This window comes from Pseudoflavonifractor sp. An44 (assembly GCF_002161675.1).
In the GTDB taxonomy this organism is placed as follows: domain Bacteria; phylum Bacillota; class Clostridia; order Oscillospirales; family Oscillospiraceae; genus Enterenecus; species Enterenecus faecium.
Window position 1 is genome coordinate 1 of the sequence record NZ_NFIH01000012.1, and the last position, 92065, is coordinate 92065.

Here is a 92065-nt window from a genome sequence, read left to right on the forward strand (position 1 = left end):
CTACGGCCCCACCGCACAAAACAAAATAAAATCATTGGGGTTTCAAAAGGGGCGGGCCCCTTTTGTGGCTTTTCGTCCATTTTGGCCAGTCAAAATGGACCCCAGCGGAGCGTCCCCGGGCGGGGCGCTGGTCTGCGCCTGAGAAATTGGAGAAGAGCAATCTCTCAGTTTGCCCTGCGGGTAGTGGAAGCAACAAAAAACCGGAGAAGCAGAAGATTTCTGCCTCTCCGGTCGGTTTTTATTTGGCTTTTAGGGCGTGAGAATGGTGCCGGACACCCGCTGGTGCAGCACATCCAGCAGCAGCACGTGCTCACAGTGTCCGTCCAAGATGGACACCTCGCCCACGCCGCTCTCCAGGGCGTGGAGGCAGCCCTGGACCTTGGGCACCATGCCCCCGGCGATGAGGCCGGCGTCCATGAGCTCTCTGGCCCGCTGGGCGTCCATGTGGGCCACGGCGGTCTTGGTGTTGTGGCTGTCAATGAGGATGCCTCCCACATCGGTGAGGAACACCAGACGGTGGGCGTGGAGGGCCTCGGCGATGGCCTGGGCGGCGTCGTCGGCGTTGCAGTTGTACCCGGCCCCGTCGCCCCCGGCGATGGGGGAGATGACGGGGAGGAAGCCAGCCCCCAGCAGAGTCTCCAGCAGGCGGGTGTCCACCTGGGTGATCTGACCCACCCGGCCCAGGGCGGGGTTCTTGCACTGGGCGGTGATGAGGTGGCCGTCCTTGCCGGACACACCCACCGCCGCCACGTCCAAATCGTTCAGGGCGGAGACAATGGACTTGTTCACCTGGGCGGACAGGGCCATCTCCGCCACCCCCAGGGCGGCGTCGTCGGTGACCCGGTAGCCGTTTTCAAAGTGGGTGGGAACGTTGAGCCGCTCCAGCAGGGCGGTGATGTTCTTGCCGCCGCCGTGGACCAGCACCACCCGCAGGCCCGCCATTTGCAGAGTGGCCACGTCCTGGAGGATGGAGTCCACCGCGCCGTCGGGGCCCAGGGCGGAGCCGCCGTACTTCACCACCACGGTCTGGCCTGCCATCTCCTTGAGGGCGGGGAGGACGGAGGAGATGGAGCGCACCTTCTCCAGGCCGTCCAGGCCGTGAATCACGTCATATTCTTGCAGGAAGGTCTTGGAGTAATCCACATCCGAGGGGGTGTCGATGTACTCCAGGCCCCGCTTCTGCCGGGTCTCTGCCCCCTTACCGGTGATGAGAATCACGGTGGGCTTGTCGCAGCCCAAAATGGCCTGGCGAATGGCCTCGCCCCGGTTGGGCTGAATCTCATAGGCGCAGCCCTGCTCGGCCACATGGGTGGCGATCTCCTGGCAGATGGACACGGTGTCCTCCTCGCCGGAGTCCTCCTCAGTGAGCACCACCAGGTCGGAGTATTTGCCGGACACCTCACCCAGATCACGGCGGCGGTCCAGGGCCTTTTTGCCGGGACAGCCGAACACGGTGACAATGCGCCGCCCGGGGTACTCCTCCAGCACGGACTTGAACAGGGTCTCAAAGCTCATGCGGTTGTGGGCGTAGTCCACAATGGCGGTGATGTGGTCGTTGGCGTTGGTGTACACCTCCATGCGGCCGGGCACTCGGGCCTTCATGAGGCCCACATAGATGCACTGCTGGGGGATGCCCAGGGCGTGGCACACGGCGATGGCGGCCAGGGCGTTCTCGGTGTTGAAGAGGCCCGGCATGGTCAGCTGGAACTCCCGGGACTGGCCCCCGGCGATGGTGACCCGGAAGATAATGTCGTTGCCCCGCTTGCGGATGTGGGAGCCGTACACGTCCGCCTTGGGGTTGGTGCGGGAGAAGGTGACCACCCGGCGGCAGTCCCGGCGGGCGGCCTCTTCCACCCGGTCGGCGTGGTCACAGTCCAGGTTGACGCAGGACACCTCCGCCTGGGCGAAGATCTTCAGCTTGGACTGGAAGTAGTCCTCAAAGTCGGGGTGCTCGATGGGGGAGATGTGGTCGGTGCCGATGTTCAAAAAACAGGCGGCGGCAAACCGGGTGCCCAGGGTGCGGTGGTACTTGAGCGCCTGGGAGGACACCTCCATGGTGAGATACCCCAGCCCCGAGGCCAGGGCATTGGCGAAGTGCTTTTGCAGCTCCAGAGGCTCGGGGGTGGTGAGGTGGGACTCGAACTCCTCCACGCCGTCGTAGGTGTCAATGGAGGAGATGACCCCGCAGCGCACCTTCCGGCTGGACAGATACTCGTCCAGGATATACTTGAGGTAGTAGGTGGTGGAGGACTTGCCCTTGGTTCCGGTGATGCCGATGACGTTCAGCAGCCGAGAGGGGTCATTGTAGTACAGCACCGCAAAGGGGGCGATGACCTGGCGCATGTCGGTGACATGGATGCAGGGCAGGTCCACCTCCGGGTAGGGGGTCTCACTGACATAGGCGAAAGCGCCCCGGTCGGCGGCCTGCTGCAGGTACTCGGGGCGGAAGTGGGCGCCCTTACACAGAAACAGGGTGCCGGGGACGACATTTTTGGAGTCGTAGGACACCAGCTCCACGGTGCGGGACAGGTCCAGCCCTGCGGGCAGGGGGGCGGCCAGTAGGTTTTTGGTGGTGAGGAGGGAGGTGTACTCCCCCAGGGAATATTTGGTCAGATTCATATCTAGACACCTCGATGATCGTCTTGGCAATGCCAGCATTGCCAAGAGAGAGTTGCAGCCCGCTGCGTCGCACGCGCAAACGCGCACGCTTGCGGGCTGAGAAGTGTATTTTCCCATGCGCATGTCCTGGGAAAATACGTGATTTCAATTGATTTCCCCGCCTGCGGGCGGGGAAACTCTGCCGAGGGCTTTTTGGCCTACGGGGAAATTAAATGGTGCGCAGCTGGTAGCCGCAGCGGGTGACGGCAGTCTCCGCCAACACCTCCATGGCATCCACATAGAAGGGGGGCAAGTTGTGGTAGGTGCGGAACACGGACAGCTCGGTGCAGGCCAGAATGGCGCAGTCACACCCGGCCTGACGCATGGCTTTGTCGATGGCGGCGAACTTCTCCCGGCTGCCCCGCTCGCCCTGCTTGATCTCGTCGTAGATAATGGACATCACCAGGGCCTGAATGGCGGCATCCGGGGCCACAGCCTCCAGCCCGTATTGGGCGCAGGCGGCCTGGTATAGCCCGGACTGGATGGTGCCGTCGGTGGCCAGAATGGCGGGACGGCGTCGGCCCTGGGCGTAGATGGCGGCGGCGGTCTCCCGAATCATGTGGAGAATGGGGGTGTGAAGCTCCCCTTGCAGCTTGTCCACAAAGTAGTGGGAGGTGTTGCAGGGGATGGCGATGGCGGTGCAGCCGCAGTCCTCCAGCAGCTTGGCGTCTCGAAGCAGCCGCTCATACAGGGCTTGGGTGTGCCCGGAAAGGATGGCGGCGGTGCGGTCGGGCATTTTGGTGTCGGACAGGATGAGAGTGGGCAGGTGCTCCTGGTCACAGCTGGCCTCGGTGCGGTCCAGCACATATTGATAGAAGACCTGGGTGGCCTGGGGGCCCATGCCCCCCAAAATGCCCAGCTTTTGTTCAGTCATATTTGGAATCTCCCTTAGTTCTGGGGCTTTTTGCAGTACTGGCGGAAGCGGTGGATGTTGCCGATGTGGTTTTTCCACACCCGCAGGACTCGGCCCAGAGTGTAGTCGGGGCGGTACTCCATGGAGTGGTGGTCGGCCCCGGCCCGGATGAGGGCCTTCATCTGGGGGTGATAGTTCTTGGGGATGAACTCGTAGGCCAGAACCCGGGGAATCATCCGCCACAGGCTCTGGTTTTTCACCACGGTGAGGGGCAGGTCCTTGCCCTCGATGAGATCCCCCACCAGGTAGGTGGCGATGTTGTGCCCCGACCCGGTGACATAGTAGTTGGAGCGGCCCTGGCGGCAGTTGATCTCAAAGGCCTTGTACTTGCCGTCCCGCTGGTCGTACTTGATGTCGAAGTTGGAGAAGCCCACGTACCCCAGGTCCTCCAGCATCCCCCGAATCTTGTCGCACAGCTCCTGCTGGTGCTCGGTGATGATGACGGCATGGTTGCCGATGCCGTGGGGGGAGTGCTCCTCCAGCAGCACGTGGCCCAGGCACATGAGCTTGACCTTGCCGTGCTGGTCGGAGTAGTTGGTCAGTACCCGCATGTAGGTGTCGTCCCCGGGAATGAACTCCTGGAGAATCATTTTGCCCGGATACCCGGCGGCGTACACCTCGTCCAGGGCGGCCAGCAGGTCCTCCCAGGTGTCGCACAGGTACACCTTCTTCAGCTCCCGGTGTCCGGTGGCCCAGTAGGCCACGCCGTCGGCGGGCTTGGCGATGTAGGGGGCGCCGAAGGGGGGCTTAAAGTCGTGGCCCATCTCTTTGGAGTAGACAAAGGTGGTGGGGTGGTCGATGCCGTAGCGGTCACACAGGGCGTAGAACTGCTCTTTGTCGGTGAGCTGGTCCAGCATCTCCCCGGAGATGTAGTTGCACTTGACGTTTTCGGGGAACTTGTCTTTCAGGTGGGCGGCCAGCTTCACATAGCTGTCGCCGCAGCCGATGACCAGCACCGTCTTGGGGTGTACTTCCCGGGCCACGTCGGTGACGTTTTTCAAAAAGGCGTCGGCGTCTTCATTCTCCAGACAGGGGCGGTAGTCGATGATGGAGGAGAAGGCGCAGGGGAAGGTGGCGGCGAACTTGCCAAAGGCAATGCTCTTCACCCCATAGGCCTCGTGGAAGGCCCGGGCCACGCTGTATACGTTGATGTCCCCGCCGAAGAGCAGGGGCTGGAAGGAACAGGTTTCCATGGGAATAGGACTCCTTACTATATATTTCAAATCAATGCGATGGAGGAAATAAATGAATAGTGAATAATGAAGAATGAATAATTATGGTGTGCCGCATGGCGGCACGGATTTTATTGGCAGGGCGTAGGGGAGGGGCTTGCCCCTCCCGAATTTCCCAGGGCAGCGCCAGGGAACCGGCGGGCCGGGCAAGCCCGGCCCCTACCCCCTCTACCGATGTCCACCCAATGACCTGGGAGAAACGACCAGACCGGAGGGCCTGCATTCTTCATTTTTCATTCTTCGTTCTTCATTATTTTATCCCTTTGCTCTCTGTACTAAGAACACGCCCTGAATCTGGGACAGCTTATTGATGACTCCGGTGAGCTCGTTGCGGTCCTTCACCGACAGCTCCAGGAAGATGGTGGCGTAGCCGTCGGGCTGGGAGCGGGCGGAGAGGTTGTTCACCTTCACCTTCTGAGTGGACAGGGCCATGGCCACGTCCAGGGCCAGGCCGTCCCGGTCCTTGGCGGAGATCTCCAGGGAGGTGCGGTAGTTGATCTGATCGCCCTCCACCCAGGACACGGCCACCCAGCGGCCTGCCTCCTCCGGCTTGCGGCGCAGGGGGTCGGCGTTGGGGCAGTCTTTGCGGTGGATGGACACGCCATAGCCCCGGGTGATGAAGCCCACCACCGGGTCTCCAGGGACGGGGGTGCAGCACTTGGAGAACTTGACGGTGCAGTTGTCCAGCCCCTCCACCAGAATGCCGCTGGAGGAGTGGCGGGGCTTTTGGCCCGTGGGAGTGGACACCTTGGCCGCGGCGGGGAAGATGGTGTCTCCCTTGGCCAGAGAGGCCTGGAGCACCTTCTGCTCCGCCTTGTGCTGGTCGTCCCGAATGATGCGCTGCAACTCCTCCTTGATGCGGGCCACCGCCTTCTGGGCGGACATGCCGCCGTAGCCGATGGCGGCGTATACCTCATCCAGGGACCCGTAGCGCAGCCGCCGCAGCAGAGCGTCGGTGACCTCGGGGGTGGTGGTGATGGAGGCCATGGTCAGGCCCATGTGCTTCAGCTCGGTCTCAAAGGCGGCCCGTCCGGTGGCGATGTTCTCCTCCCGGCGCTCCTTTTTGAACCACTGGCGGATTTTGTTTCGCGCCTCGTTGGACTTACAGATTTTCATCCAGTCCCGGCTGGGGCCTCGGGCGGCCTTGGAGGTGATGATCTCCACAATGTCCCCGTTTTTCAGGGGGGTGTCATAGGTGACAATGCGCCCATTGACCCGGGCGCCCGTCATGGAGTTGCCCACGGCGGAGTGGATGGAGTAGGCAAAGTCGATGGGGGTGGCCCCGGCGGGCAGGCTCTTCACGTCTCCGTTGGGGGTGAACACGAACACCTCGTCGGCGAACATATCCACCTTCAAGGTGCTGACAAATTCCTCGGCGTCGGTGTCCTGCTGGCTCTCCAGCAGTTTGCGCACCCACTCAAACTCCTTCTCACTGCCCAGCTTGTCGTTGGCCAGCCCCTGCTTGTACTTCCAGTGGGCGGCCACGCCGTACTCGGCGGTCTGGTGCATCTCCCAGGTGCGGATTTGCACCTCGAAGGGGATGCCGTCCCGGCCAATGACGGTGGTGTGCAGGGACTGATAGCCGTTGGGCTTGGGGGTGCCGATGTAGTCTTTGAACCGGCCCAGCACCGGGTTATACATGTCGTGGATGGAGCCCAGCACATTATAGCAGCTGGGGATGTCTGGGACAATGACGCGGAAGGCATATAAATCAAAAATTTCCTTGAAATTTTTGTTCTGTGTGTACATCTTCCGGTACAGGGAGTAGATGTGCTTGACCCGGCCGTACACCTTGCACTGGATGCCGTCGGCGGCCAGCCGCTCCTCCAGCTGCTGCTGGATGTTGGAGAAGAACTGGGCGTTGCGGGTGGTGATGCTCTCCAGCTCCTGCTCCACTTCCTCATAGCCGATGGGGTCCAGGTAGCGCAGGGAGATGTCCTCCAGCTCCCACTTGATGCGCTGCATACCTAAGCGGTGGGCGATGGGGGCGTAGATCTCCATGGTCTCCAGAGCCTTCTCCCGCTGCTTCTTCTCCGACTGGTACTGGAGGGTGCGCATGTTGTGCAGGCGGTCGCACAGCTTGATGAGGATGACCCGCACGTCCTGGGCCATGGCCATGAACATCTTGCGCAGGTTCTCCATCTGCTCCTCTTCCTTGGAGGTGTACTGCATCCGGGTCAGCTTGGTGACCCCCTCCACCAGGTCCGCCACCGTGGAGCCAAAGAGTTTGGCAATGTCGTCGTGGGAGGCGTCGGTGTCCTCAATGCAGTCGTGGAGCAGGGCGGCGATGATGGAGTCCAAATCCAGGTCCAGCTCGTTGACAATCTCCGCCACCGCCAGGGGGTGGGTGATGTAGGGCTCTCCGCTCTTGCGCAGCTGGGTGCCGTGGTGGGCGTTGGCGTAGTCAAAGGCAGTGCGCAGCCGCTTCACATCGGCGTTGGGGTTGCGCTGAAGCACCTGTTGCTCCAGAGCCTGGTAGCGTGTTTCGATGGATTCCATGGTCATACCTCCTCGGGCGTCCGGGCAACGGACACGGGCGTGGGCCGGGCCCACACAAAACTCTCTCTCCATAGTCTGGACCAATCTGGTCCAGGGTCATACCATAACATGGGGAATATACAGAAAATGGGGGCGGATTTATCCCAAATCGTGGCGGAGCTGGCGCATCATGCCCGCCTGCTCCAAGTCCACCTTCTCCCGGGGGCGGCACAGCCGCACCGTGGCCTGCTGGTTTTGCACCGCCACCTGGATGAGCCCCCGCTCATCCATCACGTGCAGGCACACCAGGGCCTTGCCGTAGGAGCGGTGGCCGGAAAAGCTGCGGGTGACTTGGCGCAGCAGCTGGTCCATGGGGGCCTGGGCGGGCCCGGCGGCGCACAGCTGCTCCAAATACCGCCACAGGTGGGCAAAGTCCCGGCGCTGGGGGAGCATCAGAGACGCCTCCCAGGGGGACAGGGTCTCCCCGGCCTGGAGCCGACGGAACAGGGAGCGCTCCAGCTGGGAGCGGGTGGGGGCGGGGCGCAGGTCGCACAGCTGCAATTGCACCGTGCGGTTGCCCCGGAACTGATTGATCTGTAACGTAAAGGCAATATCCAGCCGCTGGCCGTTTTCAATGCCGCAGGCGGCGGTGTTGGCGGAAAAGAAGATGGCGTCCATGGCCACCCCGTCCCGGCGCAGCCTCAATTTCAGGTGGCGGCCGCCCCCCACATCCGTGTGGGAGAGTACACACACCGAGCGCAGCAGAAACACCGGCTTGGGGTTGCCCGAGCCGAAGGGCTCCAGCAGGGACAGAGACTCTACGTCCTGGGTGGACAGCAGGGAACAGTGGGGAATCTCACAGTCCACGTCCAGGGAGGACTCCATGGGCTGGTGTCCGGCAAACTCCTCCACCAGCTGACACAGGGCAGCGCGGAAGGCGGGGATGTTGTTCCGCCGGATGGAAAAGCCCGCGGCCAACTCGTGGCCGCCGTAGCTGTCCAGCAGAGGGGCGCAGCGCTCCAGAGCGCCGAACAGGTTGAAGCCGCCGAAGGAGCGGCAGGAGCCCTTGCCCTTGTCCCCGTCCAGGCTGATCATAAAGGCGGGGCAGGCGTATTTCTCCGCCAGCCGGGAGGCCACAATGCCGATGACCCCCTGGTGCCAGCCCTCCCCCGCCAGCACAATCACCGGGGCGGACAGGGCTGGGGTGTGGGTCAGCAGCTGGTCGCAGTGCTGGAAAATCTCCAATTCAATGGCCTGACGCAGGCGGTTGAGCTGGCACAGCTCCTGGGCCAGCTCCTGCCCCCGCTGGGGGTCCTGGGTGAGCAGCAGCTCCAGGGCGGTGCCCGCCTGCTCCATGCGCCCGGCGGCGTTGATGCGGGGGGCCAGGCCATAGCCGATGGTGACGGTGGTGGGCACCTGTCCCCGGGGGCAGCCCGCCTCCCGCAGCAGGGCCTGGAGGCCGGGGCGGGAGCAGTCGGCCAGCCGTTCCAGCCCCAAATGGACCAGGGCCCGGTTTTCTCCTTGCAGGAGCATCACGTCCGCCACTGTGCCGATGGCGGCCAGCTCCCCGTAGTCCAGCAGCACCTGGGGGCGCTGGGCCGGGGCGGTGAGGGCCAGGGCCAGCTTTAACGCCACCCCCACACCCGCCAGATCGGGGAAGGGGTAGGAGCAGTCGGGGCGGCGGGGGTCCACCACCGCCACGGCCTGGGGCAGGACCTCTTTGCACTGGTGGTGGTCGGTGATGACCACGTCCACCCCCAGGGCCCGGGCGTACTCCACCTCCTGGGCGGCGGTGATGCCGCAGTCCACCGTGACAATCAAGGTGACCCCCTGGCGGGCCAGGGCGTCAATGGCGTGGTTGTTCAGGCCGTACCCCTCTTCGGTACGGTCTGGGATGTAGCTGACCACCTGGCCACCCAGCGTGCGGAGAAACTGAGTGAGCAGACAGGTGGCGGTGATGCCGTCCACGTCGTAGTCGCCGTAGACGGCGACGGTCTCTTGCTCCCGGATGGCCCGGGAAATGCGCTCCACGGCCTTCTCCATATCCCGCAGGAGAAAGGGGTCGTGGAGCAGGTTGGGGCCATGGGCCAAAAAGGCCGAGGCCGCTGGGGCGGTGTCCACCCCCCGGGCACACAAAACGGCGGCGCACAAGGGGGGTAACCCTGCCCGTTCCAGCTCCGCCCTGGACCCGGCTGGGCCGCTGGGGCGGAGATTCCACCGATCATACTTCATAGGGTCCCATTCCTTAAGAAAAATTATCTTTTATTATAGCAAAACATCCGGCTTATTTCAACCGCTCCCGGGGGAAATCCCTGGAAACCGGACGAAATGGAACAAATGTTTGACATCGTGGCGGGGACATGGTACAATGAAAAAAATAACGGAATCAGCGAGAAAGGGGCGGGGCCATATGAGTAAATTGACCCACAAGCAGCAGGAGATTTACGACTACATTTTGTCCTTCGCCCAGGAGAACGGATACCCTCCCTCGGTGCGGGAGATTGCCCAGCATGTGGGGCTCAAATCCCCCTCCACGGTACACTTTCACCTGAAGGGCCTGCGGGAGGCGGGGCTCATCAGCCAGGCGGAGGGGAAGACCCGGGCCATCACCATCACCGACGGCTGCCACAACCGCCGGGACCAGGTGCCTCTGGTGGGCTCGGTGGCTGCCGGCAGCCCCATTCTGGCCGAGGAGTGCATTGAGGACTACCTGACCTTTGACACCGGGGGCCGGGTGGGGGAACACTTTGCCCTGCGGGTGCGGGGGGAGTCCATGATCGAGGCGGGGATTCTCCCTGGCGATCTGGTGGTGGTGCACCAGCAGCCGGAGGTGAACCCCGGGGACATTGTGGTGGCGCTCTTTGAGGACGAGGCCACGGTAAAGACCTTCCGCCGGGAAAATGGCCACGTGTGGCTGTACCCGGAGAACTCCAGCGGGGAGTACCAGCCCATTGACGGGGAAGGGTGCTCCATTCTGGGCCGGGTGGTGGCGGTAGTGCGCCGCTATTAAATGAATAATGAAAAATGAAGAATGCAGGCATTCCAGGCTGGTTGTTCCTCCCGAGGCATTGGGTGGACATCGGTAGAAGTGGTAGGGGCCGGGCTTGCCCGGCCCGCCGATTCCTTGGCGTTGCCCTGAGAAATTCGGGAGGGGCAAGCCCCTCCCCTACGCCCAATAAATCCAAATCCGTGCCGCCCCAGCGGCACACCATAATTATTCATTATTCACTATTCATTCTTCATTCCATAGTTGTCCACGAACCAGTCCCGAAAGCCCCTTCAAAAGGGGCTTTCTTTTTTTCTCCCCCCGTGGTATGATAACTCCAATCTAACACACTAAAGCGAGAGGACATGTTATGAGAATTGTGGTGAAAATCGGCACTTCCACCCTGGCACACCCCACGGGTTTGTTGAACATCCGCCATGTGGAGCAGCTGGTGAAGGTGCTGTCTGACTTGAAGAATGCAGGACACGAGACCATTTTGGTCTCCTCCGGCGCCATCGGCATGGGGGTGGGCAAGCTCAACCTGCCCGGCAAGCCCCAGGATATGCCCACCAAGCAGGCCGCCGCGGCGGTGGGCCAGTGTGAGCTGATGTACACCTACGACCGGCTTTTTGCCATGTACAACCACACCGTGGCCCAAATCCTCCTCACCGGGGAGGACATCGACCACCCGGACCGACGTGAGAACTTCCAGAATACCCTGGAGCGGCTGCTGGAGCTGGGGGTGCTCCCCGTCATCAATGAAAACGACACCGTAGCCACCGCCGAGATCAAGGTGGGGGACAACGACACCTTGGGGGCGGTGGTGGCCTGCTGCATCCATGCGGACGTGCTGGTGCTGCTCAGTGATATCCAAGGGCTGTACACCGCCGACCCCCACAAAGACCCCAATGCCCAACTCATCGACCGAGTGGACCATATTTCCCCGGAAATACTGGCCCTGGCCGGAGGAGCGGGCACCACCCTGGGCACCGGCGGCATGGCCACCAAGCTGCGGGCGGCCCAGATGGTCATGGAGCAGGGCTGCGACATGGTCATCTCCCACGGCGAGCACCCGGAGCTGCTGTATGATCTGGCGGAGGGGAAGCCGGTGGGCACCCGATTCTGTGCCAAAAAGGAGGAACACGTATGACCACCCAGGAACTGCTGCGCCGCGCCAAGGCGGCCAAAAAACAGGTGGCAGCGGCCACCACGGAGGAGAAAAATCAGGCTCTGCTGTGTATGGCAGACCAGCTGGAGGCCCATGAGGCGGACATTCTGGCCGCCAACGCCCAGGACATGGAGCGGGCCAAGGGCACCATCGCCCCGGTGATGCTGGACCGCCTCCTCCTCACCCCCCAGCGCATTCAGGACATGGCCACAGGCATGCGGGAAGTGGCCCAGCTGCCCGACCCGGTGGGTCAGGTGCTGCGCCGGGAAGAGCGGCCCAACGGCCTGGTCATTGAAAAGACCGCCAGCCCCATGGGGGTCATCGCCATCATCTATGAGAGCCGCCCCAACGTCACCTCGGACGCCGCCGCCCTGGCCCTCAAGGCCGGGTCCGCCTGCGTGCTGCGCTGCGGCAAGGAGGCCCACCAGTCCGCCGCCGCCATTGTCTCGGCCCTGCAAGCTGGCCTGGAGCAGGCTGGGCTGCCGGGAGACAGCGTGGTGCTGGTGGAGGACACCACCCGGGCCTCGTCCACGGAACTGATGCAGGCCAACGGCCTGGTGGACCTGCTCATTCCCCGGGGCGGAGCGGGGCTCATTCGGGCCTGTGTGGAGCAGGCCACCGTCCCCGTCATCCAGACGGGCACCGGCATCTGCCATGTGTATGTGGACCAAGCGGCGGATTTGAATATGGCCCTGGACATTTTGGAGAATGCCAAGTGCTCCCGGCCCTCCGTGTGCAACGCCTGTGAGGTGTGCCTGGTGCACGTCGCTGTGGCCGAGCAGTTCCTGCCCATGGTCTATGCCAGACTGGTAAAAGGGCGGCAGGCCAACCCGGTGCAGCTGCGGCTGGACCCTCGGGCCGCCGCCATCATCCCCGGCACCCCGGCGGGAGACCAGGACTTCGACACGGAGTTTTTGGACTACATCCTGGCGGTGGGGGTGGTGGACAGCGTAAGCGAGGCCATCGACCACATCAACGCCCATTCCACCGGCCACAGCGAGGCCATCATCACCGCCGACGAGGCCGCCGCCCGGGCCTTCACCACCCAGGTGGACAGCTCCTCGGTGTACTGGAACGCCTCCACCCGATTCACCGATGGGGGCCAGTTCGGCCTGGGCTGTGAGATGGGCATCTCCACCCAGCGCCTCCACGCCCGTGGCCCCATGGGCCTGGGCGAGCTGTGCACCTATAAGTACATCGTCCGGGGAGACGGACAGACTAGGTGAATGAAGAATGATAAATGAAAAATGAAGAATGAAGAATGCAGGCCCTCCGGTCTCCACCCCAAATTGAAATCCGTGCCGCAGGCACACCATACTTCTTCACGATTCATTCTTCGTTATTCACTTGAACATGAAAAAAGGATGCTCGCCAAAACGAGCATCCTTTTTGTCTGTTCTCAGTTCCCCAGCTGGTCCACCACGCCGGGCAGCTTGGAGGGGTCGCCCACGGCCAGCAGCACCGTGTTGCCCTGGCGGCGAATCACGCCGCCCTCCAGGCGGGGTACAGCGGCGGGGGTGTAGTTCTTGGCGGTTTTCAGCTGGTGGTCCAGCCGTTTCTCACAGGCGGTCTCGGCGGTTTTGGCGGCCTCTTCGTCGGTGAGGACCAGGATGGTCAGCTCGTCGGCGCTCACCGAGGTGTTGGAGGCCAGGTAGCTCACGCCGTCCTGAATGGTGTCCCGGTCAATGTCGTAGAGCATGGCCACGGTGTCCAGGTCGATCTGGCCCATCTCACCGTCAAACACCCCGGCGTCCAGCAGCACCTGGGCGTCGTCCACGGTGTAACCGGAGGAGGTTTTGGGGGCGCTGTTGGAGCAACCCACCAGGCTGACCGCCAGCAGGGCGGCGAACAATACGGCCAATTTCTTTCTCATAATGGATGCACTTCCTCTGATGGTTTTTGGGGGTTACTTCCGGCTGGCGTCAAAGCTCTGGAAGCTCAAGGTGTGGCTGGCCATGTAGTCCACCCAGCGGCGGTAGGCGCTGGGGACAAAGTGGACGCCGTCGGAGGCCAGGTCTGCGGGCAGGGAGCCGTTTTGGTCCCGGTACACGGAGGCGGTGTCGATGAGCGCCACCTTGTACTGGGCCGCCAGCTCTTTGATGATCTGGTTAAAGGTTGCCGCGTTGGTGTTGTTCAGAGAGGGGTCCAGCTTGTTTTTCTGGGCCACCTCTTCATTCACCGGGGGCAGGGTCTGGAGGTAGATGACGGCATTGGGCTGAATCTCATTGACCCGCTGCAACAGCTTGGACAGCCCCGAGCGGAAGCTGGCCGCGGGATAACCCAGCTCATTGATGCCCATCATGATGTATACGCTCTGGTACTGCTTTCGGGCCAGAGCCTCCAAAATGGTGTATTTCTGGCCGTCAATGGTCACCACTTTGTAGTCTTCATCGTCCACCCGGAACACGTTCATTCCGCGGGAGTAGAAGAAATCGCCGTATTTCAGGCCGCTGTAGGCCTGGAGACCCTCGGTGCGGGAGTCACCCAGGAAGGCGGCGGTGATGGCCGCCGGGCGTTGGGTCTGGACCGCCGTGCTGGCGGTGGGGGCTTCCGTATGCTCTGCAGTGGAACGGCCACAGCCGGACAGCAGAGAGATCAGACAGACGGTCGCCAATATATAATAAAATCCACAGTTTTTCTTTCTCATCATCCGAGATCTCCTTGTTTTCCGCTAAGCTCAACTCATGATATCACGGGGGTACAGGGGGGTCAACTACAAAGCGGTAACAAAGTATTATGAGAGTTTTAAGTTTGGCAAAAATATGTCAAAGATGTGGGGTTCGGTCATTCCAAAATGTGGATGATATCGTCGTAGGAGGCGGCGGTGTAGGTGGGCCGGGCGGGTCCGGTGAGGGGCTGGTTCTGGGGGTTATACCAGATGGTGTCGATACCGGAGCGATTGCCCCCTAAAATGTCGCTGCCCAGGCCGTCCCCCACCATGACTACGGTGGAGCGGTCGGTGATGTGCAGGGCGTCGCACACCTTATCAAAGAAGCCGGGCATGGGCTTTTGCACCCCCAGCTCCATGGAGATGAACAGATTGGGGATGAGGGTATTGAGGTGGGTGCCCTCATAGCGGCCCCGCTGGGCCGCCGGCATACCGTTGGTGGCAATGGCCAGAGTGAGACCCATGGCGTTGAGCTTCTCGCAGAACTCCCAGGCCCCGGGGAGCAGATAGGCCCCCTTGCCCACGGTGTTGATAAACTCCCAGTTCCAGGCCCGGGGGTCATGGTTCCCGCCCCGTACCCGCATGAAGGCGGCAAACCGCTCCACCCCCAGAAAGTCCTGGTCGATCTCGCCCCGGGCGAAGGCGTCCCACAGGGCGTTGTTGATCTTCTGGTACAGGGCCTCCTCCTCGGGGCCGAAGTCGTAGCCCCGGCGGGTGAAGACCTCCCGCAGGGCCTCCTGCTCCGAGCGGTGGAAGTCCATCAGGGTCATATCGGCGTCCAACAGGACGGTTTGGTAGCGGCTCATAGATGGGGTTTCTCCTTTCGGGTACAGTACATGCGCACGGCGGTGGACACCAGCAGGGTGCCCAGGGCGATGCAGCCGGAGATGCCGAAGGTGCGAATCATGGTCTCCAGAAACAGCTGGGATTCTCCCCGGATGCCGTAGTCCACCGCCTGATACACGGTGAAGCCGGGGACCAGGGGGAAGTAGGACACCACCAGGTAGGAGATGGTGGGGCATTTGCGCAGCCGGGCCATGATCTCGGCGTAGATGGCCACCCCCACCGAGGCGGCCAGGTTGGAGATAAACACGTTGTTATCCGTCAGCCACATCACCGGCAGGTACACCGCCCACCCCAGAGCGCCGCCCAGGCAGCACAAAAAGGAGCCTATGCCCCGGACGTTGTAGAGTAGGCAGAAGCCCAGACACCCCATAAAGGCGAAGAAGCAGTACCCCAGGGGGGAGTAGACTGCCACAGCGGTGAGGGGGTTGGAGTTGGGGAAGAGGTTCTGACACAGGGCCATGGCGGCGCCGGTGCCCAGGGCGATGGCCCCGGCGGTGAGCACCGCCCGGGTGAAGGTGGACAGGCCGGAGACAATGTCCCCGGTGAGCAGGTTGCTCATGAAGTTGGTGAACACCAGGCCGGGCACCAGCACCATGATGGAGCCCACCACGGCGGTGCCGGGGTTGATGGGCAGTCCCAGCCCCAGGGCCACATACACCACCAGTGCCAGCACAAAGCCGCTGGCCATGGTGTTGATGAAGAAGTTGGAGCGGGTGCGGTTGAGGGCCAGCATACACATGCCGCACAGCAGGCCGGACAGGGCGGCCACCAGGGACTCCAGCCAGCCTCCCGAGAAGAACAGGGAGAAGAACAGAGAGCCCACAAAATAGCCCACCAGCTGGTAGTGGGCGGGGTAACGGCGGATGGAGGCAGCGGTCTGCCGCACCGCCAGCAGGAAGTCCTGGGGGTCCTGGGGCGGGTTGGCGCACAGGCGGCGGGACAGGGCGTTGTAGCGCTCAATGCCCTCGATGTCGGTGCCCGACACCGTGGCCTGGCGCATTCGGGTGTGGACCCGGCCCTCCGGGTCGGTGACCGAGACCATGAGACAGTTGGGAATGGCGAACACCTCACAGGTGAGGTGGTAGGCCCGGGCCAGACGGTGGAGGGTGTCCTCCACCCGGTAGATCTCTGCCCCCGAGTGGAGCAGTCCCAGGCCCAGCTCACACCAGCCTTCCAACAGTAATTCGTAATTCATTCTCCAGACTCCTTTCTGGAAACATAAGTGCCTGCATGAGTATACCATAGGATGTGTCAATTGCAAGGGATTTTACCGTGAAAAATCCGGCGGCTGCAACGTCCGTGCAGCCGCCGGGATTTGGTGAGATCACTCCAAGGTGAGAGTGTCCAGCATGGCCTTCTGAATGGCCTGATATTGGGGGGCGTTGGGGTCCTCCATGACGTAGGACTGCTCCACCAACAACGAGGAGTTGGGCCCCAGTTCCAGAATCCAGAACTGGCGGTAGATGCCGTCCTGGGGACTGACCACCAGGGTGTGGGCGGTGTAGGTTCCGCTGCCCACCTGGACCTGCTGGCCCAGGTCGGGAATCTCCTCCTGGAGGATCAGGCCCTGGCGGAGGGTGACGGCGTCCATGCCGTTGAGACGGTTTACCGACAGGTAGTTGCCCTCGCTGATCAGATAGGCGTCCCCGTTCTCCCAGCCCTGGCGGGTGAAGAGGTTGGGGTCATAGACGATGGAATAGCCCTGGAGGCTGTAATGGCGCAGCCCGTTGGCGGTGAGGACGGCGCCGTCGTACTCATAGGACAGGGGGGTCTCCACATCGGGCTGATAGGCGGGGATATCCCGGGACACATCGGGCAATGTGTCGGTCTCGTCGGAGTCGGGGGTACAGGTGCCCGTGAGAGACTGGCTGGAGGAGCCAATGGAGGCCGGGTCCGGGGAAGCAGCAGGGGCGGCAGTGCAGGCGGACAGCGCCATGCACATGAGCATGCACAGGGTACACAGCAGGGTCCGACGCATACAATTACCTCCTTCGTTCAGATATTATTATTATATCGACGCAAAAGCCCCGGTACAACAACAGAGGGGTTAAGAATGGTTACAATTTGTTTACGCCTTGGAAACATTCCACCGTTGACAGGGGGGAGGCCAGCGGCTACAATGGAAGAAAATACCCTGTGGCCAGGGAGTTGGCGGGAGAACGACATGGAAGAATTACTCAGACTGTACCGGGAATATTTGGAGCAGGCGGCCCTGCCCCAGAACCAGAAGCGGCCGTTCCAGGGGGCCTATGGACTCATCGGCGGCCCTGCCCCCAACTCCTTTCACCAGCAGTTTGTCCAGCAGGTGGAGGCGGCCCTGGCCCAGGTGCCGGAGACCGAGCGGCGGGAGGCGGTGGAGTACATCTTCCACCAGCCCCTGGAGCACAAGCGCAACCCCACGGTGTACTGGATGTTTGTGGCGGTGCACGGGGTGGTGATGCCCTACCTCAAGGACCTGACGGCGGAGGAGGCCCGGGACCTACAGTGGTGGTATGAGCGCTCCTATCCCCGCCGGGAGCAGACCCCGGTGCAGCGGCGGCTGGTGGCGCTGCTGAAGAAGATGCGATAACGGCAGGTGACGGACATGGAAGAACTGGAACAGCTGTATGGAGCTTATCTGGACCTGGTGGCCCAACTGAACCGGGGGCGGAAGCTGTGGGACGGGGCCTTTGGCCTGGGGGGCGGTCCGGCGGACAACCCCTGCCATGAAAAGCTGGTGCGAGACGTGGAGGAGGCCTTGGCAGACTTGGACCCGGCCCGGCGGCCCCAGGCGGTGGAGTATATCCTCCGTCAGCCCTTGGAGCACAAGGACGACCCGGTGGTGTACTACACCCTGATGGCGGCCCAGGGGGCCACCATCCCCTACCTGTCCCAGCTGCCTGTGGACCAGGCCAAGGCGCTGCGGGGCTGGTTTGAGCACACCTTTCCCCGCCGGGAGCGGATGCCCTGCCAGGACAAGGTGCTGGCAGCACTGAAAAAAGTAAAGTGAGCAAACGGGCTGCGGAAACTTGGTCCGCAGCCCGTTTTTGCGCCGATGTTCGCCCAATCAACCGTTGGTTGAGGGGATAATCCCCATTTGGTTGAGCGGATTGGGGGCCACTCAACGGATGAGCCCTTCCGTTTTCCGGGGCCAGAGGGTAAGGTAAGGGTAGAAACGAAAAAGGAGAGATGGTTATGGAGACCACGTTGGGAAAGAGAATTGCCGCCCTGCGCCGGGACAAGGGGCTGAAACAGGACGAACTGGCGCAGCAGCTGGGGGTGACTCCTCAGGCGGTGAGCAAGTGGGAGAACGACCAGACCTGCCCGGATATCACCCTGCTGCCCCAGCTGGCAAAAATCCTGGGGGTGAGCGTGGATGAGCTGCTGTCCGGCAAGGCCGAGCCGGAAGTCCCTGCCGTGCGGGTGCTGCCCGCCGAGCAGCGCAAGGACTTGAAGGACATGGTGCTGCGCATTGTGGTGGACTCTGCCGAAGGGGACAAGGTGCGGGTGAATCTGCCCCTGGGCCTGGTGGAGGCGGCTTTGGATATGGGGATGGATGTGACCCAGTTTACCGGAACCGACGCATTGAAGGGCATTGACCTGGGCAAGATTCTGGATTTGGTGCGCTGCGGCTCGGTGGGCAACCTGGTGGAAGTGGAGTCCGCCCAGGGGGACACCGTGCGCATCTTCGTGGAGTGAGCCCATGCGCATCATCGTCAAAGACAAGGACTCTCATCTCAACATCCCCATTCCCACCCGGCTGGTGTTCAATGGCCTAACGGCGGGGCTGCTGTGCTGGGGGCTGGAGAAACACGGGACCCATATGACCCGGAAGCAGCTGATGGTGTTTGTCAAAGAGCTGCATCGGTTTCGACGCCGCCACCCCAGGTGGACCCTGGTGGAGGTGGAGGGCCATGAGGGCGAACAGGTGAAAATTGAGCTGTAAAAAGGAGGACTCCGGCCCACTGGCCGGAGTCCTCCTTTTAGTGCAGATAGAGTGGTTTTTATCAACGGGCGTAGGGGCCGGGCTTGCCCGGCCCGCTGGTTTTCTGGCATTGCCCTGGGGACTCGGGAGGGGCAAGCCCCTCCCCTACAACGGTCTGCCGACAGCCAGGCTGACGGCGGCAACACGTTTCACAACGTCACGGTGAAGACCACCCCGCCGGGGGTGGCGCTGGCCTGGCAGCTGCCCCCGTGGAGCTGCACAATGTGCCGCACAATGGCCAACCCCAGCCCGGTGCCCTCCCCGGGGGCGGCATCTTCCCGGCGGTAGAAGGGCTCAAAGAGCTGGTCCAGCTCCTCCTGGGGGATGGGCGGGCAGTCATTGGACACCCGCAGGGTGGTGTGGCGGTCCGTCTGGGCCACCTCCACCCCGATCTCACCCCCGGCGGGGGTATATTTAACGGCGTTGGTAAGCAGGTTCTCCACCACCTGGGCCATCCGGCCCCGGTCGGCCAGGACGGGGGCGGGGTCCTCCAGAGCGGTGGACAGCCGCAGCCCCTTGGCCTCCAGGGTGGGGGCCAGTTTTTCCAGGGTGGAGCGGGTGAGCTGGGACAGGGAGAAATTCTCCCGGCGCAGCTTCACCCGCCCCGCCTCCAGCCGGGACAGGTCCAGAAGCTCCAGCACCATGCCGTTCATCCGCTCCGCCTCGCTGCAAATGGTGGCCAGGTACTTCTCCCGCTTGTCCTCGGCGATGTGCTCTTGCAGCCCCTGGGCGTAGCTGTGAATCACCGCCAAGGGGGTTTTCAGCTCGTGGGCCATGTGGCTGGTGAAGGTGCGGCGGTGCTCCTCGGCGGCCTGGGCATAGGTGAGGGCCTGGTTGAGCCGCTGAATCTCGTCCTTTTGTTCCCGATACTCGGCCCCGTGGGCCTGGAACTGCTCTTGAAGTTTGTGGCCTTCTTCCCAGCGGCACACCTGGCTGGGGCGCAGCAGCAGCCACTTCTGCCGGGTATCCAGGGCCTGGGACAGCTGCTGGATGGGGGAGAGCAGCTCACGGACCAGCACCCGCCGAAGAACCCCAAGGAGCACCACGCACAGGACCAGGGTGAGCAGGTACACCCACCACAGGCGTTCCCAGACCAGGGACCACAGGTCCGCCCACACCCCGCACACCAGAATGCCCTGGTCCGTGGAGACTGCTGTGGCCACCAGCAGGTTGGGCCAGCTCCACAGCTGCACCGGGACCTCAGCGTTCAGCAGGTCGGGCCCCAGGGCCTCCACCAGCTGGGACAGGCTGTCATACCGGGTTCCCCGGTAGGTGAGGGGGGAGGTTTCCGGGGGGCAGCAGGCGTGATACCGGGTGGCGTAGAGGGTGACGGTCTGTGCCTGTGGGTGGATGGCTGTGGGATCGTCGTAGATTTGGACCCAGGTGGGGTTCTGAGACCTTGTGGACCAGAAGGAAATGGTGCGGGGGGTGAAGATGGCATCCTCCAAGACCCCCTCCAGGCGCAGGGGCTGGGGGTGTAAGTCGAAATAGCCTGTCTCCATGTCATTCCGTGCCCCCTCGGTGAGACAGGCCCGGTCCAGGATGGCCCGGGCATAGCGGCCCGAGGTCTCCACCTCCGCCTCATATTCCTCCTGGGTGAGATACTCCAGGGCGAGGAAGTCCTGCCAGCTGCCCCCCAGGGGGTTGCCCATGGCATCGAAGAGGCCGGAGGCCCCCAGGAAGTAGCGGGCGCTCCACCCCCACCCATCCACCTGGCCCCAGGGCAGGGAGGACTGGATGACCTGCTGCCGGGCCTGGTCACTGTACCGGATGGCCAGGGCGTTGCCCTCCCCCTGGGCCACGGCTGCGGTGAGCAGCCCCATACAGAGAAGCCAGGGCACCAGCACCACCAGGCACAGAAGCCCGGTGAGGGTGGGCCGGGCACGGGGACGGCGTTTTTTGGTGTCTGCCATGGTCATCCCTCCAATCGGTAGCCCGCCTTGATGACGGTGCGGATGTGCCCGGCCCAGGGGCCCAATTTCTCCCGCAGGCGGCGGATGTGGGTGTCCACCGCCCGGTTGTCCCCCTGGTAGTCGTAGCCCCAGCCGTGGCGCAGCAGCTGCTCCCGGCTCAAAACCTGGCCCCGGTGGGACATCAGGGTGTGGAGCAGGGCGTACTCCTTGGGAGTGAGGGGGATGTCCTGCCCCTCCAGGTACACCTTCTGGGCGGACAGGGACAGGGCCAGCCCGTCCAGCTCCATCCGGTCCCCAGCTCGCACACTGCCCCGGCTGCGGCGGATGAGGGCCATGGTCTTGGCGTACACCACCGATAGGTTGAAGGGCTTGGTGATGTAGTCGTCCGCCCCCAGCTCGTAGCCCAGCAGGGTGTCCTCCTCGTCGGACAGGGCGGTGAGGAAGAGGATGGGCACGTCCTGGGTGCGCCGCAGGGCCCGGCACACGCTGCGCCCGTCCAGCTTGGGCATCATAATGTCCAGCAAAACCGCGTCAAACTCCTCCTGTTGGGCCCATTCCAGGGCCTGCGCCCCGTTTTCCGCCTGGATGGGGCGGACGCCCTTGCTGGCAAAGTAGTCGCACAGGACCTCCCGCAGACGGGGGTCGTCCTCGGCGATCAAAATACGGGTCTCCATGCTCCCGCCTCCTTTCCCCCTCAGGATACCCGGGGGATGTGTATTCTCTGTGTCATTGTAGCAGAAAATGTTTCGCCCGGATACAAAAAAGGAGGGCCTGCCACAATCAGCGGCAAGCCCTCCAACTATGGAGTCAGGCGGAAATTTTATGCTGCATGCCCTTCAGGGCCCCGGCCTTGTCCAGGGAGAAGAGGATTACCCCGGACAGAATGGCGCCCCCGGCGGTGGACACCAGGAAGGGGATGATGTAGGCGTAAAAGGCCACCTGGGCGGCGTTGGCTCCCATAAAGAGGATGGCCATGGGGTAGGCGCACAGGCCGCCCAGAATGGCGGTGCCGAACACCTCCGCCACCAGGGTGGGCAGCAGACGGCGGGTCTTCCAGTACACCACCCCGCACAGCAGCGCTCCGCACATGCTGCCCGGGAAGGCCAGCAGGGTGCCCAGGCTCAGCAGGTTGCGCAGCAGAGAGGCGGCAAAGGCCACGCCCACCCCGTACCAGGGGCCCAGAAGCACGGCGCAGAGGATGTTGACCATGTGCTGCACCGGGGCGCATTTGCTGCCGAAGACGGGGAAGGAGAAGATGCTGCCCACCACGGCCACCGCGCACAGGATGCCCGCCAGGGTCAGCTTGAGAACTTTGGTATTTTTCATCTTGGTTACACCTCGTAACAGTTCCGGGAGAAACGGCATGAGACAGCGACGCCCTCCGTAAGAACGTAAAATGGTCGGTCGAGACTTACTGGTCTCCTCTCACGCCGGAACACGGCTTCCCATCGCTGTCATACAGGCCCAGGGCGCTCCCCCTCAGCCCGCCACGGACTCACCGTGGATGCCAATTTCCCCCCTTTTGTTGAGGTATACAAAACCAGGAGACACCTGTGGGGATGTCTCCTGGTCACAATAAGTTCCATATGACTCCCTACGGCGGCATGATCCGCATCAGGTTCAAGGGTCGAAGCGATACGGCTTCCTCTCAGCTTGCCTCACAAGCTCCCCTGTGTTTTGATTGCATCTTTGATAATACACCAAATATCTCCAAAATGCAATGGTTTTTTTCAAGTCCATGAGTGCGGGGAGGCCTCCATCAGGCTCAGGAGGTAGTCCCAGTCTACCTCCTGAGAAATATGGTAGTAGGTAGGGTAGCTATCATGGCCCAGCTCGGTCACCTCCATGACCTGGTGGGAGATGACGATGAGTTTGGAGTTGTCCGGGCCTTCCAGAAAGAAGGAGCAGTCCGTCTCTGGCAGGGTGTAGCTCCCCATCAGCCGGGACAGGGACAGCCCGGACAGGTAGTCGTGGAAGGCCTGGGGGTCGGTGAGGGTATATGGGGTGTTTTCCGCCTGGGCATGGGGCGGGCTCAGGTGGACGCCGTCCACCTGGTACTGGGCGGTGTCCCCGGCGGAGTAGAGCACCTGAGCGGCCGGGGCGGTATCATAGGACAGGGTGACGCTGCCACAGGTGATGGCCGCCAGGAAGAAGAGTACCCCCACCACAACGGCCCCGCTGGAGCGGGCGGCGGGGGAGAGCACCTGCTCCAGGCGGCGGCGCAGGGTGGCGGCGGAGGCGGACAGGCAGGTGGTGAAGCCCCGGGCATCCCCGGCGGTGTTCAGCAGCAGGGCGGCGTACTCCTTGCGCTGGGACTGGTGGGCGAAGAGGAGCACGGTCTCGTCACAGCTCAGCTCCAGGTCCTGGGCGCAGCGTTTCATGGCCACCCACATCAGGGGGTTAAACCAGCAGATGGCGGTGCAGAACAGGAGAAAAAACTTGCTCCAGCTGTCCTGACGGGCCAGGTGGATGACCTCGTGGCGAATGACCCAGTACAGCTCCTCCCGGGTGTAGGAGCGGGTGGGCAGCACCACCCGGGTGCAGCGGGGCAGAAGGCCGATGGACAGGGGGGTCTTCACCTCCGGGGAGAGGACCAGCTGATATTTGGGGTTGCGGAAGCCCGCCTCCTTCAGGGCCTCCTCCCAGATGTACCGGGTCAGGGGGTCAGTGGCGGGGACGGCGGGGGCCAGGATGCGGCGGCGGAAGCGCAGGTGCTGGACGATGTGAAAGGCCAGCACCCCCACCAGGCCCACCAGCCATACCCACAACAGCAGGGTCCACCCGTGTCCCGGCAGGAGGATGATGAGCCAGGGCCGGGGCGGGGTAAAGGTGGAGTAGGTGGTGAGGTAGAGCACGTTGGGGATGACCCACAGCATGGCGCAGGTCCGGGCGCTGATGCGGCCTCGGAGGTGGGGCATCAGGGCCAGGAGCACCAGATAATACAGGCTGACGTGGAGAAACAACCCACCATAGGAGGAAAAGGTAATGTCCGCTGCCCGGGCAAAGCCGATGAAAGGGGTGAGAAGCACTGGGCATAGCGTGACCATCACCAGCAGCAGCATAGCGGGGTAGTAGGGCAGGTAAGAGGGGTGGTTGCCCAGGTCGGGGATGCCGTCATTGCCCATCAGGGCATCGTAGCGAGAGTAGGCGGTTCCTGCCATGAGCAGGGACAGGACCAGGAAAATGAGGATGCGCAACATACTCAGTCACCTTCTTTCAGAAGCTCCCGAAGCTCTTCCAGTTCCTCCTTACTCAGTCCGCTGTCACACAACGCCGAGGCAAAGGTGGACAGGCTGCCCCCACACAGCTTCTGGATGAAGCTGCGGCTCTGGGCGGCCAGATAGTCCTCCCGGGTGACCAGGGGGGCGTAGAGGCTCTTACGGCCCTCTTTGTCCACTCGGACAAAGCCCTTTTCACTCAGCCGGGACAGCAGGGTCAGAAGGGTGGTGGTGGCCATGGGGTGGGTCTGGGCCAAACGCTCTTCCAGTTGGGCACGGGGGACGGGGGTGTCGCTGGCCCACAGGGCCTGCATCACCTCCAGCTCCGTGTCGGGTAAGCGGCGGATGGTGTGGCTCATAATATCCCTCCTTCTACACTTGTAGTATCTAACTGTATTCTACAACTGTAGAATGAAATTGTCAAGGAAAACGCTGCCCGCTGGGGGTCCATTTTGAGTGGCCAAAATGGACGAAAAGCCACTTAGGGCGTTCCCCCCTAAGGACCTCCCTTTGGGTACGAGGCTGGACCTGCGTCAAGCTGGTGTTCGGCCCGTTACCCTTGCTGTGACGCCTAGTTCTGCCACTACACCAGGCCACACGGGGCAGCTGGCCCGATCGCCAGGTGGTTTCCACAGCCGGGCCTACCCTGGCCAAGCGGCGTTCCCGCCGCCGAAAGTTTCTGCCGCACTATCCTGTTGCGCTGTGGTAGGGGCCGTGGCTTGCCCGGCCCGTGGCTACCCTGGCATTGCCCTGGGAAATTCGGGAGGGGCAAGCCCCTCCCCTACGCCCATCAATCCAAGAAATGCGGCAATTTTCAAGGTCTTTTTGTGTCCAGCCCTTCCAGAACTGCATTGACACGCCCCCCCAGTACCGCGGGGTGGATTCCACAAGGCGGGGGAAGGCCCCGCCTTTGGCGATTCTTTCCCCGATTTCTCATCGGGGAGAAATCGGGCATAAGCGGAGCGTCCCCGGCGGCCGCGGCGGCCAGGGCCAGATACAGGCCCAGCTGGGCCTGGTCTCCGGTCTCAGGGGGCGTCACCGGCTCCTTGGTGGGCTTGGCCTCCGGGACAGCGGTGGGCTGGGTCTCGGGGGCGTCGGTGGGAGCGGCAGTGGGGGCCGGGGGAAGATTTTGGGGAATTTCTATCACTTTAACATGGAAAAGAAAAATCCTGGGATTCCCGTATTGTGGAAGAATGAGACGGAGAAAGGGAGCGCTGGAGGTTTTTCTCACAAAAAAGACATGGCCCGGACGGAACATCCGTCCGGGCCATAGTTGAGGTGAATTACTTCACTTCGGCGGTGGGAGCGGGGGAGGGGGCTGCGCCCTCCACCAGCAGCAGGTCCACCACGTCCTTGGTCCAAGCGCCGTCGCCCAGGTGGGTGATGGTGCCGGACAGGGGATCGACCATGTACAGGGTCTGCTCACCGGTGCCGTAGTAGGTGTCCACGGTCATGATAAACAAGCGCTGATAGGTCTGGCTGTACACCATGGAGAAGGTGTCCGCATCGGCGCTCATGGACTGCTGGGCCCAGAGCACGCTGGTGACGGTGGTGCCGTCCAGGGTGGACAGGTAGATGTAGTCCATGAAGGCTTCGTACACGTAGAAGGTGTCAGCACTGTTGAAGGCGATGCTCACGGGCGTGTCGATGTCCCGGGACACGGGGTAGGCCTGGCCCAGGGTGGCATCTTCGGTGCTCAGCTCCTGGACGGTGTAGGTGGTCTCCATGGTCTCTGCATTCACAGAGGTGGTGAGCACATACAGGGTGTCGTTGTAGCTGTTGTAGGCCAGATCCAGGATGTCGGCATCCTGGGTGTCCACGGTGCCCAGGGTCTCAGACCAGCTCAGGTCCAGGGCCAGCTTGTACAGGGTATTGTTCTCATCCAGAGCGTACACATAGCCGTCGTCGGAGTTGTACACCGCCTGGGCGATGGTGAAGCCCAGAGTGTCGGACACGGCCTCCTCCAGGGTCTCGGAGGGGTCCAGCAGCTTGGTGGTCTCCCAACCGGACTGGTTGAAGGCGTACATCTGGACGGTGTCGTCCACCACGGACACGGAGCAGGTGACGGACAGGTCACCGGCGGAGACGGTGATCTGAGCCACGCCCAGGCCTACGGCGGTGATGTTGCCCTCACGGTCCACGGTGGCCACAGCCTCGTTGTCGGAGGTGAAGGTGACCTCGCTCACACCCTCCAGCTGGCTGACGCTCACAGGCAGCACCAGAGCGGAGAGCTGGGCGGTCTCACCCTTGTTCAGCAGCAGGGAGGTGGGATTGACCACCAGACTGTCGGCCTTCACGGTGTCGGGCACCTGGGGCTCGTTGTCCGTGGGGAAGTACAGGCCGGAGAGCATGCATCCGGTGTCGCCCACCTTCACCACAGAGGCGTCGGTGGTGTCCACCACATACACAGCGGTATCCCGGTTCTGGATGCCAGCCCACGGGTCAGAGTACACGTTGGAGTAGGCCCAGTACAGGCAGTCGGTGTCGAAGTCGAAGGCCAGGGACTGGTAGCCGCAGGGGTCCACACCGGTGTCACCGATGACGGTGATCTCGCCGGTGCGCTTGTCCATGGTGCACAGGTTGCCGTCAAAGTCCACGGCGTAGAGGGTGCCGTTCTCGTCGGCAGCCAGGCCTACCACGTAGCGGTCCAGAGCGGCCACAGCATACAGCTGGCCGGTGGTGGTGTCCATGGTGTACAGGGTGGAGTTGCCGGTGGAGTTCTTGGCGTTGCCCACCACGTACAAAGCGCCGTCGGTGTAGTCGAAGGTCATGTCACACAGGTTGGTGAAGTAGTCGTATCCGGTGACATCCATCTCCATCTTGCCGGTCTCGGCGTCGATGACGAAGAAGTGCATGCCGTCGGTCTGGTAGTCCTCTGCCTGGGGGTTCTCGCCGTAGGCGTACACCTTGCCGTTGTAGTAGGTGGCGGCGTACACGTCGTAGTCAGAGGCATACAGGGCGTCAGCGGCGCCGGGGTTGTGCAGGTCATAGTCCATCTCGCTCAGCCAGAAGCCCATGGCCATGGTGGCCAGGTCCTGGAGCACGAAGCCGCGCATCTCGCCGGAGCTGACCAGCACGTTGATGGTCACCTCTACGGTGAACTCACCCAGGGTGCCGGTGGCGGTGGTGGTGCCTTGCTTCAGGCCGGTGACCATGCCGTTTTCAATGGTGGCCACGGTCTCATCGGCCACGGTCCACTGGACGTTCCGGTTGGTGGCGTTGGAGGGCTCCACCTTCACGGGCATGGCGTTGGAGGCACCTTCCAGGATGTTGATGCTGTCACTGGTGGTGGTGACGCTGGTCACAGGCACCTCGGGGGTCTCGGGGGCGTTCTCAGGCACAATGTGCAGGCCCACGATCTGGCTGCCCGCGTCCACAGCGCCCAGGTCCAGGGCGGCGGCGGTGTTCAGGTCGATGTACATCAGGTCGAACTGGGTGGCGGTCATAGCGGACCAGTACAGCTCGCCAGTGTCATGGTCAAAGGCCATGGACTGGTTGTAAGCGGCGGGGTAGCAGCCGGTCAGGCCCAGGTTCTCGGTGGTCTGGGTGTCCACGTCATAGGTGCACAGGAAGCCGTAGCCCTGGGTGACGAAGTACACCAGGCCGTCGTTGTCCACGGCGAAGGCGCAGGCGGGCTCGTTGTAGGAGTCCACCAGGGTGCCCACCTTGGTGACCTGGCCGTCCATGGTGTCCACGGTCACCAGGTCGGTGGCGCCGGAGTTGGCGTCCTGAGCCAGGCCGTACAGGTAGCCGGTGGAGTAGTCATAGGACAGGTCCTTCATGGAGTAAGAGGTGGTCTTGGAGGCAACCTTCTGGTAGCTGTAGTCGGTGGGGTCCACGGTGTAGAAGTTGCCCTGCTCGTCGTAGGCGTAGAGGGTGCCGCCGACGTACTCGGCGCACATGTAGTCCAGAGCCTGGGTCTCGTTGAGGGTCTGGTAGTCAGCGGGGTTGCTGGCGTTGAAGGTGGTCCACTGGGAGGTCAGACCGTCGTCGCCTATGCTGGCGATGACAAAGCCGTTGATCTGGCTGTCGGGGGCCACCACGTTGATGGTAGCGGTGCCGGTGACACCGGTGAGGGTGTCGGTGACGGTGATGGTGGCAGTGCCCACGCCGGTGGCGGTGACAGTGCCCTCATTGACCACGGCCACATTGGCATCGCTGGTGGACCAGGTCAGCTGGGTGTCGCAGTACCAGGGGTCGGGGGTGACAGCCAGGGTGGCGGAGTTGCCCTCCAGCAAAGCCACCTCATTGGGGGACACCTTCAGGGCCTGGAGGTCGGTGTCGGGCCACTCCAGCTGGTTGGTGTCCAAAAACAGCAGGCCAACCACCTCGGCGTTGCCGGCCATGGCGCCGCAGTTGTCCATGGTCCAGGTGCCGGACTCATCCTGGCTCAGAGCGTACAGCTGGCCATAGGAGCCGAAGTTGGGCATGTTGTACTGGGCCCAGTAGATGGTGCCGTCCTTCCAGGTCATGGACTGACCGTAGTAGGAGCCGGGCATGTCGCTGCCCTCGCCGCCCATGAGGGTCTCGCCCCACACGCCGGAGGCGGTGTCAATGGTGCGCAGCTCGGCGGGCTGGCTGCCGTAGCTGGGGCCATAGATGCCGTACAGGGTGCCCTGGTCGTCACAGGTGATGGCGGTGGCAGAGGCCAGGTTGTTGTCGGCGTTGACGTACTCCAGCTGGCCGGAAATCATGTCGATGGTCACCAGCTGGGGACGGGTGTCGCTGGTCAGGCCGTACAGGGTCTGGGTGGCGGGGTCAAAGGCCAGATCCCGGATGCCCACGCTCAGATCGGTGATCTCGGTGCGCTCATCCCAGTAGCCGGGCTGGATGACCACCAGCTTGTTGTTGGCGTCCACGGCCAGGATGTAGCCGCCCACCTGCTCAGCGGCGGTGAGGGCGTAGTCCATGTAGTACTCGCTGGAGCAGGCGGTGGCGGTCACGGTCTCGCCGCTCAGGTCCATGCCAATCCAGCCGTACAGGGAGTCGTCGCTGATTTCGTTGTCCGCCACCCGGTAGCCATACAGCAGGGTGTCGTCCAGGGCAATGTCGTTGCCGGGCACCTTGATGGAGTAGTAGGACTCGTTCAAGGCGTAGTCGCCCAGCACCAGGGTGAAGTGGTCGCCCATGCCGGTGACATCGTAGGTCTGCTTCCACACCCGGTTGCCGTTTTCGTCCACGGTGGCCTGGGCGTCATCGGCGGCGTACTGGGCGTAGATGTTGGTCACGTTGCTGTTGCAGAAGTTGATGCCGGCCACAGACAGGTTGTCGGAGAAGGTCAGGGTCAGCAGGCTCTTGCCGTCCTCCTGGGTCAGCTCGGTGCCCAGCAGTTCAGGGGCGGTGGTGTCCACGGTGAAGCTCACGGACTTCTCCTCCACGGGGGAGTTGGGGTAGTCCAGGGTGGCGGAGATGGTGAGGGTCACGTTGGTGTTGTTGGGCAGGGTGTTGCCCTGAGCGTCGGTGAGCTTATAGGGAGTGCCGTACCAGGAATAGACATAGGGCACGCACATGTCGTAGCCGGCCACGTAGTTGCTCTTCTGCACGTGGTCAACCGTCTGGCTGAAATACTCCTCACCGGTGTTGGTGTCGGTGTAGGTGAAGGTGAGGGTGGCGGCGTTGCGCAGCAGAGAGACGTACATGTCGTCCAGATAGTCCCCGTTGCCATCCCCGTTGGGAGACAGGGAGACGTGGCTGAGATCAAAGGTCTCCTCCACATAGGGGTTCAGGCCGGGCACCCAGCCGGAGGTCTGGCCGCCGATGTTGGTCCACAGCGCGCTGATGTACTGGCTGTAGTCCATAATGCTGTCGTCGCCCCAGTAGAAGCCGTGGGTGTCGGGGCTGTCGTTGTCGCCGTCAAAGATGGGGGCGTCGGTCCAGTCGCCGTAGAAGCCCAGGTAGGGCAGGGACAGGTCGGTGCCATTGGCATTGAGAGCCGTGAGGAAGGTGAAGCCCTCCACATAGCCGCCGTTGGGGTAGTTGTCGGCGAAGTAGGTGCGGTCGGAGTCGGCCAGGGTCACGTTGACGTTGACGGTCTCGGTGGCGCCGGGGGCCACGGCCATCACCTGGGCGGCCAGGTCGGTGTCGGAGTCCAGACCCACCAGGGCGTTGAGGTAGGACTGCACATCGGCGTCGTTTACCACGTCATCGCCGTTGGTGTTGTAACGGAACTCCACGTCGGTCCAGTTCTCGTCCATGGCGGCACCCGCCACAGCGGAGCGGTAGATCCAGTAGGCGTCGTGGGAGTCGCACACGCCGCTGTCGGTGACGTCAAACTTGGGGGCCATGGCGGAGGTGGACTCGCCGGTGGAGGCGGCCAGAGCCATGGGGGAGTGGGACATGAACAGATGGCCCTGATCGGCGTAGTCGGAGTTCACACCCTCGGTCTGGGCCACGGTGTTCAGGTCATAGAACAGGGTGGCGTCCCCGAAGTTGGTGACGTTGAAGGAGTAGTTGTAGCTGCCGGTCTGGTCGGGATCGTCGTACAGCTCCACCTTGGGCACGTCGCAGCCGTCCACGGTGAGGTAGGCCTGGGTGGTCACAGCGCCGTAGGCGTCTGCCAGACCAGAGCCCTGGCTGCGGGGAGAGTAGTACAGGCCCTCCTGATTCTGGTACACCAGGGGCTTGGAGGTGCTCATGAGCAGGGCACGCACCAGGGAGTTGGTGTCAGCCCCGTCGGCCTTGCCCAGGCCGTCCTCAGACATCACATACTCCTTGACCAGAGCGGAGATACCGGACAGGTTGGGGGCGGCCATGGAGGTGCCGCTCATCAGGCCGTAGGTGCCGTCGTCCATGGTGGAGTAGATGTTGCCGCCGGGGGTGGTGATGTCAGGCTCCAGGGTCAGGGAGGGGGTGACGCCCCAGGAGGAGAAGTCGCTCATCTGGTAGGCGGTGTCGCTGGCGATGAGGGTCTGGTCCGCGCCCACGGTGAGGGTCAGGTCGGGGTTCTCCTCCAGAGCGGAGAGGATGTAGGCGCCGTCTGCCATGGTGATGGAGGCACAGGGCATGGTGACGGGGCTGTCCGTCATGTCCATGATGATGGTGCCGCTCTCATTGTTGTACACCAGGCAGGCCACAGCCCCAGCGTCCTGGGCGTTCTGGCACTTCTCGGTGAAGGCGATGACGCCGCGCTGCACCAGAGCGATCTTGCCGGACACGTCCACGGAGGCGAAGTCCTCCACGGTGCCGGTGCCGGGCACAACCACCACCTCATAGGGGGTGTCGGCCAGGGTGTTCAGGGGGGCGTTGACGCCGCTGCCACCGTTCTGATAGGCGATCTTGTAGTTGTCGCCCACGGTGATGTAGTCGGACATGTAGTAGGCGTTCTCCACGCTGGCCACAGACATGGCGTTGGCGTAGGCACCGGGAGTACCCAGCACGCCGTTGTCCGGGTTGGAGGTGAGGTTGGCGTTGGTGCCCCAGGCGTTGCCCTGGCCCATGGTGTCGGAGTTACCGGCGGAGATGCACAGCACAGTGCCGGTCTCGGCCACCCGGTCAAACACCTCATCCACCCAGTCCACGTCGGTGGTGAAGCCTGAGTCAGAGCCCAAGCTCATGTTGATCACATCGGCGCCCAGCATCATGGCGTCTTCCATGCCGGCCACCCAGTCCTCGGTGTAGGCGCCGCCGTTGGCGCCGAACACCTTCATCACCATCAGCTGGGCGTTGGGGGCCACACCCACCACTTCGGACTCGTCCACCTTGTTGGCGGCGGCGATGCCGGCCACGTGGGTGCCGTGGTCGCCCTCGGTGTCGTTGTCATGGGTGATGTCCAGGCTGTTGTCCACGTAGTTGAAGCCGTAGGCAACCTTGGTGTTGTAGTACAGATCGGCGCTGGTCAGGCCACTGTAGCGCTCATAGGCGTTGAGGCTGGTGAGCACGCCGTCAATGTCGGCCTGGGTCAGGCTGGTGTCGGTGAGCACTTCGTCGGGGAGAGCGGCGAAGTTCTGGTGATCGGTGTCCAGTCCGGTGTCGATGATGGCAATTTTCATGCCCTCACCCTTGTAACCCTGGGCCCAGGTGTCCTCACGGCCAATCATCTGGCCGTCGGAGATGGTCCGGGGATAGACAATGTTGGAAGAAGTGGTCTCGTCGGTGGAGCAGGGCTCGTACACGGTCTGCATGACCACCTGGTCCACGCCGTCCACGGACTCAATGTCGGACAGCTTGCCATAGGGCACGGTGGCAGCCACGCCGTTGACCAGCCAGCTGTACTGGTAGGACACGGTGAGGTCGTCCCCGTCCAGAGCGGTCTCCTCGATGTCGGCGATGACCTTATCCTGGGCGGCCTTGATCTCTTCCATCTGGGCTGCGGTGTCGTTGGAGTACACAGCGGCGCTGTTGGCGGAGACCACGGAGTCGCCGTCCATGACAATGATGACCCGCACATCCTCGTCAGGAGCGATGGCGTCGTCCAGATTGTCCTGGGTCACGGCGTCGTCCCGGGTCAGGTCCAGGTCGTAGTCGGAGCCGTCCAGCTGCTCCACTTCCACACCGTTGGTCTGGGAGGTGGAAGTCTCGTTGGAGTCCGCGCTGGCGGCAAAGGCGAAGGGGGCATTGCCCACGGTGACAGAAAGGGCCAGGCTCCCGGAGAGAACCAGGGCCAACAAACGGTTCAGTTTCATTTTGCAGCCCTCCTCTTAGCGTAGATGCCGAAGCCGGCCAGGACGGCCACACACACGGCAACCAGGGCCACATACAGGGTCAGGTTGGCGGTGTCGCCGGTCTCGGGGCGCTCGGTGTTGTCCCCGTCGTCACCGCCCTCGGGGGTGTTGGTGGGGTTGGCGCTGGGGGCGGGCTCGGTGGGCTCCTGGCCCACGGCCACGGCCTCACCCTGGGCGTCGTTGGCGGTGCCGGAGACAGTCAGGTCGTCCGCGGCCACGTCGGTGCCCTGGAAGTTCACCTGGAACAGGGCGGTGAGGTCCTCCTGGGCCTGATAAGTATCCGGGGCCACCCAAGAGATCTTGAGCACGCCCTGGTCAGCCTGGGTGTCATTGACGGCGTACATGGCCACGTACTGGGAGTACTGGTCGTTGTCGCCCTCAAAGTCACAGCCCACATAGGTCAGCTTGTCTGCGTCGAAGGTCACGTCGATGACGCCGTCGGTGACCACAGCGTTGGTCTCGATCACGGCGACGACTTCGCCGGAAGTCTCGTCCACATCGGCCCACAGCGCGTCGCCGCTGGCGGCAGAGGCCTGGCCCGCCAACACAGCGCAGCTCAAGGCGGCCGTCAGCATCAGGCTGAGTGCTTTGTTGATGCGTTTCATTGGTATCCTCCTTATGTATATTTTTGTATCAAAAGGTCTGCACGAAACCGGGCCAGGGCGTCTATCCTCTCTCTTCTCCCTGAGGGTATATGCCCAGGCTCTGTCTGGCGTTCCTTGGTACAAACAAAATAGAACTCCCGCCGATGGTCAGTACTTCACCGCATCGGAGGACAGGGCGGGGTTGGACACCGTCCAGGTGCCCTCAATCCCAGCGTCCACCTCGGCCCACAGCAGCCAGGTGGCCATGTCGGCGGTGCCCGCCTGATCGTCCCCGGGGGCGCTGTGGTAGAGCACCACCTGGTTTCCGGTGTCAGTTTGGCGGATGGAGTCGATTTCCACGTCCACGGAGCCGGAGGACACCGACTCGGTGACCACCACCAAGGCGTGGTCCTGGAAGTAGTCCTCGTCGTATTCCTTCAGCTCCTCATAGGCGGGCAGCTGATCCACGGAGGTGATGTAGTGCACCGAGCTCTCATTGCCATTGTAGGTGATGCGCAGCTTGCCCCGGGCCTCCTCGTCCACGGCGTCGCCGGGTATGGGGGCGAAGTCGTTGCCGCCAATGACGTTGCCCACCCCAGGGGTGCTGGTGGGCTGGCTGGAGGTGTTGGCGGAATCGGACGCCGCCGTGCCGGGGGATGGGGTCTGGCTGGGCTGGGAACAGCCGGAGAGCAGCAGGCAGAGCACACACCCTGCGCTGAGTAGAGATTTCAAAGGAACCATGACAGCCTCCTGTAAAAATATGCATATGTATTCATTCAACCGATGTTTAATCTATCACTGGGGCCTACCCCTGTCAATCGTGTTCTGACAATTCATGGCCGATTCTTACAATTTTGTCCATTGTGCGCATAAAGTGTGGAGGATAACCAAAGAAAAAGGTCCATCGGAAACTTTCCGATGGACCTTGCAAGATAAAAATTTAGCATTTTATCACTTTATCAAAAAGAAGAAGGGCGATATGCCAAGATATGGGGGGAAGTGGGTATTTGGGCAAAAATACTAGGGGGGTGGGGACAGTCTGTATAAAACAAGGAATAGCAGACAAGTGCCCCATCGGCAGTTTCACATTTTTGTTGCCTCATACTGTTGCTTTCGCCACTCACCTTCCAGCAAGTCTCGAATTTCGTTAAAAATTTCCACTTGGTATGTATGGATAATGGAACATCGCAGAAGGTGAATTTTTTCCCGTGCTTGGGTGACCACTGGTTGACGTTCTATATCGCTTTCTGTGAAATGTTGGGCCAGTAATTCTCTGTATTGTTGCTTTATGAGGTTGTTCTGCTTCACAATTTCAAAGGCCTTGTTTCGAAGAATATACATGTTATCATTTATTTCTTGATCTTGTTGGAATAACAGCAAGGCGATTGCAAAGTGATATCGTGTCAATTCATTATAAATTCCCTCTAAATCGGCCTCGTTCCCGTTGCATATGCGTTCAATTTGAGTGAAATATAAGGAAGCATTTTCTCGCAAGGAATTGGACCACTTATCGCGGCTGGCGGTGATTGTGGTTAAATATCCAGATCTCTGAGCCGCTTTGTTGGAATATCGCATGGATATAATAGAAACGATGACAGCCGCAATGGAGGCCAAAAAAGTGAGGCCGATTCCAACCGAAGAGAAAATATTAAATACTTCATTGGACATGTTCCATCACCTGAGTTCAAAAGATTATTTGGGGAAAAGATTAACTCCTCCGATTCATGGGCCAGAACGGCAGCAGTCCCACACATACCCCAATCAGAGCCGGAACTACCCAGCCCAGCCCCAGGGTGTACAGGGGCAGAAATTCTTTCGCCCACTGGGTGAACATGAAGGAAATCCCGGCGGTGTCCAGGGCGTGGATAAAGGAGGCGAAAAACGCCATGACCATGCCGCCAAGGAGGCGCTTCCCGTGCGGGACATGGCAAACAGGGGGCCAATGAGTAAGTAAATGCCCACGGAGAGACACAGGGCGAATTTCTTGCTCACCAGGGACCCCAGGTCACTCATGGAGGAGCCCACCAGCACCACGGCAATCATGCCCAAAATGGCGATGCCAGCGTCGGTGGTGACAAATCCGGCCAGAGCGGGGGCGAAGTTGGACCCGGCTAGCTGGCCCATGGCCGGGGGGAAGATCATGTTTCCCGCCCCGAAGAAGATGGCAAACAGGGTCAGGGAGACGGAGAGGAGTTGTTTGAGGTTGAGGTTTTTCATAGTGAGTTCCTTTTGCAGTTTTTAAAATGGACAGAGAAGGGGGCGTTGTTTGTGTATGACGGATTTAATATGGAAGGGACGGCCACAGTAAATGGTGTTTGATATAGAACGGGATTTGCTGGTAACTGCTTTGCTGTCCGACTACTGTAGAATTATTCTATGGTTAGGTTTTTAACCTCAAAATGTCCGATAAGAGAAGATTTTCGGCGAACTAAGAATTTAATTTCTTTCAAAGCTACCCACTCCGACACATCGGCGGGGAACTCTGAGAGTCGAAACTGGTAGTGCGTCCAAAGCTCTGATGTGGGGAAGGAAATACGAGAATCGCGGTTTCTGAGTCGGCACTCAACCTCAAGAGTTTTGATAGAAGCAGAAGCTTTCAAATCGAAACTCAAGATGGCACCCGCTTGCCATTGGCGAGTCAAATTCCGTTCTCCGGTATAAATTACAGCAGAACAAATCTCGGCTTCCGTCAAATGAAAGTCAATGTATGCACAGAGTGTGCTTGTATGTGTATCAAATGTGACTTTACTGCCTTCGTGTGTATACTGTCCAATGCAAAAGCCTTCGTGATTTCTCATATTAATTGGATTAGTGACAGGCACATGAGATTGAATGGCTGAGATAAACTCATCCCGTCGTCTCTCCCAGAGTTGGAGCGGTTTCAGTGAGAAGATGTCCTCGAGTTCGGTATGAAAGTGATTTAAATCTGCTTTTAGATTTTTTAGCGTATGCTCGGATTGGCAATCCAGCGAAATCCCACGTTTGCGGGGATTGATGGCACCTTTTATTTGGGAGAAGGTGAATCCAGGGAGCAAAAAGAAAAAATAATCCGTCTGCTTTATCCAAACGGCCCCCATTTCGTTTAGACATGCAGGACTTTTGTAGTAATTATCGGATAGCATAAAAATGGGGATTACTCCCTTGGAGTCCAAGGTGTTTCGCAAATAATCGTAAATTTCCACCTTCAGAGGAACGCCAAGTTCAGAAATGGAACTGCATAGAATGGATTTTTCAGATATACCCATGTCAAGAAGTAAATCAACAAATTTTTCCACAATGGAAATGTCTTTCTCTGCGTGGCTGATAAACAGCATCTTTTTGTTCTTATTGCGTGCTTGGGACATACTTGGGTTCCTCCATTTCTTTGAAAAGTTTGGGGTAGAAGCTGCGCGGTTTTGAATGGAAAATGGGTGGAGTCAATGCAAGGAATTCACAATTTCTAGGATATTAAGATTATAATGCTTTAGTATCACCGCTATTCTCTTCCCCCGTTTTGCCAGCTTCCAACGCTTGATATTCCTGATTTAATTCTCGTAGCAATTCTTCCTCACTTGGTAAATACAATTTGTATTTTGAGGCAAAAATCTGTGTTTCATTTTCTGGCAACGTATATTTGACCACAGATTCGCTTTTGTCCGCACATAACACAATACCGATCGGTGGATTATCTCCCTCATTCATAAGCTCTCGTTCATAATAATGAACATACATCTGCATCTGTCCTAAATCCTGATGTGTTAAGTCTCCAACTTTTAAATCAATCAAGACAAAACATTTTAAGATATAATTATAAAATACAAGGTCAATTCTAAAATGACGTCCATCAAACGTTATTCTTTTCTGTCTTGCGACAAATGAAAAACCTCTGCCAAGTTCCAAAAGGAATTTCTGCAAATGTGTAATTAACGCTTGTTCTAAATCACTTTCATAAAAATCATCATTAGGTGTCAGCCCAAGAAATTCCAACACATACGGGTCACGAATAACATCTTCCGGTTTCTTCGCAGGCTCTAATGTCTGTATTTCCTCTGCAACTTGCTCTTTATTTTTACTGGATAATAATCTTTCATAGAAAAATGAATTTATCTGACGTTCAAGTTGTCTGGTACTCCATTGGGATTTTACAGCTTCCTGCATATAAAATTCTCGTGCGTTTTCATTCTCCACTCGCATCAAAAGCCGATAATGCGTCCAACTCAATTCGCTACGCAGTGCGTAGCCATTTGGAAATGTTAAATAAAACTGTCGCATATTTTTCAAATTGGCAACGGTAAATCCTTTCCCAAAATCTTGAGTCATTTGCTTTGACAATTCTTTCAATAAGCCTGTCCCATACTCAGCTTTTTCATTGCCGCCTTGTTCTTCAATGATTGATTTTCCTATATTCCAGTAGGCTTCAACCATTGCAAAATTGGCCGTTTGATAGACTTTATTTCTCGCTGTGGTTAAAATATTTTTGATTCCTTCATAGAAATTTTGATTCATAAAAAGCTCCCCATTTTTTATATCAATCATCATAATAAATTGCAACCGGATGCACAATATACATCTCATCTATATTTTCAAAGAATAATTTCGTCAATGTATTCATAGAATTTCCTATACCTGAGAAAGTTGAAATCGGGGAATTAGCCTGAGCCATGACTTTATTCGTAATATATCCTACAACAGTTATTTTTCCACCGTACTTAAAAGCTGCTGTTGATATATTATCTCTCATATATTTTTCATCTAAAACCACAGCATAATTCGAAATACACAGTATTCTCGGATATGGAATAATGGCAGCCAACATTTCAACCATCTTTTTTAATGAATCCCAATTTTCATGATTTTTATCAAGAGCTTCTTGTACCGTTTCATTTACTTTACCTTGTACAATTTTACTTCGGCGCTGTTCTCTTGCAAATTCTTCTGTTTGTTTTTCTGCCTCTTTTCTTGTATTCATATCTTGAATCTGTGTAAGCATATCAACAAATCCATCTTTTACAAACAGTTTTTGATAAAACGCAATATCAAAAATATAAAATTCGTCTTTTACAATAAGGAAATCACCAACATCTGCCCCCTTTAACAAATTATGCTCATGTAAATAATTCATAAATTGGTCAAACGCATTATCATGCATTATCTTTGTCTGCACATCTCGAACCATTTCGTCATCAGCAACTGTTTTCAAATGTTGATACGTTGCTTGAGCATTTGCATCTACTCCCTTTCCAAATAGTTTAAGAGCTATTTTCCCAGCAAGGCTAGTCGTAACAGAATTTTGCTTATTCACTTTTTTCTGATGCTGCGTTTCTGAATCTTCACTTTGAATCAAGCCATCAAATATTTGTGCCAGATAAGAATTCAATGTATCAGTATCCAGATAAATAAACCTTCTCATCAGCTTCTCCTTCCAATTTATATTACGAAATATTCTCAAAATGCCTCAATGCATCCTTTATCGCTTCCACCTTCTCTACTGTCGGATGTTTTCTCGGCTGTTTCAATTCTTCTACCGCATTAGGGGCATCATACATTGGCAAGCCCAAACTTCTTTTTACCTCTGCTATATAAGCAGTATGTACCTTGAAGCCATATTTAGCTTCTATGTATTCCTTTATCATTTTGTAGGTAACTCGCTCTTTCGGCTTGTACGCCTCAGCTCTTTTAGCGATATTATCAAGCGGCACTTTGCCCTCTCCCTCGCCAAACTCCACTTTTACACTGATTGTGCTGTCAGGTTTTTTGTGGGAAAGCAGTACTACCGTCTCCACATGTGCCGTTCTCGGGAACAAGTCCACAGCCTCCGCCCGCTGGGCCACATAGCCCAGGGCGGCAAATCGCTTCAAATCCCGGCCCAGGGTGGCGGGGTCACAGGATACATACACCACCCGGGGGGGCGCCATGCGGGCGATGGTGTCCACCACGTCGGGGGCCAACCCCTTCCGGGGCGGGTCCACCACAATGACGTCGGGGGTGATGCCCTCCTGCTCCAGCTGGAGCGCCAGCTGGGAGGCGTCGCCGCACAGGAAACGGGTCTTGTCCGCCAATCCGTTGCGGCGTGCGTTCTCCTTGGCGTCCTCAATAGCCTGGGGCACCACTTCCACCCCGATGACGTTTGCGGCGTGTTCCGCCATGGTCAGGGAGATGGTGCCGATGCCACAGTACAGGTCCACCACCGTCTCGTTGCCCGTGAGGCCCGCAAACTCCACGGCCCGGCTGTATAACACCTGGGTCTGGGGCTGGTTGATCTGGAAGAAGGAGGGGACGGACAGCCGGAAGGTGTGGCCGCACAGGGTCTCCTCCAGCCAGTCCTGGCCCCACAGCGTGTGGTACTCCGTGCCCAAAATCACGTTGGTTTTCCGGGTGTTTGCCGACAAAACTACCCCCACCAGAGCAGGCACGGCAGCTCTCAAGGCCTCCACCAGCTCTTGAGCGTGGGGCAGTTTTTTCCCGTTGATAATGAGGCAGCACAGCACTTCCCCGGCCTGATTGGTGCGCAGATACAGGTGGCGCACCAGCCCCTTTCCCGTCTTTTCCTGGTAGGGAGGAATGTGGTACTGATTCATCCAGCCTGCCACCACCTGGCGGCACAAGCTGTCCACCTGGGGCTGGAGGTGACAGTGGGGAATGTCAATGACCTGGTGGGTGCGGGAGCGGTAGTAGCCGATGCCGTCCCCGCTCACCGGAAATTGTACCTTATTGCGGTAGCCCTGGGTGTTTTCTGCCCCGTATATGGCGGACACAGGCAGGTCCAGACCGCCCAGGCGGTGGAGGGCGTCCTCCACCCGCTGGCGCTTGGCGCAGAGCTCTTCCTCATAGGTCATGTGGCGGAACTGACAGCCCCCGCACTGGCGGTAGTGGGGACAGTCCGGCTCGATGCGGGCGGGGGATGGGGTGCGCAGGGTGGCGATGTGGGCCCAGGCGGCGTTGTGGCCCACGTGCTCGATGCACACGTCCGCCTCTTCGCCCCGGACCGCTCCGTGGACAAAGACCACCATGCCGTCAATGCGGGCCACGCCGGTGCCGTCGCTGGCATAGCTTTCAATATGGGCGGGGTAAATCTTCTCTTCTTGCAGTGCCATGGCGGTCATCTCCCTTCTGCGGCGGCCTGGGCCGCCTGCTGCTTGTGCAGCTTGTGGAGCTGCTTTTTCCGGCGGTTGGAGAAGCGGTCCTCCTCGCTGTAAATGCAGCCGCAGTATTTTTGCATATACAGGCCCAACGCCCGGGCCTGCTCCTGTCCGTCCTTAAACCGGGGGCGGAAGTCATAGGGAAGAAAATCCACCCCGTATTTTTTGCCCACTTTTTCCCCAATCTCGCACATCAGCTCCCGGTTTTGATAGGGAGAGATGAGCAGGGTGGAGGTGAAGGCGGAAAAGCCCCGCTCAGCCGCGGTTTTGGCGGTCTCCTCAAAGCGGCGGGCGTAGCACCAGGAGCACCGGGCGTCGGAATTGGCGGCCACGGCGGCGGTGAACTCCCGCAGGCCGTAGTCGTCCAGCTCCACCAGGGGCAAATCAATGTCTTGGGCGTACTGGCGCAGGGTGTCCCGGCGGGCCTTGTACTCCAGGAAGGGGTGAATGTTGGGGTTGTACCAGAATCCGGTGGGGGCGTGGCCCTCCTCCCGGAGTTGCTGAATGCAGGCCACCGAACAGGGGGCACAGCAGATGTGAAGAAAAATATTCATAGACGCTCCTTTAAGCCCATGGCAGTGGGATGAATGGGCCTTTTTGACGTGTTTTCTGTCATTATACCATGTCCCTTCTCACCCCGCAACAAAGAGGACGGGGCAGAAGGGCAGGGCTTCCCAGAAACATACATTTACTTTTGCATGCAAAAGTGTTAGGATAGAGTTACCCGAAATTTGTGGAAGAAACACGAGTGCGGACAACCAGGCCCGCCGACGGGAAGCGGAGCCCAACAGAGGAGGAGATAACATGCGGTTTTGTGAGTATTGCGGCGCACCCCTGGAGGATGGGAAGCTGTGCACCTGCCCCCAGGCCCAGCAACAGCAGCAGGAGCCACCCACGACCCAGTCGGAGAGCGCTCCGGTGGAGCAGACCCCGCCCCAGCAGCCCGCCACCCCGCCGGAAGAGCAGGGGGACAGCTACGGACAGCCCCAGGGCGACCAGACAACCCCCGAAGAGCAGCAGCCGGAGCCCACGGTCCAGCCGTCGGAACCCAGCGGCCAACCGCCGGAGTACAACTACCAGCAGCCGGGAGCTGACACCCAGCAGAATAGCTATGGGTATCAACAGCAGCCCTCTGGGTACGGCTATCAACAGCCCGGACCGCAGCAGCAGTCCAGTTATGGATATCAGCAGCAGCCCGGCGGATATGGCTACCAGCCCCAGGGCGGGCAGGGCCAGCCGGGGAGCCAGAACGCCCAGCAGTTCGCCCAGATGGGCCGACAGGTGCGGGACACCACGGTCCACGCAGCCAAGAGCCTGAAACCCTTCTTTGCCCAGTATTGGGCTTCCCCCGTCCAGGCCATCCGCACCGCTGTGGCAGAGAAGAACCTCACCGTGGCGGTGACTCTCTCGGTGATTCGAGTGGTGGTGGTCATCGCCCTGCTGTGGAATGTGGTGGGCCAAGTGGCTGGCAGCATCCGCAGCACAATCGGGCCTTTGAGCAGTCTGGGTAATCTGATGGGCAGCAGCTCCGTTATGACGGTGCGGGGCAACCCCCTGGGCAGCATCCTGTTTGGCCTCATCATTGCAGTGGTGGGCATGGCCCTGTTTACTCTGGTGCTCTTGGCTCTCACCCGCATCTTTAAAAGTGGCGGCAGCATTCTGGACATGTACATCGCCAACAGCGCCAACGGCGGCGTGACCACTGTGGTGCTGTTTCTGGCCTTTGTGTGCGCCTTCTTCTCTATGAATGTGGCCGTGGGCCTGGTGGTTCTGGCCTGCTTCACAGCGGTGGTGTGCGGTAGCTTGTCTGCCCAAGCGGTGTGCGGTGACCAGAGCAGCGGAATGTTCTGGCTGTGCTACCTGGGCGGTATGCTGGTGATCCTGGCGGTGAGCTGGTGGATTGTTCCCCCCTGTGTGATTCAGACGGTGGGCGGCATCACCCTGACCCTGGATGGCAGTAGTATCACCATCCGGGAGTTCCTGGAGAGATTCCTGTCCAACGGGCTGGCTGGCCTGTTCTCTCAGTTGTTCTACTAATAATAAAATGGGGACGTTGCCGAGGCAACGTCCCCATTTTTTGAGACGATATTAGGACTTTTTACCCTTCTGGGCCTTCATGCGCTGCTCGTGGTTGAGGATGCGCTTGCGCAGACGCAGGTTCTCGGGGGTGACCTCCAGAATCTCGTCGTCGGCCAGGAACTCCAGGCACTGCTCCAGGGAGAGAATGCGGGGGGGCACCAGGCGCAGGGCCTCGTCGGAACCGGAGGCACGCATGTTGGTCAGCTGCTTTTTACGGCAGACGTTGACGGTGATGTCCTCCATCTTGGGACACACACCTACCACCATGCCCTCATACACGGGCACGCCGGCGCCGATGAACAGAGCGCCACGGTCCTGGGCGGAGAACAGGCCGTAGGCCACGGACTCGCCGGTCTCATGGGCCACCAGGGAACCGGTGTTGCGGCGCTGAATCTCGCCCTTGTAGGGCACGTACTTCTCAAAGACGGAGGCCATGATGCCCTCGCCCTTGGTGTCGGTCAAGAACTCGTTGCGATAGCCGAACAGGCCACGGGAGGGAACCAGGAACTCCAGCTTCATGCGGCTGCCCACGGGGGTCATGGAGAGGAACTCAGCCTTGCGGGCGCCCAGCTTCTCCATGACGGCGCCCACGTTGTCGGCGGGCACGTCGGTGACCACGCGCTCCACGGGCTCGCACTTGACCCCGTCAATCTCCTGGTAGAGCACACGGGGGGGAGAGACCTGGAACTCGTAGCCTTCCCGGCGCATGGTCTCGATGAGGATGGACAGGGACATCTCGCCACGGCCCGCCACGTTGAAGGAGTCGGTGGAGTTCTCCACCTCGGTCACCCGCAGGGACACGTCCTTGAGGGTTTCCCGGAACAGGCGGTCCCGGAGCTGGCGGCTGGTGACGAACTTGCCCTCACGGCCAGCAAAGGGAGAGTCGTTGACGGAGAAGGTCATCTCCAGGGTGGGGGCGGAGATCTTCACAAACTCGATGGGCTCCACGGCGGAGGGGGCACAGATGGTGTCGCCGATGGTGATGTCGCCGATGCCGCTCATGGCGATGATCTCACCGGCGGCGGCCTCGGTGACGGGGGTGCGGGCCAGGCCGTCGAAGGTGTACAGGCTCACGGCCTTGGCCTTCTTGGACTCGTCGGGGTTGTGGTAGTTGCACACCACGATCTCCTGGTTCTGCTTGATGGTACCACGCTCAATGCGGCCGATGGCAATACGGCCCACAAAGTCGTTGTAGTCGATGGAGGAGACCAGCATCTGGAAGGGAGCCTCGGTGTCGCACTCGGGGGCGGGAATGTACTCCAGAATGGTCTCGAACAGGGGCACCAGGTCGGTGCCCACCACGTCGGGGGAGTAGGAGGCGGTGCCCTGACGGCCGGAGCAGAAGAGGGTGGGGGAGTCCAGCTGCTCGTCGGTGGCGTCCAGGTCCATCAGCAGCTCCAGCACCTCGTCCACTACCTCGTGGATACGCTGGTCGGGGCGGTCAATCTTGTTGACCACCACGATCACCCGGTGGCCCAGCTCCAGGGCACGGGAGAGCACGAAGCGGGTCTGAGGCATGGGGCCCTCGGCGGCGTCCACCAGCAGGATGACGCCGTTGACCATCTTCAGAATACGCTCCACCTCGCCGCCGAAGTCGGCGTGGCCCGGGGTGTCTACGATGTTGATTTTGGTATCCTTATAGTGGACGGCGGTATTCTTGGCCAGAATGGTGATGCCGCGCTCACGCTCCAGGTCGTTGGAGTCCATGACACGCTCCACCGTGGCCTGATTCTCCCGGTAGATGCCGCCCTGCTTGAGCATCTCGTCCACCAGGGTGGTCTTGCCGTGGTCAACGTGGGCAATGATGGCTACGTTTCTCAATTTCTCGTTTCGCATCTCTCGTTCTCCTTATTGTCTGGCTGTTTTGCACAGCCCATAAACTACCATGGGAATGTGGACACAATTCCCACATCCGATCAAAACACAGTCACTTATTATATCCCGAAATGTGTTGGATTGCAACGGCAGAAGGGGAGAAAAACCCGCCCGATTCCAGAAAAGTTCTTGTGCCGCATTGACAGTATCGGTGGAATTGGGTAGAATATACCAAGCGGCCATGGGCCGCCGGACAATTGCATAGGCCTCCGTAGTTAAATGGATATAACAAGCCCCTCCTAAGGGTTAGTTGTGAGTTCGATTCTCGCCGGGGGTGCCAAAACAACCGCTGTAAGCCGTTTTTTCGCTGGTTTACAGCGGTTTTTGTTTTAAAGAAAAAGCGTATAGCAAAGGGGGAGTTTCTATTCAATTTTGTTGTATGTTTGCTAATTGGATTTGAACGGTTTACACGCACTTGCTAAGAAAAATCGCGTCCCTGCTAATTCGATTTTTCGGACTCATTTGCTGCCGGGTGTTGCGGAGAGCAGCGCCGCCAGAGTATTTGCCAGTTCCGGCGACTTGCGAAGCTGTTCCACCAGGGCCTCCAAATCCAATGCGGCGGGTGCCGGTTCCTTTTTTTCTTCTGGGGGACGAACCGAACGCAAGTCGGGATTTGCGTAGAAGGCACTCTCAAACTTCTGGGCGTTGATCTTATCCATATCCGGGTTTTCCGTATCTGGACAAGCCGTATCCGGCTCGTCCTCACACGGCTGGCCCGTGTCCGGGGGATGAGGCGTCTCGTAGATGACATACTCCACATCCACGATCTTGCCCTTGCTGTCCCGCAGCCGATTGCGGACTATGTATCCGGCGTGCTCCAGTTCCTTCAGAGCTGATCCAATGCTGTCCGTGCCCTCCTTGCAGATTTTGGCCAGGCCCCTGGTGGTGTAGTTCCAGTCCTCCGGTAAGGACAGCATCATGGAGAGCAGCCCTTTGGATTTCAGCGACAGCCCCGCATTCCGCAGGTGGTGGTTGGACATCACCGTGTAGTCACGGGTTTTCTCAATGCGAAATACCGCCATGGTATCACCTCCTTTCAGCGGTCTAAGAAAGTGTTCGTTTTTGGGGAAAAGACGGCCTCTACGCCGCCCGGATACCCCGGAGGGAAAAACCTATGGGCGGTGGCCTTTTGGCTGACTGCGGAAGAAAAACATGAGATTTTCGACTCCTGTCGGGGCAGTTTTGAGATAATATAGGTTACATAAATTGTGACCACGCTTTATGGCAGAGAATAAAATAAAAGCCATAGGTAAAAACCTATGGGTGACAGATAGTGTATTTTTGTGGAATAAACTATTAGCTGTATTGTTGATTTCGCAAAATATGGTATAATGTACTTGATTATAATTGGATGCTGGTTTTCAAAAATGGAAAAATTTCCTGCGTTTAGCCGCTTATTTATATGACATGAAATGAGGTAAAGCAAATGCATAAACTTATTATTCATAAACTAGGACCGATACGGCATTGCGAATTAACTTGCTCTCAGTTTATGACTTTCACCGGATTTCAAGCCTCAGGAAAAAGTACAATAGCAAAAGCTGTTTATTATTTTAGAACAATCAAAAATGATATTTATTCCACACTTGAAGATATTGCTTTAAGTCTGTATTCCGATTCAGACCAGAATCAAAATATTTCTAAAAACAAATATTTAACAGACTTCCTAAGAGAAAAATTTTTGAGAGTGTTTGGTTCCTCTTGGGGAATGGATAATGATATGTCAATGGAATATTATTTTTCTGAAGACTGCTTTGTAAAAGTCTACCTCAAAGAGGAAAATTTTTATTCCACTCCTAATTATGTATGGATTGAGTTATGCCCCGCCATAACATCTTTTTTGCGCGATAATAGTTTGAGAGTAGATGCTTTGGGTGTTCCTGCGACTGAACGAAAGAGAATTCAGGAAAGACTAGTTCAGCTTTTTAACGATAATTATGAAACAGTCTATATCCCAGCAGGCCGTAGCATGATTACACTATTATCCCAACAAATGAGTTATATTTATACCACCATGAAAGATGCTCAGAAACGAGCGATTGACTATTGTACTCAAGATTATATTGAGAGAATACTAAGTTTGAAATCTGAATTCTCAGATGGATTAAATGGGCTCGCTGCATATGAGGGACCTAAAAACAATATACCCAGATCCGTAACAAGCCTTGCAATGGATCTTGTCCAAAAGGTTTTAAGAGGCAGTTATAGGTTCGCCGATAACGAAGAGAGAATAGTACTGGATAATAACAAGTATGTAAAAATAAACTTTGCATCCTCTGGCCAGCAAGAATCAGTTTGGATCCTAAATCTGTTGTTTTACTATCTTGTTCATGGTACACCTGTAAATTTCATAATTGAGGAGCCGGAATCACATCTTTTCCCAGAATCCCAAAAGTATATAACAGAATTAATCACTTTGATTTTTAATTTGGGCCACTCTGTATTGGTCACTACCCACAGCCCGTATGTACTGGGAACATTAAATAATTTGCTTTATGCTGACAATATTCCGAAGAAGTTGAAAGATACTGCATCATCGATTATTCCTTCCGAATTTTGGATTAATGGCAATCAGTTTTCCGCATGGTTTGTGAAAAATGGTAGCATCGAAGATTGCATAGATCAAGAGATACATTTAATTCAAAATGAAAAACTTGATCAGATTTCTAAAGTGATTAATAGGGATTTTGACAAGTTGTTTGATTTGGAAATGGATGAATAAGAAGGTGTAGAAAATGCCAATTGCGGGATACATGTCCCTTTGTAAAGAAAGAGCTCCCATTATTAGTTCACGAGATAAAGGAGGATCGCAAACACATATAGCGTATAATAGAGGTTCATCCTTTGTGACCCACTATCAAGTCGATGGAGTCATAATAAAGAGTGGAAATAAGTGTGATTTTCTTCTTATTAACGAGGACAAAAAAACAGCCTACCTCATAGAATTGAAAGGCTCAGATTTAAGCTGGGCTGCCATGCAATTGCAGGCAACAGAACAAACATTGTCAGAGCAACTTGCACCGTATCAACCATTGCAATATAGAATCGTTGCTAATAAATGTCGAACTAACGAAATTGAAACGGCGGAGTTCAAAAAATACAGAAAGCTCTGGAAAAAACGGCTTGTTTACAAATCTGTAAAGTATGAGGAAAACATTTAGCTTATATGTATGCTGCAAAAAGCTGTAATCTAACATAGCCTATACTTATATTATTTGCAAATTATATTGTGAGCGCCATAGGTTTGAATCCTATGGCGCTCCTACCTGTTATTCAGTTTCGTCGTCCAGCCCCTCCGTCTTCAGCCAATCCTCAAAGGACTTTCTGGAGATGCGGATCATGTTGCCGATGTGGATCGTCTTGAACGCTCCGGAGTTAGCAAGTTTATAGGCCGTGGCGCGGCCGATACCGAGAATGGCTGCGATGTCATTCACGGTGTATGTTTTGCTTTGGGGCGTTCCTTTTTCGTTGGGTGTGTTGGTGCTCATAAGATTATCCTCCATCTGTGCTAATAGCATTTTGAAATGGTCCCTGGAAGCCCTCTGTCACAAGGGGTTTCTGCTAATACCTTGCTAATACGACATTTGAAAAGCCGTTGTAAGGCAGCATATTTCAGGGGAATTTGTGCAAATTGACCTGCCTCCAGGCAGCACAATTTGAGAAGAAACAACACGGGAAGATATGATATGAACAACTTACGAAATGGTACGCCGTACTCCTAAGCGGTAGGTCGGGTGTTCGAATCACCTCGGGAACGCCAAAAACTCCGCCGGAAAACCCAGTAAAATCAAGGGTTTCCGGCGTTTTTTCATTTTTACGGGAAAAGAGAAAAATCGTGAAATTCACAGATTTTCATTAGCAAATTCTCCGTCAGCTAATGGAAATTAGAACTAATGTCGTCCGCCTTTCAGGTGTACGGCTTGCTAATAAAAATTAGCAGAATTTTTGCCATTTTGCTAATGAAAATGCCCTCTCTGCTAATTGGAGAAAAATCGAGCAAAATTTCTGCTAATGAAAAAGGCGGTTGTTACCCTGTTAATTTGTTCATTTAGGGGTGGCGAGCGACAATCGCACACTACCTCTATGCCCTTTCTTATTATATAATTGCGGTAACAGGAGGTGGTTGTTTTGAAAGAACAGAAATATCATTTATATCTTTCCGATGAAAAATACAGGAGAGTTTTGCAATCACTTATCCGTTTGAAAAACAGCCTGATAGCACAAGGCAGATACACCGATGGAGTTGATGATATTCTCTGCAAGATGATTTCAGCCAAGAAAAGAAAGTTCAAAATCAAATATATCTGAACATAGAACAAGACCGCCTACACAATGTAAGTGGTCTTTGCTAATTTTGAGTAAGTTCGACAAACTGGAATTTCTATTTGTGTTGCCATGTCATTACATAATCTTTTTCTCCGGTAGCCTCATCTAAGCCACTATGCTGAATCTCAAATCCTTCTCTCTTATAAAAAGATATTGCCCGTGCGTTCTTTTGGTATACGTTCAAGTGCAACTTGTTCCTTTTATCCTTTGCATAATTCAGCAGAATTTTACCTATACCCTGCGATTGCATTTCACCAGAAACAAAAATGCCCTCAACATATTCATCATTTAACCCTATAAAACCCTGTATTTCTGTATCATACTCATACACATAAACCTCTGCTAGTAACAACGCTTCTTTTACTGATTTGAAATTGCTTTTCCAGTATTCGGCGGGGATAAAATTATGTGCCTTTATATTTGTATCCAACCATATATCTGCAACTTTATTTATATCATCCCTTTGAAATTCTCTAATCATAACGGTGACGCTCCATAAACTTGAATTTTCCAATTTAACAAACTTGAATTTGACTTGCCTATTTTCTTAAAATCTCATGTGGAGCTTCTATTTCATTTGCCAAGGTATGCTCTGTTAATTCTGACATCAATTTCAATTTTTTATTAATCAATGGTCGCATACAATTAGGAACATGTTCCTGATGCGCTCTGTGGATTGCTACACATTCCTTACAGTTTCCGTGATAACGACAGGCTTTCAGGCAAGGACAGTGATCTTTGTCTTTATACTCCTTACGAAATTCCGCTGCAAATTCTTCTTGCAGTCTCAGCCCCTCGACACGGTTTCCCTTATGAAATTCTACCATTGCATCCAGTTCTTTCTGGTTCCCTTCAATCTTCATGTTATTATAGCGCCTCCATTTCAACTATTCCTCATTTTCTGATAAATTCAAATTTGTCTTTTTCTCTTATACACCAAAACTATGAATATTTCTACCCGCCGTCTATTGACCTCAGTTACGAGGAAAATAGGCGGCTTTTTTTATTTTCAAAAAAATTTTCAAGAAATTTTTGAAAAACACCCCCCAAAAACGCTCTCCCATTTCAAACAAGTGAAGGGGTTAATTCCGAACCACGAAAACGGAAGCCTTTCACTTGAACTTTGACAACTGAATAAGTCATTCACTAAGACTTTATTTCTGATGATTTTAGCCACCTTATCGGGTACGCCGAGACTTCTGCATTGCAGAACAGCGAGAACTCCCGGTATAGGGATAGGAATGATACTGCGAGTTGTTTTTTCATGGGTTCTTCTCCTCCTCTGCTTGTTAGACGTGGACGACCTTCTATTTCATCATTATATACATACAAAGCAGGTGGAGGTGTCAAACTGGGAAGTGGCAATAGTGCTGACGTGTTGCGGGTTAAGCGGGCCGGGGATCGGGAGCACCCAGCCCCTGGGGTCTGCCCAGCACCAGGCCCAGCAGCAGGGTGAACAGCTCGGCGGCGGGGAAGGCCAGCCACACCCCGGTGATGCCAAACAGGTGGGAGAGGAGGAAGGCGAAGGCCACAATGGCCACCACACCCCGGCACAGGGCCAGGATGGAGGACTCTCTGCCCCGGCCCGTGGCGCTATAAAAGCCGGATTTGACAATGTTGGCCCCGGCGAAGAGGAAGCCCAGAAAGTACAGGCGCAGGCCGGGGATGGCGTAGTCGGCCAGCTGGGCGGAGTGCTGGCTGTTGAACACCGCCACCAGGGTCCCGGCGAAGGTGACCACCACGGCCACCACCACGGCGGACACACACAGGCCGATGAACATGGAGTGGCGGTAGATGCGGCTCTGGCCCTGGGTGTCGCCGGAGCCGTGGCAGGCGCTGGCCAGGGGCTGGAGCCCCTGGGAGATGCCGTTGAAGAGGGCGACCCCCACCAGGGCGATGTTGGCCACGATGCCGTAGGCGGCCACAGCCGCATTGCCCGCCAGGTGGAGAAGGATGAAGTTAAAGACCATGGTGGTCACGCCGCTGGACATCTCCCCCACAAAGGCCACCACCCCCAGCTGGCAGGCGGAGAGCAGGCGGCGCAGAGAGGGCAGGGTGGGGGTGAGGCGGATGGTGTTGCGGGGGGAGAGGTAGTGGAGCAGGCAGATGGACATGCTCACCACCGGGGAGAAGCCGGTGGCCAGGGCGGCCCCGGTCATGCCCAGTCCCAAGGGGAACATGAGCAGGTAGTCAAAGAGGATGTTGAACAGGCCGCTGAGCAGAGTGGCGGCCATGGCGATGCGGGGGGCGCCATCGTTGCGCACAAAGGCGGTACAGGTGAAGTTGAGCATGAACAGGGGGGCAAAACACAGCACAATGCGGATGTAATTGTGTCCTACCTGCAAAATGGTGTCGTCCGCCCCCATCAGCCGCAGCACCCCGTCAGGCACGGCCACACCCAGAGCCACAAACACCGCCCCCACCAGCAGGGTCCAGGCGATGGAGTTGGAGAAGTAGAGGTGGTAGTCGGGGGTGTTGCTCCCTTTCCCTAAGGCGTAGCGGGTGGCGGAGCCGATGCCGATCATGGAGCCCAGGGCGAAGATGAGCCCGTAGAGGGGGAGCACCAGGTTCAGGGCGGTGATGCCGTTGGGGCCCTGGGACAGGGAGATAAAAAAGGTATCGGCCAGGATGTAGCAGGAGGTGCCGATCATGGCCAGAATGTTGGGAAGCAGATAGCGTCTGAGCTGTTTTTCCATGTTTCTTTAGTCCTTTCGCACAAAAACTTCATGCGTAAAACACGCACCACGAAAATCAAGCAAGATTAGCTGCGCATGAAGTTTTGCGCAGCATTTCCGGTTGCCCCGAAGGGGCGAGGAAATGGCGCATCTGTTATTTTTGCTATGCTTTTACATAGCAAAATGCACCCTTGTCTACGGCTTCTAAGACCTAACGCCGTAAACGAAGAATGCATTCTACATTCCACTACCCGGTGGCAGTTGATATCCAAGAAAGTATACCCCAGAATGGTGGAGAAGGCAAGGGGGAGTGTGGCAAAATCCAAGGGCTTATGGCTGTGCCAGTTCCACCAAAACGCCACTGGCATCGTCGCTGGGTTTCAGGCGGGGAAATTGGCGCAAGTCCTGGTCTGCGTGTTCCACGGCCCGCAGGCGGGAGAGGAGGGAGGAGAGGCCCTGGGTGCAGGCAGCATGCAGATATTCCTGGGGCCCGGGCTCCAGGTGGTAGCTCTGGTACCCGGCGGCCAGCCCGTCGGACATCAAAAAGACATGGTGTACCCCTTGCCCGGACAGGGAGAGGTGGGCGCCGTACTGGGCCAGCCCGGTGTGAGGGGCCAAAACGGTGTAGCCATCCGGCTGTTCCGGATGGTTTTTCTTTTCCCGGTGCTCCAGAAGCTTTGCCCGCATGGCGGGGCTTTGAATGACCTCGGCGGGTGGTTGCCCGGTGGTGTCAGACAGGTGCATACACAGTTGGATGGCCCGGTCGTCCAAGCGAGAGACCGCCGGATCATGGTACACGCCGCCGTCCCAGATGGCGGTGCAGTCGCCCAGAAGGAACAGCTCTGGGCCACTCTCCTGGGTATTTCGGAAAATAGCCAGGGAGGCGGAGGGCTCATAGGAAAAGCCCCGCAAGTGGTCCGCAATGGGAATGGCCTGGTATTGCTGCTCCACCAGGGCCAGGGCTTGCTCCACCGCCGTGGGAAGGGGAGTGGAGGGCTGCTCTACCTGGGCGAAGGCGTGGGCAAAGGTGTGCACAAACCACTGGGCATCACTTTGAAAGCGGCCCTGCAAATAGGGCACCAACACATTGGGCATCAGGCCCGAGGAGCCATCCAGAAGCATAGCCCAGCGGTTGGGCTGGAGGTGTATGAAATCTTCGTTGACCTTGCGTCCTGTGGAGGACAGAGTGCTGACAACATCCATGGCCAGTACCTCCCTATCGTTTGCTTGTCCGTATTCTACCATGGAAGATGGGGAATGTATAGCGGCTGGAGTGGAAAAAGGGGGCATACACGTTGGGAGAGGTGTGGTATAATAAACGTATCCCAAAGACAAGGAGAGACTGTCATGAAACGACTGCTTGACTGTACCGCCTCGGACTTTCGCACCATGAATAAGGAGGAGCTACTGGCCTCCATTGCCGGCTCGGAGGGCCGGGTGCTGGCCTGCGAGTCCATCGGCTATATCCAGCCCATGCTGGGCAACGTCACCAACGCCGAGTTTACCGCTGCCATGGGGGCGGATATTCTGCTTTTGAACATGTTTGACGTACAAAAACCCGTCATCCAGGGCCTGCCCAAGTGCGAGCCCATGGAGGTGGTGGCCAAGCTCAAGGCCCTCACCGGCCGCCCCATCGGCATCAACCTGGAGCCGGTGGACCAGCCCCTGGAGCAGGAGGAGGGGGACCTGTGGGCCATGACCGACGGGCGGAAGGCCACCCTGGAAAATGCCCGCCGGGCCGCGGACATGGGGGTGAACTTCATCCTCCTCACCGGAAATCCCGGGGTGGGTGTGACCAATGAGGCCATTGTGCGCACCTTGAAGGAGTACAAGGCGGAGCTGGGAGACCGGCTCATTCTGGCCGCCGGCAAGATGCACGCCTCCGGCATCCTCACCGAGGGGGCCGAGCACATCATCACCACCGCTGACATTGACGCCTTCGCCCAGGCCGGGGCGGACATCATTCTGCTCCCCGCCCCCGGCACCGTGCCCGGCATCACCGTGGAGTATGTCAGAGGCCTGGTCACCCACGCCCACTCCCTGGGCTGCCTGACCATCACCGCCATCGGCACCTCTCAGGAGGGGGCGGACGTGGACACCATCCGCCAGATTGCTCTGATGTGCAAGATGACCGGCACCGACATCCACCATCTGGGGGATGCGGGCTACGCGGGCATGTCCCTGCCGGAGAACATCCAGGCCTATTCTGTGGCCATCCGTGGCATCCGCCACACCTATCACCGGATGGCCTGTTCCGTGAACCGCTGAGGGCCACATCCAAAATTTCGGAGAAAAGCGTCGGAGCATGGCTCCGGCGCTTTTTTAGTAAAAAACCCACAAAATGGGGTGTGGGCAATTGGCATAAAAGCGAATTGAAATAAACGAGTTTATATGGTAAAACTGTTGAGAAAGATGGGGGAACCCCCATGAGCGGAGCGGGTACGGGAGCGCGGCAGTGTGGGCGGCTCCGGTACCCCTTATACACGAGAAGGGAAAGGAGAAAGCGCAATGAGACACTTGAGCAAACGCCTGCTGGCACTGGCACTCATCGCCGTGATGCTGTTGGGGATGGTCCCCGCCGTCACCACGGCCTCGGCCCAGAGCGGTACCGCCACCCAAAGCGGCACCAGCCAGGGCGGGAGAACCGTTCTGAACTTCAACAACGACTGGCGATTCTACGAAGGGGACTGGCCGGACGCCGACCAGGTAGACGCCGACGACAGCCAGTGGCTGTACGTCAACGCCCCCCACAGCACCATTCAGTACACCCCCGAGAACTACTACCATGAGGACCTGGGCGTGTTCTGGTATCGTCGCCACTTCACCATGGACCCCGCCATGGAGGGTCAGCAGATCATCCTCACCTTTGAAGGTGCCATGCAGGAGGCCACTGTGTGGCTCAACGGCGAAGAGCTGGGCGTCCACCAGGGCGGCTACACCGAATTCGCCTTTGACATCTCCGACCAGGTGAAGTTTGACGGGGAGAACGTGCTGGCGGTGAAGCTGGACACCCGTCCCAACACCTCCTTCGCCCCCGGCAAGACCAACCCGGACTTCCAGTACTTCGGCGGCCTGTACCGGGACGTGTATGTCACCGTCACCGGGGACGTGCACATCACTGACGCCATTGAGTCCGACACCGTGGCCGGTGGCGGCGTGTTCCTCACCGCTCCCAGCGTGGCCAAGGATTCCGCCACCGTCAACGCCAAGACTGAGGTGGAGAACAGCGGCTCTGCGGACACTTCCGTGACCATGGTCACCGAGATCGTGGACGGGGACAGCGTGGTGGCCTCCAAGGAGGACACCCAGACCGTGGCCGGTGGTGAGAAGTACTCCTTCAGCCAGGACCTCACCGTGTCCAACCCCCGCCTGTGGTCGGTGGACACCCCCGAGCTGTACACCGTGCGCTCCATCCTGAAGATGGACGGCACCGTCATCGACACCGTGGAGACCACCTACGGCATCCGCAAGGTGGAGTGGAAGCGGGACGGCTGCTACATCAACGATGAGCGCGTGGAGCTGGTGGGTACCAACCTCCACTCCGAGACCTACATGCTGGGCAACGCCCAGAGCAACGACTCCATTTTTGAAGATGTGAAGCGGCTCAAGGAGTACGGCTTCAACTTCATCCGCATGAGCCACTACCCCCACGACCCCGCCTTCTATGAGGCCTGCGACCGCTACGGCGTGGCCGTGCTGGACTGTCTGGCTGGCTGGCAGAACTACAGCGATTCCGAGGCCTTCAAGAACAACACCTATGAGCAGATGCGGGATCAGATGCGGGTCAACCGCAACCACTGCTCCGTGGTGGCCTGGGAGCCCAGCTTGAACGAGAGCTCCTTCACCACTGCCTGGGCCCAGAACATGCACAACCTGGTGAAGGAGGAGTACCCCGAGGTGGGCGACTCCAAGGCCTACACCAGCGGCTGGATCAACTGGAACGTGTTTGACATCGGCGTGGGCACGCCCCAGGCCAACGTGGTGGGCGACGCCTCCAAGTATTCCGACAAGCCCGTCATCGTCAGCGAGTACGGCGACTGGAACTTCGGCGGCTTTGACTCCACCACCCGTGTCACCCGGGAGCCCAAGCACTACTCCGACGCCGAGGGCGGCGATAAGGGTATGCTCACCCAGTGTGACAACATCCAGTCCTCCTTTGCCTTTAACCGCGGCCAGTCCTGGTACGGCGCCACTGCCTACTGGGATTACGCCGACTACGCCGGATTTGACGTGGACAAGCTCACCTTCTGCGGCGTGGTAGACGTGGCCCGCATTGCCAAGCACGGCGCTTACTTCTTCCAGTCCCAGACCGATCCCAACCTGGATATGTCCAAGTACGGTCTGGACACCGGTGCCATGGTGTACATCGCCAACACCTGGGCCAGCGATTCCCCCGACCAGGTGCGGGTGTACTCCAACTGTGACGAGGTGGAGCTGTATCTGGACGACCAGCTCATCGCCCGTCAGACCCCTGACACCCAGATGTGGGCTCCCCACGGTGACACCGACAACCCCACCGGCTACCCCACGGCCGACTCCGGGGCCTACGTGTCCACCGAGAATCTGGCCCATCCCCCCTTCACCTTTGATCTCAGCGGCTACACCCCCGGCCAGGGCACCCTGAAAGCGGTGGCCTACCTCAACGGTGAGGCCGTGGAGACCTACATCCGTCAGGCCCCCGGCACCGCCTCCCAGATCACCCTCACCGCCGAGAACGACGAGGCCCTGAAGCTGGACGGCAGCACCGCCAAGCTGGTGTGGGTGGACGTGCGGGATGAAAACGGCACCGTGGTCAACACCGCCGACCACACCATCAACTTCACCACTGAGGGCCCCGGTTTTGTCATCGGCGAGAAGGCGGTCCAGGTGCGGGGCGGTCAGTGGGCCGTGTGGGTGCGCTCCACCCGTGGCGAGGGTGACATCACCCTGAAGGCTACCTGTGACGGGCTCACCGCCGCCACCATCACCATTCCCACCCAGACCGTGGAGGGCCTGCCCGAAGTGCCCGAGGGCGGCGACGCCGACGAGACCGGCTTTGTGCATCCCGAGCCCCCCGCCGCTCCCGTGAACATTTTCCTGAACAAGACCGCCTCTGCCAGCTCCATCAACATCAACGCCCAGGGCGAGGAGAAGGCGGAGTGGGCCAACGACGGCGACACCTCCACCAAGTGGTGCGCCAAGAACCCCAGCCCCAGCGATGCCTTCGGCACCCACTGGTGGCAGGTGGATCTGGGCCGCAGCTACACCGTGGAAGAGATGGAGATCATCTTTGACGCCGCCGGCAACTGGAAGTACCATGTGGCCGTGTCCGATGACCCCCACTTTGAGGGCTACACCATCCCCGACGACGGCATCCTCACCACCACTGCTGACCGCACCACGGTGACCGTGGGCCAGCAGGGCCGCTATGTGCGCGTCTACCTCAACTGCCCTGCCAATAACCTGTGGCCCTGCCTGCGGGAAGTCAGCGGCACCGGATACACCGACAACGTGGCTCTGAACAAGACCGCCAAGGCCTCCTCCGGCTCTGAGGTCGCTCTGGCCGTGGACGGCAACGTGGACACCTTCTGGAACTCCGGCGCCATGAGCCCCGCCTGGTATCAGGTGGACCTGGGCCAGGCCTACCAGCTCTCTGGGGCCTCCCTCACCTTCGCCTGGGCCAATCCCGGCGACACCGGCGGAATCCCCATCCGCCACTCCTTCACCATCCAGGGCTCTCTGGACGGTACCACCTGGTATGACATGGCCACTTGGTCCGACATGGACCAGGGGGACAACAACCCCAACGTCACCGCCACTGTGGAGCTCGACGGTGCTGCCCGCTACGTGAAGGTCAACAACCTGAAGGCCTACAAGGGCGGCACCTCCAACCAGTGGGCGGAGATCGCCGAGCTGGAAGTGTACGGCAAGGTTCTGGGCGAGGCCATCCGTCTGGACTACGGCGCTCCCACCTCTGCCACCTCTTCTGCTGAGGGCTCTGACCCCGCCTACGGCAACGACGGCGATCCCGCCAAGTACTGGATTCCCGCTGCGGACGACCAGGCTCCTGCCTGGCAGTTCGACTCCGAAGGCCTGTACAACATCGCCGCTGTGTCCCTGACCTGGAACAACGACGGCACCCACAAGTACGCCATCGACCTGTCCACCGATGGCCAGAACTGGACCACCGCTGTGGACCATCTGGCTAGTGGCGTGGCAGGCACCACCACCAACGACGCCCTCAGCGGCCTGACCCGCTATGTGCGCATCCGCCTCACCGCCGGCACCACCGACGGTCTGTGGATCAACTCCACCGGCTTTGCCCTGGGCACCGCCCTGGAGGCGGTCTCTGTGGCCGACCAGCAGGGCGTGACCGCCGCCGTGGGCACCGCCTTTGATCAGCTGGGTCTGCCCAGCACCGTCCTGGCCACCCTGGACGGCGAGATTCAGACTTCCCTGGCTGTGACCTGGAATAAGGAGGGCTATGACCCCGCCTCCACCCAGGCTCAGACCATCACCGGAACCCTCACCGCCATCCCCGGCGTCACCGTGCCCGATACCCTCACCGCCTCCGTCATCGTGACCCTGGAGGGCAGCGCTCAGGAGGCCAACAAGGTTCTGCTGCAAAAGACCTATGACTACGCCGTGACTCTGGACACCACCGGTGTGGTGCAGGCCGCTGTGGACGCATTCCAGAAGGCCCTGGACGAGGCCAAGGCCGTGCTGGACAACCCCAACGCCACCCAGGAGCAGGTGAACACCGCTTGGGACAACCTGCTGGAGGGCATCTGGGCTCTGGGCCTGACCCAGGGCGACAAGACCATGCTGGAGCTGCTCATCGCCCGTGCCGACGACATGGTGGCCAACGCCGACAAGTACGTGGAAGCCAACTGGCAGCAGCTGGTGGACGCTCTGGAGGCTGCTAAGACCGTGATGGAGGACGGCAACGCCCTGCAAAACGACGTGGATAAGGCTGCCGAGACTCTGCTGAATGCCATTCTGGCCCAGCGCTTCAAGGCGGACAAGTCCATCCTGGAGGACCTCATCGGCAAGGCTGAGGGCATGGACCTCTCCAGCTACACCGCTGAGTCTGTGGCCACCTTCCGCATGGCTCTGGCCAACGCCCAGGCCGTGATGGCGGACAACAGCCTCACCGAGGACGATCAGGCCAAGGTCAATGACGCTGTGGCTGCTCTCACTTCTGCCATGGACGGCCTCACCGCCGGTGGCGCTCCCGAGACCACCGACAAGCCCGAGACCTCTCAGGAGCCTGAGACCACTGACAAGCCCCAGGCCACTGAGAAGCCCGAGAACGTGCCTCAGACGAGCGATTCCGCTCAGCTGATGGTGTACGTGGCCGCTCTGGCCGCCGCTGCTGTGCTGATGGGTATCACCGTGGTGGTGCGCCGTCGCCGCAGCTAATCTCCAATCAAGCAAAAAAGTACGGTCAGCGAGAGCTGGCCGTACTTTTTTGCTGTTTTTGAGTTTCGATAGGTAAGTGCTGTCTTCTCCGATATCTCGGTTCAGGCTTGCCAGCCTGGCGGGGACGCTCCGCTGGGCCCGATTTCTCCCCGATGAGAAATCGGGGAAAGAATCGCCAAAGGCGGGGCCTTCCCCCGCCTTGTGGAATCCACCCCGCGGTGCTGGGCGGAGGGTGCGCCTTTCTCTTTTCGGCCCTTGGACTGGTGGGGTCACATAGAAGGCGTGGAAATTCTACAGGAAGTATCTACTCCTCTGACAAATACTACTTCTATCGCCAGGGCTTTACCCTAGTGAGTCGCTGTTCCCAGCGATCGGCGGCGGGAACGCCGCTTCTCCGGGGTAGGCCCGGATGTGAAAATCACCAGGCTGTAGGGCCAGTTGCCCAGGGTGGCCTGGTGTGGTGGCAGAACTAGGCACCACAGCAAGGGTAACGGGCCGAATTTAGACTTGACGCAGGCCCAGCCTCGTACCCCAGGGAGGTCCTTAGGGGGGAACGCCCTAAGCGGGTTTTGGTTTCTTTTGCCCGCTCAAAAGAAACCCCCAGCGGGAAGCGTCCCCACCAGGCTGGCAAGCCAGAGCTAGGCCACTTAGACCGTCAATCCCTCCGTCACGGCTACGCCGCGCCACCTCCCTTTACACAAGGGAGGCATTGGGCCTGGAAATCACTGAGGCCCAGCGGAGCGTCCCTGGCAGGGACGATGGTTTGCGCCTGAGAAATCATTGCAGCACACCAAAAAGAGCCAATACAGACCCTTGGGGCCTGCATTGGCTCTTATTTCTGTTCTTACCGATTTTCCAGGGGCACATAGTCCCGCATGGGGCACACCGCCTTGTAGGCGGGACGAATGATGCGGCCGGAGGGGTTGTAGACCTCCTCCACCCGGTGGGCACACCAGCCCACAATGCGGGCGATGGCAAACAGGGGGGTGTACAGCTCGGGGGGAATGCCCATCATCTTGTACACCAGGCCGGAGTACAAGTCTACGTTGGCGCACATGACCTTGTTCTGGCCGGTGACCCGGTGGAACACCTCCGGGGCCAGCTTTTCCACCCGTTCAAACAGCTCCAGCTCCTCCACGAAGCCCCGCTCTTCCGCCACTTCTCGGGCAAACCGTTTCAGCATCACAGCACGGGGGTCGGAGAGGGTGTAGATGGCGTGGCCCATGCCGTAGATGAGCCCGGAGCGGTCTCCCGCCTCTTTCTTGAGGATCTTCTCTAAGTAGGCGGCCACCTCGTCGTCGCTGGACCAGTCCTTCACGTCCCGCTCAATGTGGCCGAACATCTCCATGACCTTCTTGTTGGCACCGCCGTGCCGGGGGCCTTTCAGAGAGCCTACGGCAGCGGCAATGGCGGAATAGATGTCGGTGCCGGAGGAGGAGAGGACACGGCAGGCGAAGGCGGAGTTGTTGCCGCCGCCGTGGTCCATGTGCAGCACCAGACACAAATCCAGCAGCCGGGCCTCGGCCTGGCTGAACTTCTTATCCGGGCGGATGGAGCACAGGAAGTTCTCCGCCACGCTCAGCCCATCCTGGGGCCGGTGGAGCACCAGAGACTCATTGTCGAAGTAGTGGCGCTTACAGGCGTAGGCGTGGGCCACAATGACAGGGAACCGGGCAATGAGCTGGATGGCCTGGAACAGCTCCACGTCCAGGTTGTTGTTGTCCGGGTCCGGGTCATAGGAGTATAGGGACAGGGTGGAGCGGGCCAGCTTGTTCATCAGGTCCCGACTGGGCCCCTTCAAAATCATGTCCTCGGTGAATCCGGGGGGCAGATTGCGGTAGTGGTTGAGCATACCCTGGAAGGTGGACAGCTCCTCCTTGGAGGGCAGGGAGCCGAAGAGAAGCAGATAGGCGGTCTCCTCGTAGCCGAAGCGGCCCTCCTTCAAAAAGCCCTCAATGAGCTCACACACGTCAATGCCACGGTAGATGAGCTGGCCGGGGGCGGGGACACGCTCGCCGTCCTGGAGGTAATAGCCCCGTACGTTGGCGATGTTGGTGATGCCCGCCATGACACCGGTGCCATCAGCGTTACGCAGCCCCCGCTTTACCCCGTACTTCTCATACAGAGAGGCAGGGATTTGGTGCTGAGGAGCATACTCGCTGCATATATGTTGAAGGAAGGACAGGGAACGTCCATCCATGAGGTCGAAGGAATTGATGGAATACATGGTGCACCTCCTAAATAGCCGCGGGGGTGGAAGGACCCGGAATGGGCCTCGGGCGGTTTCTATTCAGTATAGCGTATTAAAGTGCAACAGTCAAGACGAAACGAGGAGGAGAGGCTCGTGGGACGATGGCCCATTGACCGGGAGGCCACCCGGATTTTTGCCGCAGGAGTGCTGATGGGGGTCGCAACCCTGTTTTTATTTCCACTTTTGGCCCTGGGACAGGCTGAGGGAGAACAGGGCCTGTTGGAGACCCTGCCCGCCAATCCCACCCCGGTGGTGTCCCAGACCGCCCAGGCAGACCAGACCTGGGACAACAGCCAGAAGGTCCGGGTGCTGGTGGGGGAGGGGAAGGTGGAGGAGATGACCATGGCCGACTACCTGTGGCGGGTGGTGGCCGCCGAGATGCCCGCCTCCTTTGAGCCCCAGGCCCTGCGGGCCCAGGCGGTGTGCGCCCGCACCTACTCCCTGTGGAAGATGGGTGCCAACGCCCATAAGGACCAGGAGGCGGACATCTGCGCCGACTCCGGGTGCTGTCAGGCCTACATAGACCCCCAGAAGGCCAAAGAGAATTGGAAAGACAACGCCCAGAGCTACACCGAGAAGATCACCCAGGCGGTGTCCGACACCGCGGGCCAGGTGATGACCTACGACGGCAAGCCCATACAGGCGGTGTTCTTCTCCTCCTCCACCGCCTCCACCGAGGACGCCCAGGCGGTGTGGGGCAACAGTCTGCCCTACCTGGTGTCCGTGTCCAGCCCCGAGGGGGAGGAGGTGCCCAACTACTACTCCACCGTCACCCTCACCCGGGAGGAGGTGGAGAAGAAGGTGAAGGAGGCCTATCCCGATGCCGACCTGTCCGGGGACCCGGCGGGATGGCTATCCGGCATGACCCTCACCGCCTCCGGCCGGGTAGGGAGCATGAAGGTGGGGGGCGTGGAGATGTCCGGGGGTGCGGTGCGCACCCTGTTTGGTCTGCGCTCGGCCTGTTTCCAGGTCACCTACCAGGAGAACAAATTCACCTTTTCCGTCACCGGATACGGCCACGGGGTGGGTATGAGCCAGTACGGGGCCAACGCCATGGCCGCCCAGGGGAGCAGCTGGGAGGATATTCTGAAGCACTATTACACGGGGGTGGAGATAGAAATGAAGAGTGAAAAATGAAGAATGAAGAATGGTGGTGTGCCGCCGAAGCGGCACAAAGTTCAAAAAACGCCCCGGCGTATTGCCGGGGCGTTGGTGTGCAGTATTAGGGTAAAACCACCCACAGGATCAGCAGCACCACCAAGAAAGCCACATTGAGGCCGGTGAACTGGCCCAGGTACTTCCCCTTCTTCTCGGGGAAGGTGCGGGCGATGTATTTATAGGAGATCAGGCTGGCCATGGAGGCGATGAGGGTACCCAAACCGCCCAGATTCACACCCAGCAGCAGCCCAGCGCCGTTGTCCGTGAATCCGGACAGGAGCAGGGCGGCGGGGACGTTGGAAATAATCTGGCTGGCTACCACGCCGCACAGCACCTCCTGGCCCTGGATGAGGGACTGGAAGAGGGCGGTGAGGGCGGGGATGCGGCCCAAGTTGCCCACAAAGAGGAAGAAGCCCACAAAGGTGGCCAGCAGGGCGTAGTCCACGTGGAGCAGCACCTGTTTGTCAGCCATCAGCACCACGATCAGCACCAAGGGGCACAGCACGTACAGGGGCACCGCTTTGGCTACGCCACCCAGGCACAGGGCGAAGAGCACCCCGTAGGCGGCCACTCGGGCCCCGGACAGGGGCCGTACCTCCCCGGACACCTGGGGCACCTCCAGGGGCTGAGAGGGGCGCACCATCAAAAATACCGCCAGCAGCACCAGGCAGGCCCCGGCATAGGGGAGCACCGTGGCGAAAAAGGACCCCAGGTCCATCTCATAGCAGGAGTACAGGTACAGGTTTTGGGGGTTGCCGATGGGGGTGGCCATGCTGCCCAGGTTGGCGGCGATGGTCTGCATCACCACCACCGGCACCACCCGCTGGGTCTGGCCTGCCAGGGCCAGCACCTCCAGGGCGAAGGGGACAAAGGTGATGAGGGCCACGTCATTGGTCACCGCCATGCTCACAAAGAAGGGCAGCAGGATGAGCACCCCTTCCAGCTGTCGGGTGGTGTGGGTGCGCTCCAGCATGGCCCGGCCCAGGCGGAAGAAGAGGCCCTGCCGCTGGAGTCCCCCCATCACCGCCATGAGGGCAAAGAGCATCCCCAGGGTGTGCAGGTCCACATAGTTGATATATTGGGCATCGGGGGGGACGAGAACAGCGGTAACCAGGGCCAAGACCCAGGCCACACACAGCACCGTCTCCCCACGCAGCCATTGCAGCATTCGCTTCACAGTCAAACACGCTCCTTTTTGCGTCTGACATGGTAGCACAGGCGGAGCAAAAATGCAATGTTTTCCAGGGGGAAAAGAGAAAAAACCGAAAAGATTTGTCAAAGATTGAAAAAGATTGTCTATCGTGGTAAAGTGTAGACAATGAAACCCTCACCGCCGGGTGAGGCGAGAAGAGAAATGAGGGGATAGCCATGGCAGAACCCAAGCGGCTGGCTCCCAAGGAGCCAGGGGTGTTTTCGAAATGGAAGGAAACGTGCAAAGAGAAGTGGAAACATGTGCAACTTCCATCCATTCGGGTTCCCAAGCCCCAGATCTCCTCTGGGCCCAAAACCCAGACCCGTCGGCGGCGGGTGAGCGGGTCGCCCCTCCGGTCGGCGGTGAGCCTGCCGCTGATGCTGCTCTACCACGAGGTGCTGCTGCGGCTGTTTGACGGGGACAGCACCTTCTTCTCTATGGGGCTGCTGCGTATTTTCCTGTTCTCCCTGGCGGCGGGACTGGCGGTCTTTCTGGTGCTGGACCTCATTCCCAACCGGAAGGTGTCCCGCATTCTGGGCGGCGTGCTGGTGGCGGGGTGGACGGTGTTCACCTGCGTAGAGTACTGCTGCAAGAGCTTTTTCAAGATCTATTTCGGCCTGGGATACATGCAGGGCATGGCCGGACAGGTGGTGGGGGACTTCAGCGGCACCATGGTGGAGGTGGTGCTGGCTCGCATCCCCTTTATCTTGCTCTCCCTCATTCCCTTTGTGGTCTATCTGCGCATGTGCTCTGTTATCCTCTACGAAAAGGGCCAGCGGGCCCCGGTGCGGGTGATGCTGGCGGGGCTTATGGTGGTGCTCCAGCTGGTGGGGGTGCTCACCGCCCGGCTGGGGGCTGAAAAGAACTACTACACCTACGACTTCTCGGTGAATACGTCGGTGCCCCACTTCGGGCTGCTGACCACATTGCGCCTGGAGCTGGGTTACGCCATCACCGGCATCCCGGAGACTCCTCTGGATATCCTGCTCCCCGATGACCCGCTGCCCACCGCCACCCCGGCCTCCAGCCCGGAGCCTGGGGCCAGCCAGGCCCCCACCGGGGACAACGTGTTGGACATCGACTTTGAGGCTCTGGCGGCGGGGACTGACGACGAGACCCTCCGGGCCATGCACCAGTACTTTGCCTCCAAGAGTCCCACCAATCAAAATGAGTACACCGGGTATTTTCAGGGGAAGAACCTGATTCTGATCACCGCAGAGGCCTTCTGCCCCTCGGTCATCGACCCCGAGCTTACCCCCACTCTGTACAAACTGTCCCACGAGGGCTTTGTCTTTGAAAACTACTACCAGCCCGACTGGACCCAGTCCACCACCGGGGGCGAGTTCGCGGTGATGACCGGCATTATCCCCACCTGGATCGGGGGGAGCAGCCTGTCCTTCCGGGTCAGCGCCAAGGATGCCATGCCCATCGCCCTGGGGTGGCAGTTTCAAAAGCTGGGCTATGACACCCTGGCCTACCACAACAACACCTATACCTACTATGGCCGGGACGAGACCCACCCCAACCTGGGATATGAGTACTTTGGGCTTGGCAACGGCCTGGAGCTGAAAAGCAACCTGTGGCCCTGCTCGGACCTGGAGATGATGGAGGCCACGGTGGACGGCTACGTCCAGGACTATGTGGAAAACGGCACCCCCTTCCACACCTACTACATGACGGTGAGCGGACACTGCAACTACAACTGGACGGGCAACGCCATGTCCCGGAAAAACCAAGAGGTCATTCAGGCCAAGTACCCCGACGCCTCGGAGCAGGTGCAGGCCTATCTGGCCTGTAATATGGAGCTGGAGTACGCCATGGAGTACCTGGTCAAGGAGCTGGAGGAGGCGGGAATTGCCGACGACACGGTGATCGCCCTCACCGCCGACCACTACCCCTACGCCCTGACAGAGGGGGGAACGGACTACTACCAAGAGCTGTCCGGCGTGGACGACACCGAGCGGGACACCTCCCGCTACCGCAATACCTTCATCCTGTGGAGCGGGTGCATGGAGGAGCCGGTGGTGGTGGACACCCCCTGTTCTGCCATTGACATCGTGCCCACCCTGTCCAACCTCTTCGGGCTGGAGTACGACTCCCGGCTCTACTCCGGCCGGGACATTTTCGCCACCAACTACCAGGCCAATCAGTATTCCAGCAACATGCCCCTGGTGGTGTTCGCCAACAAGGGGTATGGCAGCAGCTGGATCACTGCTGCGGGCACCTATGAGGCCTCCACCGGGACCTTTACCCCCGGGAGGGTGTGACGGTGGACGAGAACTACGTCAGCCGGGTCAAGAGCCTGGTGGGCGCCAAGTACACCTATGCCAAATTGGTCATCGAGCGGAACTACTATTCCCTGGTTTGGCCGAAAGAGTAAGGAAAAAACAAATCCCTCCGGCCTGGCCGGAGGGATTTTAAGCCTCGCAGAGTTCCGTCACCCGCAGGTGACGGAAGAAATTGAAATCCTTCCCGTGGGAAAAGGCTTTGCCTTTTTCCGCGCGTTAGTTTCCGCAGGCGATGGTGAGTACCCGGGAGCGGTTGGAGATGGTCAAGTCGGTGTAATCGCCGCCGAACTCCCCGTCCACCGTCCAGGCCAGGGGCTTGGGGCTGGTAAAGTGGGCCTGGGAGCAGGTGAAGCCCACCACGCTGCCGTCTTCGGGCAGTTTCTGGGTGGTGAGGGCGGTGAGAATGGACTGCCAGTCCTTGGCGGTCTTGGGGGTGCGGATGAGCAGGGCCTCAAACTGGCCGTCGTCCAGGCACACCAGGTCCCGGGGCAGGTTGACCATGCCGCCGATGGACACGGTGTTGGACACCATGCCGTAGATGAACTCCCCCTCTATCTCCAGGCCCTGGTCGGTGGTGACCTTCACCTGGTAGCTGGGGAAGTTCACCAGCCGCCCCGCCCCTTGCAGCACATAGGCCAGGTGGCCCAGCAGGTTTTTGGAGGCCTGGGGGGTGGAGTAGGACACGTCGGTGAACAGCCCGAAGGCGGCGATGTAGAGAAACTGCCGTCCGCCCAGGTCCCCCACGTCGATGGACCGGGGCACGCCGCCGCAGGCCACCCGGGCCAGCTCCTGGGTGGAGCGGGGCAGGTTGATGTTCCGGGAAAAGTCGTTGGTGGTGCCCGCCGGGATATAGCCCAGAACCGGCCGCTCCTCCTGGGGCAGGGAGAGCAGCCCGCCCACCGTCTCGTTGAGGGTGCCGTCCCCGCCGCAGCACACCACCCGGTCATAGTGGGCGGCGGTGTCCGCCACCACCTGGGTGGCGTCTCCGGGGCCTAGAGTGGGGCGCACGGTGATCTGGTAGCCCTCCTGGGCGAACACCGTGAGCACGTCGGAGAGCATGGTTTTGGCCCGCTGGCGGCCAGCTTTGGGGTTGTAGACAAAGAGCAGCTGTTTCATACATGCACCTTCCCGTAGTATTGCTTGATATTAGATCTAGTATAGCGCAAAGGGGCAGTGGAAACAAGAAAAATATATGGAGTGTGGGAGAGAGGGCGCCCCTCTCCCAAGTCTCAGACGTGGCCGTTCCCCCCTAAGTACCCCCTTGAGGTACGAGGCTGGAACTGCGTCAAGCTGGTGTTCGGCCCGTGACCCTTGCTGTGGCACCTAGTCGTGCCACCACACCAGGCTGCTCTGGGCAGCTGGCCCTATAGCCAGGCGGTTTCCACCTCCGGGCCTACTCTGGTGTGTGCGGCGTTCCCGCCGCCGGGAGCCAGGCTATCGGCAACTGGGAACCGTTGCACACCAGGGTGAGGCCCTGGTGGTAGAAGTTTTATTTGTCGTAGAAGCTGAAACTTACAAAAGAATTGCCATGCCCTCTATGTGACCCCACCGGGCCAAGGGCCGCAAAGAGAAATTTGCAGGGGCTCCCCGTACCGCGGGGTGGATTCCACAAGGCGGGGGAAGGCCCCGCCTTTGGCGATTCTTTCCCCGATTTCTCATCGGGGAGAAATCGGGCATAAGCGGAGCGTCCCCGGCGGGGGCGCTGGTTCCTGCCCAGGAAATCGGAGAAGAAATGGTCTCTCGAAACAGCAAAAAAGTACGGCCAGCTTTCGCTGACCGTACTTTTTGCTTGATTTGGGATTAGCTGCGACGCTTGCGGGACACATAGGCAGCGCCAGCCAGCAGGCCCACAGCGGCGGTGAGGGCCGCCACGTACCCCATCAGCTGGGCGGAGTCCCCAGTCTGAGGCACGTTCTCAGGCTTCTGGGTGGCCTGAGGCTGGTCGGTGGCCTCAGGAGCCTGGGTCTGCTCAGGCTTCTGGCTCTCCTGAGGCTTCTCAGAGGGCTGCACGTCGCCCTCGGCGGTGAGGCCGTCCATGGCGCTCTGGAGCGCGGCCACGGCGTCGTTCACCACCTGCTGGTCGTCCTCCGACAGGCTCTCGTCGGCCATCACAGCCTGGGCAGCGGCCAGAGCGGAGCGGAAGGTGGCCACGGACTCGGCGGTGTATCCGGTGAGGTCCATGTCCTGGGCAGCGCCGATCAGGTCTTCCAGGATGGACTTGTCCGCCTTGAAGCGCTGGGCCAGAATGGCGGTGAGGAGCTCGTCCACGGCGGTCTCCACGTCGCCCTGGAGGGCATTGCCGTCCTCCATCACGTCCTGACCGGCGGCCAGAGCGTCCAGCAGCTCCTGCCAGTGGTCGGGCAGGTACTTGCTCTCATTGGGGAGCATGCCCTCTGCCCTGTGGATGAGCAGCTCCAGCATGGTCTTGTCGCCCTGCTTCAGGCCCAGACCCCAGATACCCTCCAGCAGGTTATCCCAAGCGGTGTTCACCTGCTCCTGGGTGGCGTTGGGGTTGTCCAGCACGGCCTTGGCCTCGTCCATGGCCTTCTGGAAGGCGTCCACAGCGGCCTGCACCACACCGGTGGTGTCCAGATTCACGGCGTAGTCATAGGTGGCTTGGAGCAGGGCCTTGTTGGCGGAAGCAGACTCGCCCGCCTCGGTGAACTGCCAGGTGTCCAAGCTCATCAGGTTCTCCGCCTGGTCGTCTCCGGTGAACACCATAAACAGGTTGTGTACTCCGGTGAGGCCCTCGGCATCGCAGGTGAGGGTCTGATAGGTGCCGTCTCCGGCGGGCACGGTGAGGGTACCCACCACGGTGCCGTCGGGGGAGTCCACCCGCAGCTCCACAGCTCCGCCCGCCTGGGCGGCGATGCTGGCGGTGAAGGAGGCAGCGCCCTTGTCGCCGAAGTCCAGACCGGCCACGGCAATCCAGTCGCCGTTTTGGATGTCGGTGACGGCGCGGTTGTTCACTTCCGACAGGCCTTGGCCGGGCTGGTCACAGGCCTCTACCTTGATACCGGCCTGCCAGGCGATGGTCTCCCCGGCGGTGAGCTGATAGGGGCTCATGGTCTCCAGCTGGCTGATGCCCTCTCGGTCGGCCTGGATGGGGACGATGCGGCCATCGGCGTAGTATTCCACCTCGTTGATGTGGGTGGAACGATAGCCCTTCTCAATGCCCATGGCCTGGCCCAGAGTCTGGGCGTGGTAGACGATGTAAGAGGTGCCCTTGAAGTTGAAGATGGCGTGATGGTTGTTGCCGCCCACTCCGAAGTAGGTGGAGGGGTTCTGGAGAATCTCGCCGCAGTACTCATAGGGGCCCAGGGGGTCATCGCTGACCATGTAGCAGATGATGCCGTAGCCCGGGTAGCCCTCCACGGCGGAGTGGTTGCCGGAGAAGTTGGAGCAGTAGGTGTAGTAGTACTTGCCGTTGGCCTTGTGGATGCCGCCGTCCTCAAACATGCAGGGGGCGTCGATCATCACCGGCTCGCAGTCCAGGCTGATCATGTCGTCACCCAGCCGGACAATGCGGGCGCTCTTGGGGTTCAGGTCCTGTCCAGCGGGGATGCCGCCGCCAAAGACCAGGTATCCGGTGCCGTCGTCATCCACCATGACAGCGGGGTCGAAAATCCAGGGCACACCCTGGGTGCCGGGGGTGCTGCCGTCGATGAGGGCGTGGCCCAGGGGATCGGTGAAGGGACCCACCGGGGAGTCGCCCTCCAGCACGCCGATACCGCCGCCGCCGTTGCAGAAGTACAGGAAGAACTTGTCCTGTCCGTCAATCTGCTTGTAGGCGATGGCCGGGGCCCAGGAGTTGTTGGCCCACTTGGCCACGCCATTGGGGCCTGCCACGGGGATAAAGCCGTGGTCGGTCCAGTTGACCAGGTCGGCGGAGGAGATGACGTGGAGGGAGTTGATCTTGGAATAGGTGTTGTCGATGATGTTGCCGTTCTGGTCGTACTCGAACTGGTCGGCGGTCATGTACACGTACACCCGGCCGTTGTACTCCAGGGCGAAGGGGTCTGCGCCGAAGTCGTAGTCGATGAGGGGGTTGGAGTAGCCGGGAATCTTGGCCAGGGCCTCGGAGTCCAGCTTCACCAGGGAGATGTTGGACACGGCGTTGTCCACCCGATAGGAGACGTTGCCGCCGGTGACCCGCACGTAGTCGGTGCGCACCTGCACGGTCTTGTTCTGGGTGGTGTAGTCGGTGAGTTGGAGCTGGACGGTGGCAAAGCCAGTGCCGCCGTTGTCCTGATAGTTGACGTTGTCCCCGGACACGGTGAGCACCAGACGTCCGTCCTGATAGGTGTAAGTGGCCTCTCCGGTGACGTTCTTCTCGTCAAACACCACGCCGGACACGGTGAAGTCGTCGGGAATGTTCAGGGACGCTTCCAGCTTGGTGTAGTCGCCGTCGGGGAGGGTGTCCAGCTTCACGGGCAGCTCCACCTGGGCGTAGGCCACGCCCAGCACGTCGTCGATGTCGTCCAGAGAGGCATTCAGGACGGTCTCAGAGCCGTTGGAGCCCTGGTCGGAGACGTGGAAGTAGTCGAAGTCCACATAGCCGCCAGTGGTCTGGGTGGCGTAGTTGAACAGGCCGAAACGGTAGCCCATGAAGTGGGGCAGGGTGTAGGCCATCTGCAGGGTGTTGCCGATCTGGGTCCACGCTGCGCCGTCCAGGCTGTAGAAGAAGGTGGCCTGATCCTTGCGCTGGGTGTAGTCGAAGTCCACCCGGAGGTATACCCGGTTGACCCCGTTGTCCAGAGCCACTCGCTCCACCTCGGTGCCGTTGGGGTCAGAGTCGGACTCGGTCTTGGTCATCACCAGGTACTTGGTGCCGTTTTCCATCTTCACGCCCACGTAGCCGTACCGCTGCTGGAAGGCGGCCAGTCCGGCCACATCGCCGTTCTTCATCCCGGCGATCTCCAGGGCCACATTGCCCGAGCAGGTGGGGCCGTAGGTGCGCTGGGTCAGGGTGTTCCGGGCCTCCAGGATGTTCTTGGCCTTGGTACCGGTGGTCAGGCGCAAAAAGCCGTTGCGCTGGGTCAGAGACCAGTCGTTGTTGTTGGGGTTGTGGTTCCACTGCCAGGCCAGGTCCAGATAGGAGCCGTTGTCGTCGTTCTCTCCGGGCTCCACAGGCTCCTTCTCGTCGGGCAGCACCACCACGGACACGTCGTCCACATAGAAGTCGAACAGGTCGTTGGTGGGGTCGGGGGCGGCGGTCCAGGCGGTCTCGATGAAGCATCCCACATAGGACATGTCTGCATCGTTGGGGATGGTGTAGGTGCCGGTGATGGTGGCCCACTGGCCCTTTTGGGCGGTGACCGAGCCCACCACGTCAATGCCGCGCCAGTCGCCGCACTGGATGCAGAAGTTGAAGGTCTTGGAGGCGGGGCCATCGTTGTACTTGACCTTGGCGCTGACCTGGACCTTCTGGCCCTGGATCAGCTGTCCGGTGAGGACCTGCTTGGGGCCGGAGGCGGTGTTGGTGCGGTCGGAGATCTTGGCGGAATAAGAGCCGCTGAATGCCTCCTCGGTGACGATCTCCAGAGTGGAGGCCTCCTGGACGGCCCAGGGCTCGGAGCCGTTTTCAAAGCCGCCGTTGACGATAATGCCGTAGCCCGGCTCCTCTGCCTCCACGGTGACGGACACGTCGTCCACATAGAAGTCGAACAGGTCGTTGGTGGGGTCGGGAGTGGCGGTCCAGGCGGTCTCGATGAAGCATCCCACATAGGACATGTCCGCATCGTTGGGGATGGTGTAGGTGCCGGTGATGGTGGCCCACTGGCCCTTTTGGGCGGTGACCGAGCCCACCACGTCAATGCCGCGCCAGTCGCCGCACTGGATACAGAAGTTGAAGGTCTTGGAGGCGGGGCCGTCGTTGTACTTGACCTTGGCGCTGACCTGGACCTTCTGGCCCTGGCTCAGCTGTCCGGTGAGGACCTGCTTGGGGCCGGAGGCGGTGTTGGTGCGGTCGGACACCAGCAGCACGGTGTTGCCGTCCTCGTCCACGGGGGTGAGGGTGGCGGCCTCCTGGACGGCCCAGGGCTCGGTGCCGTCCTCAAAGCCGCCGTTGACGATGAGCTCCATCCGCTCGGCCTCTTGGTCGGCGGTGGGCTGGGCCTCTACCGCTGCCGCGTTCTGAGTGGCGGTGTCCGCGGCGGTGGACACGCTGCGGTTGTCGGCGGCGAAGGAGTGGGGCTGGCCGTTGTAGAACTCGTCGGACACCACTATGTCCTTCTCGCCGGTGTAGGTGCCGGGGAGGTCCATCTCCACAGGGGCCTGTCCGTTTTCATCGCCGAACACGGGCCAGCCGTCCTCCCAGGTCACAGGCACCAGCACCGGGATGCGGCCCACAGAGCTGTGGTCCTGGAAGAGCATGGCGTACCAGGAGCCGTCGGCGGCCTGCACCACGCCGCCCTGGGCCACGCCGGCGTCGTCCATCTGGCCGTCAAACTCCAGGCCGGAGTCGAAGACCTTGCGGCTCTCCCAGGGGCCGTCCAGGGAGGAGGCGCGCCAGCAGACTTCCTGTCGGCGTCCGCCGGTGGGCCACTGAATCATAAACAGGTAGTAGTAGTCCCCGATCTCATAGGCGTGGATGCCCTCGGAGATGTAGGACACAGGACCGTTGACCGGATTGCCGTCGTTGTCCAGGCCGGTGTATTCAATGAGGGTCACCTCGTCGCCCAGGGTGATGTCCCCATTCTCGTCCTCGTAGACGGGGCGGCACCGGGCGGTGCCGCTGCCGTAGACCACGTACATGCCGTCGTCCTGGGTGGTGAGCAGGGACACGTCGTGGAGGTAGCCGTTGAACTCAGACCGATGCCAGGTGCCGTTTTCCACGTCGGTGGTGGAGAAAATGTAGGTCTTCCCGGTGGACAGGCTGGCAAAGGATACGTAATACTTGCCGTTGTAGTGGCGGATGCTGGCGGCCCAGGAGCCGTTGCCGTAGTCGCTCTCCCCGTTGCGCAGGGCGAACTTGTCGCCGTCATCCAGAATGTCGTAGGTGTAGCTCACCGTCTCCCAGTTGACCAGGTCCGTGGATTTCATCACGGGGCAGCCGGGGGAGAGGTGCATGGTGGTGCTCACCATGTAGTAGGCGTCATCCACCCGGATGACGTCCACATCCGGGACGTCGGCATACATCACGGGATTGGTAAAGGTCTGATTCCCGCTGTCCGAAGTTGCCACAGCCCGGGGTGAGAGGGGAATGGCGCTGAGGGTCATGGTCAGAGCCAGCGCAACTCCCACTGCTCGTTTTAGAAACGTGTTTCTCATGGTTTGTCCTCCTTCTCGTTTGTTTCTGACAGCGTACCAGCTGTCTGGGTCCGCAGGGCGCTGCAAACCCCTTTGTCAGGAAAATCTTAGCATGCAGTTGCACGGACATCAACGATATGGACGAAGATAACGTATTTTCTCCCTTCTTAACAATACAAATTGAACAAAAGTAAGTAAAATATAAAATTTTCATGGCTATCACCCGGTCATTCAAGGAGTATCTGCAAAATATCCAGATATTCGAATGCTATTTTTGTGGTGGTTCGGGGTGCTTTTTCCGGATAAATTCTCAATTTGACCTGGTGATTGCCCCGTTGAGAGGGGAGAAATCCGGGTAATTTGTACGGGAGTGGAACGGCCCTTGCCAAACGCTGAATACTTTCGTATAATAGCGTACAAAAGAGAAGCGCAAGGAAGTGACCTGACATGAACCGGAAGACCATCGCCGCCGCCTTTCCCTACACGGTGCCGGTGCTCATGGGCTATCTGTCCATTGGCATCGTCTTTGGGTGGATGATGTCGGCGGCGGGGTATGTGCCTTTGTGGTCGGCCCTGATGTCCATGACCATTTACGCCGGAAGCGGCCAGTATCTGGGGGTGAGTCTGCTGTCCACGGCGGCTCCCCTGGCGGACGTGGCCCTGCTGACCCTCATCATCAATTTCCGACACCTGGTGTACGGCCTGTCCATGCTGGAGAAATTCCGGGGCATGGGGGCACGGAAGTGGTACATGATGTTTTCCCTCACCGACGAGACCTACGCCCTGCTGGCGGGGGTGGAGGCGCCGGAGGGGGTGGAGCCCCGGGACTTCTACTTTGCCATCGCCCTGCTGGACCAGCTGTATTGGATTGCCGGGTCGGTGATTGGGGCGGTGGCGGGTGCCCTCATCACCATCAACACCCAGGGCATTGACTTTGCCATGACCGCCCTCTTCCTGGTCATCGCCGTGGAGCAGTGGCAGTCTGCCTCCCGGCACCTGCCGGTGTTTTTGGGAGCGGGGGGCACTCTGGTGTGCCTGCTGGCCCTGGGGGCGGAGAATGGCCAGTTTCTCATCCCCGCCCTGGGCATTTTGGTGGCGGGGCTGTTGCTGCTGCGCCCCTATTTGGAGAGAGAGGAGGAAAAGGTATGAGTGTCGCCCAAACGGCTGCCGCCATTGCGGTGATGGCGGTGGTGACCTTCCTCACCCGGGCCCTGCCCTTTTTCCTCTTTGACCGAGGGGGCAAGCCCCCCAAAGTGGTGCTCTATCTGGGCAAATATCTCCCCGCCGGGGTCATTGCCATGCTCATTGTGTACTGCCTGAAGGGGGTGCGCTTTACCTCCACAGACCAGTGGCTGCCCGCACTGTTGGCCTGCGCCGCCGTGGTGGGACTTCACTTGTGGAAGCGCAACAATATGCTCTCCATCATGGGGGGGACCATTTTCTATATGGTGCTGGTACAGGTCATATTTTAATCTGTCTATGTGGCACGGTGAAGGCGGTGACGGGCAGGGCCTGTCCTTCTCCGATTTGTCAGGCGGAGACCAGCGCCCCAGCCGGGGACGCTCCGCTGGGGTGACTTTCTGCCGCCAGAAAGTCACCAAAGACCGCCAAAGGCGGGGCCTTCCCCCGCCTTGTGGAATCCACCCCGCGGTACTGGGTGTCCCTGCATCCTCCTTGTTTCGGCCCTTGGCCCGGTGGAGTCACATAGATGGCTTTCTGTTCTATGGTTCGTGTTCACTTCTCTGTTCCTGCGTCCTTTTACTGCCAGGGCCTTACTCTGGTGAGCCGCTGTTCCCAGCTATCGAGGGGCTGGCTCCCGGCGGCGGGAACGCCGCGTCTCCGGGGTAGGCCCGGGCCTGGAAACCACCAAGCTGTAGGGCCAGCTGCCCAATGTGGCTTGGTGTGGTGGCAGTGACAGGAGCCACAGCAAGGGTGACGGGCCGACCGTAGGCTTGACGCAGTTCCAGCCTCGTACCCCAGGGAGGTCCTTAGGGGGGAACGCCCTAAGCGGGTTTTGGTTTCTTTTGCCCGCTCAAAAGAAACCCCCAGCGGGGAGCGTCCCCACCAAGCCAGAGGGCTTGAAAAGAGAAAAGAGAAGGTGGAAGTGGCCTGTTTCAGACTACTTCCACCTTTTTCAGGCTATTGCTTTTGAAACAGGTCCGCAATGGTGCGGGCAAAGAGCCGCCCGGCGGTGATAGCCTCCTGGAGGGTGTTGCCGTGGCTGCCGATCTCCACCAGCAGGCACCCGGTGGAGTAGTGCTGGTTGAACCGGGAGGTGCGCAGGGCGATGGGCCGGGCCAGGGTGGACCACTTATCCGCCAGGGCCTTCTGGATGGAGGCGGAAAGGGACAGGTTGACCCGCCAATTGGGGTGAGTCTGGCCCGGGGAGTCGGTGCCCATGACCATCATCACCTGGGCGCAGTTCTCCACCGTGCCCGCCACCGTCTTATAGATGGTGCCATCATTGGCCACCAGGGCGTCCCGGTGCACGTCAATGACCAGGCGGATGGAGGGGTATTTGTCCAACGTCTCCTTCACCGCCTGGGAGGAGCGGTTGTAGGCGTCGTTGTAATCGGGGTAGTCGTAGAGGGTGGTGTCGTGGATGACCTCCAGTCCCGCCGCCTCCAAAATCTTGGTCATCTCGGTGCCCACCCGCACCATGTTCTGCTCGGTATTCAACGTGCGGTAGCTGTCGCTCTCCTCATACATGTCGGTGCCGTCCATGGTATAGGCCTCGGTGGCGTGGGAATGATAGATGAGAATGTCGGGGCCCTCCTGAGCCGGGGTGAGCTTGGGGGCGGCCTCCAGCAGGGCTTTGACGTCCAGGGTGTAGTCGGTGTAGTTGCGGATGCTCACGGTGTCATAGGTGGCATACACCGGGGAGTCGGTGGCTTTCAGGGTGCTGGGAATGATGCCATCCGGGGCGGTGGTGGTCTGTGCCGGAGGCTCCTCGGGCGTCTCCTCCTGTTCCTCCGCTTCCGGCTGCGGGGTGGCGGTGGGCTGGGGCGCCTGGGTGGCCACCGGGGCTGGGGTGGCCTGGGCGGCCCCGGCCAGCAGGGAGGACTGGCCCAGAATCACCTGCTGCCACAGGGGTGTGGAGGGCTGGGTGTCCCAGGGCAGTTCCAAATTCACAAGAGCGGCGGTGAGCTGGTCCAGTTGGGCCAGCTGTTTGAGTTTTTCAAGGGCCACCGCGGGGTCGGCGGTGAGATAGACGATCCACAGGGCCACAGCTGTCAGGAAGAGGGCGATGCCCTGCCGGACGCCGCGCAGCAGGGGGGCACTTGTCCTGTTCTTTTGCATAGCATTCACCTCTCCACAACCTATGCCGGAGAGCGGGGGGATAGAACCGCCGGGGAGCGGTTGCAATTGCTGCCAATTTAGGATATGATATTTCCCGATGTATTGTGAAGAAGGAGGCTGTTTTCCCATGAAAGACGGCTTGATATGCGTGGCGGCGGGCACCCCCTCCATCCGGGTGGCCGACTGCGCCCACAACGGGGCGGAAATTGTCCGCCTGATGGAGGAGGCCCAGGAGCAGGGAGTGAAAATTCTCGTCCTGCCCGAGCTGTGCCTCACCGGTTACACCTGCGGCGACCTCTTTTTGCAGGACACCCTGCTGGACGGAGCTCTGGAGGCTCTGCGCAGCGTGATGCAGGCCACCCAGCACCTGGGGGTGCTCTGTGCCCTGGGTATGCCCCTGCGGGCGGGGGGTAAGCTGTACAACTGCGCCGTGGTCATCCAGTACGGCCAGGTGGTGACGGTGGTGCCCAAGACCCACATCCCCAACTACGGGGAGTTCTACGAACAGCGGTGGTTTGCCTCCGGGGAGGGGCTGTTCTTTGACCACAGCTTTTTGGTGCGCCTGCCCCACCTGGAGGAGGGCTGGCAGGAGCTGTACGGGGCCTCTCCCCTCATGGAGTGCCCCGATGTGCCCGGCCTGCGCATCGGCGTGGAGCTGTGCGAGGATTTGTGGGTGTCCGACCCGCCCTCCCGCACCCTGGCCGAGTACGGGGCCACAGTGATTTTGAATCTGTCCGCCAGCAACGAGATTGTGGGCAAGAGCAGCTACCGCCGCAACCTGGTGGTGGGCCAGTCCGGGCGGCTGTGCTGCGGCTACGTGTACGCCGACGCCGGGGAAGGGGAGTCCACCACCGACCTGGTGTTCTCCGGGCACAACCTAATTGCGGAAAACGGCACCCTGCTGGCCGAGCGCCGCTTCGGCACCGGGCTGACCATCTCCCAGTTGGACATTGGCCGGCTGTGCCACGAGCGGCAGCGGCTGACTACCTTCCAGAGCCGCCACCCCGAGGGCTGGGCGGAGGTGCGCTTCACCTTATCTGAGACCAAACTCACCCGGCCCATCTCTCCCACCCCCTTTGTGCCTCAAGATGAGGCGGGACGGGCCGAGCGGTGCCAGGAGATTTTGACCCTGGCGGCCTTAGGTCTTGCCAAGCGGCTGGAGCACACCCACGCCGCCACCGCCGTGGTGGGGCTGTCCGGTGGACTGGACTCCACCCTGGCCCTTCTCATCACCGCCCGGGCCTTTGACCTGCTGGGCCGGGCTAAGCGGGATATTCTGGCCATCACCATGCCCTGCTTTGGCACCACCGCCCGTACCCGGTCCAATGCGGAGATTTTGGCCGGAGAACTGGGCACCGGATTCCAGGAAGTGAACATCGGGGACGCCGTGCGCCAGCACTTTGCCGACATTGGCCAGTCCATGGAGGACCACTCCGTCACCTTTGAAAACGGACAGGCCCGGGAGCGCACCCAGGTGCTCATGGACATTGCCAACCGCACCGGCGGCCTGGTCATCGGCACCGGGGACCTGTCCGAGCTGGCCCTGGGCTGGGCCACCTACAACGGGGACCACATGTCCATGTACGCCGTCAACGCCTCCATTCCCAAGACCCTGGTGCGCCATCTGGTGGACTACGTGGCCCGGGAGGAGGGGGGCAAGCTGGGCGAGGTGCTCCAGGACATTCTGGATACCCCCGTCTCCCCCGAGCTGCTTCCCCCCAAGGACGGGGAGATTGCCCAGAAGACCGAGGACCTGGTGGGCCCCTACGAGCTCCACGACTTCTTCCTCTACTACGCCATCCGCTGGGGCTTCTCCCCCCGGAAGGTGTTCCGTCTGGCGGTGTACGCCCTGGGCGACCGCTATGACAAGGCTACCCTCCACCGCTGGCTGGGCAACTTCTACCGCCGCTTCTTCGCCCAGCAGTTCAAGCGCTCCTGTCTGCCCGACGGGCCCAAGGTGGGCTCGGTCACCCTCTCCCCCCGGGGAGACTGGCGGATGCCCAGTGACGCGGTGGCCCGCCTGTGGCTGGAGGAATGGGAGGACCTGGCGTGAAACCATACGTGAGCCTCTTCTTTACCTTTGCCAAAATCGGGGTGTGCACCTTCGGCGGCGGCTACGCCATGCTCCCAATCTTGCAGCGGGAGCTGGTGGACAACAAAGGCTGGGCCACCGAGGAGGAGCTGGCGGACTACTACGCCGTAGGCCAGTGTACCCCCGGCGTCATCGCCGTGAACACCGCCACCTTTGTGGGCTATAACCGGATGGGGTGGCTGGGCGGCGTTGTGGCCACCCTGGGGGTGGTGTTCCCCTGCCTGGTGATTATCATGGCCATCGCCGCCTTTTTGAGTAACTTTATGCACCTGGACGTGGTGGTTCACGCCTTCAACGGGGTGCGAGCGGGTGTGGTGGCCCTCATTTTGTCCAGCGTGTTGAAGCTGCTGAACACCTCTCTGGTGGACTGGAAAACCCGGATCATCTATGTGGTGGTGCTCCTTGCGGGCGCTGTGGGGGTGTGGGCCCCCATGCCCGGCGGGGCCCTGGGCCAGGTGCTGGGGACTCTGTGCTCCCCGGTGTTCCTGGTGGTGGTGTCCGGCCTGGTGGGCCTGGCCATCTACGGTAAGAAGGGAGGGGAGAAGGCATGATCTACCTGCGCCTCTTCTTCGAATTTTTCAAGGTGGGCCTGTTCTCCGTGGGCGGCGGCCTGGCCACCATCCCCTTCCTCACCGACCTGGGCCAGCGCACGGGCTGGTTTACCTCGGGACAGCTGGCGGACATGATCGCCATCTCCGAGTCCACCCCCGGTCCCCTGGGGGTGAACATGTCCACCTACGTGGGCTTTAACACCGCCGGACTGCTGGGTGGCATTGTGTCCACCCTGGGCCTGGTGACCCCCTCCATTCTGGTGATTCTCCTCATTGCCCGGATTTTGAAGCAGTTCCGCCAGTCCCGGGTGGTGAACGCCATTTTCTACGGCCTGCGGGCGGCCTCGGTGGCCCTCATCACCGTGGCCCTGCTGGAAGTGGCGGTGATTGCCCTGGCCAAAGAGGGCAGCCCCCTGGGGGTGCACTGGATGGGCGTGGCCCTGGCGGCCCTGGTGTTCGTGCTCATGCGCTACACTCCCGCCAAGAAGCTCCACCCCATTGTGTTCATCGCCTTTTCTGCGGTGGTGGGCGTGATGTTTCAGATGTAAACCAAGCGACACGTTGCAGAATCCTGGCAACGTGTCGCTTTTCTCTGGGGAGGTTTTTATGGAACAGATAAACATATTAAAGCGCTTTCAAGAGGCCATGGAGGTATATCAAACCCTGGCACATAGCCCGATCTATACGTTTGAGCAGCTCAAGCCTTCTACAGTGGAGGAGGGATTGGCCGGAGTTTATGTGATCTCCCACCGGAAAACTGGAGAGGTGCTCTATGTGGGACGGACCAAAAACCTCCGCCGTCGCCTGTACACCAACCATTTGATGGGTCCAACTACCAATGCACGTTTGAAAAAATACCTGGTAGAGGATAAGAACGAGCCCCAGATCGAAAATATAGAAGCTGCCAAGCAATATCTGAGAGAAAACTGCCAGTTTCAATACCTGGTGGAACCGGATTATAGGCGGCGGGGGCAGCTGGAGGGATTGTTCTCGTATCTGCTCCATGTGAGATACATAGATGAAGAACATTGAAGTGAGAGAAAACAGCATACCAGAGTAATATCAAACGGGCGGTTGCAAACCTGTGCAACCGCCCGTTTGGCGTTTTTTCACTTATGACAGTGGCAGGAGCCGCCTCCCTGGCAGTGGGAGCAGCTGCCCCCGTCGGGACAGCCGATGCAATGGACCCCGGACTTTTTCTTTTTCACAATGTACCCGATGGCAGCGGCCTGGATGACCTGGGCCAAACCCTTCTGAGAGGTGGACACCGTCTCCACCACCGGACAGCCCAGGGCACGGGACAGGGCGGAGATGTCAATTTTGGTGCCCTTCTTTTCGTTTAAGTCGTGCTTGTTCAGGGCCACCACCACGGGGATGCCCAGCTCCAGCAGCTGGGTGGTGAAGAAGAGGGAGCGGCTCAAGTTGGTGGCGTCCACAATGTTCACGATGACGTCGGGCCGCTCCTGGCGGACATAGCTGCTGGTGATGCTCTCTTCTGAGGTGAACGGGGACATGGAATAGGCCCCCGGCAGGTCCACCGCCACCAGGTCCACCCCACGGGGGTTGAACTGCGGCTTGACGGGGCTCTCCTTTTTGTCCACCGTCACACCTGCCCAGTTGCCCACTCGTTCCGAGCGTCCGGTGAGGGCGTTGTACATGGTGGTTTTTCCACTGTTGGGATTGCCAGTAAGTGCAATGCGCATGGGTATACCTCCTTGATCTCTCAAATGGAGATGGCTTCCGCCAGATCCCGATTGATGTTGTATCGGCCGTCCTTCACCGAGATCACAAAGCTGTCTCGGAGTTGGGAGACCACCGTAATGGGCTCCCCGGAGTAACAGCCCAGGGTGAAGAGAAAGCCGTCCAACTCCTCATCGTCGGTGTCAATGCCGGTGATGATGTACTCCTGGCCCAGTTGCGCATGGGTCAAATTCATGGACCGTTCCTCCTGATGTTTCTTAGAGTTGCATTTGGCTAACTCATTAAGATAGCACTGGCTAACTCAGTTGTCAGGAGGAAGAGAGGAAAAATTTTTTTCATCCGGGACAGCCCCTTTCCAAAGCAAGAAAGCTATGCTATCATAATCATGGACACCGCTCCAGGCTGTGGAGCGGTCCGGCATCCATACCATCACCCCGTGAGATGAGGAAACATCACATGAACATTGCGAAAATTATGATCCCCAAGGCCTGTACCATGGTACTGCACCAGGACAACACGGTGCGGCAGGGCTTGGAAACCATGTGTCACAACAGCTACACCGCCATTCCTGTGCTGGACGGGCAAGGGGGATATGTGGGCTGTGTCACCGAGGGAGATTTTCTCCGCCACATCCTGGCGGTGAACTCCACCGACAAAAAGAAGCTGGAACAGACCAAAATCCGAGACATTATGCGCAGTGATTTCTGCCCCGCCGTGAGCATCCGGGCCACCTTCCAAGAGGTGATGGACCTGGCTATGGAGCAGAACTTTGTCCCCGTGGTGGACGACCGCAACGCCCTGTGCGGCATCGTCACCCGGCGCAATCTGCTGGGTGCGGTGGGTAAAAATTATGTGGACCAAAAGCTGGAGTTGCAGCGGGTATAGAGACACGGAATTGGAGCATACAACCACAGAGGTGCAGGAGAACAGCCGGACGTTCTTCTGCACCTCTGTCGTTTTGCATGAAATGGGTTTGGCAGGGAACACTAGTCCGGGGGTGATGGCGTGAAGGAGCGGAGCAAATACATCATCATTGGGCTGCTGGCCGGGGTGGCCAACGGTTTTTTCGGGGCCGGAGGCGGTCTGTTTCTGGTGCCCTTGTTTGTGGGCTGGGTGGGGCTGGAGCAGCGGAAAGCCTTTGCCACCTCGGTGGCGGTGGTGCTGCCCCTGTGTGTGGCGGCGCTCATCAGCTACGTCAGAAAGGGCGGGGTAGACGTTGCCGTGGCGCTGCCTTATCTGGCCGGGGGGCTGGTAGGCGGCGTGCTGGCGGGTCGGGTGTTTGACAAAATTCCGGTGCTCTGGCTGCGCCGGGGCTTTGGGGCCCTGCTGGTGTATGGGGGCGTGAAGGCGGTGTTGTTGCTGTGAACCTACTGGGCTTTTTGGTGGGAGCGGCCACCGGGGTACTCAGCGGCTGCGGCGTGGGGGGCGGCACCCTGCTGGTGCTCTACCTCACCGCCGTGGCAGGGTTGGAGCAGTACCAGGCGGGGGGCGTCAACCTGATGTACTTTCTGGCCTGTGCCGCCCCCGCCCTGGTGTCCCACGCCAGAAGAGGGCGGGTGGAGTGGCAGGGGGTGGTGTGGTGCCTGGTACTGGGCATTCCCGCCGCCATCGCCGCCGGGGCGGTGGCGGGGCAGCTGGACGTGGGACTGCTGCGCCGCTTGTTCGGATTGCTCATGCTGTATGTGGGCATCAAAGAGGTGTTTGCCCGGAAGCCAAAAGAGAAGACATAGAAAGGACAAGCCCGGCGGCCATCAGCCGCCGGGCTTGTCCCGGTTTGGTTTGTGTGTGTATGGAGGACAGGGGAAGCGATTACTTACCCTGGCGTTCCTTGCGCTTTGCAGCAGCCATACCGGCCATCAGGGCCGCAGCGCCGCCCAGAGCTGCCACGTACAGCAGCATCTGGCTGTGGTCCCCGGTCTGGGGCACGTTCTCGGGCTTGGCGGTGGCCTCGGGCTTCTGGGAAGCCTGGGGTTGGTCGCTGGTCTCGGGAGCGCCACCGGCGGTGAGGCCGTCCATGGCGGCGCTGAGAGCGGCCACGGCGTTGTCCACGGTGGCCTGGTCGTCCTCGGACAGGGTGGCGTCAGCCAGCACAGCCTGAGCCTCGGCCAGGGCAGAGCGGAAGGTGGCTACGGACTCAGCGGTGTAACCCTCCAGGTTGATGCCCTCAGCCTGGTCGATGAGGTCCTCCAGGATGGACTTGTCTGCCTTGAAGCGCTGGGCCAGAATGGCGTCCAGCAGAGCCTGGGCGGCGGGCTGCACGTCCTCTTCCATGGCGTCGCCGTCCGCGGCCACGTCCTTGGCCTTGGCCAGAGCGTCCACCAGCTGCGGCCAGTCATCGGCCACGTACTTGGTCTCGTCCATGGCCTCAGCCTTGGCGATGAGCAGGTTCAGCTCGTCCTTGTCGCCCTGAACCAGGCCCAGGCCCCAGATGCCCTCCAGCAGGGCGTCCCAGGCGGCGTCCACCTCAGCCTGGGTGGCCTCGGTGTTGTCCAGAACGGTCTTGGCGTTGGTGAGCGCGGTCTCAAAGGCCTTCTTGGCGGTGTCGGTGACACCGTCGGTGGACAGGGTCACGGCGTAGTCATAGGTCTTTTGCAGCAGGGTCTTATTGGCCTCGGGGGTGGGCTCGGGAGTCTCGCCCTCGCCCATGGCGGTCTCCAGGGCCACCTCGGCGTTGTAGAGCTGCTCCTGGGTCACGCCGTCCAGGTTATTAAGCAGGGTCTTGGCGTCACGCAAAGCGGTCTGGAAGGCGTTCCAGTCCTCACCCACGAAGGTGTCCTCGGTGATGCCCTCGGCCAGGGTCACGGCCTCTTCCAGCCACTGGGTGTTCAGGACCGACTTGGTCTCCAGCAGCTTGACATAGGCGTGATAGCGGTAGTTATAGGCGTCGTACATGGGGTAGAAGTCCAGCCCGTCCAGGGTCAGGTGGGGGGTCTCGCCGGTGCCGGCGGGCTCCACGATGGACACCACCTGGTCCAGGTTGCTGTCGTTGGCGGACACGGTGTACCAGTTCATGGGCACGTAGGTGTCACGGGTGTCCTTGGCCACCATGACCATGGGACCATACATCAGGGAGGCAACCACGTCGCCGTACACGGTGTCGGGGGTCTTGTCCAGGTGCACGGTGTAGGGCATGTTCACGGTGACCACGTCGCCGTCGTTCCAGGTGCGCTCAATGGCCACATAGGAGCTGGGAGTGGCGCCGTCGATGACCACGTCCCCGTTGACGGACACGGTGAAGCCGGCGGTGGCCCAGTAGGGCACGCGGAGCTTCATGGTGAAGGTGCCGGAGCCGGACACGGTAAGGGTGGAGGTCTCAGAGGGGAAGAGGGTGTCCTGGGACACGCTCACGCCCTTCTCGGCCCAGTCCACGGTGGTGGGCATGTACAGGTTGACGTACAGGGTGTCGTCGGTCTTGGCGTAGGTGGCGGCCTGATACTGGACGTGGTTTTCCATACCGGTGCCGTTGCAGCAGGTGAATCCGCCGTAGTCGCTGTCAAAGTCACGGCGCTGGCCGGGATCGATGGGCAGCATGTAGGTCACGCCGTTGTGCATGTACTCGGTGGTGTCGTGGCTCTGAGAGGCCAGGATCTGGTTGATGACGGTGCGCTCATAGTAGTCCATGTAAGCGGCGTTGTCGGGGTCGTACTGGTACAGCTCCCGGGTGAGCTTGAGCATGTTGTAGGCGGCGCAGGTCTCGCAGTTCTCGCCCCGGCCCTCGTTGCCCAGAATGTTGGCGCCCTGCTCATAGGGGTCCTGGAAGCGCTCGCCGGTGCCCACACCGCCGATGGAGTAGGCATAGCGGGAAGTGACCAGCTCCCAGAAGTTCTCGGCTACCCGATAGTAGTAGTCGTCGCCGGTGGCGTTGTACATGTGGATGGCGCCCACGATCTGGGGGATGTGCTGGTTGGCGTGGCGGCCCTGGATGGTGTCCTCGCCAGCGGCCAGGCCGTCAAAGAAGTCGGTGTTGTCGAACATCTTGGCGGTCTCCAGATACCGCTGGTCGCCGGTGAGCTCGTACAGACGGGTCATGGACTCGTTCATGCCGCCGTACTCGCCGGCGATGTACATGCTCCACATCTTGGCCCGCTGCTCGGGAGTGCAGGCGCTCAGGCGGTCATACACCCACAGACCCAAGTCCTTGGCCACTTCCAGGCCGGTCTCGTTGCCGGCGTAGATGTAGCTGTCAAGGAAGCCAGCCAGCAGCTTGTGCATGGTGTAGTAGGGAGCCCAGATGGTGGCGTAGGGGGTGTACTGCTCCAGCAGAGCGAACTGGTCGGGAGAGTAGGCGCTGAGGAAGCCCTCGCCCCAGGTGGAGGGGTCCTTGCTCCACAGCTCCTGAGCGGCGCTGGTGGGAGTGCAGGCGGTCTCAAACTCGCTGGGCACGCCCTGGGACAGCTCCTGGAGCTTGCGCATCTCGGTGACCATGTAGTCCAGCTTGTCTTTGTAGGTCTCGTCGCCGGTGGAGGCGTAGGCCTGGGCCAGGGCGGACATGAAGTGGCCGGTGGAGTGGCCGCGCAGCAGGCCGGAGGGCTCCTCCCAGCCGGTGAGGGGCTGAGCGCCCTTGGTGTCCTGACCGAAGGCGGTGCGGAAGTTGTAGAGCATCCGGTCGGCGTCCATGATCTTCAAGTACTCCAGGGTGCGGCCCATGTTCTGCCCGAACATGGTGTCGGTGCCGTCCACAGACACGTCATCCAGGTAGAACAGATAGGCCTGGGCCTCGGGGGCCACATAGTCCTGATCCTCCACGGTAATGGTGGCGGTGACTTCCACGGTGGAGTCCACCACGTGGCCGGTGAGGGTCTGGGTGCCGGCGGTGGCGTACATCTCGCCGGTCTGGCCGGTGGGCCAGGTCACCTTTTCCATTCCGGTGGTGGAGTCCTCATAGGTGACCTTCACCACGGCAGGGAGGGAGGGAACGATGCCCACGGAGGTGGTCACGTCCACGGCCTCGGCCTTGACGATGTCCAGCCGCTCATAGAGGGGCAGGATGGTCACGTCAAAGGTGCGGGTCTCCTGGGCGGAGCCATAGGAGATGGTGGCGGTGAGGGTGACGGTGACGGGCTCGCCCACGGGGCGGGTCACGGTGCCGTCGTTGGCCAGATACTCCTCATTGGAGCTCTCCCAGGTGATGGTGGAGTCCAGAGCGCCGCGGGTGGGGAGAATGATATTCTCCACCACGGCGGAGAGGCTGCCCAGGTTGATGGCGTCGGCGTCGGCGCTCACCCGCTGCTCATCGGTGGGCTGGGCGATGACGGTGACGGTGAACTCCTTGGTGCGGCTCACGTCGCCGGAGGTGATGGTGGCGGTGAGGGTGGCGGTGGCGTCGGCCTCACCGGGCTGGGGACGGGTGACCACGCCGGTGTTGGTGATGACATCGGCATCGGAGGTCTCCCAGGTGATGGCGCTGCCAGCCACGCCGGTGGTGGGCAGGTCCAGGTTGTCGGTGAGGGCGGAGGTGTCGCCCAGCGTCAGGGCGTTGTAGTCCCGCTCCACCCGCTGGTCGTCGGGGATGTTGTACATGGCGGCCACTTCGTCCTCGGTCATGGCGTAGTCATAGATGCGGAAGTCGGCCACCATGCCGTTGAGCAGGTCGTTGCCGAACTGGCCGTAGCCGATGTAGTTCTGGGTGGAGCCCTCCAGAATGGACAGGTCGGCGTTGGTGACCACCGAGTCGCCCACCTGGGCGCCGTCCTCGTACATAGTCATGGTGTTGGTCTCCCCGTCAAAGGTGACGGTGGTGAGCTTCCAAACGCCGGTGTCCAGAGCGGTGCCCTTCTCAGGGCCCATCTCGTTGCCCCAGCCGCTGTTGGTGAGGGCGGCGGTGTAGCCGGTGTGTCCGGTGTTGTAGCCGGAGTCCAGCAGATACATATAGCTGGTGGTGTTGTGGCCGATGTCCCAGATGCGGGCGTAGCCGGAGGACTGGTTGACATACACCCAGCAGCTGATGGTCACGGAGTCCAGGCCGTTGAGCACGCCGGCGGGCATCTCCACATAGTTGTGGCCGGTGCCGGGCTGGCCGCCCTGGAGCACGATGGCGGTCTGGGTCTCGCCGAAGATTTCCACTTCTTTGGTTTCCACGCCGCTGCCGCGGGGCATGACCTCGCCGCTCTTGCCGTTGCCGCTGACGTCGTTGACAATGGTGCCGGTCTTCAGAGACTCAAAGTCGTAGTGGAGGACCAGGCCCTCGTCGGCCCGGGGCTCTGCCTGGGGCAGCTGGGCCGCCAGCACGTAGGTGGGTACCATGCCCACCAGCATGGAGGCGCTGACCAGCCAGGTGCCAATCCGGGTCCAGGTTTTGCGTTTCATTGATACATCGCTCCTTTCATTTGGTGGAAGTGCCGGGGATGTATAGATGGAATAGGCGGGCCCCCTCTCTTGTGCCCAATTTTTAAATTTGTCTGTTTTGGAATAAAAAACATACAAATTATCCGTAGATGGGCAAATTCGTACCATGTGAGTCCATATTAGCCGGGGAATTCTGGGAAGTCAAGGGAGATGGGAGAAAGTTACATGAGAAAAAATGGGTGAAATTTGTACTAGTTTTTTCCTTTCAGTAAAATATCTATCTGTGAAAAATGCTGTAAAGCATGAAAACATAGCGTGTTATGTGGCGGTTTTTCTGAGAAGAGTGGAGAAAATACAGAGGGGATAAATCAAGTCAAGTTGCACAAATGATAATAATAAAACGTGAATTTGATGGTACAAAAAAGCGAAGACACACCGGGGGGATTTCCCGGTTTTAGGATAGAACCGGGGAAGAGGGGAAAAAATGCCCAGCCGCACCGGCGGCTGGGCGTCATTTGGTATGGGTTTAGGGAAAGTTGTTATGAAATTCCCGGGACACAGCATGGCCTTGCCGGAAGGGGAATGCTTTGATACAATAACGAACAACGAACATGGGAGGTGACCGGGATGCAAGTGAATTTTTACGAGCAAGTAGACGACAAACGGCTGCGCTTTGCGGTGATTGTGGCACGGCACAGGGGCAAGTGGGTGTTCTGCAAGCACCGGGAGCGGGACACCTATGAGCTGCCCGGCGGACACCGGGAACCGGGGGAGAGCATTCTGGAGGCCGCCCGAAGAGAATTACAGGAGGAGACGGGAGCGGCGGCGTTTTCCATACACCCGGTGTGTGTATACTCGGTGATTGGGAAAAATCGGGTCAATGAGTCGGGAGAAGAGTGCTTTGGAATGTTGTATGCCGCTGAAATCGAGACCTTCCAGGGTCAGCTGCACAGCGAGATGGAGCGGGTGCTGCTGTTGGACCAGCTGCCCACCCGGTGGACCTATCCGGAGATACAGCCCCGGTTGGTGGAGGAGTACCAGAGAAGAGAAAGAGGCGGAGATACCCTATGAATCAAGAATTTTGGACCATGTTAGAGGAGTTGGTGCGTCAATCGGACGTGGTCATTGATCGCCCGAACGGTTCGGCGCACCCCAAATTTCCCGATACCATCTATCCGGTGGACTATGGATATTTGCAGAACACCACCTCCATGGACGGAGAGGGGATTGACGTATGGGTGGGAACGGCGCCGGAGCACACCGTGGACGCCATTGTGTGCGTGGTGGATGCCTGGAAGCGGGATTCGGAGATGAAAATCCTGATTGGATGTACCCAGCAGGAAAAAGAACTGATTGAGGAGTTCCACAACCGTTCCCAGTATATGAAAGGCATTTTGATTCCCAGAGAAAGGACCTAGAGACATGCATTTGGACACACCACGGCTGACCATCCGCAGTTTTGTGCCGGAGGATGCCGCCGACTTGCAGGAGATTTTAGGCGATGCCAAGACCATGGAGTATTCCGAGCCACCCTACGACCTGGAGAAGACCAAGCAGTTTCTGGCTTCCTTTTGCATTGAAAGAGGCGGCGGCGTGGCGGCGGTGCACGTGGAGACAAACAAAGTGATCGGCTACATCCTGTTTAGCCAAATCCAGCCGGGAGAGTACGAGCTGGGCTGGTTTTTTAACCGGCAGATTTGGCGGCAAGGCTACGCCTTTGAGGCCTGCCACGCTGTGATCGAGTACGCGTTTGATACTCTGGGGGCAAAAAAGGTCTTTTCCGAGACCATTGATGGAGTGAAATCGGTGGCTCTCATGGAGAAGTTGGGGATGGAGCTGGAGGAAGTTCAGCCGGACCCGGAGCACGGCTGGCAGTGGTACGTCTATGCCATACACAGAGAGTAAACCATGTTTCCGTGCTGGTGTAACAAATTCTTGAACAAAAATGGCCTGTTGCGGCGTAATCACGCTGCAACAGGCCATTTTGGCGTTTTAGAAGCTTCCAGGCGGGGGCGTGAGATACAGCATCAGACCAAGCACACCATAGCCAGCACAAACACTCCGCATACCATGGACAGGACTCCCGCAATCAAACAGCCCATGGCAGAGGTGTGGTCTTCTTGGTAGCCCTCCAGATAGCTGCAATCCGGCTGACTGGCATCGTAGCGCACGTTCACCCCATCGCCGATGTGATAGAGACAACGTGTGGTGCCAAATTGCAATTCCACCCGCAGGACCTGGCCGTTTACGGTGTACTCATAGACCGGGAAATAACACATCCGACGCCGTCGGCTTGTTTTGATGGGCATGCGCTGTATGCCCACAATAGTCCCTCGGGTCCGAGCCAGGCAACGGTGCTTCTGGCGGCTTCGGTCCCGGAAAAAGCAGTATCCGATTCTGGCAAACAAAAAGCCGATGCCGCAAAACAGCAAAGCAACGATGATACCGCCTATGATTCGATCCATCTGGTCACCTCCATGTTAATCTGTGGGTTTTATCATTCAAAAGGGGTTTAGTTATCGGGCTCTTCTCCCTGTCCCCACAGGGAAGAGCAGCCACAGCAGCCAGCGCTTCCAAATGGAGGCGGACTGCCTGAGCCGCGTCACTTCGTCCCGGAACTGGCCCAGCACCAGGCTGCGCTCCTGCTGCGTGAGGGTGTGCTGGCTGAATCGGGCCTTGCGGGCCAGGTCCTCGGTCTCAGCCCCAGCCTTGCCGCCCAACCGCTCCAGCAGTCCAAACCAGCGGTAGACCTTGAGCACAGCGGCGTTGGTGTCCTTGTCCTGGCCCATCTTGCGCCAGAGTCGGTACCGGAGCCGACGGGTCAACCACAGCCCCGCCGCCAATACCACAACAGGCACCGCCCACACCAGCCAGTCCAGACTTATCTGGATGCCGCTCTGGTCCGGAGTCTCCGGGGCCACGGTAGGAGTGGGGGTCGGTGTGGCGGGGGCTGGGGTAGCAGTGGGTGCGGCAGAGGGAGCCGTGGAGGCCACAGGGGCCTGGCTCTGGTTCGGGGTGTCTCCCGTGGAGGTAGGGGTCACCTCCACCGGATACCAGCCGTATCCGTACAGGTAGATCTCCACCCAGGCGTGGGCATTGGAGTCCACCACACGGGTGGTGTATTCCCTCGTATTCTGGTCCAGGGAAGAGGAGGGGATGGTGGTGACATATCCGCTGACATACCGGGCGGGAATGCCCTGGGTGCGCAGCAGCAGGGTGGCCGCCGAGGCAAAGTGAACGCAGTAGCCCCGATGGCTCTCCTCCAAAAAGTAGGTGACAAAGTCCTCCTCGGAGGGGGTGCGGGGGGTACGCAGGTCATAGGTGGCGTTGCGCTCCAGCAGCTGGGCGATGATGGAAGCGGTGTTCAGCTCACCAGCATATTCTCCCGTGGCATCCGCCCGGATGGGCTCGCCGCTGTTTTCCAATTCCTCCATGGCCTGAGTGTACCAGGTCAAGAGCTCGCCGGAGATCTCCTCCGGCACCTCCAGATAGGCACTGTAGACCTCTTCCTGCTCGGATAGGGTGGGGATGTTACCCTGGCTGGAGGGAGAGTCGTCCAGGGGGATGTATCCCACGTCATAGCTCTGTTGGGCCTGGGGGAAAACCAAAGGAGAATCCCAGAATACCTGCTTGTCCTCCACTACGGTGGTCTGGTAGGGCAGATAGACCATGGACCTGGGAGAGGTGAGGTAGGTGATGGTAGCCGAGACCGGGCTGGTTCCCAATATTGGATTGTAATTGGATAGATTATCTGTGGAATTGGGTTCCACCCCCGTCCAGGCCTGGGAGGAGTAGTCCCGGTACACCTCTCCCCGCAAATACATGGTGCCGGGCTGGGAGGAGGACACCTCCAGCATGGCCCGCCCGGTGTAGCTGCGGGGGCCGGCGGTGTAGAAGTCCATTCGGGGGGCATTTTGTCCCGCATCGGGGCTGGATGGCCCGCCGCCCAGGGTTTCCTCCGAGGGGAACCAGTCCAGGCCCTTGAGCTGCTCCTGGAGGTACACGGCCCAAGTGGGCTGGGTGTACTGCTGGAAGGGGAAGAGGAGGAGGATTAGCCAAATCAACGCCAGGGACACAGGCAAGGTTACCAGGGTGATGCGGGCGCCTCCGCTGGGGTCCCGTCGGGCGGCCAGGCTGGACAGCAGCAGGGCGGCCCAACCGGCGCAGATGACCAACATGGCAGACCAGTCCAATTCCACCTCGGCCAGAAAGGCGGGCAGAAGCCAGGGCAGGGTGAGGGCGAAGGTGAGCCAGAAGGCCCGCAGGCGGTGGATGGCCCAGCCCAGAGGCAGCGCCAGCAGGGCAAAGACAGCGCCCAAAAAGATTTGGGTGGCGGCCTGGTGCTGGGAATCGGGCAGGGTGTAGGGCAGGGTATAGGACACGGAGAAATAGGTGTTCTCTGTCCAGAAATCGGTGAGGGCCTCCCAACAGGACTGGGCCCCGTAGACAAACAGGGCTTGGTTGTAGAGCAGCATCGCTCCGGTCAGCCCTAAGGTCAGGAGCACCAGGCCCTCCCGGTGTCGGGGCAGGGCCCAGATCACGGTGGACACCGCCACCCCCAGCAGGCCCATCACCAGCACGGGGGTGAAGTCTGTGGGAAATTGGTAGACCACAAGGGAAAACCGGAGGATGGAGAAGAGCAGCAACACCTGCACCAACACCCCCGCCGTCAGGGACAGGGGCGTGGGGGGAGCGGGCTGCCGCACAGAGGGAACTTTGCCCAGGGGTTCGCGACTCATGGGGCATCCTCCTCTCCAAGGGTGACGTGCACCCGGGGCGCTTGTCCCAGGCGGGACAGGTCCAGGGGAACGGTGGGGGGCTGGGTGGGAGCGGGACAGGAGAGCAGATCGGCCATGGCGGCCAGGAGCTGGGCCTGAGAGGCCACCGCTTCCTGCCGCTGGACCTGGTCCCGGTCCATCCACACAATGGTGTGGGGAATCTCCCGCCCCAGCAGGGCCTGAGAGACCGTCCACAGACGGCCCAGCACCTGGTCCAGGCGGTCCCCGTCTCCAAACAGGTCCACGATGACCGCAGCCTGAGGCAGGCCGGTTTTCACCGGCTCCCGCACCACCAGGCTGTCGTGCTTGGAGGAGAGCTTCCAGTGGATGGACCGCAGGGGGTCCCCGGGTCGGTACTCCCGCAGGTCATAGTCCTCGATGGAGGGGGTGCCCCGCCATTTTAGACTATCCCCGGCGGGCATCTGAGGCAGGGGGGGCAGGTCCTCGGTGGGGGCA

Annotated in this window: 69 protein-coding genes, 2 tRNA genes, 2 pseudogenes and 1 riboswitch; of the genes and pseudogenes, 29 read left to right on the plus strand and 44 right to left on the minus strand. The window is 59.8% G+C overall.

Annotated features, from left to right (window positions below):
• Nucleotides 1-249: 249 nt before the first annotated feature.
• The 5 genes from argB to recJ form a co-directional block, all read right to left on the minus strand.
• Nucleotides 250-2619 (minus strand): acetylglutamate kinase, encoded by a 2370-nt coding sequence (argB, locus tag B5F98_RS06980; protein WP_087370806.1) that lies wholly within the window; start codon nt 2617-2619, stop codon nt 250-252.
• A 208-nt stretch (nt 2620-2827) separates the two neighbouring features.
• Entirely contained in the window at nt 2828-3532 is a 705-nt protein-coding gene (locus B5F98_RS06985; protein ID WP_087230465.1) for an amino acid racemase, read from the minus strand.
• A gap of 14 nt (nt 3533-3546) precedes the next feature.
• Nucleotides 3547-4764: an ATP-grasp domain-containing protein gene (locus tag B5F98_RS06990; RefSeq protein WP_087370809.1), complete on the minus strand. Its 1218-nt coding sequence runs from the start codon at nt 4762-4764 to the stop codon at nt 3547-3549.
• A gap of 294 nt (nt 4765-5058) precedes the next feature.
• Nucleotides 5059-7302 carry a bifunctional (p)ppGpp synthetase/guanosine-3',5'-bis(diphosphate) 3'-pyrophosphohydrolase gene (locus B5F98_RS06995; RefSeq protein WP_087370811.1) on the minus strand — a complete coding sequence of 748 codons (2244 nt, stop codon included), beginning with the start codon at nt 7300-7302 and terminating at the stop codon, nt 5059-5061.
• Nucleotides 7303-7440: 138 nt separating this feature from the next.
• The gene (gene recJ, locus B5F98_RS07000) at nt 7441-9513 is read right to left on the minus strand and encodes a single-stranded-DNA-specific exonuclease RecJ (protein ID WP_087370814.1); all 2073 of its coding nucleotides are present in this window, start codon (nt 9511-9513) and stop codon (nt 7441-7443) included.
• A gap of 178 nt (nt 9514-9691) precedes the next feature.
• On the opposite strand from recJ, the gene lexA reads away from it, so the two are divergent.
• From lexA to B5F98_RS07015, 3 genes are all read left to right on the plus strand, one after another.
• A complete protein-coding gene (gene lexA, locus B5F98_RS07005; RefSeq protein WP_087230453.1) occupies nt 9692-10291 on the plus strand; it encodes a transcriptional repressor LexA in 600 nt (199 codons plus the stop codon).
• A gap of 346 nt (nt 10292-10637) precedes the next feature.
• On the plus strand, nt 10638-11417 hold the full coding sequence (gene proB / locus B5F98_RS07010; RefSeq protein ID WP_087370817.1) for a glutamate 5-kinase: 780 nt from the start codon (nt 10638-10640) through the stop codon (nt 11415-11417).
• Nucleotides 11414-12661 carry a glutamate-5-semialdehyde dehydrogenase gene (locus tag B5F98_RS07015; protein ID WP_087370820.1) on the plus strand — a complete coding sequence of 416 codons (1248 nt, stop codon included), beginning with the start codon at nt 11414-11416 and terminating at the stop codon, nt 12659-12661. The genes proB and B5F98_RS07015 overlap by 4 nt, the downstream gene beginning before the upstream one ends.
• Before the next feature lie 173 nt (nt 12662-12834).
• On the opposite strand, the gene B5F98_RS07020 is transcribed toward B5F98_RS07015, so the two are convergent.
• The 5 genes from B5F98_RS07020 to B5F98_RS07040 all read right to left on the minus strand — a co-directional run bounded on the left by B5F98_RS07020 (nt 12835) and on the right by B5F98_RS07040 (nt 16927).
• Complete coding sequence (locus B5F98_RS07020) at nt 12835-13308, minus strand: DUF4358 domain-containing protein (RefSeq protein ID WP_087370823.1); 474 nt, start codon at nt 13306-13308, stop codon at nt 12835-12837.
• 33 nt (nt 13309-13341) lie between these two features.
• The gene (locus tag B5F98_RS07025) at nt 13342-14085 is read right to left on the minus strand and encodes a GDSL-type esterase/lipase family protein (protein WP_087370826.1); all 744 of its coding nucleotides are present in this window, start codon (nt 14083-14085) and stop codon (nt 13342-13344) included.
• A gap of 134 nt (nt 14086-14219) precedes the next feature.
• On the minus strand, nt 14220-14909 hold the full coding sequence (locus B5F98_RS07030) for a YjjG family noncanonical pyrimidine nucleotidase (protein WP_087370828.1): 690 nt from the start codon (nt 14907-14909) through the stop codon (nt 14220-14222).
• Nucleotides 14906-16144: a threonine/serine exporter family protein gene (locus tag B5F98_RS07035; protein ID WP_158096736.1), complete on the minus strand. Its 1239-nt coding sequence runs from the start codon at nt 16142-16144 to the stop codon at nt 14906-14908. The genes B5F98_RS07030 and B5F98_RS07035 overlap by 4 nt, the downstream gene beginning before the upstream one ends.
• Nucleotides 16145-16273: 129 nt before the next feature.
• Complete coding sequence (locus B5F98_RS07040) at nt 16274-16927, minus strand: hypothetical protein (protein WP_087370831.1); 654 nt, start codon at nt 16925-16927, stop codon at nt 16274-16276.
• 141 nt (nt 16928-17068) lie between these two features.
• On the opposite strand from B5F98_RS07040, the gene B5F98_RS07045 reads away from it, so the two are divergent.
• The 4 genes from B5F98_RS07045 to B5F98_RS07060 all read left to right on the plus strand — a co-directional run bounded on the left by B5F98_RS07045 (nt 17069) and on the right by B5F98_RS07060 (nt 18874).
• A complete protein-coding gene (locus tag B5F98_RS07045) occupies nt 17069-17518 on the plus strand; it encodes a hypothetical protein (protein WP_087370834.1) in 450 nt (149 codons plus the stop codon).
• A gap of 15 nt (nt 17519-17533) precedes the next feature.
• On the plus strand, nt 17534-17938 hold the full coding sequence (locus B5F98_RS07050; protein WP_087370836.1) for a hypothetical protein: 405 nt from the start codon (nt 17534-17536) through the stop codon (nt 17936-17938).
• A 185-nt stretch (nt 17939-18123) separates the two neighbouring features.
• The gene (locus tag B5F98_RS07055; protein WP_087370839.1) at nt 18124-18627 is read left to right on the plus strand and encodes a helix-turn-helix transcriptional regulator; all 504 of its coding nucleotides are present in this window, start codon (nt 18124-18126) and stop codon (nt 18625-18627) included.
• A gap of 4 nt (nt 18628-18631) precedes the next feature.
• Nucleotides 18632-18874 carry a hypothetical protein gene (locus tag B5F98_RS07060; RefSeq protein ID WP_087370840.1) on the plus strand — a complete coding sequence of 81 codons (243 nt, stop codon included), beginning with the start codon at nt 18632-18634 and terminating at the stop codon, nt 18872-18874.
• 188 nt (nt 18875-19062) lie between these two features.
• Here the strand turns inward: B5F98_RS07060 and B5F98_RS07065 are convergent, their stop codons facing one another.
• From B5F98_RS07065 to B5F98_RS07140, 16 genes are all read right to left on the minus strand, one after another.
• On the minus strand, nt 19063-20826 hold the full coding sequence (locus tag B5F98_RS07065) for a HAMP domain-containing sensor histidine kinase (protein WP_143482756.1): 1764 nt from the start codon (nt 20824-20826) through the stop codon (nt 19063-19065).
• 2 nt (nt 20827-20828) lie between these two features.
• Nucleotides 20829-21500: a response regulator transcription factor gene (locus B5F98_RS07070; RefSeq protein WP_087370846.1), complete on the minus strand. Its 672-nt coding sequence runs from the start codon at nt 21498-21500 to the stop codon at nt 20829-20831.
• A gap of 133 nt (nt 21501-21633) precedes the next feature.
• Nucleotides 21634-22152: an energy coupling factor transporter S component ThiW gene (gene thiW, locus B5F98_RS07075; RefSeq protein ID WP_087230401.1), complete on the minus strand. Its 519-nt coding sequence runs from the start codon at nt 22150-22152 to the stop codon at nt 21634-21636.
• 248 nt (nt 22153-22400) lie between these two features.
• Nucleotides 22401-22508: riboswitch (TPP riboswitch) on the minus strand.
• Between the two features lie 48 nt (nt 22509-22556).
• Nucleotides 22557-24026 (minus strand): M56 family metallopeptidase, encoded by a 1470-nt coding sequence (locus B5F98_RS07080; RefSeq protein WP_087370849.1) that lies wholly within the window; start codon nt 24024-24026, stop codon nt 22557-22559.
• A gap of 2 nt (nt 24027-24028) precedes the next feature.
• On the minus strand, nt 24029-24403 hold the full coding sequence (locus B5F98_RS07085; RefSeq protein WP_087230395.1) for a BlaI/MecI/CopY family transcriptional regulator: 375 nt from the start codon (nt 24401-24403) through the stop codon (nt 24029-24031).
• A gap of 455 nt (nt 24404-24858) precedes the next feature.
• Nucleotides 24859-25191 carry a hypothetical protein gene (locus B5F98_RS12725; protein WP_143482757.1) on the minus strand — a complete coding sequence of 111 codons (333 nt, stop codon included), beginning with the start codon at nt 25189-25191 and terminating at the stop codon, nt 24859-24861.
• A 136-nt stretch (nt 25192-25327) separates the two neighbouring features.
• On the minus strand, nt 25328-32665 hold the full coding sequence (locus B5F98_RS13460; RefSeq protein ID WP_087370855.1) for a S8 family serine peptidase: 7338 nt from the start codon (nt 32663-32665) through the stop codon (nt 25328-25330).
• Nucleotides 32662-33309, minus strand: coding sequence for a hypothetical protein (locus B5F98_RS07100; RefSeq protein ID WP_087370858.1), 648 nt, complete (start codon nt 33307-33309; stop codon nt 32662-32664). The genes B5F98_RS13460 and B5F98_RS07100 overlap by 4 nt, the downstream gene beginning before the upstream one ends.
• A gap of 147 nt (nt 33310-33456) precedes the next feature.
• Complete coding sequence (locus tag B5F98_RS07105) at nt 33457-34029, minus strand: hypothetical protein (protein ID WP_087370860.1); 573 nt, start codon at nt 34027-34029, stop codon at nt 33457-33459.
• A 342-nt stretch (nt 34030-34371) separates the two neighbouring features.
• Complete coding sequence (locus B5F98_RS07110; protein WP_087370862.1) at nt 34372-34956, minus strand: hypothetical protein; 585 nt, start codon at nt 34954-34956, stop codon at nt 34372-34374.
• A gap of 105 nt (nt 34957-35061) precedes the next feature.
• The gene (locus B5F98_RS07115; protein WP_087370865.1) at nt 35062-35505 is read right to left on the minus strand and encodes a branched-chain amino acid transport system II carrier protein; all 444 of its coding nucleotides are present in this window, start codon (nt 35503-35505) and stop codon (nt 35062-35064) included.
• Between the two features lie 152 nt (nt 35506-35657).
• On the minus strand, nt 35658-36632 hold the full coding sequence (locus tag B5F98_RS07120; protein ID WP_087370868.1) for a toll/interleukin-1 receptor domain-containing protein: 975 nt from the start codon (nt 36630-36632) through the stop codon (nt 35658-35660).
• A 109-nt stretch (nt 36633-36741) separates the two neighbouring features.
• Entirely contained in the window at nt 36742-37806 is a 1065-nt protein-coding gene (locus tag B5F98_RS07125) for a PDDEXK nuclease domain-containing protein (RefSeq protein WP_343219400.1), read from the minus strand.
• On the minus strand, nt 37796-38677 hold the full coding sequence (locus B5F98_RS07130) for a hypothetical protein (protein WP_087370875.1): 882 nt from the start codon (nt 38675-38677) through the stop codon (nt 37796-37798). The genes B5F98_RS07125 and B5F98_RS07130 overlap by 11 nt, the downstream gene beginning before the upstream one ends.
• 22 nt (nt 38678-38699) lie before the next feature.
• A complete protein-coding gene (gene rlmD / locus B5F98_RS07135; RefSeq protein ID WP_087370961.1) occupies nt 38700-40361 on the minus strand; it encodes a 23S rRNA (uracil(1939)-C(5))-methyltransferase RlmD in 1662 nt (553 codons plus the stop codon).
• Between the two features lie 5 nt (nt 40362-40366).
• Nucleotides 40367-40960 carry an epoxyqueuosine reductase QueH gene (locus B5F98_RS07140; RefSeq protein WP_087370880.1) on the minus strand — a complete coding sequence of 198 codons (594 nt, stop codon included), beginning with the start codon at nt 40958-40960 and terminating at the stop codon, nt 40367-40369.
• Between the two features lie 250 nt (nt 40961-41210).
• On the opposite strand from B5F98_RS07140, the gene B5F98_RS07145 reads away from it, so the two are divergent.
• The gene (locus tag B5F98_RS07145) at nt 41211-42443 is read left to right on the plus strand and encodes a hypothetical protein (protein ID WP_087370883.1); all 1233 of its coding nucleotides are present in this window, start codon (nt 41211-41213) and stop codon (nt 42441-42443) included.
• A gap of 51 nt (nt 42444-42494) precedes the next feature.
• Here B5F98_RS07145 and typA read toward each other — a convergent pair whose 3' ends face one another.
• Nucleotides 42495-44321, minus strand: coding sequence for a translational GTPase TypA (gene typA / locus B5F98_RS07150; protein ID WP_087230365.1), 1827 nt, complete (start codon nt 44319-44321; stop codon nt 42495-42497).
• A 244-nt stretch (nt 44322-44565) separates the two neighbouring features.
• Here typA and B5F98_RS07155 point away from each other — a divergent pair.
• Nucleotides 44566-44640 (plus strand) — tRNA-Arg (locus B5F98_RS07155).
• 355 nt (nt 44641-44995) lie between these two features.
• Here the strand turns inward: B5F98_RS07155 and B5F98_RS07160 are convergent.
• Nucleotides 44996-45382: pseudogene (locus B5F98_RS07160) on the minus strand (helix-turn-helix domain-containing protein); the annotation flags it as partial.
• Between the two features lie 404 nt (nt 45383-45786).
• On the opposite strand from B5F98_RS07160, the gene B5F98_RS07165 reads away from it, so the two are divergent.
• Complete coding sequence (locus B5F98_RS07165; protein ID WP_087370886.1) at nt 45787-47082, plus strand: AAA family ATPase; 1296 nt, start codon at nt 45787-45789, stop codon at nt 47080-47082.
• 13 nt (nt 47083-47095) lie between these two features.
• On the plus strand, nt 47096-47521 hold the full coding sequence (locus B5F98_RS07170) for a hypothetical protein (protein ID WP_087370889.1): 426 nt from the start codon (nt 47096-47098) through the stop codon (nt 47519-47521).
• Between the two features lie 108 nt (nt 47522-47629).
• On the opposite strand, the gene B5F98_RS07175 is transcribed toward B5F98_RS07170, so the two are convergent.
• Nucleotides 47630-47848 carry a helix-turn-helix domain-containing protein gene (locus B5F98_RS07175; protein ID WP_087370891.1) on the minus strand — a complete coding sequence of 73 codons (219 nt, stop codon included), beginning with the start codon at nt 47846-47848 and terminating at the stop codon, nt 47630-47632.
• 205 nt (nt 47849-48053) lie between these two features.
• On the opposite strand from B5F98_RS07175, the gene B5F98_RS12980 reads away from it, so the two are divergent.
• Together B5F98_RS12980 and B5F98_RS07180 are read left to right on the plus strand one after the other, a co-directional pair.
• Nucleotides 48054-48120, plus strand: a tRNA-OTHER gene (locus B5F98_RS12980).
• A 368-nt stretch (nt 48121-48488) separates the two neighbouring features.
• Nucleotides 48489-48668 carry a hypothetical protein gene (locus tag B5F98_RS07180; RefSeq protein WP_087370894.1) on the plus strand — a complete coding sequence of 60 codons (180 nt, stop codon included), beginning with the start codon at nt 48489-48491 and terminating at the stop codon, nt 48666-48668.
• 73 nt (nt 48669-48741) lie between these two features.
• On the opposite strand, the gene B5F98_RS07185 is transcribed toward B5F98_RS07180, so the two are convergent.
• From B5F98_RS07185 to B5F98_RS07200, 4 genes are all read right to left on the minus strand, one after another.
• Entirely contained in the window at nt 48742-49167 is a 426-nt protein-coding gene (locus B5F98_RS07185; protein ID WP_055247538.1) for an N-acetyltransferase, read from the minus strand.
• 58 nt (nt 49168-49225) lie between these two features.
• Nucleotides 49226-49549, minus strand: coding sequence for a hypothetical protein (locus tag B5F98_RS07190; RefSeq protein ID WP_004613237.1), 324 nt, complete (start codon nt 49547-49549; stop codon nt 49226-49228).
• 522 nt (nt 49550-50071) lie between these two features.
• On the minus strand, nt 50072-51382 hold the full coding sequence (locus tag B5F98_RS07195; protein WP_087370897.1) for an MATE family efflux transporter: 1311 nt from the start codon (nt 51380-51382) through the stop codon (nt 50072-50074).
• A gap of 309 nt (nt 51383-51691) precedes the next feature.
• Nucleotides 51692-52564 carry a hypothetical protein gene (locus tag B5F98_RS07200; protein WP_087370900.1) on the minus strand — a complete coding sequence of 291 codons (873 nt, stop codon included), beginning with the start codon at nt 52562-52564 and terminating at the stop codon, nt 51692-51694.
• A 144-nt stretch (nt 52565-52708) separates the two neighbouring features.
• Between B5F98_RS07200 and B5F98_RS07205 the strand changes: the two genes are divergently transcribed.
• Complete coding sequence (locus B5F98_RS07205; protein WP_087370903.1) at nt 52709-53629, plus strand: PEP phosphonomutase; 921 nt, start codon at nt 52709-52711, stop codon at nt 53627-53629.
• A 240-nt stretch (nt 53630-53869) separates the two neighbouring features.
• Nucleotides 53870-58762 (plus strand): discoidin domain-containing protein, encoded by a 4893-nt coding sequence (locus B5F98_RS07210; protein ID WP_087370904.1) that lies wholly within the window; start codon nt 53870-53872, stop codon nt 58760-58762.
• Nucleotides 58763-59606: 844 nt separating this feature from the next.
• Here the strand turns inward: B5F98_RS07210 and B5F98_RS07215 are convergent.
• Nucleotides 59607-60989: a citrate/2-methylcitrate synthase gene (locus B5F98_RS07215; protein ID WP_242954949.1), complete on the minus strand. Its 1383-nt coding sequence runs from the start codon at nt 60987-60989 to the stop codon at nt 59607-59609.
• A gap of 117 nt (nt 60990-61106) precedes the next feature.
• Between B5F98_RS07215 and spoIID the strand changes: the two genes are divergently transcribed.
• Nucleotides 61107-62150 (plus strand): stage II sporulation protein D, encoded by a 1044-nt coding sequence (gene spoIID / locus B5F98_RS07220; protein WP_242961623.1) that lies wholly within the window; start codon nt 61107-61109, stop codon nt 62148-62150.
• An 85-nt stretch (nt 62151-62235) separates the two neighbouring features.
• Here spoIID and B5F98_RS07225 read toward each other — a convergent pair whose 3' ends face one another.
• Nucleotides 62236-63339, minus strand: a complete 1104-nt coding sequence (locus tag B5F98_RS07225) for an SLC13 family permease (protein WP_164488797.1) — start codon at nt 63337-63339, stop codon at nt 62236-62238.
• 200 nt (nt 63340-63539) lie between these two features.
• On the opposite strand from B5F98_RS07225, the gene B5F98_RS07230 reads away from it, so the two are divergent.
• Nucleotides 63540-65630: an LTA synthase family protein gene (locus B5F98_RS07230; RefSeq protein WP_087370910.1), complete on the plus strand. Its 2091-nt coding sequence runs from the start codon at nt 63540-63542 to the stop codon at nt 65628-65630.
• A 237-nt stretch (nt 65631-65867) separates the two neighbouring features.
• Here the strand turns inward: B5F98_RS07230 and B5F98_RS07235 are convergent, their stop codons facing one another.
• Nucleotides 65868-66767 carry a diacylglycerol kinase family protein gene (locus tag B5F98_RS07235; RefSeq protein ID WP_087370913.1) on the minus strand — a complete coding sequence of 300 codons (900 nt, stop codon included), beginning with the start codon at nt 66765-66767 and terminating at the stop codon, nt 65868-65870.
• Nucleotides 66768-67451: 684 nt separating this feature from the next.
• Nucleotides 67452-72923 (minus strand): family 43 glycosylhydrolase, encoded by a 5472-nt coding sequence (locus B5F98_RS07240; RefSeq protein WP_087370916.1) that lies wholly within the window; start codon nt 72921-72923, stop codon nt 67452-67454.
• Nucleotides 72924-73349: 426 nt separating this feature from the next.
• Here B5F98_RS07240 and B5F98_RS07245 point away from each other — a divergent pair, with 426 nt between their 5' ends.
• Both B5F98_RS07245 and B5F98_RS07250 read left to right on the plus strand, forming a co-directional pair.
• Nucleotides 73350-74051 (plus strand): AzlC family ABC transporter permease, encoded by a 702-nt coding sequence (locus tag B5F98_RS07245; RefSeq protein WP_087370919.1) that lies wholly within the window; start codon nt 73350-73352, stop codon nt 74049-74051.
• Nucleotides 74048-74374 carry an AzlD domain-containing protein gene (locus B5F98_RS07250; protein ID WP_087234452.1) on the plus strand — a complete coding sequence of 109 codons (327 nt, stop codon included), beginning with the start codon at nt 74048-74050 and terminating at the stop codon, nt 74372-74374. Before B5F98_RS07245 ends, B5F98_RS07250 begins: the two co-directional genes overlap by 4 nt.
• 667 nt (nt 74375-75041) lie before the next feature.
• On the opposite strand, the gene spoIIP is transcribed toward B5F98_RS07250, so the two are convergent.
• Complete coding sequence (gene spoIIP, locus B5F98_RS07255; RefSeq protein ID WP_143482759.1) at nt 75042-76202, minus strand: stage II sporulation protein P; 1161 nt, start codon at nt 76200-76202, stop codon at nt 75042-75044.
• A 127-nt stretch (nt 76203-76329) separates the two neighbouring features.
• Between spoIIP and B5F98_RS07260 the strand changes: the two genes are divergently transcribed.
• Genes B5F98_RS07260 through B5F98_RS07275 form a run of 4 tightly spaced genes read left to right on the plus strand, consistent with a single transcriptional unit; the run spans nt 76330 to nt 79877 of the window.
• The gene (locus B5F98_RS07260) at nt 76330-78255 is read left to right on the plus strand and encodes an NAD(+) synthase (RefSeq protein WP_087370925.1); all 1926 of its coding nucleotides are present in this window, start codon (nt 76330-76332) and stop codon (nt 78253-78255) included.
• Entirely contained in the window at nt 78237-78845 is a 609-nt protein-coding gene (locus B5F98_RS07265) for a chromate transporter (RefSeq protein WP_087370928.1), read from the plus strand. Before B5F98_RS07260 ends, B5F98_RS07265 begins: the two co-directional genes overlap by 19 nt.
• Nucleotides 78842-79393 (plus strand): chromate transporter, encoded by a 552-nt coding sequence (locus B5F98_RS07270; protein ID WP_087234175.1) that lies wholly within the window; start codon nt 78842-78844, stop codon nt 79391-79393. Before B5F98_RS07265 ends, B5F98_RS07270 begins: the two co-directional genes overlap by 4 nt.
• Nucleotides 79394-79451: 58 nt before the next feature.
• Nucleotides 79452-79877: a GIY-YIG nuclease family protein gene (locus B5F98_RS07275; protein WP_087370931.1), complete on the plus strand. Its 426-nt coding sequence runs from the start codon at nt 79452-79454 to the stop codon at nt 79875-79877.
• A gap of 188 nt (nt 79878-80065) precedes the next feature.
• Here the strand turns inward: B5F98_RS07275 and B5F98_RS07280 are convergent.
• Nucleotides 80066-80548: pseudogene (locus B5F98_RS07280) on the minus strand (FeoB small GTPase domain-containing protein); the annotation flags it as partial.
• Between the two features lie 20 nt (nt 80549-80568).
• The gene (locus B5F98_RS07285) at nt 80569-80781 is read right to left on the minus strand and encodes a FeoA family protein (protein ID WP_087370937.1); all 213 of its coding nucleotides are present in this window, start codon (nt 80779-80781) and stop codon (nt 80569-80571) included.
• 221 nt (nt 80782-81002) lie between these two features.
• Here B5F98_RS07285 and B5F98_RS07290 point away from each other — a divergent pair, with 221 nt between their 5' ends.
• The 3 genes from B5F98_RS07290 (at nt 81003) to B5F98_RS07300 (ending at nt 82276) form a co-directional block, all read left to right on the plus strand.
• Nucleotides 81003-81431 (plus strand): CBS domain-containing protein, encoded by a 429-nt coding sequence (locus tag B5F98_RS07290; protein WP_087234177.1) that lies wholly within the window; start codon nt 81003-81005, stop codon nt 81429-81431.
• Nucleotides 81432-81551: 120 nt separating this feature from the next.
• Nucleotides 81552-81911 (plus strand): sulfite exporter TauE/SafE family protein, encoded by a 360-nt coding sequence (locus B5F98_RS07295; protein ID WP_087234179.1) that lies wholly within the window; start codon nt 81552-81554, stop codon nt 81909-81911.
• Nucleotides 81908-82276 carry a sulfite exporter TauE/SafE family protein gene (locus tag B5F98_RS07300; protein WP_087370940.1) on the plus strand — a complete coding sequence of 123 codons (369 nt, stop codon included), beginning with the start codon at nt 81908-81910 and terminating at the stop codon, nt 82274-82276. Before B5F98_RS07295 ends, B5F98_RS07300 begins: the two co-directional genes overlap by 4 nt.
• Before the next feature lie 79 nt (nt 82277-82355).
• Here B5F98_RS07300 and B5F98_RS07305 read toward each other — a convergent pair whose 3' ends face one another.
• Complete coding sequence (locus B5F98_RS07305; protein WP_158099813.1) at nt 82356-86852, minus strand: beta-L-arabinofuranosidase domain-containing protein; 4497 nt, start codon at nt 86850-86852, stop codon at nt 82356-82358.
• A gap of 606 nt (nt 86853-87458) precedes the next feature.
• On the opposite strand from B5F98_RS07305, the gene B5F98_RS07310 reads away from it, so the two are divergent.
• The 3 genes from B5F98_RS07310 to B5F98_RS07320 are packed head-to-tail and all read left to right on the plus strand — an operon-like array spanning nt 87459 to nt 88736.
• Nucleotides 87459-87902 (plus strand): NUDIX domain-containing protein, encoded by a 444-nt coding sequence (locus B5F98_RS07310; protein ID WP_087370946.1) that lies wholly within the window; start codon nt 87459-87461, stop codon nt 87900-87902.
• A complete protein-coding gene (locus B5F98_RS07315) occupies nt 87899-88249 on the plus strand; it encodes an inorganic pyrophosphatase (RefSeq protein ID WP_087370949.1) in 351 nt (116 codons plus the stop codon). The genes B5F98_RS07310 and B5F98_RS07315 overlap by 4 nt, the downstream gene beginning before the upstream one ends.
• A 4-nt stretch (nt 88250-88253) precedes the next feature.
• Nucleotides 88254-88736 (plus strand): GNAT family N-acetyltransferase, encoded by a 483-nt coding sequence (locus B5F98_RS07320; RefSeq protein ID WP_087370952.1) that lies wholly within the window; start codon nt 88254-88256, stop codon nt 88734-88736.
• A 122-nt stretch (nt 88737-88858) separates the two neighbouring features.
• On the opposite strand, the gene B5F98_RS07325 is transcribed toward B5F98_RS07320, so the two are convergent.
• From B5F98_RS07325 to B5F98_RS07335, 3 genes are all read right to left on the minus strand, one after another.
• Nucleotides 88859-89296, minus strand: a complete 438-nt coding sequence (locus B5F98_RS07325; protein WP_087370955.1) for a DUF3592 domain-containing protein — start codon at nt 89294-89296, stop codon at nt 88859-88861.
• A gap of 51 nt (nt 89297-89347) precedes the next feature.
• Complete coding sequence (locus tag B5F98_RS07330) at nt 89348-91570, minus strand: transglutaminase-like domain-containing protein (protein ID WP_087370958.1); 2223 nt, start codon at nt 91568-91570, stop codon at nt 89348-89350.
• Nucleotides 91567-92065, minus strand: a 499-nt coding sequence (locus tag B5F98_RS07335; RefSeq protein WP_143482760.1) for a DUF58 domain-containing protein, incomplete at its 5' end; no start/stop codon positions are given. The genes B5F98_RS07335 and B5F98_RS07330, both read right to left, overlap by 4 nt.

Excerpts from the sequence above, each read along its gene's own strand:
- B5F98_RS07080 (WP_087370849.1), bottom strand. The coding sequence starts at position 24,026 with ATGTTGCGCATCCTCATTTTCCTGGTCCTGTCCCTGCTCATGGCAGGA.
- B5F98_RS07330 (WP_087370958.1), bottom strand. The coding sequence starts at position 91,570 with ATGAGTCGCGAACCCCTGGGCAAAGTTCCCTCTGTGCGGCAGCCCGCT.
- B5F98_RS07085 (WP_087230395.1), bottom strand. The coding sequence starts at position 24,403 with ATGAGCCACACCATCCGCCGCTTACCCGACACGGAGCTGGAGGTGATG.
- B5F98_RS07055 (WP_087370839.1), top strand. The coding sequence starts at position 18,124 with ATGGAGACCACGTTGGGAAAGAGAATTGCCGCCCTGCGCCGGGACAAG.
- B5F98_RS07320 (WP_087370952.1), top strand. The coding sequence starts at position 88,254 with ATGCATTTGGACACACCACGGCTGACCATCCGCAGTTTTGTGCCGGAG.
- B5F98_RS07125 (WP_343219400.1), bottom strand. The coding sequence starts at position 37,806 with ATGATGATTGATATAAAAAATGGGGAGCTTTTTATGAATCAAAATTTC.
- B5F98_RS07140 (WP_087370880.1), bottom strand. The coding sequence starts at position 40,960 with ATGAATATTTTTCTTCACATCTGCTGTGCCCCCTGTTCGGTGGCCTGC.
- B5F98_RS07185 (WP_055247538.1), bottom strand. The coding sequence starts at position 49,167 with ATGATTAGAGAATTTCAAAGGGATGATATAAATAAAGTTGCAGATATA.
- B5F98_RS07190 (WP_004613237.1), bottom strand. The coding sequence starts at position 49,549 with ATGAAGATTGAAGGGAACCAGAAAGAACTGGATGCAATGGTAGAATTT.
- typA (WP_087230365.1), bottom strand. The coding sequence starts at position 44,321 with ATGCGAAACGAGAAATTGAGAAACGTAGCCATCATTGCCCACGTTGAC.
- B5F98_RS07045 (WP_087370834.1), top strand. The coding sequence starts at position 17,069 with ATGGAAGAAAATACCCTGTGGCCAGGGAGTTGGCGGGAGAACGACATG.
- B5F98_RS06985 (WP_087230465.1), bottom strand. The coding sequence starts at position 3,532 with ATGACTGAACAAAAGCTGGGCATTTTGGGGGGCATGGGCCCCCAGGCC.
- B5F98_RS07050 (WP_087370836.1), top strand. The coding sequence starts at position 17,534 with ATGGAAGAACTGGAACAGCTGTATGGAGCTTATCTGGACCTGGTGGCC.
- B5F98_RS07225 (WP_164488797.1), bottom strand. The coding sequence starts at position 63,339 with ATGCTGCAATGGCTGCGTGGGGAGACGGTGCTGTGTGTGGCCTGGGTC.
- B5F98_RS07030 (WP_087370828.1), bottom strand. The coding sequence starts at position 14,909 with ATGAGCCGCTACCAAACCGTCCTGTTGGACGCCGATATGACCCTGATG.
- B5F98_RS07110 (WP_087370862.1), bottom strand. The coding sequence starts at position 34,956 with ATGTCCAATGAAGTATTTAATATTTTCTCTTCGGTTGGAATCGGCCTC.
- B5F98_RS07230 (WP_087370910.1), top strand. The coding sequence starts at position 63,540 with ATGGCAGAACCCAAGCGGCTGGCTCCCAAGGAGCCAGGGGTGTTTTCG.
- B5F98_RS07145 (WP_087370883.1), top strand. The coding sequence starts at position 41,211 with ATGCGGTTTTGTGAGTATTGCGGCGCACCCCTGGAGGATGGGAAGCTG.
- B5F98_RS07040 (WP_087370831.1), bottom strand. The coding sequence starts at position 16,927 with ATGCGTCGGACCCTGCTGTGTACCCTGTGCATGCTCATGTGCATGGCG.
- B5F98_RS06990 (WP_087370809.1), bottom strand. The coding sequence starts at position 4,764 with ATGGAAACCTGTTCCTTCCAGCCCCTGCTCTTCGGCGGGGACATCAAC.
- B5F98_RS07100 (WP_087370858.1), bottom strand. The coding sequence starts at position 33,309 with ATGAAACGCATCAACAAAGCACTCAGCCTGATGCTGACGGCCGCCTTG.
- B5F98_RS07315 (WP_087370949.1), top strand. The coding sequence starts at position 87,899 with ATGAATCAAGAATTTTGGACCATGTTAGAGGAGTTGGTGCGTCAATCG.
- argB (WP_087370806.1), bottom strand. The coding sequence starts at position 2,619 with ATGAATCTGACCAAATATTCCCTGGGGGAGTACACCTCCCTCCTCACC.
- B5F98_RS07195 (WP_087370897.1), bottom strand. The coding sequence starts at position 51,382 with ATGGAAAAACAGCTCAGACGCTATCTGCTTCCCAACATTCTGGCCATG.
- B5F98_RS07305 (WP_158099813.1), bottom strand. The coding sequence starts at position 86,852 with ATGAAACGCAAAACCTGGACCCGGATTGGCACCTGGCTGGTCAGCGCC.
- thiW (WP_087230401.1), bottom strand. The coding sequence starts at position 22,152 with ATGAAAAATACCAAAGTTCTCAAGCTGACCCTGGCGGGCATCCTGTGC.
- spoIIP (WP_143482759.1), bottom strand. The coding sequence starts at position 76,202 with ATGCAAAAGAACAGGACAAGTGCCCCCCTGCTGCGCGGCGTCCGGCAG.
- B5F98_RS13460 (WP_087370855.1), bottom strand. The coding sequence starts at position 32,665 with ATGAAACTGAACCGTTTGTTGGCCCTGGTTCTCTCCGGGAGCCTGGCC.
- recJ (WP_087370814.1), bottom strand. The coding sequence starts at position 9,513 with ATGAAGTATGATCGGTGGAATCTCCGCCCCAGCGGCCCAGCCGGGTCC.
- B5F98_RS07200 (WP_087370900.1), bottom strand. The coding sequence starts at position 52,564 with ATGGATGTTGTCAGCACTCTGTCCTCCACAGGACGCAAGGTCAACGAA.
- B5F98_RS07065 (WP_143482756.1), bottom strand. The coding sequence starts at position 20,826 with ATGGCAGACACCAAAAAACGCCGTCCCCGTGCCCGGCCCACCCTCACC.
- B5F98_RS07170 (WP_087370889.1), top strand. The coding sequence starts at position 47,096 with ATGCCAATTGCGGGATACATGTCCCTTTGTAAAGAAAGAGCTCCCATT.
- B5F98_RS07310 (WP_087370946.1), top strand. The coding sequence starts at position 87,459 with ATGCAAGTGAATTTTTACGAGCAAGTAGACGACAAACGGCTGCGCTTT.
- lexA (WP_087230453.1), top strand. The coding sequence starts at position 9,692 with ATGAGTAAATTGACCCACAAGCAGCAGGAGATTTACGACTACATTTTG.
- B5F98_RS07290 (WP_087234177.1), top strand. The coding sequence starts at position 81,003 with ATGAACATTGCGAAAATTATGATCCCCAAGGCCTGTACCATGGTACTG.
- B5F98_RS07015 (WP_087370820.1), top strand. The coding sequence starts at position 11,414 with ATGACCACCCAGGAACTGCTGCGCCGCGCCAAGGCGGCCAAAAAACAG.
- B5F98_RS07265 (WP_087370928.1), top strand. The coding sequence starts at position 78,237 with ATGGGAGGACCTGGCGTGAAACCATACGTGAGCCTCTTCTTTACCTTT.
- B5F98_RS07060 (WP_087370840.1), top strand. The coding sequence starts at position 18,632 with ATGCGCATCATCGTCAAAGACAAGGACTCTCATCTCAACATCCCCATT.
- B5F98_RS07020 (WP_087370823.1), bottom strand. The coding sequence starts at position 13,308 with ATGAGAAAGAAATTGGCCGTATTGTTCGCCGCCCTGCTGGCGGTCAGC.
- B5F98_RS07175 (WP_087370891.1), bottom strand. The coding sequence starts at position 47,848 with ATGAGCACCAACACACCCAACGAAAAAGGAACGCCCCAAAGCAAAACA.
- rlmD (WP_087370961.1), bottom strand. The coding sequence starts at position 40,361 with ATGGCACTGCAAGAAGAGAAGATTTACCCCGCCCATATTGAAAGCTAT.
- B5F98_RS06995 (WP_087370811.1), bottom strand. The coding sequence starts at position 7,302 with ATGGAATCCATCGAAACACGCTACCAGGCTCTGGAGCAACAGGTGCTT.
- B5F98_RS07210 (WP_087370904.1), top strand. The coding sequence starts at position 53,870 with ATGAGACACTTGAGCAAACGCCTGCTGGCACTGGCACTCATCGCCGTG.
- B5F98_RS07325 (WP_087370955.1), bottom strand. The coding sequence starts at position 89,296 with ATGGATCGAATCATAGGCGGTATCATCGTTGCTTTGCTGTTTTGCGGC.
- B5F98_RS07120 (WP_087370868.1), bottom strand. The coding sequence starts at position 36,632 with ATGTCCCAAGCACGCAATAAGAACAAAAAGATGCTGTTTATCAGCCAC.
- B5F98_RS07270 (WP_087234175.1), top strand. The coding sequence starts at position 78,842 with ATGATCTACCTGCGCCTCTTCTTCGAATTTTTCAAGGTGGGCCTGTTC.
- B5F98_RS07285 (WP_087370937.1), bottom strand. The coding sequence starts at position 80,781 with ATGAATTTGACCCATGCGCAACTGGGCCAGGAGTACATCATCACCGGC.
- B5F98_RS07070 (WP_087370846.1), bottom strand. The coding sequence starts at position 21,500 with ATGGAGACCCGTATTTTGATCGCCGAGGACGACCCCCGTCTGCGGGAG.
- B5F98_RS07115 (WP_087370865.1), bottom strand. The coding sequence starts at position 35,505 with ATGAAAAACCTCAACCTCAAACAACTCCTCTCCGTCTCCCTGACCCTG.
- B5F98_RS07260 (WP_087370925.1), top strand. The coding sequence starts at position 76,330 with ATGAAAGACGGCTTGATATGCGTGGCGGCGGGCACCCCCTCCATCCGG.
- B5F98_RS07025 (WP_087370826.1), bottom strand. The coding sequence starts at position 14,085 with ATGATGAGAAAGAAAAACTGTGGATTTTATTATATATTGGCGACCGTC.
- B5F98_RS07165 (WP_087370886.1), top strand. The coding sequence starts at position 45,787 with ATGCATAAACTTATTATTCATAAACTAGGACCGATACGGCATTGCGAA.
- B5F98_RS07215 (WP_242954949.1), bottom strand. The coding sequence starts at position 60,989 with ATGTATTCCATCAATTCCTTCGACCTCATGGATGGACGTTCCCTGTCC.
- B5F98_RS07275 (WP_087370931.1), top strand. The coding sequence starts at position 79,452 with ATGGAACAGATAAACATATTAAAGCGCTTTCAAGAGGCCATGGAGGTA.
- proB (WP_087370817.1), top strand. The coding sequence starts at position 10,638 with ATGAGAATTGTGGTGAAAATCGGCACTTCCACCCTGGCACACCCCACG.
- B5F98_RS07245 (WP_087370919.1), top strand. The coding sequence starts at position 73,350 with ATGAACCGGAAGACCATCGCCGCCGCCTTTCCCTACACGGTGCCGGTG.
- B5F98_RS07205 (WP_087370903.1), top strand. The coding sequence starts at position 52,709 with ATGAAACGACTGCTTGACTGTACCGCCTCGGACTTTCGCACCATGAAT.
- B5F98_RS07250 (WP_087234452.1), top strand. The coding sequence starts at position 74,048 with ATGAGTGTCGCCCAAACGGCTGCCGCCATTGCGGTGATGGCGGTGGTG.
- B5F98_RS07105 (WP_087370860.1), bottom strand. The coding sequence starts at position 34,029 with ATGGTTCCTTTGAAATCTCTACTCAGCGCAGGGTGTGTGCTCTGCCTG.
- B5F98_RS07240 (WP_087370916.1), bottom strand. The coding sequence starts at position 72,923 with ATGAGAAACACGTTTCTAAAACGAGCAGTGGGAGTTGCGCTGGCTCTG.
- B5F98_RS07235 (WP_087370913.1), bottom strand. The coding sequence starts at position 66,767 with ATGAAACAGCTGCTCTTTGTCTACAACCCCAAAGCTGGCCGCCAGCGG.
- B5F98_RS07035 (WP_158096736.1), bottom strand. The coding sequence starts at position 16,144 with ATGAATTACGAATTACTGTTGGAAGGCTGGTGTGAGCTGGGCCTGGGA.
- B5F98_RS07130 (WP_087370875.1), bottom strand. The coding sequence starts at position 38,677 with ATGAGAAGGTTTATTTATCTGGATACTGATACATTGAATTCTTATCTG.